This is a genomic window from Labrys sp. E2SS-1L (assembly GCF_057073705.1).
The window spans coordinates 1,253,367-1,368,709 of the sequence record NZ_CP172713.1 but is presented as its reverse complement, the minus strand read 5'-3'; the positions used below and the strand labels follow the sequence as shown (position 1 = coordinate 1,368,709).

Below are 115,343 nucleotides of genomic sequence, written 5' to 3'. Positions count from 1 at the left end.
GAGATCGGTCTGCATCAGAGCCTGGAGAATGCCGAGAACCGCCGAGGCACCGGCCGCGACCAAGATCGGGACGCTCCACCACCATTCCGGCGAGCCGAGCAGGTCGAAGACGATGCGGATGAAGGCATAGATCGCAACCTTGGTCATCACGCCGCTCATGAGGGCCGAGACATGGCTCGGTGCTGCCGGGTGAGCCAGGGGCAGCCAGACATGGAGAGGCACCAGGCCAGCCTTCGAGCCGGCACCGAGCGTCACCAGGGCGAGCACTGCGGCGATTGCCGTTTCCGTCGGGGCTTGATGGCGAATTTGATCGAAGGCGTAGGCGCCCTGGCTACCGGCCAGAAGGCCGAAGGCCAGCAGCAGTGCCAGCGAACCGAAACTCGCCATCACGATATAGACATAGCCGGCCTTGAGGTTGTCCTCCTCGCGATGATGCGCGAGCACCAGCGCCCAGGACGCCAGCGACATCAACTCCCAGGAAAACAGGAAGGCGAAGGCATCCGCGGCGAGGACGACAGCGTTCATTCCCGCAAGGAAGGCGGGATAAAATGGCAATACGCGCAAAGGCTCGTGCTCATGCTTTCCGTAGCCGAGCGCGTAGAGGCTTGCAGCGGAAGCACCGAGGTTGACGATGGCCAGGAAGAAGGCGCTCAACGCATCGATATGGAAATTGGCACCAATCCAAGGCAGGCCGAGGGGCAATTTCAGATCCGCTTCGGGAAGCCGGCCGAGCAGTTGGGCGAGCGCCGTCGCAAGAAGCACGAATGAAACACACAGACTGGCCGAATAGATGAACGTGGTTGCAGACGAGAGGCGTCTTGCCAAGAGCGCCGCGAGTGCAATGGCCAGCAGGACCGCGATACACCCCAAAGCGACGGCAAGCGTCATGGCCTCATTCCTCCATTCCGTCCATGGCGACGCTGCGTGGGGCCTTTGGGGCGGATTGCCTGAGGCGAACCCCACGCCCGCCTGACGAACTGATGCTGCCCTCGCCGATCAGTTCGACACCGGCCGCGGCGAGGGCCTCCACAAGCTTCATCAGAGAGTCGACATTGCCCCGGATAAGGCCCGTTCGTGCCTCCATGCGCTGGATCGTCGGCACGGAAAGATCCGACAGTGCGGCCAGCTTTTTCTGGTCGATACCGAGAAGGGCACGGGCTGCCCGCAATTGCGCTGCAGTGATCATTGTCCCACGCTCACTGAGTGCCATAATTTATATGCAATTTAGAGCTTAATACCACTATATAACAAACTAAACACTTATTATTGATGTTTTATGCATCAATGGCGCCAATGAGGTGTGGCGGGAGACGATACCCAGATTGGCAATGCACTTGCGACGCGTTGGCGGGAGTTTTTTGAAGATGCGTTATTGGAAAATATTTTGAGCGCAATTGGTGAAATAAGTTATGTATATTTTTCAAATATATATAAATATACCATTGGTATTTTAGTTTGGATTTTTCATTAGAAGTAAAAATATGAATTCGAGTAAACTTTAGATTTGGTGTCTGGCACGTAATGAGCGAATTTTCTGATCATTCGAAAAGGCGTACTTTAGCAGTCCAGCTTGTCGATGGTCTGCAAGGTGCGGTCGGTGTCGAGCGCAACGAAAGCGCGGATACCCGACTCGGCGTCGCCCTATGCTTCATCGCCGGTGGCGTGAATGCAGGAGGGTTCCTCGCTGTCGGACAGTATACCTCCCATATGTCCGGCGTGATCTCGTCGCTGGCCGACAACCTCGCGCTTGGGGCCACACATCTGGTGCTGGGGGGCTTGGGTGCGTTGACGGCATTCCTTCTGGGCGCCGCCTGTTCGGCTTTCCTGATCCATTGGGGGCGGCGGCATCGCGCCTATGGTCAATATGCCTTTCCGCTGGTCGTAGAGGCGATTCTATTGCTCCTCTTTGGTCTGATCGGCGGCCTCTACAATCACCGGGTCTTCTTCGTACCGGTGGCCATTCCATTGCTGTGCTTTATCATGGGCCTGCAAAACGCAATCATCACCAAGATTTCCCGGGCTCGAATCCGGACCACCCATCTGACCGGCATGGTGACGGATCTTGGAATAGAACTGGGCAAGCTTTTCTATTGGAACAGGACGGCAAATACTCCCGGTGCCAGGGTTGTCGCTGATCGAACGAAGCTCTCCTTGCTGTGCTCTTTGCTTGGTGCCTTTCTGACAGGCGGGTTGGCGGGCGCTTACGGGTTTCATTTGATTGGCTTTGCAGCCGTGCTTCCATTGGCCACCCTCTTGTTGATCTTAGCGGGGGTACCATTGGCCCTGCGCCATCCGGGGCAGCGATACCCTTAGGCTCAGGACGTTGGTATTGCGGCTGTCCCACTCGAGCAGTAAATGACGATCCGAACATTGCCGTCACGCTGCTCGTGCGGTCAATTTGCCGTCGCACGGATCGGCTCCGCGCCACCTGCGCCCTGTTCTTCGCCTGAAGGCGTATCGAGGGCATGTTCCCTGCTGCCGGGTGTCGAGGCTTCGACGCGTTCCTCTGATAATACGATCGCGACGTTTAAACAGGAGCCCGGATATATCCGCCCTGAGCGGCATGGGATTTATGCGATTCACGCATTAATTCCATGCCCATAACTCGTTTGTATTGGCCCATCCGCTCAGCGTAATCTCATTCTGGAACTAAAATAAAGTCAGCATCCACAATAAGCTGGCGAACACCGGAACGGGGATAGTGCATGAATGGTGCGCCCTTGCAGGGTAATGGTGGATTGACGATCGTCAAGCCAAGGAAGTACGGCACGACTTTGCTGGCATTCCTTTGTATCCTGACGCTCGTTTTTATTGGGAATGCATTTAGAACTGGCGATATTGCTTGGTCTTATGTTGCGGAATATCTGTTCTCCCGACCCGTCATGCTCGGTGTGGTAGGCACAATCGTCATGACATTCTGTGCCATGGCGCTTGGCGTTACGCTCGGCATCGCCGCCGCGATCATGCGGATGTCCGACAACAAGGTGCTGCAGGCGATCTCCAGCGGCTATGTCTGGCTTTTCCGCGGAACGCCGACGCTTCTTCAGTTGCTTTTGTGGTTCAATCTCGCGCTGATCTTCCCCACCATCAGTTTCTTCGGCCTCTATTCGGTCAATACGGTCGATGTGATGACGCCGTTCATGGCGGCTTTGCTCGGGCTCGGCATTCAGCAAGGCGCCTATACGGCCGAAGTGGTGCGCGCCGGCCTGCTCTCCGTTGATCGCGGCCAAACCGAAGCCGCTCTCTCGATCGGGATGACCAAGTTCCGCGCCATGGTCGGCATCGTCTTGCCGCAGGCCATGCGCGTGATCGTGCCGCCTATCGGCAACGAGACCATCGGCATGGTGAAGCTGACGTCGCTCGCCAGCGTCATCCAGTATTCGGAAGTGCTGCGCAGCGTGGAAGACGTCTACTACGCGAATTCGCGCGTGATCGAACTGCTGATCGTCGCAACCATCTGGTACATGGTCGTCGTCACCGTACTCAGCGGTATCCAGATTTATATCGAGCGCTATTTCTCGCGTGGCTGGGGGCGTCGCGACCAAGCCAAGGGGCCGATGCCGAACCTGCCGGCGGAAGAGGTGGCGAAATGACCCCGGTGATCTCCATCAAGGGCGTGCAGAAGTCCTTCGGACAATTCCAGGTCCTCAAAGATATCGACTTCGAGATCGCAAAGGGCGAGGTCGTCTGCGTGATCGGCCCGTCCGGTTCCGGCAAGAGCACGTTCCTGCGCTGCATCAACCAGCTCGAAAGCGTCGATGAAGGCATCATCATCGTCAATGGCGAGATTGCCGGCTATCGCCGCAAGGATGACAAGCTCTATCCCCTCGGCGACCGGGCCGTCGCGCGCCAGCGCCAGGCCGTCGGCATGGTGTTCCAGCGCTTCCATTTGTTTCCCAACAAGACGGTCCTCGAAAACATTACCGAAGGCCCGATCAAGGTGCAAAGGCGCAATGGCGAAGCCTGCCGGGAGGAGGCGCGTTCCCTGTTGCGGCGCGTCGGCCTGGCCGACAAGGCCGGCTCCTATCCCTCGGAACTCTCGGGCGGCCAGCAGCAGCGCGTGGCGATCGCGCGGGCCCTCGCCATGAAGCCGGAGGCGATGCTGTTCGACGAGCCGACTTCGGCGCTCGATCCCGAGCTGGTGGGTGAGGTGCTCGGCGTCATGAAGGAACTGGCCAAGTCCGGCACCACCATGATCGTGGTCACCCATGAAATCGGCTTCTGCCGTGAGGTCGCCGACCGCGTGCTGTTCATGGATCGAGGCACCATCGTGGCCTGCGGCACGCCTACCGAGATCCTGGAAAACCCGCAGAACCCTCGCGTGAAGAGCTTCGTTTCCGCGGTCCTATGACAACAAACATGAAAGAGGAGAACACAATGAAGGGTTTGTCGCTCTTGGCGGCTACCGTGGCGATACTCGCCGCAACCAGCGCTTTCGCGGACAACAAGCTCAATCTGAAGACCGAGGGAGAGCTGCGTGTCCTGATCAACCCGATCTATCCGCCCATGGAGTTCGTGAACCAGAAGAGCGGCGTGCAGGATGGCTTCGATGTCGATCTGGCCAACGCCATCGGAAAGAAGCTGGGCCTGGAGGTCATCTTCATCAATTCCGCCTTTGCCGAGCTGCAAAGCGGCCTGCAGACGGGGCGGGGCGATGTGATCATTTCCGGCATGAGCGACAACCCCAAGCGCCAGGAAGTTATGGATTTCGTGGACTACATCACCAGCGGCCCGATCTTCTTCACCACCAAGGCCAATGCCGACAAATACAAGACCAGTACGGATCTGTGCGGCCAGAAGATCGCTGGAAGCCGCACCGGCACGTTTCCCGACAATGTGAAGGCTTGGAGCGAGAGCAATTGCGTCGGCAAGGGCAAGCCGGCCGTCCAGTTCGACGGCACGGCGGATTCCAATGCGGCTCGCCTCGGCATGCGCCAGGGGCGCTATGATGCCGTCGTTCAGGGCGTCGAGACCATCGCCTATCAGATGAGCGTCGAGCCTGACACCTATGTCATGGTCGGCGAGCCGATCCTCACCAACGACGTCTTTGGCATGGGCTTCAAGAAATCGAACACGGCCTTGCGCGATGCCGTCGCCCAGACCTTGGACGGTCTGATCAAGGACGGCACCTATGCCGACCTCCTGAAGAAATGGGGCTTGAACCACAATGCCGTGGAGAAAGCCGTCATCAATGGTGTGAAATAGCGACCGGGCAGGCGGCGGGCGACCCCGGGCAACAATGTGCTGGGGTCGCTGCCCGTCTCGCACCGCTCGTCGGTCATATTCAAATGTTGGACTCTCCTTATGACGGCCGCAGGCGCCCTTCCTGGCCCTCCGGAAAACGATCTGCCGTCGCCCTGGCCTTCGATGTCGACGGACCGACGGGCGATGCCATGCTCGACGGCAGCCTGCGCGACAATCTGCGTTACTTTACCGAGGGCGCCTACGGCCCCTGGCGGGCCGTGCCGCGCCTGCTGGGGCTGCTTGAAGAATACAGTCTCGTCGCCACCTTCTTCGTCCCCACCTGGGTGGTCGAGCATTGGCCGGCCCGATGCGAGGCGATCCTGCGGGCAGGGCACGAAATCGCCTATCACGGCCATCGCCACGAAGTCTTCATCGACTGCACGCCCGACCAGCAGCTCGAGATCATGCACCGCTCGGCGGCCGTGTTCAGACAGAGGCTCGGGATCGGGCCGGTCGGCTTTCGCACGCCGTCGGGGGACTGGAGCCTGCAGACAGCGGCGCTGCTGCGCGATTTCGGCATTGTCTATTCAAGTTCGATGCGTGGGGACGATCGCCCCTATTTCCATCCTTCCTCGGACGGCAAGCCGGGGCTGGTCGAAATACCCGGCCGTTGGGATATCGACGACTATACGGCGCTCGCCTATTTCGAGGATCCGGATTTTCCCGTGGGCCTCGATCGCATTCCCGATTTCCGGGCGGTGGAACGCAATTGGCGGGCCGAATTCGAGGGCTTTCACCGCGACGGATTATGCTGGACCACGATTTTCCATCCCAAAGTGTCCGCCAAACCTGGCCGCCTCGCCATTCTGCGCGGCCTGTTCGAGGCAATCCGCGCCCATGACGATGTCTGGGTCGCCCGCTGCCGCGACGTCGCGCAGTGGTGGCTCGATCTGCACGGTTTTCCGACGAAGTGATTGCGTGACATGACCGTTTTTAAAAACGTCGATGCGCCCGAGAGGTTTTCCTGGCCGGCGGGCAAATCCTGCGCCGTGGTGGTGAGCGTGCTGTTCGACGATGGCCTGGATGCCATCGCTCGGGCACCCGATCTCAGGAACCGGAGCAAGAGTTTCTCGGTGTGGGAATATGGTGCCAGGCGCGGCGTCGATCGCCTCCTGGAATTGTTCGATGAGCTGGCGCTGCGGACCAGCTGGTTCGTGCCGGGGCTCGTCGCTCAAAAACATGCCGATCTCGTGAGGCGGATCAGCAGCAGCCATGAGATCGCCTGCCGCGGCCTGGCCTTTGAGGATTTCGGGGTGCTTCCGGCCGAAGAGCACAAGGAAATCCTGCTGCGCTCGCGTGCCATCATCGAAGACATCGCAGGCCGCCCGGCCGATGGCTTTCGTCTGCCGCAAGGAAGATGGCCGCGGCATTTCGACCAGTGTTTGGTCGAGGCCGGCTTCAAATGGTCGGCCTCGCTCAACGGTGATGATCTGCCCTATCTGCACCGCTCTTCGCTGGTCGAGATCCCCGTCCATATCGAGCTGGAGGATCGACCCTATTTTCAGTTCAATTTCACGCCTCCCTTCCCGAAGGGCCTTGGGCGTATCGCGTCCTACGACGGCGTCCTGCACAATTGGATCACCGAATTCGACGCCTATCGGCGCTATGGCCTGTGCTACGTGCTCCAGGTCCGCCCCGAAATGCTGGGTACGCCCGGCCGTATCTTCATTCTCCAGGACCTGCTGCATCACATACTCGACCATGACGATGTCTGGTTGACGACGGGCGGAGACCTGGCGGCGTGGGCGGCGCAGCGGGTATCGCCCGCACCTGCCGACCATCCGCTGGAAGTCTTCGAGGCCTACCGCAGGGAAGAGGCCTGCGATGAGTGAATTTCTGGCAGAAAACCTGGCGCGCAAGATCGGGCAGGTCCGGTTCTCGGACTTTCCCGCCGCCACCGTCCACAAGGCGAAACTTCATATCCTCGACACGCTCGGCGCGGCTCTGGCCGGATCGGCTTCGCCGGAAACACGGTCCGTGATCCACGGCCTCGGCCTGGGGCGGGACACCGGCGACACGCCCGTCTGGGGTATTGGCCTCATGCTGGACAACCGGACCGCGAGCTTCGTCAATGGTGTGTCGGCCCACGCCTTCGAGCTCGACGATGCCGGCGGCTGCGATCATTCCGGTGCAGTCGTCCTGCCGGCGGTTCTTGCCGCCTTGACCGATGTCCAGGTTTCCGTCGACGGGGCCGGTTTCCTGAAGAGCATCCTGATCGGCTATGAGGTCGGTCGCCGCGTGCTGGAAGCCTCCGGTGGTTATGAAGCCCATAACGGGCTGGGCTGGCATTCGACCGGCACCTGCGGCGTCTTCGGCGCTGCGGCGGCAGCCGGCGTGCTGCTTGGCCTCGATACGCCGCAATTGACTTCCGCACTAGGCTTGGCCTGTTCCTATGCCGGCGGAACCTGGGCCTTCATCCAGGATGGGAGCCAGGCCAAGAAACTCCACGCCGGGCGCGCAGCCGAGGGGGGCCTGATCGCCGCAAAACTGGCTCGCGCTTCGCTGACCGGTCCGGCGGCACTCTTCGATGCGCAATGCTGGGGAGGTTTCTTTTCGACCTTCGCACGCCACACCGGCGATACCGGCCTGCTGGTCTCGGATTTCGGCCAGAACTGGCGTTTGAACCGCTGCTCGATCAAGCCTTATGCCACCTGCCGCGGAACGCATTCGGCCATCGACGCCATCGGGCTCGTTCTCGGCCGGGAGGGGCTCGTGCCCGAAGACGTCGCGGCAATCGAGGTGCGCATGAGTGCCTTTCAGATCGGCATGTGCGGCGGAAAATCGGTATCAACCCGGGCCGATGCCCAGATGAGCTTGCCCTATGCCCTGGCCGCAAGGCTCCAATACGGACAGGTGACCTTGGCGGAACTCGGGGAGACTGCTCGCATGCATCCCCAGATCGCGCGCTGGTTGTCGTTCATCCGGACAGAAGCCGATCCAGACATGAGCGATGATGCCGAGCCCGTGATTGCCGTCACCACCGGGGACGGTCGCCGCTTCGTCGAGACGGTGGAACAGCCATTGGGCAGTCCGGCAAACCCGATGGCCGATGAAGCCGTGATCGCCAAGTTCACCGGCCTGGCATCCGGCGTCGTAGGGCTCGATCGCAGCGACGCCATCCGGGACTTCGTGCTGAATCTGGAGCGCCAACCGGCAGTTCATTGCCTGTCCGCCTTGCTCCGGCATCCGTCCCCCGCAATTCCAATGTCAGGAGCTAAGGCATGACAACCTCTACCGACAAGACCTGGTCTCCCCTGTTCAAGGAACCGGTGTCCGCCGACTTCCGGGATTTCCACGAATGCCTGGATCAGGACAAGCGCATTGCCCTGCACGATGTGGCCGGATCGCGGGTCCATGCCGACATGCTGGCGCGTGCCGGGATCATTTCGCCAGCCGACAACGAAGCCATCCAGGGTGGGCTTGCGGCGATCGCGCGGGAAATGCGCGAGGGCACCTTCGCATGGAAGAAGGAGCTGGAAGACGTTCACATGAATGTCGAGCAGCGCCTGACCGACCTCGTCGGCGATGCCGGCAAGAGGCTCCACACCGCCCGCTCGCGCAACGACCAGAATGCCACCGATATCCGCCTCTACGCCCGTGACGAACTCGATGCGCTCGCCGGCGAGATCAAGGTCCTCATCGCATCCTTCGTCGATCTTGCCGAACAGCATGCCGCGACCATCATGCCGGGCTTCACCCATTTGCAGGTCGCCCAGCCCATCACCTTCGGCCATCATCTGATGGCCTATGCCGAAATGTTCCTGCGTGACCTCGAGCGCGTGGGCCAGGCGCGCGACAGGCTCAACGTCTCGCCCCTGGGGGCCGCAGCCCTTGCCGGCAGCGGCTACCCCATCGATCCCGAATATAGTGCGCAGGCCCTCGGCTTTGCCGACGTCTGCCACAACTCGCTGGATGCGGTCTCCGATCGCGACTACATCTGCGACATCGCCAATGCCGGTGCTCTCATCATGGTCCACCTCTCCCGCTTTTGCGAGGAAGTGATCATGTGGTGCACCCCGATGTTCGATTTCATCGAGGTCGGTGACCAGTTCTGCACCGGCTCGTCCATCATGCCCCAGAAACGCAACCCCGATCTCGCCGAACTCGTGCGGGGCAAGGCGGCGCGTGTGATTGGCAATCTGAGCTTTGCGGTGACGCTCAACAAGAACCTGCCGCTGGCGTTCAACAAGGACCAGCAGGAGTGCAAGCCACCGCTTACCGATACGCTGGAGACGACGCGCGGCGCCGTGTCCGTGGTCGCACAGATGATCCGTACCATCAAGGTGCACAAGGACAAGATGCTCGCCGCCGCGGACAAGGGCTATTCGACTGCGACCGACCTTGCGGACTATCTGGTGCGCGCCGGCCTGCCGTTTCGCGATGCCCATCATGCGGTGGCGGCCATTGTCGGCCTGGCCCGGGAGCGGGGGCTTGGAACCTTGTCGCAACTCGCCCTGGCCGACATGCGTCGCTTTGCGTCCGTGATCGGCGATGATGTCTATCAGGTCCTGACCGTGGAAGGCTCCGTGGCCAGCCGCAACCATACCGGCGGAACGGCGCCTGGACAGGTCCACCGCCAGATCGCACGAGTTCGTGCAATGCTGGCCCGACCATCCACCCACCTGTAAGTCAGGAGCCTGTGCCCTTTTGGAAAGCGCAGGCTTTGCCTATGGTTTGACATTGCCGACAGGGACCTTGAACCGACGGGGGTAAATTGGAGCATAAGATCGACGCCAATCGCCTGCCTCCCCTGCAGACGCTTCAAACCTTCGCCGTGGTCGCGGCAACTGGCAGCTTTACACTGGCAGCAGAGCAACTGAACTTGAGCCAAAGTGCGATCAGCCGGCAGATCCAGCAGTTGGAACACTATTTCAGCTGCAGCCTGTTCGAGCGGCATACGCGCAAGGTCGTCGTGTCGGCGCAGGGACAGGCGCTGCTGCCTATCGTCGAAAGCCTGATCCTGTCGTTCAAGAACTCTTTCGAAGCCTTGCGGGCCCAGTCACGGACATTGACGGTGCGCATGACGCCGACCTTCGCGCGGAGGTGGCTGCTTCCAAGACTTCCGCTTCTCAAGCAGGCTCATCCGGACCTGAGTATCAGCATCGACACGGCCTGGTTTATCAGGCCGACCTTCGGGTTGGGGGATGTCGACATGGTGATAACCTATGGCAATGGCACGTCGCCAGGCATGGATGTCATTCCCCTCCTGGAAGAACGCCTGACGCCGATGTGCGCGCCGAGCGTGGCCGCCGCGCTCGGGTCGCCAGCCAATCTGCACAACCTGTCGCAGTTCACCTTGTTGCATTCGAACGTGCGCCATAGCGATTGGGTTCTCTGGCTGCGGGCGGAGGGGCAATATAATTTCAAGGCCTTCAGCCACCAGGTTTTCGATACCCATGATTTTGCCCTTACTGCCGCCGCTGCCGGCTTGGGCGTCGTCACGGGAGATCTGGGCATGGCAGTGGAGGATCTCAGGCGTGGCGATCTGGTGACACCCTTCGATCGGGTCGTGTCGAGCGGCTACGGCTACTTTGCCTTCTATCCGGCCCAGGAGGACGCCAGAAGGAAGGTTGCGGACTTCGCCGATTGGCTGCGTAAAGCCTGCGCCAGCTTCCAGGACTAGTGCCGGCTCTGCCGCAGCGGCGATGTGAAGTCGCGACAAGGCTACGTGTTTAGATGGGGTATTCGGCTGTCTGGGCCCCTCGTTTTCCCCATTGAGGTGCTGCGCTTCGAGCTGATGATAATCGCGGTCTGTTTTGGAGCAGCCACAAGCATCAGGTGGAGAAGCGCAGCATGTCATATTATGTTGGCCTGGACGTCTCGGTCAAAGAGACCTCGGTTTGTATCGTGAACGAAGCCGGCAAGATTTGCCGTGAGACCAAGATTCCGAGCTATCCCGACGATTTGGTGCGGTTGCTCAATGATCCTGCGATGCCAGCGACTCGCATCGGACTTGAAGCAGGACCGCTGTCACAGTGGCTGTTCAGCGGGATGGCGGCAGCCGAGCTACCGGTGGTTTGCATCGAGACACGGCACACGAAGGCCTACCTGAAGGCACAGGTGAATAAGAGCGATCGCAACGACGCCCGTGGCATTGCCCAGATGATGCGGGTCAACTTGTTCCGGCCCGTGCATGTGAAGACGCTCACCAGCCAGAAACGCCGAGCTTTGCTGACCGCGCGCAAGCTGTTGCAGGAAAAGGCAGTGGCAATCGAGAACGATATTCGTGGGCTGCTGCGCAACTTCGGGCTTAAGGTCGGCATTGTGGGTGTAATCAAGTTCGGCGACCGAATCCGTGAACTTGTCGATGGCATCTCCGACTTGGCCGAGATCATGGAACCTCTGCTGGCAGCTCGTCAGAAACTGCGCGAACAGTTCATGGTTTTGCAGGGAAAATTATTGTCGCTTGTGAAGCATGACCCTGTTTGCAGACGATTGATGACCGTGCCTGGCGTGGGTCCCGTTGTTGCGTTGGCTTTCAAAGCCACGGTCGACATTCCGGCACGCTTCAGGAATTCGAAGGCTGTGGGTCCTTCCCTCGGTTTGACGCCACGGCTGCATCAATCAGGGGAAGACTATCGAGTCGGACGTGTTTCACTGTGCGGCGACGCCATGATGCGGACGCTGCTTTATGAGGCCGCACAAGTCTTGCTGACCGTCGTGAAGAAGTGGTCATGGTTGAAAGCGTGGGCGATGAATATTGCCAAACGCCGTGGCCGACAAAGGGCTACAGTCGCCCTTGCACGCAGATTGGCGGTCATCATGCACAGGATATGGATTGATGGCAGCGAGTTCCGTTGGGCTCGAGAAGATACGTCAGCGGTGATGTAGCTGATTCATCGACGAACAGAACGCAGCGACCAATAACGGAATCCGCCTTGGGGTGGATAGATGTCCTTCGCGGGACGGAGGATGGGGAAGAGCGTGCCGGGACTCGTGTCGACCATGGCAACATGGTGAGAACGCTGTTTAGATTGCTCCCTTCATTCCAACTGATCCCATCCTGGGATGGCCAAAAGCGCCGATCCCGAAGAGAAGCGAGGCCCCGCGAATGGCATCGAAACCCCTTGGATGAGGGAGCTCGAAAGCGCTTGACTTCAACACGCCGAATAGAGAAGTCCCGGCATTTGGTGGATTTGAAACAGGGTGGAAGGCCTTGCGGGTCATTTGCGATGCCGGGGCCGAGCGTGTTCAGCTATGAAGCAGGCGGAAAACAGATTTACGCTTGACGGCCTCCCTACTAAAAGGTAGACAAGTCCCATGAGCAATCTCTCGACGACGTCTGACGATATCCTGGCCTCTGCGCGCTCCCTCATCATGAATGGGGGGTATAACGGTTTCAGCTACGCCGACATCGCTGAAGTCGTTGGGATCCGCAAGGCCAGTATTCATCACCATTTTCCAAGCAAGGTGGACTTGGTCCGTACGCTCGTGCGGCGATATCGCGAAGAAGCCGAGTCAGGTTTGGCGGGGCTTGAGCGGAATGTGCGCAGTCCTGTCGAACTCCTCAAAGCCTATGCGGGCTTCTGGGCCAAGTGCATTGAGGATGCGAGCATTCCTTTTTGCGTTTGCGCTCTGCTCGCCAGCGAGTTGCCGGCGCTGCCCCCGGAAGTGGCGGTGGAAGTGAGGGCCTTTTTCCGGTTTCTATCGGGTTGGCTGACGTCAGTCTTGGAGCGTGGCTCGAATGAGGGTGTCTTGAAGCTGTCAAGCGAGCCGCGGATCGAGGCTGAGGCGTTCATGGCGTCCGTGCATGGAGCCATGCTTTCAGCGCGCGCTTACGGAACCCCGGACGTGTTCGCCACCATTCTGGCGCCCACCTTGGAGCGGCTGTCGTCGCCTGCTGCTTGACAACGCTCGGGGCGGAATAGTCTGCCCCGCGCAGAAATTATATCCAATAAACTACCAACTAGTAGGAAGTTATTCAATGATCAAGAACTTTTTCCCGGCGCTCGCCCTTGGCCTGTCGGCTCTCTCCTCGGCGGCTGTGCTGGCATCGCCCGTGCATGCCGAAGATAAGAAGGCAGGGCAGATCCATGTCCGGGGCAGCATCCTCAATTACAGTGGGTCTATCCTCAAGGTAAAGACCCGCGAAGGAGAGACACTCGATGTGGCCCTTGCTGATGGCTGGAAAGTATCCAGCGTGGCGAATGCAAAGGTAACCGACATCAAGCCTGGCGATTTCGTCGGTATTGCATCGCTGCCCAAGAAGGGCGGTGGTGACGGCGCGCTGGAGGTGCTCATCTTCCCGCCAGCACTCAAAGGCACAGGAGAGGGCAGCTACGGCTGGGACCTCAAGCCCAACAGCAGCATGACCAATGCTACCGTGGCGGATGCGGTCAAAGGTGTCGATGGCCGGACGGTCACGGTGTCCTATCATGGCAAGGAAAAGAAGATTTCCATTCCGGACGGCACGCCGATCGTGACCTTTGCGCCGGCGACCGCGGACGATCTTGTTCCCGGCGCTGTCGTCTTCGTACCTGCCGAGAAGGCTGGAACCGGCACTATCGCCCATCAGGTTCTTGTCGGAAAGAATGGCGTAGTTCCGCCCATGTGAAGCGCCTCGCCGCCGATCGATCCGGTCACTCCGCCGGTTCGATCGGCGCGCCTGAAAATGCCGCCTGACCCGAGACCCATGAATGCCAAGAACCGAGGGCGTCTTCATGAACGGAAATGCCAGCAATGATAACGCCCGATATCGGCGAACGGTATTCATCCGCCGTCACTCCCTCAGCACGAGGCTCACGCATTGGCTGAACGCGCTGTGCCTGAGTTTCCTCCTCTTGAGTGGACTTCAGATCTTCAACGCTCATCCCGAATTGTACTGGGGCCATTATGGGGGAGACGGGGATCGTGCCGTCCTGACCATCGGTTCGGAGGGCGAGGGCGCCCAGACACGCGGTTTTTTGCGTGTCGCCGGCATGCAGTTTGCGACGACCGGGGTTCTGGGGGTGTCGGACGTGGAAGGCGAGCCGATATCGCGGGCTTTCCCGCCATGGGCCACGATACCTTCGTTTCAGGATCTGGCGGCTGGAAGGCGCTGGCATTTCTTCTTTGCCTGGCTGTTTCTCCTCAACGGCATCTTTTACCTCGGCTTCAGTGTCTTGAGCGGCCACTTCAGGCGAGATCTGGCACCGACGACGCGAGAACTTTCACCGCGCCATCTGTGGCACGAAGTCCTTGATCACGCCCGCCTTCGCTTCCCCGAGGGCGAAGACGCAAGACGGTATAACGCGCTGCAGAAGCTCACCTATCTCGCCGTGATTGTCGTTCTGCTGCCCCTGATGGTCCTTACCGGCCTGACCATGTCGCCCGGCATCGACGCAGCTTTTCCCGCGCTGGTCGACTTCTTTGGCGGGCGCCAATCCGCCCGAACCATCCACTTCATCACGGCATCTCTTCTGGTGCTGTTCGTCATCGTCCACATCGTGATGGTCGCGCTGTCGGGCGCTTGGAACAATCTTCGCTCGATGATCACTGGCCGCTACGCCATTCACGAAAAGAGTCCCAAATCATGAACCAACTTCTCACCCGTCGCCGGTTCCTGATTGGCAGCATGCTTGGAGCCAGTGTCCTGGCTCTTCCCGGCTGTGACGCGTTGGAGCAAAATGCCGATATTGGTGCCGTCCTGCGTTCAGCGGAGAAGCTGACGATGAAGGCTCAGCGGCTGCTTCAGGGGCATGATGCCTTGGCCCGTGAATTTGCCGAGAGCGATATTTCGCCCTCTTTCCGCGTCAATGGCACCAATGCTCCCGACAGCGACGAATATGTGGAACTGGCGGAGGGTAAGTTCCAGGGCTGGAGACTGAAGATAGGCGGCTTGGTGGAGCGACCCCAGGAGATATCGCTCGCGGACCTCAAAAAGCTCCCGGCGCGCACTCAGATCACCCGCCATGACTGCGTCGAGGGTTGGAGCGCCATCGGCAAGTGGACGGGTGTTCCGCTCCTGAGCCTCCTGCGCTTGGCCGGCCTGAAGCCCACGGCGCGCTACGTGGTCTTCCATTGTGCCGACGAGCTCGAGAAGACGCTCGATGGAAGTGGCCGGTACTATGAGAGCATCGATCTCATCGACGCGTTTCACCCGCAGACCATCCTTGCCTATCAAATGAATGGGCAGGACCTGAGCATAGGCCATGGCGCCCCGCTGCGCCTGAGGGTCGAACGCCAATTGGGTTACAAGCAGGCGAAATACATCATGCGCATCGAACTCGTCGACAGCTTTGCCGGCCTATGGGGCGGAAACGGCGGCTATTGGGAGGATCGAGGATACGAGTGGTACGCGGGGATCTAATCCATGCGCGCTCCGAGTCCGGCGAATGTTCTCTTCGCTTCGGTGCGACCCATGTGCGTTGCCGGCAAATGAGCCCTCGAGATCAGAAATGAGAGCAGCGATAGGGCGCGGGGACCAGCCTCCCCGATCAAACCGATCGACAGGGCATTTCAGCACGCTGACATCGACCAACAAACCAACCTTTTTCAACACTTCATAGGAAATTATCATGCCTACCGATCAAAAGAGCTTAGCGGCGAGCGACAAAGACCATTGGTTGAAGCGATATTATTTCGCCCGAGCCGTGTTTTCTGGAATCTGGGTTGCAGCGGCATTGACCGCCGGTCGTCATTCTTTTCCCGTCGCGGCGGCCCTGCTCATCCTATATCCGGCCTGGGACGCAGCGGCCAACTTCGTCGACGCAGCACGAAACGGCGGCTTGGCAAATAACCGGAGCCAAGCGATCAACGTGGCCGTCAGTTCGGTGATGATCGCTGTCGTGATTATTGCGCTCACGATGAGCATGAATTGGGTTCTCGGCGTCTTTGGTCTCTGGGCTATCTTTTCGGGTCTCCTGCAACTGGGCACGGCGCTTCGCCGCTGGAAGACGCGTGGTGGCCAGTGGGCCATGATCCTGAGTGGCGGCCAGTCTGCCGTGGCAGGTGCCTTCTTCATCGCTCAGGCGCGAATGCCGGAACTGCCGTCGATTGCCGACATTGCAGGATATGCGGGCCTCGGCGCTTTCTATTTCCTGGTTTCCGCTCTATGGCTCAGCTTCAGCGAGATGCGTCGTGCAAGAGCATAGTGCGGCCTGTCGCCCGACTATTGTGGGCGATACGAGCTCCGGACGCAAAATCGCGGCTCCGACCGGGCGATCAGTTCAGATCAGCGCCGATTAGCGTCCTGTCAGTGCACCGGGAGAGGCCGCAGGCGGAGCACGGCGATGCCTGAGCATCTCGCGACGAAATCAGGTCGCCGTGCGCCAGTCGATCGGCGCGGAGCGTCTGTCGTCAGCCCCATCCTATCATCCGATGGTCATTTCGGTAGACAGTCGGCGTTGCCTCCAAATGAGGTGAACGACTATGATAGGCAATCGACAGAAATGCATGTTGTTGACCTTGCCCTGGCCTCGATCGCCGAGTGATGCCGGATGCGCAGGCCGAGCCTCGCGCATCTTCCTTTTCTTGCTCGTGACGGTTGGCGTGAATGCTGTCGGGGTGACCGGCGATCGTCGGCAAGGCGCCTACCAGCCCTGCTCGATTGGCAGAACGAAGAGTTCCGCAACGTTGACATGGGCCGGTGCCTGGGCCGCAAACAGAATGGTCTCGGCGACGTCTTCGCCCTGCAGGAAGGTCATCTGCTTGGCAAGATCCTCCATCTGCTGGCGGTAGCCGGCGTCTGTGATCTGGTCATAGAGCTCGGTGGCGACGGCGCCGGGCTGGATGCAGGTGACGCGAATATTGTGCTTTTGCCCGACCTCCATGCGCAGGCCATCGGAGAAGGCGGTCACCGCGTGCTTGGTGGCGCAATAGACGGAGAGCCCCTTGAAGACCTTGCGGCCGGCGATCGAGGACGTATTGAAGATGTGCCCAGAATGCTGCTCGATCATCTGCGGCAGCACCGCCGCCGTCGTATTGAGCAGGCCCCCGACATTGACCTCGACCATGCGGTGCCATTCGGCGGTCTTGAACTGGTCGATATCGGAGAGCGGCATCAGTCCTGCATTGTTGAAGAGAATGTCGATCGAACCGTAGGCTTCGACCAGCATCTTGACGCCGGCCTCGACGGAGGCCGGATCGACCACGTCCATCGGGATGACGAGAGCTTCGCCGCCCTCCTTGGCGATGTCGGCTTTCAGCGCTTCGAGGCTATCGGTCCGCCTGGCGGCGATGCCGACCTTGACACCCGCACCTGCGAGCTTGAGGGCCGTTGCCGCGCCAATACCGCTCGATGCGCCGGTGATCAGGGCGACCTTTCCACTGAGGTTGGTCATGACGTGTCTCCTTGTTGACTTCGAACCCGATCCGGGGAGCGGAAGGGCGTTCGCTTTTCGGCAAGGAGGAATCTAGAAAACCTTGGTCTTTCTCTCTCCCGGCCCCTTGCGGAGGCTGTCGGGATCTTGCTCGTTTCTGACTTCTGACGAGCTTGGCGCCTCAGCCGCGACGGTAGTCGCTTGGCGACAGGCCCGTTTCACGACGGAAGATCTGCGCGAAATGGCTGGGACTGGAGTAGCCGACGGCCATGCCGATCTCGAGGATGCTGGAGTCGGTTTCCTGCAGCAATTGCTGCGCCTTGGCCACTCGCTGGCGAATGACGTAGAGCGAGGGAGAAAGGCCTGTCGCCCTCTTGAAAAGCCGACTGAAATGGAACTCGCTCATTCCCACCTCATGTGCCAGGCCGTTGAGATCAAATGGTTGATCGAGCCGGGCTGTCATCAAGGCAGTCGCCCGTCGCAGTTTCGAGCCAGGCAGGGCGTTTCTGACGCGCCTATCGGTATCTGCAACCGCATAATGGCGGACCAGATGCACAGCCAGGCCCTGGGCCAGGCCTTCAACAAACAGCGAGCTTGCTTTTTCTGCCATCGCCAGTTCGCCATGAAGGAGGCTCAGGATATGCGAGAGCGTGGTGTCGCTGCCCCCGGAGACGTCCTTCACGGTGACGTCACTGCAGGCTTTTCCGAGAATCCCTCGCACGACCCTCTCGAAGAGTGGGACCGAGAGATAGAGGTGCATCACCTGAAAGGGTTGATCGCCATCGGCCTGCCATTGCAGTTCATAGGGAGTGGGTGACCTCGTCAGGAAGAAATCGCCCACGCTCACGCGACTCGTGGCCCATTCACCGCCAAGATCCCGTTCTGCGACGGTGGCGCTGCCCGACACGACCCAAACGATCAGTGGCTCGGCGACGGCAGGAACGAGGAAAGAGTGTTGCGTGCGATTGCGCGAGAAGACCTGCACGAAAACGTCTTTCCATGCCGGTCCGTCGCCGGTGATCAACCTGATACCGCTGATGTGGTTTTCGAGCCCGATTGGAGAGGTGCGCTCAGGGGGCGGAGCGGCTACGTCCTTCAAAGTCAACATCGTCTCCGTTTTGTTGGGTATCGGATGCGGTCGCAAGCGCCGTGGGCTCATCGCATGTGTTGAAGGCTTCCCTTCCGCTCGTCGAGCGGCCATCCACCTGCTTCTTCCTGGTGCCAATGCCGGGAACACGGGAACGCTTCCTCCGGTAGTCGAGCTCGGATATCTCGCTATAAAAAACTCAAGCTCACAACGCAGCTTCGCATCAGGAATGGCGCGATCGAAAATCAGACCGCCAGGCGCGAAGGCCGATCGTGTTGCAATGCGATTTTAGAGCCGGTCACGGGACCGGTATGTCCCGATATCCAGAACACGATCGAGCTTGTCGATGAGAAGCGCAAGGTCCTGACCTCTCAAAGCACTACAGCATCGGACTTGATTTCGGAATCGAGTCCGATGCTGTAGGTTATTGTTGTCGCATCGCTTTTTATGAAAACCGGCGTCCACTTTTCGGTGCGATGCTCTAGCCAGCCAAAGCCATGTCGATGGCAGCCTCGCAATGGATCAGCGTGGTATCGAAGACGGGGGCGGAGACGTTACTCTCGTTGAGCAACATGCCGACTTCCGTGCAGCCGAGAATCAAGCAATCGGCGCCGTTCACAATTAAACGCTCTGCGATCGCCTCATAGATCGAACGGCTCTCCTCTGTCGTCATGTCCTTGCAAAGTTCATCGTAGATGATGCGATGCACCTCGGCGCGGTCGGCGTCAGGGGGAATAACAGGTTGGAGCGCGGCCGCCTTGAGGCGATCAGTGTAGAAAGTCTGCTCCATGGTGAAGGCGGTCGCCATCAGGCCAGGCTTGGTGAGGCCGGATTTGACGATCCGATTTGCGGTCGCATCCGCGATGTGAATCAAGGGGATGTTCACGCCGCTCATCATCTGGTCAGCCAGTTTGTGCATCGTATTTGTCGCCAGGACGAGAATATCCGCGCCGCCGCGTTCCAGTGCTTGCGCCTCGACGTTCAATCGGCGCCCAGCTTGATCCCATTGACCGTTGACTTGCAGCGTCTCGATCTCTGCGAAGTCGAGCGATCGGATCAAGAGTTGCGGAGAGTGCAAACCACCAAGGCGTTGCCGTGTGATCTCGCAGAGCCTGCGATAGTAGATCTGCGTCGATGCGGCAGACATTCCTCCCAATATGCCAATGATCTTCATGTGTTTTCCGAAAAAATCCGATTTATTACGAAATTCCATATATAATTTAGATATTTATACAAAATTCTTCAATCATATCTCATCTCAAGACCGCCCCATGGGAACATATTATTGTTTCTGAGCCGTTTGCGCGCGGCTGTATCGGGCTTCCAAAGGCTTCGTGTCTTGAAGCGCGGTTTCCTGCGGTGGCACGCTTGTTCAACCACCACGCAGCAACCGATTTCAGGAAGCAAGCCAGGCATGGCTACGCGGCGGATCACCTATGGAAATTGCACTACAGCACGAAACCACCTGTTTCCAGCCCGTGATGCCAGGTCCGGTAAACATCGATAGGCTAAGGGGAAACACGATGTAGGAGCAAATCCTGCCCGAGGCAATCACCGCGACGCGCAAGCCCCGTCCGGCGCAGGATTTATTGCGTTGAGGCCAGGCCTTGCCGCCGCTCCGGCCCAGCCAGCCCAGGATGGTGCCCAGGTCGCCGCGCAGCGTTGCATGGAGACCGCTCCATCAAGGGTTGGCTGTCGCCACCTGTCCCCGTGGCGCAGACGATCTCCGCCACATCCTGCAGGGCCGTAAACGTGACAAACAGCCTCCGAAAAGCAGATCGTCCATCCTTGCCAGGTGGTTTGCCCCCAGCCTCAACTCGGCTGTCGAAGCTTATAGTTGGGACGCACATAGGCGAGGGCGAAGCCAGCCTTGCCGTTGCATATTCAAATTGGCGCTTCGAGGTGCCCGCCGGTACGGCGGGTCGATGGCGCTGGAGTGCCGATGACCCCGGGGGGCTTGCTCTGACACAGGCGCTATCGCCCTGCCTTAAGGGATCTCGTGCCGAATATGGTCGCCCATGAGAGCCGCTGCTTTCGCAGGAGCATGATGGCATCGATCACCACCACGATCACGAGGACGAGACCGATCACCGAGCTTTGCCATTCGGAGGGGACCTCGAAGAGATTGAAGGCATTCGTCATCAGGCTGATGAAGCCCACACCCAGCATGGCCCCGATCAACGAGCCCTTGCCGCCGGCAATGCTGCCGCCCCCCACGAGGCAGGCGATGATGATGTTCATCTCCAGCCCGACGCCGAGATAGCGATTGGCCATGCCGATGCGGGCCGTGACCAGCACGCCGGCCAGCGATGCCATCAAGCCGGAAAAGACGAAGACGCCGATGCGCAGACGGGTGGCGTTGATGCCGATCATGCCGGCCGCTTCGGGATTGCCGCCGAGGAAATAGAGCCGCCGCCCAAGTATGGTACGGCGCAGGATGAACTCGCCGGCAATCACCAGCCCCAGCGCGAAGATGAACATGCCGTAGATCCCGAAAACCTGGCCGTTACCGAGCAAGGTGAAGGCGGCCGGAAATTCGGTGAAGCCGCCGAGGCCGGTACCGATCAGCATGACCTCGACCAGCCCGCGAACCATGTACATCATGCCGAGCGTGGCGATCAGGTGGTTGATCCTGAAGACCGCGACCAGAACGCCGTTGGCAAGCCCGATCACGGCACCGACCGCGAGGCCGCAGACGATGGCTCCGGCCATGCCGAAGCCGGCCGACAGCGCATAGGCCGTAACGATGCCGGACAGGCCCATGACCGCCCCGACCGACAGGTCGAACAGGCCGGTGATGAACAGCACCATCATGCCGATGGCGATGATCATGTTCGGTGCAAGGCTGGTCTGCAGCGAGTCGAGATTGTTGGCATTGAGGAAGGCCGGTGCGCCGAAGGCCAGCAGCAGCACGAGTGCGGCGACCACGCCCAGCGTGATCGCCTCCTGCTCCAGTCGCCAGCGCTTCAGCAAGGGCATCGTCTTGGGGGTGGCGGAACGGGTGGCCATTTCTGTCTCCCTCAGACGCGATGACGGTTGAGAAGCGTGTCGATCGCGACGGTGGCGATCAGCAGGGCTCCCACGACGAATTGCTGGAAGACGGGTTCGATGTCGTACATCGCCATGCCGTTGATGATCACGGCGAGCAGGAAGAGGCCGAGCACCGATGCGGCAGCGTTGCCGCGCCCGCCATAGAGGCTGGCGCCGCCGAGGACCGCCGCAGTGATCATGCTGAATTCGAGCCCGACCCCCATGTTGGAATCGGCATGGGTGATACGCGAGGCGGTGTAGATGCCGGCGATACCGGCCATCAGGCTCGATGCCACGAAGGCGAGCACCTTGATGCGGCCCGTGCGGATGCCGTAGATCGTCGCCGATTGCAGGTTTTCGCCGATGTAGCACATCTGCCGGAACAGCACGCTACGCCATTGGAAGAGCAGGGCGGCAATCACCAGGACGATCATGGCGATGATGGTGAGGTTGACGCCGAAGAAGGCTTGGCGGGCCAGGCTGCGAAATTCGCGCGGGAAGATGTTGCCGCGCAGCGTGGTGGTCATCACGCCGACGATGCCGCGCACGATCAGCATGGTGCCGATGGTCAGCATCAAGGAATTGATGCGAAAACGCACGACCAGGAAGCCGTTGACCAGGCCGACCAGGGCGGCGGCACCCAGGGCGAGTGCGATGGCGAGCGGCAGCGAGAGGCCCTGCAACAGGAGATAACCCGATAGGACGCCGGAAAGGGCGTAGACCGCGCCGACGGAAAGATCGATCTCGCGCAGCACCATCACATAGGTGAAGGCGAGCACGACCAGCGCCTCGATCGAGACGGCGAAGGCAAGCGAATAAAGATTGCTCGCCGTCAGGAAATTCTCACGCGTGATGGCGAGAAAGGCGCAGAGCGCGAGGGTGATCACCAGGAGCGGGATCGTCCCGAGGCGGGCGCGCCGGCGGGCAGGGGTCGAGGGCGCAGCCGCGGCAAGCGGAGCTGTCTCTTGCTGGCTCATCCGATCCTCACTTGTTGCCGGCGGCCAGGGCCATGACCTGCTCTTCGGTCATCGCCGTGCCGGTGAGCCAGCCCGCGACCCTGCGTGCGCGCATCACCAGGATGCGGTCGGCGAGAAGCAGGATCTCGGGCAGCTCGGATGAAAACACCAGGAGGCTGCGCCCCTCGTCGGCCAGGCCGGTCAGCGCCCTGTACACATCCACCTTGGCGCCGACATCGATGCCGCGCGTGGGCTCGTTGACGATCATGATGGTGGGATCGCAGGACAGGCAGGCGCTCAGCATCACCTTCTGCTGATTGCCGCCGGAGAGCTCCCGGGGCGGGACATTGGTGCCGGCGACGCGGATGGCGAAACGCCTGATCGCTTCGCCGGCCCGCGCCACCAGGCTCCTTTCGTTCAGAAAGCCCAGACGCGCGAAACGGCGCAATACCGGTGCCGAAACATTGTCGGCAATGCTGCGCTGCATGAAGAGGCCGGCATCCTTGCGGTTGGCGTTGAGATAGGAGACACCCGCCGCCATCATGCGGCGGGGTTCGAGCGAGGCGACGGCCTTGCCGGAAATTTCCATCTGCCCGCCCTCGATAGGATCGAGGCCGAAGAGGGAGCGCGAGAGCTCCGCCGTGCCGGAGCCCTCGAGGCCGTAGACGCCGACGATCTCGCCGCGGCGCAGCGACAGGGAGACGTCCTCGAAACCATCCTGCCGCCTTGCCCCCTCGACCTTGAAGACGATTGGCTCCTCGCTTGCCCTGGCCGGGCGGTCGCGGTGATGCACTTCTGCCAGCTTGCGGCCCACCATGCGGTTGACGAGATCGCTTTCCTGCAGACCCTGGTTGTCGAGCGTCTCCACCACGGCGCCATCGCGTAGGACGGTGATGCGGTCGGAGATGCGCATGACGTCGCCGAGACGGTGGGAGACGAACAGGATCGTCTGTCCCTTGGTCCGGAGCCTGGCGAGCAGGTTCAGGAGGATGCCTGAATCATGCGCGTTGAGGCCGGAGGTCGGCTCGTCGAGGATGACGATCTTGCGCTCGACATTCACGGCCCGCAGGATCTCGATGATCTGGCGCTGGCTGGGCGTGAGCTCCAGCACGCGGGTGCGTGGATCGATGTCGAGCTCGAACATCGCCAGGAGTTCAGCCGTGCGCCGATTCATTCCGGTGACGTCCACGAGACCGCCGCGCAGCGGCGGGCTGTCGACGAAGATATTCTCGGCCACCGTCATGTTTTCGAAGACGGCGAGTTCCTGGTGCACCATGGCAATGCCGTGCCTGGCGGCATTCGAGGGCAGGAACTCGGTGACGGTCTCGCCATCGATGATTACCGTGCCGGTCGTCGGGGTGACGTCGCCTTTGATGATCTTGAGAGTGGTGCTCTTGCCGGCACCGTTCTCGCCGAGGAGCGTGTGAATCTCGCCCCGTCGCACGGAGAAGCTGATGCCGCCGAGGGCCTTCACCGCACCGAACGACTTGGTGACATCCTTCAGCGAGAGGACGATGTCCGCCATGGCTGGCATTCCTGACTTGATGATCCGAAGCGGTCTTCGCGAAGGGCCTTCGCCCGCAGACGCACGCTCTGCAGGCGAAGGAGCGGGATCCTGCGAAGCCCGGGCCTATTTGAACTTCGGCATGTTGGCGGCCAGGAAGTACTGGATGTTGTCCTTATCGATCACCTGCGTTCCCATGTAGATATATTGCGGGAAGGGGATGACGCCGGCTGCCTTGTTGTCGCTGGAGATCGGCACGGTGGCGAGGCCGACCTTCTCGTCGTTGTAGGCTTCGAGCAGTTGGATCGCCATATAGGCCTGCAGTGCCGTCTTGTTGACGATGGTGGCATCGATGTCGCCGCTCTGGACGCATTCCAGGACCGGCGCCTCGCGGTCATGCACGATGACGGTGAGAGGCTTGATGTCCTTGTCGAGCTCCTCGGCCGCCAGGCAGATACCGGTCCCGGACGAGGAATCCAACCCGATGACGCCGGTCATGTCCTTATAGGTGTTGAACATGGTCTTGGCGGCGTCGATCGCGGTCTCGGTGGTCGCTTTGTCGTCGACGCGGCCGAGCAGCTCCCATTGCGAATTGGCCTTGAGGTAGTCCATCAGGCCCTTGAACTTGGCGTCCGTGTTGGAGGCTCCCCAATTGCCGGAGACCACCAGCTTGCCTGTCTTGCCCGCCCGCTTGATCAATTCCTTGGCCGTGTCCACGCCGGCCTCGTAATTGTCCAGGCCCACGAAGGTCAGGGCGCCGCTGTCGGGCGTTACCGCCTCGATCACCACCACCGGGATGCCCTGGCTCATGGCACGCTTGATCGCTGGCACGGCGCCAGGCTCCCACAGCGTGGTCACGATGCCGTCCGGCTTCTTGGCGATGGCCTGTTCTACCGCTTCGGCATGCGCCACCGGATCCCAGCTCTGCGGGCCGAGCGTGACGATGTTCACGCCGAATTTCTTGGCGGCATAGTCCATGCCAAGTAGAGAATCGAGAAGATAGGGGTGCCCCTGCAATTGGGAGGCGTAGTAATACGTCCTCTTATGCTCCTGAGCTGCGCTCTGGCCACTGAAAGTGGCGGCTGACAAGGCAAAGGCCGCTGCAGCCAGGCAGGAATATAGTCTTTTCACGAGCTTTCTCCCTCACAATTTCTTGCCGCTTCCCACTTTGCGGGGAAGTTCGATAGGCCGAAACGCTAGCATCGGCGGACCTGGGTGTCTAGAAGGAAATTTCCTTGCAAGATACAAAGAAAGAAAGTTACTTTCATAAGCGAGGGCTCCGAATGATGCTAAGCAGAGCGCCCGACGAACGGTTTTGGGAGTGACCTGTGCAGGGACCGCAAACGGAGATTACGCGACGCATCAACGCTCTGCGCGGCGGGCTCAATCCAACCCTGAGGCGCATCGCCGATTTCGTGCTCGACAAGACGGCCGATGCCAAGGCCATGAGCATCAAGGAACTGGCCGAGGAAGCCGGTGTCTCCCAGTCGTCCGTCAGCCGTTTCGTGCGCTTGGTCGGTGCCGATTCCTATCAGGAGTTCCGCATCATGCTGGCCGAAGGGCTGACGCGCAAAGCGGCCCGGGGCAGGGCGGCCGAGCACGAAGTTTATGAAGGCATCGCGCCGGGGGACGATGCCGCCGCGATCATCGCCAAGGTATCGCGCCGCCAGGCCGAGATCATCACCGGCGCCACGATGACGCTGGATCCCGCCGAATTGCGGAAGGCGGCGCTCCTGGTTTCAGAACACCACACCATCGTGTTCTTCGCGGTCGGATCCTCGCTCCTTGCCGCGGAGAATGGCGTCATGCGTTTCCTGCGCATCGGCAAGGCCTGCATCTTCAACCGCGATGCCAATATCCAGATGTTCTCGGTGGCGGGCCTGGCCGGGCGCGCCGTCGCCATCGGCATCAGTGACAGCGGCCGCACCAAGAGTACGGTCGAAGCGCTGCGCGAGGCGAAGGCCCTGGGCATGCCCACCATCGCCATCACCTCTGCCGGCGGTTCGCCTCTCGCCAAGCAGGCCGACGCCGTGCTGACCCTGCCAGGCGCCGCACCCGAACCGACGGGTGGCGAAGGCATGTATGAATCGATGGTCTCCAAGATGGCGCAGCTCACCGCCATGGATGCGCTCTACGCGCTGGTGGCCCTCCAGGATCACGACAAGGCCCTCGAGCGCCTCGATTACACCGATGGCGTCATCGCCAGAAGCCGATTGAAATAAGCGAGTATCCCATGCGCCGTACTGCCCTTTCCCAGAATGCCGTGCCCTCCGGCCTGCCGGCTCTCAACCGGAGCTGGCCCTTTGCCGGTGGCGGCATCCGCGATATCGGTATGGATGGGCGCTATGTCGATGAACCGCAGGCACCGGCCGGGCCGGACGAGGTGATTGCCCGCATTGATGCCGTCTGCATCTGCTCGTCGGACATCAAGATCATCCGCATGGGCAAGGCTCACCCCCTGTTTGCCGATCGCGACCTTGCCGACAGCCCTGCCGTGCTCGGCCACGAGATGGCGCTGACGATCGTCGATGCCGGGGCCAATTGGCGCGATCGGTTCCGGCCGGGGGACAGGCTCGGCCTGCAGCCGGCCATCATGGTCGAGGGCAGGCGCCGCACCGTCGGCATGGACCTGCCGGGTGCCTTCGCCGAATATATCCGTCTCGACGCGCGCGTGCTGGCAGGCGAAGGCCCCTATGTCTTCCCGGTGCCGGCCGATGTCAGTGCCGCCACCATCGCCATGCTGGAGCCCTATGCCTGCGTGGAGGCGGCCTATCGCCCCAATTGCCGCACGAGCCTGAAATCCGGCGGCCGCCTGCTGGTGGTGGAGGCGGTGCCGGGAACGCGCTTCGATCGACCGGCGCCGGACGGCGAGGTCGTTCTGGTCGGCGCCGGTGAGGCTGCGCGTGCCTGGGCGGGCGGCGCAGCTTCGGTGGCATGGCATGAGAGCCTGGATGCCTTTGCAGCCTCGGAAGCTGGACAGGCGAGCTATGACGACATCATCCTCGCCGGCCGCCTCGACGCGGAGGCGACAGCCCGGCTGGCGAACTGCCTTGCCAAGGGCGGCCTGATGGTCCTGGTCGGCTCAGAGTTGGGGCACGAGAGCGTCATCCTCGATGCCGCGCGCATCCACTATCACGAGCTCTCTTTTCTGGGCTCTCCCGGCCCCTCGCTGTCGGAAGCCTTCCTGCCCGCGCGCACGCGCTTCGAACTGCGCGCGGGCGGCATAGCCCTTGTGCTGGGTGCGGGTGGCGCCATGGGCCGTATCCACACGCATCGCGCCCTGGAGCTGAAGGATGGGCCGGCGACCGTCATCGCCACCTCGCGCAAGGGCGCCCGCCTCAAGGCGCTGGAGGATGACTTCGCCCCGCTCGCCCGGCAGCATGGCAAGACGCTGGTGGTGATCGAGGACGGCGAGGTCGAAGCCTGCGTCGCTCGCCTGGCCCCCGAAGGCTGCGACGACGTGGTGGTGGTTGCACCGGAGGTCGCGGTGATCGAGCGCGGCGCCCGCCTGATGCGGGCCGATGGCATGCTCGTGCTGTTCGCCGGCATGCCTTTCGGCCAGCCTTGCGCTCTGCCGCTCGGGCTGGTCTCCAGCGCCAATGCACGCATCACCGGCTCTACCGGTTGCACGGTCGCGGACCAGCTTGCCGTCCTCGATCGCGTGGTGGAAGGTTCGCTTGAACTCTCGGGCAATCTGGAGGCGGTGGCGGGGCTCGGTGCCCTGCCGGATGCGCTCGAGGCGGTCAATGCCGGCAAGGTCTCGGGCAAGATCGCCATCTATCCCGCCTTGCTCGACCTGCCGGTAACGCCGGTGCGTGACCTGCGCCAGGACGACCAGCCGGTCCGCTGGTCGCTGGAGGACGAAAAACGCCTCTTCGACGGTGGCATATCCAGCGCTTCGCAAGGCTGAGCCGATACGACTATCCACCGGCGCGAACGGGCCGGTGGCGCGACAATGGCGGGATGAAACTGCCAGGGCCAATTCAGGGAGAGACGCCATGGCAAAGGCCGTGATCGGCATCGATATCGGCACGACCGGCACCAAGACCGGCATCTACGACGAGACCGGAAAGCTGCTGGGCTCGGCTTTCGAAGAGTCGGTCCTGATCTATCCCAAGCCAGGATGGGTGGAGCAGCAGCCCGACGATATCGAAGGCTCCGTCCATCGAACCATTCGCGCGGCGATGGAAGCTGGTGGGGTGAACCCCTCCGATGTCGTGGCGATCGCCCTCGATGGCCAGATGGGCGGCGTATGCACCGTCGACGACGACTGGAATGCCCCGACGCATTACGATTCCTGGCTCGACAATCGTTGTGCCGCCTATCTGCCCCGGTTGAAGAAGCGCGGCATGGAGATCCTGCAGGCCTCCGGCTGCACACCCTGCTATAATCACGGGCCGAAGATCCTCTATTGGAAACACGAGTTCCCCGAGGCCTGGGAACGCATCCGCGCCTTCGTGCAGCCTGCTGCCTATGTCGCCGGGCGCCTGGCTGGTCTCAAGGGCAAGGATGCCTTCATCGACAGGACCTATCTCAACTTCTCGACTTTCGCCGACACGGCCAACTGTCGATGGAATGAGGATCTGCTCGCCGATTTCGGCCTCGACACGGCCAAGCTTCCCCGCATCGTCGAGCCTTGGGAAGTGGTGGGCAGGCTGACGCATGCGGCAGCCGAGGCAACCGGTCTCATGCAGGGGACGCCGATTGCGGCCGGATGCGGCGATCAGGCTGCGAATGTGCTCGGGGGCGGCATCGTCGATCCCGGCATGATCTACGATGCTTCCGGCACGGCCTCGGTGTTCTCGATCGTGCTCGATAGCTTTGCCACCGATACCACCCATCAGGCCCTGATGACCTGTCCCCACGTCGTACCCGGGCTCTACTACGCCATGGCCTATGTCGCCGGCGGCGGGCTCAATCTGCGCTGGTTCCGCGATGCCATCTGCGACGCGGAGAAGCCGCAATGGGAGAATGAGGGGCGCAACCCCTATGACGAACTTGGCCGCCTGGCCGAGTCCGCGCCGCCCGGTGCGGACAAGCTGATCTTCCTGCCGCATCTCGGGGGGCGCAATACGCCCAACAATACGGATATGCGTGGCGCCTTCGTCGGCCTGACCTGGCGTCACGGAAAGGCGCACATGGTCCGTTCGATCATGGAAAGCATCGGCTATGAATATCTGCTCTATCTGCGCTCGGTGAAGGCGCTCGCTCCCGATCTCGTGCCGACGCGTGTCACGAGTATTGGCGGAGGAGCCCGCAGCCAGACCTTTCGGCAGATCAAGGCCGACATCCTGGGCCTGGATTACGGGCGTCTCGATCGCGACGAGTTCGGAACGCTCGGCAGTGCCATCGTAGCCGGCAAGGCGGTCGGCTTGTTCAGCGACATGGCCGATACAGCCCGCCGGTTCGTAAGGGAAGAGGGGGAACCGACCCGTCCAGACCCTGGGCGGACGGAACTTTATCGAAGCTATGCGAAGTTCTATGCCGACATGCTGGACGAGTCTGCCGGCTTTTTCGGCAGGCTTTCGGCGATATGACCCGCGGTTGGTGGATCGGCCCAGATGCTCCAGGTGCTCCAGGCATGGAAGCCGCGGAGTTGGATGCGCAGGCAGCGGCACATCGCCTGCCTTGGTGATCTGCGCGCTGCGCCCCGCTTGAAATCGTCGCTGAAATGTCCAGGTGCCAGCATGGCCTCCTTGCCTCAAAATGAGGGAAGAAGTCATCCACAGACCTATAGCATCGGACTCGATTTCTAAATCGAGTCCGATGCTATAGGTCATTGTTTTCGCGTCGCTTTTTTTGAAAACCGGCGTCCCCTTTTCGGCACGATGCTCTAGATCCTTCGGTCGCCTTTCGCAGGTCGTTGCTCGCTACCGCGCGATGACGGCAAGTTTGTGCTTCCCATGGAATATTCATCCGTCGAGGCCGATTCAGTCATGTCCTTCGGTCTTCTTGGCATTGCGGGGGCCAAGGCGTTGCCGGCAGACGACTGCCAGCACAAGGAGCGCGGCGATGACTTCCGCCGGGTGGGGAGCGAGTGCGGCGCTCGCCAGGATCAGGGCGGCTGAGACGACAAGAAGCCATTGCGTGGCGCCATGATGGATTGCGCGGTCACGCACCAGCCAAAGCGACCCGAGGTAGAGCGCAATCGGAATGGCGATGGCGAAGGAAGCGATTTGCGCAGGAACCTCGACGCGTTTGGTAGCGAGAGCCAGGAAGACTGCAAAACCTGCCGCTGTCGCAGCGCCGGCCGCGAAGAGCACGTAGTGGCCATAGGCCCAGACCAGGACGGAGCCGAGGTTGCGGCGAAGCAACTGCTCCTTTCGGTCGAAATAGAGGCCCCACATGGAAAATGCGATGACGGAGCACAGGCCGGCCAGCCAGAAATGTCCGAGGTCCGGCGTCCCGGAATCCGCGATGATTTTCGCAACCGCGGCGAAGCATTCGCCGAGAACGATGATATTGAACATATTGTAGCGATCGACGATGTGACCGTGGTGCCAACTGGTGGTGGTCTGCCGCTCCGCGAACGCCGGCACCGCCAGCTCGCCAAGAACACCCAGCACGAACAAAAGCGGATATATGGAGCCCTGCGGAGGAAGGATGACGATCACCATCACCCAATAGAGCTGCATCGTGCCGATCCCCACTGCATAGCGCAGGGCCATCGAGCGGGCTGTTCGATCGCCATTGGCGGCCCCCAGCCATAATATGATCATGCCGACCCGCATGATGACAAAGCCGGCGAGTGCAAGCCAGATCGGCTGATCGCTGTAGGTGATCTGGATCCCGGCGGCCAGCACCAGCGATCCGAACATGATGATCATCGTCAGGACGCGAAACGCGGTCGACTTGTTGTCATAGGCCGAAGCGAACCACGTGTAATTGGCCCAGGCCAGCCAGGCCATGAAGAAGCTGCCCGCAAACCGGACGGCGCCCGCGGCAATATGGCCGCTGCCGACTTCCTGCGCCAGGCCGTGGGCCGCGGCAGCAACCGCCACGGCGGTCGCCAGGTCGAACATCAGTTCCAGTGAGGTCGAGCTGCGGTTCGCCTCGTGTTGATCGCGCGGGGTGAGCCGAAAGATCATCGCCGGAAATGCCAAGGGCGGCCCGATGAGACGGCCCATTGTGTCAGCTCGGCTTCTGGCCATTCTGCGGCGCATAGAAAAACCCGATCAGGAACAGCAGAAGCGTTGGCAGGAGCATCCCCGCGACACCGACAGTTTTTTGAGCAAAAGCGCCCGCGCCACATCCCGCGACAAAGCCGATGACGAGGATGATCGAGGTCAGCGACTGGGCCCATTCTTCCGGGCGCTCCTTGTAGCCGATGAGCCGGCGCGTGCCTGCGACCGCCAAGCCGGCGATGTTGCCGGTCATCAACGAGAATGGCGGCCCGAGCCGGGGATCGAGGCGCTCGATCGCCGTCAGCATGCCCATCGCCACGACAGCAAAAAGCGCACAGGCCGAGTCAGGGCCGGTCTGGGTGATCGCAAGAACCGCCGAAATCGCGAACGCACAGGCCGCGATGACGATCGTACAGCACGTGGCGCGACCCAGTGGCCGGATCCAGGCGACCAGGATCGCCGCAAGGCCGGCGCCCAGCATGAAGAGCGGGAAGGTCAAGAGTTGCAGCCCGTGCAGGCCGCCTTTCTCATGCCCGATCAGGCCCAGTCCGAGGAGGATGACATTGCCGGTGACCAGGCCGACGAAGAGCCCGCCCAGATGAATGAAGAACAACGCATCAGCGAAGCCGGAAATGAACGCCAGAATAAGTGAGTTGCCTTTGCTGCGAAGTGTTTTCAGCATGTTCTGCCATCACCCCTTTCTTTTTTGAGATGCGGCCCGGCGGGATCGGGACGCGCATTCCCTATCGATACAGATGGGCGTCAGGCGATATCCGGCTCTGGATCGAGGTGGATCGAGAGCACGGTCGCGAGCGCGATGAATGGCGGGAGGAGGAAGGCGTGAAGGCCAAACAGGATGAAGATGAGCGCCGCCGCGCCACAGCCGGCTGCAAAAGCGACAATGGCCGGCACCATCTTCCTGAGCCGACCCCGGATGTCCGAGCGCTGCTGTTGCGAAGCGCTTCCAGACAATAGGTCGGCCAGATCCAGCATGATTTGCGTGGTCGTACCCGTCATCAGCGTCGAGGGAGGGATTTTCGGCAGATGAACGCGATGAGAGGCGTTCTGAATCGCCATCGCACAGACCAAAATCATGCCGGTCAGGATGGCCCGCCAAGTGTCGCCATCTGGGAACGGCCCCCAGGCCAATGCAAGAGCCGCGGCGAGGGCGAGCAGCAGCACCTTGATGCCGAGCATGGTCTTCAAGGCGATTGAGCCCGATGCGCCGAAGCGAAGGCTGATCATCCGCGTCAGCAGGATTGTCAGGCAAAACACCGGAAGCGCGAGAAGCTTGGCAAAAGCACCGGACGTACCGTTCACCAGTGCTGCGCCGAATGTTACGAAGTTGCCTGTCACATGCGCTGTAAAGAGCCCCTGCAGTGCCAGGAAGCCGGCGGTATCGACATAGCCGCCGTTAAGACTGAGCAGGAATGACGTGCCCTGTTTCAATTGCTGGTTCCTTTTTTCCGACGGCTGCGGAACACCCCCATGCGCTTGTCGGAAGGGCTTCGCGTCGTTGCGGCCTTTGCTGCGGGATCAGAATGAAATTGCTGCCCAGGCCGCGGCGAACGATCCGGACTTTCCGCCCGCCTGCCGTATCCTCTTTCCGGGTGTGTAGTTTACATAGGTGCCGCCGAAGGTCAGATGCTTGGTTGGTGTCCAGGTAAGGGTCGTGGAAACTTGCTGACCCATATACCGGCCGGTGCCGCCCGCCGTGGATGCGACCGGGGTAATGGCCGGCCCGTAGAAGGCATCGGCCGTCGCTTCCTTCCAGAGCGGATTCCAGCCGACGTTCAACACCACGTTCTTCACCACAGTCAGCGTCAGATTGGGCTGGATGTCGATGAGGTTGGCGGGGCCGACCAGATTCGCTTCGGAGAAATAGGGCAGCTTCGGGAACAGCGGATTGAAGGTCCCAAGCGTGCCGTTGCGCAGATTGTGGTCGCCACTGATCACATCGGCGTTGAGGCCGATCCGAGGCGAGAACGGCGCGTCCTGGAGCGTGTAGCCAAGCTCGGCCGAGACGGTCCAGGCACTGATATCGGCGGTGCCGAAACGGCCGAATTGATAGGCACCTTCCAGATCCCAATCGAAATTGTCAGCCTTGCCGAACAGGCGTGCACCAACAGTGTGCCGATGTTCATTGCCGGTGCCGCGCGCGAACTTCGCATCGTCCCGGTTGAGGCCGAAATAGTAGAGATCGGCCTTTAATGCAGGGATGCCGGGAACGGGACTCGTAGCATAGACGCCCCAGAAGACCTGGCTGGTGTCCGATTTGTCGTCGAACACGCCGGAGAGCAGCGAAACCGGGCGCATGAGGAAGGCGTCGATACGTGTGTCCGGCGACGCTATCCAGGCGGCGCGGACACCATCGAAGGCGCGGCGGATGTTGGGGCTTTCGCGCACGGAGACGAGGCGCGAAGAGCCGAAGCTCATCTCCTGCCGCCCGGCCCGGACCATAAAACTTCCAGCAGCTGACGGAAGCGTCAACTCGCCATAGCCTTGCATGAGATCGAAGCGATCAAACTGCGTTGCCGGAGCCGTTCCGTTCCAGGAAGGGGCCAGCCCGCTGCCCAATTGGACAAAGGTTCTCAAATAAGGCCCGAAATGAACGTCCGCCGAGAGCAAAGAGCGGATGAGCAGGACGTCATTGTGTTCGGGCTTTGCCAAGCCGAAGACCGGGTGGTTCGAGGACTCTCCGCGAAGCCGCAACTGTCCCCCGAAATCGACATAGACGCTGCCATCCGAGGAGAGCGGGATGTTCTTCAGCGCGTCGAAGGGATCCTTGTCGGCCACGCCATTGGAATTGGTCTCCTGCGCCATTGCGGCGCCGCCAAATATCAGGCCGCACAGGGCAAGTGCGACACAAGATAGACGCGCCATGGGCAACTTCCTTTCTTTTGGCGTGAGGAGCCAAGTGGCCGATCAAGGCGCACGGCTGGATCTGTGGGCGACAGCCGGCCTAACGCTGCCCGTCACGCGCGGTGTCTTTCGTCTTGGTCAGATCGTCGATGGCCACGAGAACAAATCCGCCGATGAGGCCGAGATGCTCGAAGAAGGCGTTCATCGCCATCATTCGCCCCTGCCCGGCCGGGATTTCCCAAAAGCGCAGGGCGACGAAGGTCGCGATCAGCGTGAACCCTGCCAAAGCGAGGGCCGCGAGCCAGCGCCAGAGGCCGAACAGCACCATCGCACTGGCCACGAGCTCGAAGGCGATCACCGCCACCGCGAATGGCGGTGCCGGCGATAGTCCGAAATGCGTCATCTCCGCGATCGCGCCGTCGAAATCGAGGATCTTGGTGACAGGGCCCTGGATGTAGGCCGCGCAGAGGCCGAGATAGGCAAGACTTCGCATGGTGGCCGATCCGAAGACCGGACGCGCGGCCGTGGCCAACCTCGCCATGACGGTCGTTGGAGCGTTCGATGAAGAGGCCACGTCACACCGCCCAGCAGGAGCATCCGAGCGCTCCCCAGAAGCTCTTGAGGTCGGAGATCGGTAGCTTCGATCCCCAGGCGCTGGCATGGTCGTGACCATGCACGCCGCAGGACGATTGACACCCGCACAAGGCGATCGCCATGCGCTGCAGCGAATTCTTGCCTGCACCCTCCGGTTCGCCCCAGGCCGCATAGCCCTTGAAGCTGCGTACCGGCGACCAGTTTGGCATCGCCGGCGGGACAGGATTCTCGTCGAGCTTGGAGAAATCCCCGGCGCCGTAGACGATCTTGCCGCCCACCATCGTCAGGTCCGAGGTGAGGAAGGAGATTTCGTCGTCGGGGCAGGTGAAGAAGTCCTTGTTGGGCACGCATGCGTCCGCGAACTGGCCCTTCTCGATCCGCCCCCGCTTGCCTTCGTCGTTGGAGAACCAGGTGACGTTTTCGGTCCACATCCGCAGGGCGGTCTCGCGATCGAGGCAATTGCGTTGCGGATAGAGGCGCAGGCCGCCGACCGTCTTGCCGGTGATCATCCAGCTGAGCGAGACCCAGGGGTTGTAGGACGCTACGCGTGTCGCATCCGTACCCGCCGAGACCTTCACGCCCTTTTCGAGCATGCGGGCGACCGGCGGCGTCGCCTCGGCCGCGCCGGCACCATAGCGCTCGACGAAATATTCGCCCTGATAGGCCATGCGATGCTGGACGGCGATGCCACCGCCAAGTGCCGAGATGCGATCGATGGACTTTTCCGAAATCGTCTCGGCGTGGTCGAAGAACCAGTTCAAGCCCTGGAGCGGGATATCCCTGTTGACCTTCTCGAACACGTCGAGCGAGCGCGAGATCGTCTCGTCATAGGTCGCATGCAAACGCCAGGGCCAGCGGTTCTGCGCCAGCACGCGCACGACCTCCTCGAGTTCGCCCTCCATCTCCGGCGGCATGTCGGGCCGTGGCTGGCGGAAGTCCTCGAAATCCGCTGCCGAGAACACCAGCATTTCGCCGGCGCCGTTGTGGCGGAAATAGTCGTCGCCCTGCTTGTATTTTACCGAGGAGGTCCAGTTGAGGAAGTCTTCCTTTTCCTGCTTCGGCTTCTGGGTGAACAGATTGTAGGCGAGACGGACGGTCAGCTGGTTGTCGTTCGAGAGCTTCTGGATGACGGCATAGTCTTCCGGATAGTTCTGGAATCCGCCGCCGGCGTCGATGGCGCCGGTCACGCCGAGGCGGTTGAGCTCGCGCATGAAGTGGCGGGTGGAATTGACCTGATAGTCGAAGGGGAGCCTTGGGCCCTTGGCCAGCGTCGCATAGAGAATGGCGGCGTTCGGCTTGGCGAGCAGGAGACCGGTCGGATTGCCGTTGGCGTCACGCGTGATTTCGCCGCCGGGCGGCTCGGGCGTGTCCCTGGTATAGCCGACCGCGCGCACCGCCGCTGCATTGAGCAGGGCGCGATCATAGAGATGCAGCAGGAAGACCGGCGTGTCGGGCGCTGCGGCGTTGATCTCCTCGATCGTCGGCAGGCGCTTTTCAGCGAATTGATGCTCGGTGAAGCCGCCGACGACACGGACCCATTGCGGAGCGGGGGTCACCGCGACCTGGCGCTTCAGCATGTCCATCGCGTCGGCCAGCGAGCGAACGCCGTCCCAGCGCAGCTCCATGTTGAAGTTCAGCCCGCCACGGATGATGTGGAGATGGTTGTCGATCAGGCCGGGCAGCAGGCGCCGGCCCTTGAGGTCGATTTTCCTGGTCTTGTCGTCCGCAAGTGCGAGTACGTCCTTGTCGCTGCCCACGGCGAGGAACTTGCCATCCTTGATGGCGACGGCACTCGCGACCGGGTTTGTCCGATCAAGCGTGGTGATCTTGGCGTTGTGGATGACGGTATCGGCATTCATCGCGGCATCTCCGTTTGAATTGCTGTCGCCGGCGCGGGCCCGCGAGACGATCGTCGGGAGTGCGAGGCCGGATACCCCGCCGAGAAAGGCGCGACGGGTGGTCTTCATCAGGTCTTTTCCTTCGATGTTTCGGAGGCCTGCGCGATGTGGCGGCCCGGCAGCTGGCCGAAGACATGGGTGACGGCATGGCTCTTGTCGCAGGCGGAGGCGAAGGCCTTGCCGGAGATCAGCTGCTTGCTGACCGGGATGATCTGTTCGCCAACCAGAATGCCCAGGAGACCGACGAGCGCGACGACCGGAGGCGCGGGCGAGCGGACATCCAGAAGGCTGTAGATCAAACCGACCAGCAGGCCGGCGCCCAAAGAGACGAGATAGAGTTTCATCAGATAGCTTCCCTGAGACCGGAGCCGTGCATGAGCCTTGGGCGACGGCGCGGTGCGCGCTCCGTCGCCCATGACCCTCCGACCCTTCCGGATTGCAGCGGGGAGGGGCGGGTGGTTCAGGCCTGCTTTGCGGGATTGGGGCCGATGCGCTCGCCGTGCTTCACGCGCTCGGGCGCCTTGTGCACCATGGTGTAGGCGTAATCGACGCCCATGCCGTAGGCACCGGAATGCTCCTTCACGATGTTCATCACCGCGTCATAGGTGTCCCTGCGCGCCCAGTCGCGCTGCCATTCCAGCAGGACTTGCTGCCATGTCACCGGCACCACGCCCGCCTGGACCAGGCGATCCATGGCGTATTTCTGGGCATCGGCGGAGGTGGCGCCGGAGGCGTCGGCAACCATGTAGATCTCATAGTCGGTGTCACGCATGCAGGAGAGCGCGAAGGTCATGTTGCAGACCTCGGTCCACAGGCCCGAGCAGACGATCTTCTTGCGGCCGTCCTTGGCGTTCTTCGCCAGGGCGTCGCGGACGTTCTGGTCGTCCCAGGAGTTCATCGACGAACGCTCGAGGAGCTGGTTCTCGGGAAATACGGCGAGCAGTTCGGGATAGGTGTTGCCGGAGAAGGACTCGGTCTCGACCGTCGTGATCGTGGTCGGGACCTTGAACGCCTTGGCGGCCTTGGCCAGGCCGACGACATTGTTCTTCAGCACTTGCCGGTCGATCGATTGCACGCCGAACGCCATTTGCGGCTGCTGATCGATGAAAATGACCTGGCTGTTTTGAGGCGTCAGAACTTCGTGAAGTTTGCTCATGTCTAGTCTCCGTTAAAAGCTCGGGATGGGTTGGCCGGCTGCGCGTCGCGCGCCATGAACCGCGGGATCAGGGCGCCGCGACGAGGGCGGACAAGAGCGCACGGACCTGATCGACTTCGTCGTCGTTGATCTCGTGGCCCATGCCCGGATAGATCCTCTCGACGACTTGGCCGCCGAGGGCCGACAACACGCGGCTGCTTTCACGCACCCGTTCAACAGGGATGTGCGGGTCGATGTCGGAGCTGCCCAGAAAGACGGGCGTATCCGCGAGCGAGCCGGCATAGTCCCGAGGCGCCCTGTCCGGGCCGATGAGACCGGCGCTCAGACCGATGACGGCGCCGTAGCGGCGTGCGTTGCGGGCCGCGAACTCCAGCGCCAGGCAACCGCCTTGGGAAAAGCCGAGCAGCGCGATCCGGGCCAGGTCCAGCTTCTTGTCCTGCAGCCATGAGACGGCATTGCCGACCTCGGCGAGAGAACTGGAGAGATGGGGTTCGTTGCGATCGAGCGCGGCCAGGAATGAGTACGGATACCAGGTGCCGCCCGGCGCCTGCGGCGCAAAATAGGCGATATCGGGCTGCTCGAAGATATCGGCCAGACCGAACATGCTCTCGGCGGCGGCGCCGCGCCCATGCAGGAGAATGACAGCCGCTTTGGCCTTGTCCAGCGAGGCCCCCGTCGTTGCAATGGAGTAGTTTTTGCTCATGTTTCTCTCCATCCATCAAACGAAGTGGCTGCGCGTGCGGAAACAGCCGTTATTCGCGGCTGGTCGCGTTCGACGAGATGATTGTCGGTATGTCGTTAGCGGAAGAAAGTTCAGATCGGTGGGCGCAATACGTCACCGTTACTTGAGATCAGCAGAAATCATACTTCTGATCCCAAGCGTATGTGCCGCACCGCCTTGCGAATGCAATCTTCATCTCATGCAGCGGACGATAGTTTCGTTCCGGAGCATTGACAATATCAAATCGTATGGCGTATTTGTCCACGATATGGCGACAAGCTGACGGGCGCCGACCGAGCGCCGATAGTTTGCGCGGCCGGTGTGGCAACCTGCGGAGGCACGCTTGGACAAACTGACCAATATGAAGGCGTTCACAAGGGTCGTGAACCATGGCAGCTTCAGCGAAGCGGCGAGAGAGCTGCGTCTTTCCCGGTCCGCCGTCAGCAAATATGTCATCGATCTTGAGATCGAGCTCGGTGTGCAGCTGCTTAATCGCACCACGCAGAGCGCGGCACCAACCGAAGTCGGGATGCGTTATTACGAGCGCTGCCTGGCCATCCTCGCCGAGATCGAAGACGCCGAAACCTCGCTATCGCAGTTTCAGGTCGAAGCTCGGGGGCTGTTGCGTGTCAATGCGCCGATGTCGTTCGGGACGATGTTTCTGGGACGGTTGATCGGCCAGTTCATGGCCCGGCATCCCGACCTCCAGATCCAGCTGGTCCTGAGCGATCAGCAATTGGATACGGTGCAGGAAGGCTTCGACGTCACGATCCGCTTGACGGATTCGCCGCCGCCCAATCTCGTGACCCATGAAATCGCGTCGGCGCCGCGGATCATATGCGCATCCCCGGCCTATCTGGAAGAGAGGGGTATACCTCAGCATCCAAGGGACCTGCGAGACCATGCTGGTCTGCACTATGGCTATCTCGAAACCGGTGCGCAGTGGAAGCTCACCGGCAAGGACGGTGATCATTGGGTCCCGGTGTCGTGGTGCCTGTGCAGCAACAACGGGGAAGTGTTGCGCGACATCGCCGTCGAAGGGCGCGGCATTGCGCTCCTTCCCAGTTTTATCGTCGACTCCTGCTTGCGCGACGGCACTCTCAGGGAGGTATTGTCGGATTATCATGCGCCTGAAATGTCGATCCACGCGATGTTTCCGCCGACGCGCTACCTGCCGTACAAGCTCAGGGTCTTCATCGATTTCCTCATGAAATCCCTCCCCGACGGTTTCAACTTGCCAACAGGCATCATGCCCGAGCAAGGGCGTAGCGAGCATCCCTGATTGCCGGACGCGCGCTCACTGCGATTGCATGTTCTCCGTTCGCCCGGTTCTGATGGCCCATACGGCGCGCCGTCAGCGCGCATTCGTTCCTGTCCCCTGCATTGCATCCTCACCAATTTCGCTCGCCTGGTGCGATAGTCGAGTATACGTTCGATATTCGAACGAGGGTGCCTATGACGAAAATGGAGAAGGATGGCGACATGATGGGGGGCTTCGCCAAGGGGCTCTCGGTCATCGAAGCTTTCGACGAAGACCATGAAGCCCTTTCGATCGCCGATGTCAGCCGCCTGACCGGACTCGACAGGGCAACGGCGCGTCGCTGCCTTCTTACCCTGCTCAAGGGGGGCTATGCCAGCACGGATGGCCGCTTGTTCGCCTTGACGCCGCGCGTGCTGCGCCTGGGCTATGCCTATCTTTCCGCCGCGCCATTGCCAAGGCGCCTGCAGCCCTTCCTCGAAAGGCTATCCGAAACCACGCAGGAAAGCGCTTCCGCCGCCATCATGGACGGGAGCGACGTAGTCTATGTCGCGCGTGCTGCCCAAAAGCGGGTGATGTCTGTCGCCCTCAATATCGGCAGCCGCTTGCCGGCCTATTGTTCATCCATGGGCCGGGTCCTGCTCGCCGCCCTGCCACCCGAAGAAGCGCGGGCCTTGCTCGAGGGCAGCGAACGGCCGGCGATGACGCCAAGGACACTGACCGATGTCGACGATCTCATGGCCGAGCTCGGAAAAGTACGCCGGTGCGGCTACGCCCTCGTGGATCAGGAGCTCGAACTCGGCCTGCGCTCGATCGCCGTGCCGATCGTCACGACGGGCGGGCGGGTTGTCGCGGCCCTGAACACCGGCGCCCAGGCCGCCCGGGCCTCCACTGCGCGCCTGAAGGCGGAAGTCCTGCCGCTCCTGCTCGATGTGCAGGCGCAATTGCGGCAGGTGTTGGCCTGACTGGCGCGGCAGCAAGTCCCGTGTTCACGTTCGCGCGCGTTCGCGCCATGCCAACGGCGTCAGCCCCAGCCGCCGGCTGAAGGCACTCGTCATGTGCTGCTGGGAGGCAAAGCCGCAACTGGCGGCGATCTCCCGCAGCGGCGCTGAGGTCGCGGTGAGCTGATGCTGCGCGATCTGCACGCGCCGCTCCAGGACGAACTGGTGCAGGGGCAGGCCGGCTTTGCGCTGGAAGCGACGCCGCAATGTGATCACCGGCAGGTCGAGCAGATCGGACAGCTCGACCAGGCTCAGCCGTTCGGCGATATTGGCGTCGATGTGCTCGCGAAGACGGGCATATTCGCGGTCCGAAAGTGGACCACATGCCGTCCTGCTGGCAAATGCGCGCAGCGAGCGGAAGACATCCACCAGGGCAAGTTGCGAAACGGCCTCCACGGCGATGCTGTCGGGCTGCGACGAGGCATTGAACAGGGTGCGCGCATAGGCCACCAGGCCGGCAATCGATGGGGAGGCGATGTTGTCGATGCTGGTGGGGATGGGGGCGAGGCGATAGTCCGCGCCCAGCAGTTTGTGCTGGAGTTCGGGCGCAAAGCGGAAGGCGGCAAAGCCCGCGGACACGGCGCTGGCCTCGACCGCCACGCGGCCGCCGGCGGGATGGAAGGCAGCCGTCAGGGCATCGAAACGCATCGCGGATGGGCTGCGCCCGTCATAGCCCGTCTTCGCCTCGATCGCGCCGAGCAGGAGGCAGACCACATCGGCCTCGTTCTCGAATGACAACCGATAGGGCTTGGCGGGCTCCAGATGCCAGAGCGCGCATTCTGCTTGGGCGCCGCCGGTGTTCATCGTGGCGGCGAGGCATTGCGGGGTGTCCATGGCGTCCCCCATCCGGCGTGCCCTCGCGGGCGCACCTGCGTTTCGAGCGCTTCCCGGCAGCCATCCGATCTTGATGCCGGACCGGCTACATTCAAACGCGCGGATACTGCCAGGAAATTGCGCCGGGTGCAATATTCGCACCTTTGTACGATATTCGCACATTTGTCTTTTCGTTGACCTGATCAGTTTTTGTAACGCCCCGATCGTGAAAGACGTCGGCGCCCGATTTCCGGCAGCCTGTACGCAACGGTCGAGCGGCTTGTCCGCGACAGACCTCGATGTTCGGCGGCCCAGCGCTTCAAGCGGGCCGGGAGAGGGGAGGACGCGCATGACTGCATCCATGAAACTGCCGGCCCGTGCCAGCGCCAAGCCGGTGACCGCGGCCGATTTCGATATCGAAACCGATATCGTGGTGGTCGGCGGCGGTGCCGGCGGGCTCGCTTCCGCGCTCTTCGCGCGCTGGGAGGGCAATGAGGTCGTCCTGCTCGAAAAGGCGCCGGAACTCGGTGGCACTACGCGCAAGGCGGCCTTCTGGTACTGGGTGCCCAACAACAAGGCGATGCAGGCGCTCGGCATTGCCGACCCCAAACCCGATTGCATCCGCTACATGGCGCGCCTGGCGCGGCCGGAGCGCTATGTCGCCGGTCATCCGACCTTCGGCCTCGACCCATGGGAATACGCCATGTGCGAGGCCTTCTACGACAACGCCTCGACGGCGACCGAGCTTCTGGCCGAGAAGGGCGCGCTCGAATATCGCCATTGCCCCGACGTGCCGGATTATTGGGCCGAGTTCGGCGAGGACAAGGCGCCGAAAGGCCGGGTGCTGCTGCCCAAGGGCGCCAAGGACAGCATGTCCGACGGCGGCGAGGTCGCGATCCGCACGATGTCCGCTGCAGCCAGGCGCGACGGCATCGAGATCCGCACGGGCATGCGGGTCCAGCGCCTCACCCGAGGCGATGACGGAGCGGTGAACGGCGTGCAGGCAACCGACATCGACGGGCGCCTGACCACCGTGAGGGCTCGCAAGGCCGTGATCTTCGCCAGCGGGGGTTTTACCCATGATGCCGAGATGCGGCGCAATTTCCTCGCCGCCCCGGTTTTCGGCGGCTGCGCCGCCGTTTCCAACGAGGGCGATTTCGTCCGGATCGGCGCGGCGGCGGGCGGGCAGTTGCGCAATATGAACTATGCCTGGATGTGCCCGATCGTGCTGGAAAAGGCGCTCAATCGTGATCCTGGCCTGATCGGCACCTTCTCGCCCTCGGGAGACTCGATGATCTATGTCGACCGGCAGGGCCGGCGCGTCACCAATGAGAAGCTGGCCTACAACGAATCCGCCCAGGCCTTCTTCCAATGGGATGCCGCCAAGGGCGAATATCCCAATCTCGTGCTGTTCGCGATCTGGGACCAGCGCAGCCAGGACCACAGCGCCAGCGACGAATATGGCCGCTTCATCGTGCCGCCCGGTGCCGATGATGCCCATGTCGTCAAGGCCGATACGCTGGAAGGGCTCTCAGCCGGCATCGCCGAGCGCTTGGCCCGCCACGCCGACAATATTGGCGGCCTTGCCCTCTCCGCTGATTTCGCCGCCACGCTGAGCGCCACCATCGACCGCTTCAACGGCTTTGCCGAGAGCGGCCGGGATCTCGACTTCCGGCGCGGGGAGCGGCCGGTCGAGCAGCTCTTCAACGGCCCGGTGGCCGAGCCGGCCGGCAAGAACCCGACCATGTATCCGATTGCCAAATCGGGTCCGTTCTATGCGGCGCTGCTGAGCGGCGGCAATCTCGATACCAAGGGTGGGCCGAAGACCTCGCCGCAGGGGCAGGTACTCGACGACGAGGACCAGCCGATCCCCGGCCTTTACGGCGTCGGCAATTGCGTCGCCTCGGCCTCGGCGCGGGCCTATTGGGCCGGCGGCGGCACGCTCGGCCCGATCCTGGCCTACGCCTATCTTGCCGCAAGGCGAGCCCATCTCGAACCGATCAAGACGGCGGTCGGCAAGATCGCAGCCGAATGAAGCATCGACAAGGGAGAAAACGCCGATGGCCCTGACCCGGCAGACCATGACCGACGAGCAGCGCAAATCAGTCGCTCTCGAATATCTCAAGGCCTTCGACAAGGCCGGCGTGACCTCGGATGGCGGCTCCATCCTCGACCTCTTCGCCGAGGATGCGCAGGTCTATTTCCCCAAATGGGGCCTCGCCGACGGCAAGGAGGCAATCGGACGCCTGTTCGGCGATGTCGGCGGCACGCTGAAGAGCATCGTCCACCATTATGCCGCCTTCAACTGGGTGTTTTCGGGCGGCGACGTCATCGTCTGTGAGGGCACCAGCCACGGCGAGCACACAGACGGCCCCTGGCGAGCTGGCGTGCCCGATTGGGGTGCGGGGCGCTGGTGCGACGTCTTCGAGATCCGCGACTGGAAGATCCAGCGCTGCTTCATCTATCTCGATCCCGATTACGCCGGGAAGGACAGTGCCCGCTACCCCTGGCTTGGCCGGTAGCGTCGGACGTCTACTTTTGGACTTAACGATCAAATTTAGGAGGAAGGGCCATGCGGCTCAAGGACAAGGTCGCCCTGGTTTCGGGTGCAGCCCGCGGCATGGGCTATGAGATTGCCACGCTCTTCGCCCGCGAGGGCGCAATCACCTATGCCGGCGACATCGCCGGCCCCGATCACCCGCACGCCGCCGGCGTGGAAAACGTGCGCCTCGATGTCAGCCGCGAGGAAGATTGGGCCGGCACCGTCGATACGATCCTCGCCAGGCACGGCCGCATCGACGTCCTGGTCAACAATGCCGGCATCATCGCCTATGAGCCCTTGGACGAACTCGATCTTGCCGCCTGGCAGCGCGTCATCGCCGTCAACCAGACGGGAGTGTTTCTCGGCATGCGCGCGGTGGTGCCGGCCATGCGCCGGCAGAAAAGCGGCTCGATCGTGAACTTCTCCTCGATCTGGGGCAATGCCGCCGTCGGTGGTGCCCATGCCTATCACGCCACCAAGGGCGCCGTGCGCAACATGACCAAGAATGCGGCGATGAGCTATGTCGCCGACGGCATCAGGGTGAATTCCGTTCATCCCGGTTTCATCGACACGCCACTCACCCAGGCGCAGGCCTCCGACATCAATGCCTTCGTCATCGCCTCTACCCCGATGAAGCGGGCCGGCAAGCCGATCGAGGTGGCGAACGGCGTGCTGTTCCTCGCCAGCGACGAAGCGAGCTACATGACCGGGGCGGAACTGGTGATCGATGGCGGCTATCTCGCCCAATAGTCCGCTCTGACAGGCGGCCGATCCCGTGCCGATCCAGACCTTTAGCTAACAAAGATCGAAAGCAGAGCGCGTTCAGTCATGAGCGCGCTCTTTCCTTTCATGCCGATGGCATTGATGCCTGACCGATCAAGCACTGTCATTGCAAAACGATGCAGTGACGCCTGGATCAAACATCGTAGCCGTTGGCGATAAACATTTGTTTTGTATATGATTCTACTCGAAGAAGCTGCGCGGGGTGGTTGCTCACTCCGTCAAGGTCGGCACTGCCCCTCACCCTTACCCTCTCCCCGCAAGAGGCGGGGCGAGGGGGACTTCAGCCGCTTGTTTCATTCCTAAAACGGTCATCTCGCCCACCGATCGAGCAAGATGACGGCCCCGAGGTGGATCGCGACGCTTGCCGCCCCCTCGCCCCGCCTCTTGCGGGGAGAGGGTAAGGGTGAGGGGCGGCACCACGTAAGCAATTATGGCGCGGGCAGTGGCTTGCGATCGGAAGGGGTGAGCAATATACCCGTGCGGCTTTTTGCTCCCTTCGATCCATCCTCCTCAGGCTCCGGCCGTGTCGGGCGCCATGATGAAGTCGAAAGGTGAGCGCCACAGCGTCTTTTCGCCTTCGAGCCTGTCGAACGGTGCGATCAGCGATTTCTTCACGCCGAATACGGCATCGGATTCGAGATATTCATCGCCGCCCACGAAGGTATGGGTGACGATTGTCTTGAACCCGGGCGCCGTTACCAGATAGTGCATATGGGCTGGGCGATAGGGGTGGCGCCCCACTGCCGCCAGCATCTTGCCGACCGGGCCGTCGTCCGGGATCGGATAGGAAACCGGCTTGATGCCGATAAAGCTGTATTTGCCGTCCGGCCCGGTGATGAAGATGCCGCGATTATTGCCTTTGGGTTGAATGCCGGGCTGCTGCACATCGTAGTAGCCGTCGGCATTGTCGGACCAGACATCGACGCGCGCTCCCTCGATGGGGTTGCCCTCCAGATCCAGCACGCGGCCCTCGAACAGGCAGCTCTCGCCCTTGCCGTCGAGCGTGATGGTCGCCCCCATCTCGCGCACCGGGGCATCGGCGACATGGAACGGCCCGTAGACCGTATTCTCCGTGGCGCCCGAGGGGCGGCGATTGTTGATGGTGTCGACCAGCATGGACAGGCCCAGCGTATCGGACAGCAGAATGAATTCCTGCCGTTCGCCCGAACAGATCTGTCCCGTGCGGGTGAGGAAATCGATGCCGAAATTCCACTCCTCCTGCGTCAGCTCGACCTCCTTGGCGAAGGCGTGCAGATGCTTGACGAGGGCTGACATCACTATGGCGAGACGCGGGTCGATATCCCGGCCCATGCGGCCATTGACCGTTTCTATGGAATGGTCTTCGGAAAAATAGCTCACGGCTTACCTCGTTCGAGCTTGCGATCACCGAGCTGGCCCGGTGTCGATAAGGGGAGGGTGGCGCGCTCGGGCCACCCGACCGGAATTGACGGGACGGTGTCAGGCCAGCGCCAGGACGTCCTTCAGCACGCGGCGCAATTCCGCGTCCGGTTTGGTCGGCAAGGTCTTGGCGCGCCAGGCGACATGATGATCGGGGCGCACCAGGACGGCGCCGTTCTCCTCGATCTCGCTGACCCGCGCCCATTCGCCGGCCAGGTCCTGCCATTTCTGGCGGGGCCCGATGACGTGAACCGCGATGTCGAGGCCGAGTTCCTGCCCGACGGCCTGGGCTTCCTTCACCCAGTCCTGCCCGCGAATACCGGTCAGGATGGTGAACTTGCCATGACCGGTGAGGTCGAGCGTCGAGGTCTTTTCGCCGCGTGCCCCGAACAGCCAGGCATGCGGGAGACGGGCGCCGGGCCATGTCGTCTGCTGGAAATGCAGTTCGGCATCCCGCTGGAAGGACGGCTCCTCCTGCCCGTCCGGCTGGACGGCCTTCGACCGGTAGCGCTGGTTCATCTCCACGCCATGGGCGTCGAACTCATAGACCTTGGCGGCAATTGCCTCGCGGATGGCCTTGCGCTGGGCCTCGCCCGCCTCGTTCGGATTGCAGCGGGCGTCCATGTTTTCCTGCATCTTCACCGGATCGATCGAGTCGAGCAGGCCGAGCGCCTTGAAGATCGGTCCGAATTCCTCGATCGACTTGTTGGCGCGGGTCACGATCTGCCTGGCGACGGGCGCGCGTTCGGCCTGATAGCTGTCGAGCAACTCCTTGCCCGCCTGGCCTTTCAGCACGAAAGCGAGCTTCCAGGCCAGGTTGAATGCGTCCTGAATGGAGGTGTTGGAGCCGAGGCCATTCGATGGTGGGTGGCGGTGGATGGCGTCGCCCATGCAATAGACCCGGCCGTTCGATACCGTCTCCGCATACATGTTGTTGACCGTCCAGGTGGAGACCTGATCGATCTCGACATCCAGCTCAGGATCGCCGACGAGTTCACGCACGACCTTGGTGGCGAAAGCTTCGTCGACCTTGGGCGCGGGCTGGTTGATGTCATAGCCCCAGACGATCAGCCATTCGTTCCAGGGGCGCACCATACGCACCAGGCCCATGCCGATGCCACCGACATCGGCGCCCGGCTGCACCACCCAGTAGAGCACCGAGGGACGGTGCGCGACATATCGGGACAGGTCGGCCTTGAACAGGATGTTGATCGAGCCGCCGAGACCCATCTTGCCGCCATATGTCAGGCCGGCATGCTCCGCCACCTTGGAGTTGGAGCCGTCGGCGCCGATCAGATATTTCGAGCGGATGGTGAACTGCTTGCCGGTGAGCCGGTCGAGACAGGTGGTGGTGACGCCGTCCTCGTCCTGCACATGCGCTATATATTCGGTCGACAGCCGCGCCTGGGTGCCGCGCGAGCAGGCGGTCTTGAACAACAGCGGCTCCATGAAGGTCTGCGGCAGGTCGTTCATCAAAGTCGGCGAAGACAACAGGTGCTCGGCCTTGGAATGCGGGCTGGTGCCCCAGCTCTTCATGCGGCCGATCTCCTCGCCGGTCAGCGAGGTGCAGAACACGTTCTCGCCCATCAGCTCCTGATGCGCCGCGAACAGATAGGCCTCATCCTCCACCTCACGACCGAGATCGCGCAGCACTTCCATCGTGCGCTGATTGGTGATGTGAGCCCGCGGCGTGTTGGCCAGCCAGCGATAGCGATTGATCGCGATGTTCTCGATGCCATAGTTCGAGAGCAGTGCTGCAGTGGCGGATCCTGCCGGTCCGGTGCCGATGACGAGAACGTCTGTGGTGATGTCGGCCATGTTCCCTCTCCCTGTCTAGTTGTCGGATTGTCTGGGCGTGAGTATGCGGCGAACCGGGAAGAGCTGAATGCCGGTCCGTTCGGTAAACAGTCCCCACAGGCCGCGTGGGGCGAACAGCATGACGATGATGCCGATCAGGCCCAGGACGAGCAGATACCAGGAGCCGAAATCGGCCAGCAGGCTCTGCAGGATGTAGAGGACGATGACGCCGACGATCGGTCCTTCGATCGACCCGATGCCGCCGATGACGACGATGAAGATCACATAGGCGGTCCAGTCGGTCACGGCGAAGGCCGCATCGGGCGAGATGCGCGCCTTCTGCACGTAGATCAGGGCGCCGGCGAGGCCGGTGATGAAGGCGACGATGACATAGGTCGCTGCCTTGACCTTCAGCGCATCGACGCCGACGGCACGGGCCGCCTGGGCGTTGTCGCGCACCGCTGCAAGACCGAGGCCCTGTCGCGAGCGCAGCAGGCGATAGATGAAGACGATCGAAGCGACGGCGAGGGCCAGCGCGAGCCAGTAGCACAGAATATCGATGGCCTGGGCCGAGCGCACGCCGAAGAGGTTCTGAACCAGATTGACGCCGACCATGTCGCGGGGCGCGCGCGAGGGCAACGAGGTCCCGGTGCCGCCACCGAGTGTCTTCACTTGCGCCATCGCAAGGCGCACGACCTCGGCGATGACCCAGGTGCCGATGGCAAAATAGGCGCCCTGCAGGCGGAACACGAAGAACCCGGTGGGAATGGCGAGCAGGAAGGCGGCCAGCCCGCCGGCGACGACGCCGACCAGCGGGTCGAGGCCGAACAGGATGACGACGGCGAACATGGCATAGGCGCCAAGGCCGACGAAAGCTTGCTGGCCCACCGAAACCAGGCCGGCATAGCCCGCCAAGAGGTTCCAGCATTGCGCCAGCACCAGCATGGTCAGGATGAAGAACAGGTCCTGTATGCCGCTGCGCGGCAGAAACAGGGGTGCGGCGAAACCGAGCGCCACGACCAGGAGCGCGGCGAGGAAGAAGATCGAGGAGGCGCGGGTGCGCGTCTCGACTTTCCAGGCGGTTGGGGCTTGCAGGTTCATCTCGGCTCCCCTCAGTCGACGGCTCTGGGGAACAGGCCACGCGGCCTGAACAGCAGCACGGCCAGGAAGGCGATATGGCCGGCCAGGATCTGCCATTCCGGATTGAGGCTGGCGCCGAGCGCCTGCGCCACGCCGATGACGCAGCCGCCGGCGAGCGTGCCCCAGAAGGAGCCGAGCCCGCCGATGATGACCGCCTCGAAAGCGTAGATCAGGCGTGCCGGGCCGATGGTCGGGTCGAAATTGGCGCGGGCACCGAGATAGAGCGCGGCGATGGTGGCGACCACCAGTGCCAACCCTGTCGCGACGGCGAAGATGGCGTCGGGGCGAATGCCCATCAGGCCGGCCGTGACGCGATCATCCGAGGTGGCGCGGAAGGCGCGGCCGAGCGACGTGCGATAGAAGATGAGGTTCAAGGCCAGGATCACGCCGACCGCCGAGAGAAAGGTGACGAGGGGCATCACGCCGATGGTGGTGAAGCCCAGGTTGAGCGAGGCGGTTTCGATCGAGCCGAGTGCGATCCGGCGGCTGTCGGCAGAGAAGGTCTCGAGCAGCCCGTTCTGGATGACGATGGAGAGCCCGAAGGTGACCAGCAGCGGCGGCAGGATGTCTGGCCCCAATGTCCGGTTGAGCACGAAATATTGCAGGGCCCAGCCAATGGCAAACATCAGCGGCATGGCGATCAGCGCCGCCAGGAACGGGTTCAGGCCCAGCGATGAGACCAGGAACAGGATCGCGAATGCGGCCATGACGATGAGGTCGCCATGCGCCAGGTTGACGAGGCGCATGATGCCGAAGACCAGCGCCAGGCCGGCCGCGAACAGGGCGTACAGGCCGCCCAGCAACACGCCTTGAATGATCGTGTCGATGAGGTTCATGCATGCGCTCCGAAATAGGCGGCGTGGATCTGGTCCCGGCTGATGTCCGAGGGCTTGCCCGACAGCGTGATGCGGCCTTCCATCATGCAGTAGACATGGTCGGCCACTTTCAGCGCCTGGCCGATATCCTGCTCGACGATGACGATGGATGCGCCGCTGTCGCGGATTTTCGGGAAGGCGGCGTAGATGTCCTTGATCACGACCGGGGCAAGGCCGAGGCTCAACTCGTCGCACAGCAGCACGCGCGGATTGGACATCAGGGCGCGGCCGATGGCGACCATCTGCTGCTGTCCGCCCGAGAGGGCGGTGCCGGGATTGTGGCGGCGCTCCTTCAGGATCGGAAACATCTCGTAGATCGCATCGAGCGACCAGAAGCCCTCGGCCGCGCGCCCATATTTGCCGATCAGCAGGTTTTCCTCGACGCTCAGCGAGGGAAAGAGCTTGCGGCCCTCCGGGACCATGGCGATGCCCAAGGCCAGCATATCCGGTGCGGCCCGATCGCCGATCGGGCGTCCGTCGAACCTGATCTGGTCGGCCGCGTTCCTGAGCACGCCGGCGATCGAGCGCATCAGCGTCGTCTTGCCAGCCCCGTTTGCGCCGATGATGGCGACGGTCTGTCCTTCGGCCAGCGCCATGTCGACGCCGAACAGTGCCTGGAAGTCGCCATAGAAGGCCGTGAGGGATCTTGTTTCGAGCAGGGCCATCACACGTCGATCCCGAGATAGATTTCGCGCACGGCCTTGGAGGCCATGATCTCGTCGGGCTGGCCGATGCCGATGACCTTGCCGAAATCCAGCACCAGCAGGCGGCCGACGACAGCGGTCAGGGCATGCAGCACATGCTCGATCCAGACGATGGAGATGCCTGTCTCGTGCACCGCGCGGATCGTGTCGACGAGCTGGCCGCATTCGCCTTCGGTGAGGCCGCCGGCGATCTCGTCGAGCAGCAGCAGCGTGGGCCGGGTGGCGAGGGCACGGGCAAGTTCGAGCCGCTTGCGTTGCAGGAGGCTGAGGCCACCTGCCATGTCGTTGGCCCGGGGCGAAAGCCCGGTTCGCCACAGAATGTCGGCGCAGCGGTCGGTGGCTTCGCTCTCCGACTGGCTTGCGCCGAAGGTGCCGGCGACCAGCAGGTTTTCGAACACCGTGAGCTTGTCGAAGGGCTGCGGGATTTGGAAGGTGCGGCCGACGCCGGCTAGGCACCGCGCCATCGGCGGCGTGCTGGTGACGTCACGGCCCTCAAAGATGATGCGGCCGCCGCCGACGTCCACATTGCCGGTAATGAGGTTGAACAGCGTCGATTTGCCGGCGCCGTTCGGGCCGATGATGCCCAGGGCTTCGCCCTTCTCCAGCGCGAAGGAGACGTCCTGCGTCACCTTCAAGGCGCCGTAGCTCTTCGAGACGTTTTGCAGGGCAAGGATCGTCATGATCTTCTCCTGTCCCTCTCCGCGTCGACGGGGAGGAGGGAGCCGCGATGGCACCGGATAAGGAATGGCCTCTAGGCGATCGCTTCCATCTTGCCGCCGGTCGGGATGTTCGGCGCGGTCTGGTTATCGGTGATGACGAGATCGTAGCCGCCGCCATCCCTAAGCCGCCACTGGCCGCCGACCAGCGGCGTCTTGGCGACGTTCTTCGCCGCGAAGGGCGGGAGGTTGGCACCGTCCCAGGCGACCCTGCCGACGATGGTGTCGAGCCTGGTGGCGGCGATGGCTGCGATCACCGCCTCGGCATTGGTGGGATCGGCGCGTTTCATCACGTCGGCGGCCAGTTCGAACAGGGCATGTACGAAGCCGATGGGCTGGGTCCACGGACGGTTCGTCGCCTTGGTGAAGCCCGCCGCCAGGGCCGCCGAGCTGTCGCCGGTCAAGGAAGACTTGAACGGATGGTTGGGCGTCCACCACACCTCGGACGACAGGTTGTGCCCGGCCTTGCCCAAGGCTTCGACGGCCTGCGGGAACAGGATAGCCTTGCCGATCGAGGCGATTTTCGGCTTGAAGCCCTGCTGCTGCGCCTGGTTCCAGAAGGTGGTGAAATCCGGCGGGATCATCACGCCGGTGATGATCTCCGCCTTGGCTGTCTTGAAGGCGTTGATCTGGGCGGAGAAGTCGTCGGTCAGGTTCTGGTAGCGGCCCGGATCGGTGAGGGTGAGGCCCTTCTTCTCGAGCACCGGTGGAAAGCCGACTTTCGGATCCCCCCAGGCATTGCCGTCGCCGTCATTGGGGAACAGGCCGCCGACCTTCTTGTTGGTTTCGAGCTGGCCCCACATGTTGGTGAAGACGGCGATGACGTCTTCCAGGCCCCAGAAGAAATGGAAGACGCTCTCGAACGGCTTCCAGGAATCCGGCGCGCCGGGATTGCCCTGCTGGCCGATGAACCAGGGTTGCCAGGGCGCCACGGTCGAGATGCAGGGCATGCCCTCGGCCTCGCAGATCGTCGCCACCGGATTGGTCGTCTCGGGCGTCGAGGCGACCAGCATCAGGTTCACCTGGGAATCGACCACCAGTTCCTTGGCGACTTCGGCGGCACGGTTCGGATTGGACTGGCTGTCCTTGACGATGACCTCGAAGTTCGCGCCCGCGGCCTTGGTCGCCGCGAGGAAGCCGTCGATGATGAACTTGTCGGCTTCGGCGAAGGCTGCCAGCGGCCCGGTCTGCGGGCTGACATAGCCGAGCTTGATCGCGGCGCCTGCCGCGATGGCCGGGCTGGCGACCCCGCCGAAGGCGGCGGTCGTGCCGAGCATGGCGGAAGTCTTCAGGAAATGGCGACGCGTGATCATTGCTTTCCTCCCCAGGAAGATCGTCGTGAAACCAGAGAAAAGTGCGACTTCTACGGATCGCATCTTTTTCTCTAACCCATTGTTTTGGTACGTTTTCTTACCCGGAAGCTATCGGGCCTAAAGTGGCGGTCGGCTTCCCTCCCAGGCATCCTGGAGCAGGGCGCGGATGGAAGCGCGGTCGATGGGTCGAGGGTTGGCGTAGGGGTTTCTGGTCGCAATCTCGGCGGCACGGTCGAGATCGATTTCTTTCAGGCCGAAATCCTTCAGCGCCATCGGTGATCCGACGGACCTGGCGAAATCGTAGAGTGCCTGGCCGGGCGTGCCGCCAAAGATGTCGGAAACCGGTTGCAGCTCTTTTCCAGCGGCGCCTGCGTTGAAGCCGATGGTGTGCGGCAGCATGATGGCATGGGTTTCGGCATGGGGCGTGTCGAAGCTGCCGCCCAGCGTGTGGCAGATCTTGTGGTGCAGCGACATCGCGACCTGGCCCAGCACCGAGCCGCAGAGCCAGGCCCCGTAAAGCGCATCGGTGCGAGCCGGCCTGTCCCTGGCCGAGGCGGTGATGACCGGCAGCGCCTGCCGGATGGCACGCATGCCTTCGGCGGCCATCAGCGCGGTGATCGGGTTGCCGTCCGGCGCATAGAGCGCTTCGGCGGCGTGGGCAATGGCATTCAGGCCGCTGGTCACGCTCATGCCCACCGGCAGGCCCAGCGTCAGATCGGGATCGTAGATCACCACCTCGGGCAGGACTTTCGGGCTGCGCAGCGTGGTCTTCTCGCCGCCTTCGGTCTGGCCGAGAATGGGCGTCACCTCCGAGCCGGCATAGGTGGTGGGCACCACGATCTGTGGCAGATCGGTGCGATAGGCGATTGCCTTGCCGAGGCCCGTGGTCGAGCCGCCGCCGAGCGCCACGACCATGTCGGCCTTCAAGTCCAGAACACGTGCAACGGCCGCTTCGGTCACATCGACCGGGGTGTGCATCGTGGCGTTGTCATAGGTTCCGACCGCAAGCCCGCCAAGGGCCGTGGCCATGGCCTCGCCCTCGGCTTTCTGGTGCGGCGTGGTCAGCACGAGCGCCCTGCTGGCACCGAGCTTTTCAACCCACTCGCCGACATGCCTGGACGAACCTTCGCCGAAGACGATATGCGCGGGGCTGCCTTGATAGACGAATGAGAGGTTCATGCTGCACGCCTTTCCTGCCTGGCCCGGGCCATGACGAACGTGAAGTCGAGCGCCCAGCCATCGCCGTCGCGCCTGATGTCTCCGATGAGCTCGGGCTTGACGCCGAACAGGGCATCCTGCCCCAGGCCTGGATCGCTACCGTCGAAGACATGCGTGGAGATGGTCTCGAAGCCGTCGGCGCTGATGATGAAGTGCAGATGTGCCGGCCGCCGCAGCGAGACACCGAGGCCCGCCAGCATCCGGCCGACGGGGCCGTCGGTCGGTGTCGCATACCCGGCGGGGCGCACCGTGCGGTAGAGAAAACCGCCATGGCCGTCGGTTTTCAGGATGCCGCGCAGGTTGAATTCCGGCTGCCGATCGGGCTGCTGGTTCTCGTAATATCCGTCGGCATTGGCCTGCCAAGTCTCGACAACGGCGCCCGGGATGGCCACGCTGTCAAGGTCGACGACACGGCCACGAACCAGAAGGGCCTCGCCGGCACCATCGAGCGAGATCGATCCGCCATTGGCAATGGCGGGTGCGTCCGGACGATAGAACGGCCCGCGCACCGTATTGGGCGTGGCGCCCTTGTGGCGCTGGGCATTGATCTCTTCGACGAGGGCGGTGACACCCAGCAGATCCGAGGCCAACACCCACTCCTGGCGCCGGTCATCGGTGGCGTGACCAATGTCGGTCAAAAGCTGCATGGCGGAGCGCCACTGGTCCCTGGTCGGCCGGGTTTCGCGCACAAAGGCATGCAAATGCCTCACCAGCGAATTGAGGAATGAAGCGGAGGTTTCCTTTACGCCGGGGCCGACGCGCTCCATCACGACATCAGCCGAGTTCTGTGCGTTCAACGACCTGATAGCCACCGGCTGTTCCTCCCGAGGAGCAACATACCCGGCACCAGCCTGCATATTGATCATTTCTCAATTAAACAATATAGCAAATTGCTATGAAGCTTGACGAGCGCCACCTGGTCCAACTTGCCGCCGTGGTCCAGGCCGGCGGCGTGACGGAGGCTGCGATCCTGCTCGGCATGACGCAGCCGGCCGTGTCACGAACGATTGCGATGATGGAGCAGCGTATCGGCGAGCCTCTTTTCGTCAAAGGGCGGCGGCCCCTGCAACCGACGGCCTTGGGACAGGCGCTGGCGAGCCACGGCCAGACCATGCTTGCGGCTTCGCGCAAGGCATCGGCCCTCGTCGCCGGATTTCAGAAAGGCGCGTTTGGGGTCGTCAGGGTGGGCGGTTCTCCCTTCTTCTCCGACGCACTGATCTCGGGCATGATCGCCGAATTCCAGGACAGGCGTCCCGATGTCCGTGTCGAGCAGAGCTATGGCTATCTGGGGCAATTGCGGGCGGCGCTGGACGCGGACCGCATCGATATTGCGATCTGCCCCATCGACGTGCTGAAGGAAGGATCGGGCCTGCGTTTCGACGTGGTGTTGCCCGGACGCAATGTCGTCGCCTGCCGCACGACTCACCCCTTGCTGATGAAGCGCCGTCTCGATCCGGCAAGCCTGCTCGACTATCCCTGGGTCGGTCCGCCGGAGGGCAGTCCCCTCTATGCCGACCTCAATAGCATGGCGCTGTCACTGGGGGCCACGGAAATCAAGATCCGCTATTCCGGCGGCTCGCTGTCCAGCGCCATCAACTACCTGAAATCAAGCGATGCGCTCACCGTGCTGCCCCACAGCGTGGTCTTCGCCTATCGCAACGAGAAATCGATCACGGCGCTGCCGGTCAGAATTCCCCACCCCGAGCGCGCCTTGGGCATATTGCAGCAGAGCAACGCGACGCGAGCTCCGGCCGTGGATGCTTTCGTCGCTCATGTCACCAAGCGCTTCAAGGATCTGGCGCTGCTGATAGAACGCCATGAGAAGGCCATCGTGTGGGGCCTATAGCCATTTGGTCGTCACCTTGCGTATCGTGGGCATGCAAGCAAGAGAACCCATCTCTTCACTTGTTCGTTTGGAGATGCGCGATCACTGGTTTCGACAGACTGTACCAATTGGGCTGCAGTACGAAATAACCCGCCGGAACCGTCGACGCGCATAATTTGTAGCATGCCGTGACGTGTCTGTGATGACCGCCAATAATGATCAAATCCTGCCACCACAACCAGTTCTGGCATAGATCAACTGCCGTCCTGGTCTGATCGGCAGGACGGTCTTTGCATTTTATAGCCGGGATTCGGAGGAGTTTGGCCGCACTGCGTCCGGCGGGCACAAAATTGGATGACGAGCCGACATCTCAACTTTTGCGTTGGCGATAAAATGCCTCCAAAAGGCAGTCTTGGACCACCACCCCGTCATGCCATCAGAGCTTGTTCACAAAACCTAGTCCATCATCAGATCGCGCAGTAACCCTTTGAGAGTTTCCGCTTTGTCACCCCGCAGGCGATCGATGATATGACGCTGTTGGTCACCGACGATCTCGTCGAGCTTGATGTGCAGAGCCGTGCCCTTGCTTGCGAGATAGATGAGAACCTTGCGGCGGTCGTTCGGATCCGGGCCCCGATATACCAGCGCGTCAGCCACCATGCGATCGATGATCTTTGTCAGGGTGGTCGCATCGACCAGCACCAGCTCGGCGAGATGGCCCATCGACAGGCCGCTCCGCGCCGCCAAGGCAGTCAGGATGCGGAACTGCTCGATCGGAATGCCCTCGGGCCTCAGCCTGTCCTCTAGATCCTCCTCAAGCTGGCGGTTCACGCTCGCAATGAGATAGGCTAGTTGATCTTCCATCTTGTCGGAGCGTGCCAAGCCGAACTTCTCATCTTCAATATTCGCAATTTCAGATAATTACCCTACTCGGCCCGTGCCGTTCAAGCGTCCAAACCAAAATTGTCGTCATGATGGTTCGGTCATACCGCGCATAGCCTTCGCAGTTGTTTCTGCGATGAGAAATCCACCAATTGCCCAAGAATACGGCGTTGGACCAGCGCGCTCGACAGCATCCTGCTTTTGCACATCGCGGCTCTCGGCAGTTTGGGGACGAAAACACGGTCCGCTACCGGTGGCATGGTTTGTGCATGCGGATCCGGTGACTTGGATGGACCTCAGACGGCTGTAATGTCCGAACGTCGACCGAGATGATCAAGATTGGCTTGCTCACGCCGCGGCAGGGTCCCGCCGGCATTTGGTCCGCGTCCGCCGAAGCGAGCGCAATTCTCGCGGTTGCCGAAATCAACGTCGCGGGAGGCCTGATCGGTCAGGAACTTGAACTGGTTCTCGCCGATGCCGGCACGACCGGGCGCTCGGCCGCGCTGGCGGCGGCAGACATCGTCGATATCGATGAAGTCGATGCGGTCGTCGCCCTTGTGCCCAGCTATGCGCGCAGGGCCATCTCCCACGCTGTCGCCGGTCGCGTACCCTATATCTACACGCCGCAATTCGAAGGCCATGAAAGCGATCGCGGTGTGGTCACGGTCGGTGAAACTTCGAAGGAATTGTTGCATCCGGGCATTGCATGGCTGGCAAACAAGAAGGCGGTGCGACGCTATTACCTGGTCGGCAACGACTATGTCTGGCCGCGTGCCACCTTCGAAGAGGCGCGGCACATCATCCAGTCGGCAGGCGGCATCGTCGTGGGTGAAACGATCTTGCCTTTCGGCTTTGACGACTATGAACCGCTGCTCGACAAGATACGTCGCGCGCAGCCGGATGTGGTCATGCCCTACCTGCTCGGCTATGAGGCAATCGGCTTTAACCGCGCCTTTTCAGAGGCCGGCCTGGCGAGGAAGATCTTGCGCTTCTCCTCGGCGATCGACGAGACCATCCTTTATGGCCTGGGTGCCGACTGCACCGAGAACCTTTTTGTGACCTCGGCTTATTTCTCGGCTCTGCGCTCTCGCAACAACGATGCGTTCCTCGAGCGCTATCACAGTTGCTTCGGTGAGACGCCGCCGCCGATGAACGGGTTCGGCCAGTCCTGCTACGAAGGGATTCATTGTCTCGCCTGCCTTGTCGCGTCGGCTGGGGGGCTGCGTCCGGGAGATCTGCGCCGCAGGGTGGGCCGCGCCATGCAGGTGCGGACAGCACGTGGCTTCAAGGCACGGATCGTTGCCGGGGGCAGCCAGCCCGTCCATTTCGCCGAGGTCGACGGCCATGAGTTTCGTGTCAGGGACCCGTGGTGAAGTCTTCCATATTGCGGTGCAAAAAGTTATTGCAATTTCATATATTGTAATTTCATATAACTCTCATGGGCGGCCGAACACGCCCTTGAGGGGACCAATCTATGCCGACGTCGCGCCGCAGCTTTCTCAAGACGACCCTTTCCGCATCCGTTGCCGCCATCGCAGCACCGGCCCTGATTTCCAGAAGTGCTTTCGGCGCGGAGGCGCCGATCCTGGTCGGCAGCCTGCACGACCAGTCGGGGCCCATCGCCGCTTCGGGCGTTCCGATGGTCGACAGCCTCAACGTTGCTATCGACGAGGTGAACGCCTCCGGCGGACTGCTCGGCCGGCCGCTGAAGCTGGTGCATTACGACACCCAGTCGAATATCCAGATGTATTCACAATATGCCCAGGCTCTGGCGCTCAAGGACAAGGTTGCGGTCGTCCATGGCGGGATTACTTCCGCCTCGCGCGAGGCGGTCCGGCCGACCTTCGATCGCTTCAAGATCCTCTACTTCTACAACACGCTTTACGAGGGTGGCGTCTGCGATCGCAATACCTTCTGCACCGGCACGACTCCGGCGCAAACGGTGGAGAAACTCGTCCCCTATGCGATGAAGAAATGGGGCAAGAAGGCCTACATCATCGCCGCCGACTATAATTACGGCCAGATCACCGCAAAGTGGATGACGAAATATGTCAAGGACAATGGCGGAGAAGTCCTGTCGATCGATTTCTTCCCGCTGGACGTCACCAATTTCGGTCCGACCATCAGCAAGATCCAGGCCGCCAAGCCGGACATCGTGCTGTCGGCGCTCGTTGGCGGCAACCACACCTCCTTCTACCGGCAATGGACCTCGTCCGGCATGAAGGGGCAGATCCCGATCGCCTCCACCACGTTCGGCCTGGTCAACGAGCCGACGACACTGGACGCAACCGAAAGCGAGGGAGTGCTGGGAGCTTATGGCTATTTCGAGGAGCTGACGACGACCGCCAGCACAACCTACGTCAAGAAACTCAAGGATAAGTATGCTGATATTCCCTATATCAGCGAGCTCGCTGCGGCGACCTATGAGGGCTTCTATTTGTGGATCGCGGGGGTCAAGGCCGCCGGTTCGATCGATCGCATGAAGGTGATCGCTGCCCTCGAAAGCGGCGTGTCCTTCGACGGCCCGAGCGGCAAGGTCGTTCTCGACCACGCCACCCATCATGCTATGCGCAACGCCTATCTGGCCGATGTGAAGGCTAAGAAATGGTCTGTACTCGAAACCTATGAGCAGCAAAAACCGCTGGATACGGCCGGCGTCTGTGATCTGATCAAAACCCCGGCCGACAACCAGCAATACGTCATCAAGATCTGAAGACGGCGCCATTGCCTCGGTGCCGCGACCTGGCGTGGCACCGCCTTTCCGTTTGACGAACCCGGCGGAGCCTGCCCCATTCATGGAACTTGTAATCATTCTCGCACTCGATGTGCTGAACGGAGCGGCGTCCCTCGTCCTGCTCTGCCTCGGGCTGGCGATCATCTTCGGGATGATGAAGATCATCAACCTCGCTCATGGCGAGTTCGTGATGCTCGGTGCCTATGCCACCGTCATCTCCGCCAATGCCGGTGTGAACATCTGGATTGCCATGCTGATCGTCGCGCCGGTTTTCGTCGGTCTGGTCGGCATCATCGTCGAACGTTGTCTGATCCGCTTCCTCTATGGTCGCCTGGTGGACACGATGCTGGCGACCTGGGGATTGAGCCTGTTCATTGTCGGCCTGGTCACCACGATCTACGGCAATACCATCAAGCGTTACACGCGTTTTGGCCTGGTTTCCCGTGCCACGATGCAGAATCCCGGCATGGCTGCGGCGCTCGGTGTCAATCCGAGCCGGATCTACATGACGACCTTCGGCATCGGCGCAGCCATTACGGGCCTGGCAGGCGGCGTATTGGCTCCGGTCTCCGGCGTGGTGCCGACCATGGGCGCCGCCTATGTTGCCAAGGCCTTCATCACGGTGGTCGGCGGGGGGAGTGCCATTCTGGCGGGGACTGCCTCGGCCTCGGGGCTCTTCGGCCTGATCAACCAGATGGGTTCCTACCTGACCACGCCGGTCTTCGGTGAGGTCATCCTGTTCATATCGGCCATCATCCTCATCCGCCTGCTGCCCCAGGGCATCTCCGGCCGCTTCTTCAAGGGAAGGCTGTGATGTCGGCAAAAGCCAAGCTATTCCTCCAATTCATCGCCTTGGCCGCCGCCATTGCAGCAACGGCGATGGCGCCACAAATATTCGAGGTCTTCGATCTCATGCAGCTGACGCTGTTTGCGGCGATGGGTGTCCTGGCACTCAGCCTCGGCTTCATCTGGGGCTTCGGCGGTATTCTGTCCTTCGGGCAGACCGCCTTCTTCGGCCTCGGCGGTTATGCCTATGCGGTTGCTGCAATCAACTATGGCGACTCCACCGGTGCCATCCTGCTGGCCATGATCGTGCCGGCAATCTTTGCCACGGTCCTGGGCTATTTCGTTTTCTATGGGCGCATCAGCGACGTCTATCTTGGCGTCATTACGCTGACCGTCACGCTGATCCTGTTCAACGTCGTCAATTCGACGGCGGGCGACGAATACCGCATCGGCACGGCTCCACTGGGCGGCTTCAACGGCATGCCGTCGGTACCGACCTTCAACATGCCATTCGATCCTGAGACAGTGCTCGATCCCGTCCAGGGCTGGTATGCCACGGGTGGGGGGCTCATCCTGGTCTATATGTTCCTGCGCCTGCTGTTGTGGAGCCCGTTCGGGCGTGTCGCCGTCGCTGTCCGGGAAAACGAGGTTCGCGCCTCGCTGCTGGGTTATGATCCGCGCCTGATCAAGCTTGCCGTCTTTGTCGTCGGCAGTGCCATTGCCGGTCTCGCCGGCGCTCTTTACGTCAATTGGGGTGCGTTCGTCAGCCCGACGATCTTCGCCCTGTCCCTTTCAGCCGAGATCATCATCTGGGTGACGGTCGGTGGCCTTGGCACACTGATCGGGCCGGTGGTCGGCTGCTTCCTGATTCAATATCTCGTGGCACAGATCGGATCGCAGCAGACATTCAACTCCAACCTCATCCTCGGCGTGATCCTGATCGCCTTTGTGCTGCTGCTCCCCAAGGGGCTGATCCCGGCGGTGCGCGATCTCCTGCTGCAGGTGCTGCGAGCCTTGCCACGCCGTGCGGCGTCTATCCGCGACGCCGATCAACCCGTGGAGGCCGAGTGATGGCAGATCTCGTTCCGCTGCTGCGCACGCAAGGCCTGACCATGCGCTTCGGCGGTGTGGTGGCCGTCAACACGGTCGACTTCACCCTCGGGGAGGTGGAGTTGCGCTGCCTGATCGGACCCAACGGTGCCGGCAAGAGCACATTCTTCAAGATGCTGACCGGCCAGCTGACGCCCACGTCCGGTCGTATAGCGTTTCGCGGCAGTCCCATTGCCGGCGCGCCCTCGCATGAAATCGCGCGCCTCGGCGTCGGCATCAAGACACAGGTCCCGAACGTGTTCAACGGACTGTCCGTGCGGGAGAACATCTGGCTGGCGGCACGTCGGCGCAACCCGCCAATGCGTACCAAGGCACTGGTGGAGGAAGTGTTGGACAAGATTCATCTTGCCAGGCGCGCCGATGACATCGTGGGCCAGCTCTCGCACGGCCAGCGGCAATGGGTTGAAATCGGCACGGTGCTGGCGGGCGAACCCGAGCTGATCCTGCTCGATGAGCCGGCAGCCGGCATGACGGACGAGGAAACTGTCCGCACAGCCGAGATCATCCGCGAAATCAACCTCACGCGTGCGCTCATCGTGGTGGAGCATGACATGCAGTTCATCAAGATGATCGCCAAGACCGTCACGGTCTTTCATCAAGGCCAAATCCTGATGGAGGACACAATCGATGTCGTCATGCGAGACCCGCGTGTACGCGACGTCTATCTCGGCAAGAAGGTGGCCGCCTGATGCTCGTCGTCAAGAACCTGCACGCCGCCTATGGCCGCATTCCCATCCTGACAGGCGTCAGCTTCGCGCTCGAGCCCGGCGAATATCTCGGCATCCTCGGTCACAACGGCATGGGCAAGACGACGTTGATGCGCGCTCTCATGGGCTCTCTGCCGACCACCGCCGGCTCCGTCACCTTCGACAATCGCGATGTAACGCGACTGGCGGCCCATGCCCGCTCACGGCTCGGAATCGGCTTGGTACCGCAGGGGCGCGAGATCTTTCCCAGCCTCACGGTCATGGAAAACCTGCGGATGGGCCTGGCCAGCGCCAAGCGGGAAGATCCAGTCGTCATCGACGACGTTCTGAGTGAATTTCCAAGGCTGGTACGCCTGCTCGACCGGCGCGGTGGCGCACTGTCCGGGGGCGAGCAGCAATTGCTCGCCCTTGCCCGCTGCCTGTGCACACGTCCGCGCCTTGTTTTGCTCGATGAACCGACCGAGGGCATTCAGCCCTCGATCATCGAGGAGATCATCGAGACGCTGCTCCGTCTCAAGCACAAGCACAGCATCGCCATGATCCTGGTCGAGCAGAATCTCGACTTCATCACTTCGCTTTCGCAGCGCGTCCTCACCATCCAGAAAGGGCGGATTACTGGAGAGATCAATCCCAATGATCTCAAGGACAGCGAGGCCGTCGCCAGTTACGTCGGTATGACCATGAGCTAGCGACCGCGGTCTTGCGAGGCCACTGTCGGCGGCCTCTCCCCCAATACACTCCAAACTTCTTGATTTCCCTTGCTTGCGAGAAAGGAAAGACGATGGCTATTACCCGACCGACCGCCCTGCAGATTGTCGAGGTTGCTGCAGAGCTCGGCATGACCCTGTCGGCAGAACAGGCGGCCGGCTATCTGACGTTGATGCAGCCCAATTTCGACGCGTACGATATCATCGACGCCATGCCCGACAACGTGCCGGCTGTGAAATATCCGCGTACCCCCGGTTATCGCCCCGGTCCGGACGAAAACACCTATGGCGCCTGGTACTACAAGAGCGTGGTCAAGGGGGCCGCACGCGGCAAGCTTGCCGGCAAAACGGTCGTGCTGAAGGACAATGTCAGCCTGGCTGGCGTACCAATGATGAATGGCGCGTCCACGCTCGAAGGCTTCGTGCCGAGTGTCGATGCTACCATCGTGACCCGCATGCTCGATGCCGGTGCTACCATTCTCGGCAAGGCCACCTGTGAGCATTTCTGCCTGTCCGGAGGCAGTCACACCTCGGATCCAGCTCCCGTCCACAACCCCCATAAGCCCGGCTATTCGGCCGGCGGCTCATCGTCGGGCAGTGCCGCGCTGGTTGCAGCCGGCGAAGTCGACATGGCGATCGGTGGCGACCAGGGCGGATCGATCCGTATTCCCGCATCCTATTGCGGCATCTATGGCATGAAACCGACACACGGGCTGGTGCCCTACACCGGTGTCATGCCGATCGAGACCACAATCGATCACACCGGCCCAATGACGGCGAACGTCAAGGACAACGCCTTGCTGCTCGAAGTTCTGGCCGGGGCGGACGGGCTCGATCCACGCCAATACGCGCCCAAAAAAGCGCCCTATACCAGGGCTCTCGACAGGGGCGTAAAGGGCCTGAAGATCGGGGTCCTGAAGGAGGGCTTCTCAACCGCCGGCATGCAGGCCGATGTCGTCGACAAGGTCAAGGCGGGGGCCGAGCGGTTCCGCGAACTTGGCGCTACGGTGGAGGAAATCTCCATTCCCGAGCATCCTCTCACGGCGGCGGTATGGCAACCGATCGGCCTGGAAGGCCTGACCGCCCAGATGATGTTGGGCAATGGCATGGGCTTCAACTGGAAGGGCCTGTACGATGTCAGTCTGATCGACGCCCATTCGGCCTGGCGCGAACGTGCAGACGATCTGTCCCCAACTCTCAAACTGTCCATGATCGTCGGCCAGTATTTCCTCACGCATTATCGTGGGCGTTACTACGGCAAGGCCCAGAATATCGCCCGCCGCATGAAAGCGGCTTATGACAGCGCCTTCGCCTCCTACGACTTGCTGCTGATGCCCACGCTGCCGATGAAGGCCACCCCTCTTCCTGGCTCCGATGCTCCGCTGGCCGAGATCGTCGCGCGTGCCTTCGAAATGATCGGGACGACCTCCCAGTTTGACGTAACCGGGCACCCGGCAATGTCGATCCCGTGCGGCTTGAGCGAAGGGCTGCCGATCGGCCTGATGTTGGTGGCCGGAGACTATGGCGAGAGCACCATCTACCAGGCAGCGAGTGCCTTCGAATCGCTTGGCGACTGGAAGACGATGTGAGGTGTCGCCATGGTAACGATCACGGCGATCATTCGGGTCCGCAGGGGCTCGGAGGCGGCGATGCGGCAGGCGCTTCTGGAGGTTGCTGCCCATGTCGAGGCGCACGAGCCGCGAACCGTCAGCTTTTTCGTCTCACAAGATAGCAGCGATCCCGCCCTGTTCACGACCTATGAACGTTTCGTTGACCGGGCCGCGATGGACACCCACAACGGTTCCGCGGTCGTTGCCCACTTCTTCGCCACGGCCGATCCCCTCCTGGAGGGAAAGGTCACGCTCGTCATCGCAGACGAAATCTCGGCAAAGGCCTGCGGTGGTGCAAGTGGCGTCACCGGTGGTCCTGGCTTGCTCTGAGGCGGCCTCCAATTTCAAAGACGTCCATTCCCGGCAGAGGAGACCGGCATTGAACCAGGACAGGATCGGTCGCGTCGTCATTGGCGCCATCTTGGGCAATCGCGCCGAGGCTGCCATGGCAGCCCAGCTACATGACATCGGTCATGACGGAGGTCTGGAAACCTTGATGCTCGCCCCTGTCGACCTGCCGCGCCGCCGCTTCCACGCGGTGACACAGACAGGGACGCAGTGCTTCATTCAACTTCCTCGGGATAGCGTGCTGTTCGATGGCGCCGTGATCTACCTGGAGAACAGGCGGGCAATCGTGGTGCATGTCGGCGAGCAGCGATGGCTGAGACTGCGTCCCGCCGCCGGAGCCGAGCTGGAACTGGGTTATCTCGCCGGCAATCTGCATTGGCGCGTTCGGTTCGAAGGCGGCGTCCTCTTGGTGGCACTCGATGGCCCGATCGAGTCCTACCAAGCGCGGCTGCGGGATTTTTTGGAGCGAGGCAAGGTGGCTATCCTTGAGTGAAATCGAGAGACTTCTGACGGCTCTCCAGTTCGGGGACGGGCAATTCCCCGCTGGCGCTTTTGCCTTTTCCTGGGGACTCGAATCCTTGATCGCCGACGGAGCGGTCGCCCGGGCCGACTTTCCCGCCTTTCTGCTGGCTCAATTGGCGTACCGATGGGCCTCCTTCGATCGGATCGTCGTCCTCCAGGCCTACGAGGCGGCCCGGGACGTCGACCAATTATGCAAGCTCGATGACTTCGTCGATGCGGCGACCACGGTGGATGCCGCCCGCCTCGGTTCGAAGCGTGCAGGCAGCGCCCTTCTGAGTACCCACCACCGGTTGGGCATTCCCGGTGCGGCTGCCCTCAGACAGGCTGTCACGACAGGCCGGGCTGCAGGTCATCTGGCGGTGGTTCAAGGTTGCGTGCTGGCCGGCCTCGGATTGGACCGCATGACGGCGTTGACGGTTAGCGCCTACTCGACCGCGTCGGCTCTCTCCACCGCGGCCATCCGGCTCGGATTGATTGGCCATCTCGATGCTCAGCGGGCCCTGCTTGCGGCCCACCCCTATCTGTCCGGCGCCATCAAGCGGGACGACGCGGATCTTGACGGCGCCTCAAGCTTTGTACCAACCGCCGACATCGCCATGATGAGGCATGCCCTCCAGACCCAGCGGCTCTTTTCCAACTGACAAGGCAGCGCCATGAATCTGTCCCCGACCGAGATCGAGCGCCTGACCATTTTCATGGCGGCCGAATATGCCCGCAAGCTGCGCACAGCCGGGATAGCTTTGTCGCATCCGGAAGCCGTGGCCCTGATCGCGGACGAGATGCTGTTTTCAGCCCGGCGAGGCCTGACTTACGAAGTCATCGTCGACATGGCGTCCCGGCACCTCACCACCGACGACGTCGAACCGGGCGTCGCTTCCATGGTGGAATTCGTGGCGGTCGAAGCGAGTTTCTCAGAAGGCACCAAGATGGTGATCGTTTTTCGGCCGATCCAGCAAGGACAGAAGCCGGTTGCCGATCCGCTCGAGCCCGGCGAACTCATCGTGCCGGACGGCGATATCGAGCTCAATGCAGGCCGGGCCGCCATCATGATCGAGGTCCTCAACACTGGCGACCGCGATATCCAGGTCCGAAGCCACAGCCATTTTTTCGAAACCAACAGGGCATTGGACTTCGACCGCGCCGCGGCTTTCGGTTACCGGCTCGATGTCCGATCGGGAGGTGGGGAGCGGTTCGAACCGGGCCTGCGCAAGACCGTCACGCTCGTCCCCATGGCAGGTGCCCGCATTGTGCGTGGCCAAGCCGGATTGACCAATGGCCCGCTGGACGATCCGGACGTGCGGCGGCGTGCTTTCGCAGCGGCAAGCCGTTTCGGCTATCGCGGCCTCTAGAGCAAACCGCGTTCAAGCGAAAACGCGGTTTGGCTCTGGCTCATCATTCCGACGCGTCTTTGCGCTTCTCGCGGGTTCGGCAAAGCGCAAGATGCTTCGGGCTTCAACCCACCAGGCGGGACCATCATGGCAAGAATTTCACGGCGTGACTATGCAGATGCCTATGGCCCCACCACGGGCGATATGGTTCGTCTCGGCGACACCACATTGCTGGCCGAAATCGAGCATGACTACACCGTCTATGGTGAGGAACTCACCACCGGCGCCGGCAAGGCGATGCGCGACGGCGAGGGCCTGCAGACCACCGGCACCGCGGCCTCCGGTGCGCTCGATTCCGTCATCCACAACGCAACCATCATCGATGCCGTCCTCGGCATCGTGAAGGCGGATATCGGTATTCGCGACGGTCGTATCGCCGGTGTCGGCAAGGCGGGCAATCCGGACATCATGGCGGGCGTCGATCCTGCCTTGCGAACAGGTCCCAACACGACGATGTATCATGGCGAGCATGTGATCGTGACCGCCGGCGCCATCGAGGCCCATGCGCATTTCCTGTCGCCGCAGCAATGCGAGCATGCGCTGGCCGGCGGAACGACGACCATGATCGGCATGTCGCCGGGACCGCATTTCGACACCAGCTGCGCGGGCCCCAATGTTGTAGGGCAGCTTATCCAGGCGGTCGACCATTCCTGTCTGAATTTCGGTTTTCTGGGACGCGGGGCTTCTGACCCAGGCGCGGTGGAGGAATCGGTAGCGGGCGGCGCTCTGGGCGTGAAGATCCATGAAGATCTGGGTGCCTCGGGCGCCGTGATCGACGGATCGCTGGTCGCGGCCGAACGAAACGATTTCTCGGTCAACGTCCATACCGACACCATCAACGAATTCGGCTTTTGCGAGGATACCCTGCGGGCAATCGCCGGCCGCACGGTGCACATGTTCCATACCGAGGGCGCAGGTGGTGGCCATGCTCCCGATCTGCTCGTGGTCAACGGCCAGCCCAACGTGTTGCCCTCCTCCACCAACCCCACCAATCCTTTCACCGCCTATGCCCTCAACGAGGGCGTTCCCATGACCATGCTGGCCCATGCGATGAACTGGCGGCTGGCCGAGGATCTTGCCTTCGCCGAATCCCGTATCCGGCCGCAAAGCATGGCGGCTGAAGATTTCCTGCACGACATGGGTGCGATCTCGATCTTCGCAACCGACAGCCAGGGAATGGGAAGGCTTGCAGAGAATGTCGCAAAATGCTGGCAGCTCGCTTGCGTGATGAAACGGCGGGCCGGACGCCTGCCGGAAGAAACCACGGCCCGCGCCGACAATGAGCGGATCAAGCGCTACATCGCCAAGTTGACCATCAACCCGGCGATCGCCGCAGGCATAGATCCCCATGTCGGTTCGATCGAACCGGGCAAGATGGCCGATCTCGTCTTCTGGTCTCGCGCTTCCTTCGGCATCAAGCCGCGCATGGTGATGAAGAGCGGCTTCGTGGCCTGGGCCGCGATGGGAGACGGTAATGCAAGCCAGATCGACAGCGAACCGATCATACAGCGCCCCATGTGGGGGAGCACCGGCGTGTCACCTCAGCATCTCGGGGTGACCTTCGTGTCCCGCCTCGCTTTGGAAGCGGATGTCCATCGCAAGCTGAAGGTCGCCAAGGCATTCGTGCCGATCTGCTCGGTGCGGGCCCTCACAAAGCGCAACCTTGTGCGCAATGACGCTTTGCCTCGCATCGAGGTGGATCCGAATACATTCGAGGTCCGGGCGGACGGGAAACTCCTGACCTGCGAGCCAACCTCGATCGTGCCGCTCAACCGGAGATATATGCTGCGATGAGGATCAGGGGCGCCGCGAGAGTCGGCATCGGCGGGCCGGTCGGCTCGGGCAAGACGGCGCTGCTGGAGCGCCTAGTTCCTACATTGCTCCGGCGTAGGCTCGAGGTGGCCGTGATCACGAACGATCTCGTCACCCAAGAGGATGCCGAGCGCTTGCGTCGCACGGGTATTTTGGCGCGGGAACGGATCCTGGCCGTGGAGGCCGGGGCTTGTCCGCATACCGTGATCCGCGAGGATCCGACGCTGAACATGGAAGCAGCCGATAGTCTCGATCATGCCTTTCCCGGTCTCGATCTCATTTTGATCGAAAGTGGCGGCGACAACCTCGCTTCCACATTTTCACTCGATCTTGTCGATTATTGGCTGTTTGTCATCGACGTCGCCGGGGGCGACGACATCCCGCGCAAACGCGGTCCGGGGGTGGTGCAATCCGACCTTCTGATCGTCAACAAGGTCGATCTCCACCCCTATGTCGGAGTCGATCTGCCGCGCATGATCGCACAGGCGAGCACTGTGCGTGGTAATCGCCCGGTCCTGTGCACCAACTGCCGCACCGGGGAAGGCATAGATGCTGTTGCCGATGCAATCAGCAACGCTGTGCTGAGCCGCGAGCCTTGAACATCTCCGAACCTCGACCGGTTCAACTCCATATTGCCTTCGTCCGGGCGATCGACGGGCGCACGGTCCTCGCATCCCGGGCTGTGTCCTATCCATATTGTGTCACAGCCCCGCTACGCGCCGCGACGACGAAGACGGCGGCTCGCCTCATCCTGCAGTCATCCTCCGGCGGTCTCTATGCCGGGGAGCGCCTAGCCCAGACGATAACAGCTGGCCCACAGGCCCGTGTCGTCATCGAATGCCCGGCCGCGACCGTCGTACATGGGATGAAACCGCCGACATTGGCCAAGCAGGTCCTAAGCATTGCCGTGAGCCGCGATGGTCAATTGCGCTACCTGTCCCGTCCGCTGATCTTTTTTCCCGATGCCGAGCTGGAGCAACGGGTGATGTTGCGTGCGTCAGCCGATGCGACGATCCTCTATCGTGAGGGCTTTTGCCTGCATGATGCCCGCGGGGGTGACCGGGCATTCCGCCAATTCCGAGGCTCTACACAGGTGCTGGATGAAAATGGCGCCTTGCTGGCGCTCGACCGGACCGTGGTTGAGGGAGCGCAGATTATCGCCGGCATTCCTGGTATGGGCGGAGCTTTTCGTGCCTTCGGATCGATATACCTCGTCCGGTCCGTGGACGAAGCCGAGGTTCTGCAATTCAAGGGCGCGCTCATGGCTCGTTTCGCCGGTTCGCCCTTGATCTATGCGTCGGCCGGTGGGCTACGTCGTGGGTGCGGGCTCCTGGTCCGTGTGGCGGCTCGTGACGGCGGTGCACTTGCCGATGCTCTGGAAGAGATCACGGATCGCCTGGCAAGTGTCTTCCTTGAGCAAGGTTGACCGGGCGAAGCCCAGCTTTCAGCTCTGAGCCATGAGTGCGGTGGGGCGATTCACTCAAAGCTCAAGCAGATCCAGAGCAGCCAGTCGCCCTGTATCGTGGCGATGCAAGCATGCGACGCGAGCATTCCTCCGCAACCAAATTGCAGCACGCCGACCACGTTAAATCTACGCTACTCTACGACGCGCTCTATCCTGTTGGATCGATAGGTTCAAATCAGGTTCGGATCGATCCTGACTGGCAACGGCCCATTGTGCCTCTCCAGGGATGCATTGGACAGCTTGGGGGGCAGTCGCAAATCATTCGTCAGGATGTTGGCTCTGGCCTACCGCCCACGGGCAATCACCCTGGGCCATCCCGCGGGGGCAGGTCACTTGTTTCGGCGAGGACCTTGTTGGCGATCTGCGCCCAGACGGGGTTCGAGTCAGCGCTGTACTGGACGCATTCAATGATGGCCCACAGTGCGTACCGATAGCGATCGGAGATCTCCAATGCGTTGTTTAAATGTAGTTTCAACTTGTCGACAGTCGCGTCCCGGCGGGCGATGCCGTCTTCCCTCAATAATCGATTTTCCATTGGTGCAGCGACACGCGCAAACTCATGCTTTGTGACGTCGACATTGTATTCGTAGTCGATTTCGAGCCGAGCATGGCACCGTGCTATCTCCGCTTCCTGGGCACGCAGTGCATGGGCGGCTTCGATCATTGTATTGTTGGCGTCATCGATGTCGAACAGTTCCGTCTCGTTGTCGTCATGCATTCCGCAGGAGGGCACGCCTAGCTCAAGCCGTTCGATCAGGTCATCGTTCATCGTGTCCTCCGTCTGCTCGACGCAAACCGACCGGGTCCAAAAGCGTTGATCGCCTCGGCAAGAAGCTTGAAACGTATCTGGGCATAGCCATGCGAAGCATGCTCAACAATGATCCACCATGCGGATGCTTCCCTTGAGGCAGCGATCTCGTCGAAATCAAATGGCATGACCAAAGCGCTTCGCAAACTCGGTTGTATCGAGCCTACCCTATTCATAGTCAAATAATATGGGAGTCCGGCATTGCGCGACACTGCCGGGCTGGCCTCGACAAAGGGCAATTGCGGGGGCGTAGCGGCTCAAATCGCCAATTCGTGAAGGCACCAAGTCCGGTGCATCCGCTTCGAGCCCGCATTGATCGCGATCTATCGTTCCCGTTTCAGGGATATCTGAAAATAACCCTCACGGATGAGGGCCTTGCCGTCCGGCATTTCCATGTCGGCAGGAAATGCGCCCCTCACTGAGGGGTGCATTTTGTCTTTCTGCGATGTCTTGAGCGCCGCCATCCGTTCGTTTCAAAGCCGGAGCCTAGAATCTCCAGACGAAATTGCCCCGGACGCTCTGGTCGGCGGCTTTGTTGCCGAATTGACCGTTGTAGGAGACACCGAGGCTGACCGCCTCGGAAAAGGCGACGCTGACGCCGGCATCGACGACCAGGGCATCGCGGGCGATCGGGATTCCGGCGGAAGTGAAGACCGTGCCGTTGGCCAATGCGAGGGCGGCTGTAGGCTTGACGTCGCCATAGGCATGGCGCCAGCCCAGGCTCGCCTGCAGGGTTGCGATGGTGCCCTCGGTCAGATCGAAGCTGGTGGCCACCTTGGTGCCCAGGGTGGTGAAGCCGAGATCGGTGCTGCTGCTACCACCGGCGAGGGCGGCATCGCCGCCGGTTTCCCGAAAGCCGTCGGTGTGCAGATTGAGATAGGCGGCATTGGCGAAGGGCTCGAGGCGGAAGGCTCCGGCATCGATGCGATAGCCGAGCTCGCCGAAGAGTTGGGCGGTGGCGGCATCGTAGGAGGTGGTGAGGCGGTTGACATAGCCGGGCACGGCCACGGTGCGGTCGCTGTCGATGTCATGCCAGGTGTAGGTGGCGCCGAGCCTCAGGGCGAGGGCGTTCCACTGGCGTCCGGCATAGAGGCCAATATGATAGTTGTCGGCCTTGCCGGAGGCGGAGCGGGCATCGACGTCGAAGGTGGAATGGCTGTAGCCGGCGAGCGCGCCCAGGCGCCAGTCCTGCAGGAACGAGCCCTGGACCAGGGTATCGAAGCCGATGAGGAAGCCGCCGGTATCATGGTCGATGCGGGCATTGCGCCCACCGCCGCCCAGATGGCCCCAGGAGCCGAAGCCCTGGGCCCAGAAGCCGGAAAGTGGAGCTGGCGCGGCAGCCGCGTCGAAGGGCGAGGGTCCCTTCATGGACGGGGTCTCGGCATAGGATGTCAGGCCGGCGACGGGAGGGGCAGGGGCGAGAGCCGGCGTATCGGCATTGGCGAGGCGGTTGAGCACGACATCGCGAATGAGGCCGCTATCCTGGATCAGGGCGCTCCTGGCTGAGGCATGCACATCGCCCGACAGGGTGGAAAAGGCCTGGCGTGCGCTGGTGTCGTCCGGCGACAGGGCGACGGCATCATAGAGCTTGTTGCCGAGCGCCAGCGCCTCCACGCTTTGAGCCACCGCACGCTGGTTGGTATCCAGGGCGGCGAGCGAAGCGAAGGAGGCACTGTTGCGCGCGACATTCACATAGATGTTGTTGACATTCTTGGACAGGCTGAAGTCGACGAAGGGGGCGTTGTCGGTAACCTTGTCGAACTGTCCGGTGATGCCGCCATTGGCGGTCAGGATCTTGTAGTGCCGGCCGATCTCGTAGGTGCCCTCGACGGGAACGACATAAACCGTGCCGCCATTGACGGTGGCAGTGCCGGTGGCATGGATGAAATCGCTGTGGCCGGCCGCATCGACATTGACCTGGACTGTGCCGCCATTGTTGACGAAAGTACCGACCGTCAGTGTCGACGGCGTGCCAGGCCGGAAGGCGATCCTGCCGGCATTCGTGACGGTGCCGGTGACGGTGGCCGCGCTACCGCCCGGTATCGCCCACAGGGCACCGGGATCGCTGAGCTGGATCGAAGTGGCATTGTTCGCCGTGCCGATCCAGCGCGATCTGTCCGCAAGGGTCACGCTGCCGAGCGATCCCTTCGCCACCGTCAGATTGCCGCGCCAGAGGGTCGTACCTTCGAGGCGGCCATCGAATTCGTTGGCGCCAGCCTTGCCCGGCGCGTCCACCTGCACGTCTCCGGACAGGGCGGAGTCCTGGGCTCTCAGGGTCAGTTTCCCTATATCGAAAGAATTCGTCGGTGCGAAGTCCACGGCTGCGATGCGTGCGAGCAGGCCGCCCTTGCTGCTGGCGACAGGTGTGATTGCCGACCCATGGGTCAAGGTGACGTTGGCAGAAGCACCCTCCACCAGTATGCCCGAACCGGCCGATTTCAGCGTGATCTGACTGTTGTCGAGCATGAAGGAGGAGGAGCCTCCATTGCCGGTGACGTGAATTCCGTTGATGGGGCCGCCCGTATTGGTTCCCTCGAAGGTGCTGTCGATGACGAAGAAGCGGCTGTTGTCCCAGACACTCGCCAGGAAGTCAGTCCCGTCAGAGTCGTGAGAGACATTCGTGTTGGCGCTGGCCGTCACGCCTCGCATCGAAATCAGGCCGCCGCCCGATGAGAACACCCTGTAAGTCGAACCCGTGGCGGTAACGGTGCCGCCGCCGTTGAAATAGATGTCACCGGCGTCGGCATGGGCGAAGTCGAGCCACACCCCGCTTGCTTTGATCGGACCATTCAGGGTGACCGTGCCCAGACGAGCTTCGATGCCATAGCCGCCACCGCCGCGGGCGGTCATGGTCGTCGTGCCGTCGAGCGTGATCGTACTGTTGTAGTTGACGCCGATTCCGAAGGCTCCGGCATCCATGTCGAATGTCAGGTCATGCCCCGTGATCGTGCCGGGCGTGACCTCCTTAAAGGGATGGCCAGCCCAAAGCCCCCAGGTATCCGTGCCAAGGTGGAAGGTTCCGCCGCCGTCGAGATGAATGGTCCCTCCATTCCAGGCCATGGCTCCGAAGTAAAATGGCCCTTCGGTCGGCCAACTGTTCGGGGTCGTCACGTCAATGGGCGTGCCCGCATTGTTATGCAGCAGCGAACCTGCATCAAAGGACTGGAAGCAGTCTTTGCCGCTGCAGGTTGCCTGCCCTGGCGCTATCTCGACCGTCTGGCCGCCGCTGGCGGTCGCCTGTGCCTGGGCGCCTTGGCAGATCAGAACGGCGCTCGATGCCAGGAGGAAACCCAGGAGCGGACCCCTCGGCAGAGTGGGGCGGGTGGAGGCCCTTCCAGTTGATGACGTCACGGACCTTCTCCTTTCGAATGCCAAGGGCGCCCCGAGTTCCGCGCGACCGGCTGAACCGGCGACGATGGGGGTAAGGCGGGTAGGCGTCCTCCAACACCTGCGGAATAGGAGCGAAGATCGATATTTCCGCAGAATATGGCCCGAAATTATCGAGTCATGACGGAACATTCAAGTTTGTAATTTCAAAAATATAAGGAATATTGATATATGAAATGCTATAGTTTGGAGTTGCGTGTCAATTTGAATTTACGGAACTAAAAATTATGTTAAATACACACACAGCGAAATCATTAAGTTAGAATGTTAAAGTTATATTTTTAAAAAATATTTCATCAATTTCACGATGGATCTTTATAATGCTGGCTCGCTTGTGCTCCAGCCAGTCCTTCGCGACTGTGAGCTTTCCGAGGACGGCAGACATCGGCGCTTTTGCGCTCATATAGGTCCCGGCCCGTGACGATCGAAGCGAGCTTCTTGTGAAACCCGCGTGCCCCGTCCCAGGACAGTTCCCGTGTCAGGGCTCATTGCTTTGGGGACCTGATCTCATGGGCGCGGCACTCGCGTACCGCCGCGCGGACTGAATCACCAGAAGATCCGCCTTTGCGGGAGCTGATGGCGAGTTGCGGATCCGATCACGTTTCCGGCCAGCGAATAGTCTTCGTTCCTCGGCGCTGTGCGCAGCGCCGCGAATCTCCGATTGACAGAGTTGCTCACTCGGGCGTAGGGCGAGTTCCGGTGTCGGGGGCCTGCACCGCCTTCAACCAACCAAGCCCTTCCTCGGTTACACCGGCGGGGCGATATTCGCACCCGACATAGCCCTGATAGCCGATGGCGTCGATCTCGATGAACACCAGCCGGTCATTGAGCTCGCCGGTTGTCGGCTCGTTGCGTGTCGGCACGGCGGCGATTTGGATATGTCCGATCTTCGGTGCCATTCGCCGTAGGGCCATGATGACGTCGCCGTGCAGGATCTGGCGATGGTAGACGTCGAACTGCAGGCGGACATTCGCGTGATCGAGGTCGTCGATGAACTCGAGTGCCCGATCGAAGTCGTTCAGGAAGTATGCCGGCATGTCGCGCGTGTTGATCGGCTCGATAACGAGGCCGATGCCTGCGTCAGCTGTCGCATCCGCGGCTCTGCGCAGATTGTCCTTGTAGGCCGCAATCGACGCAGGGGAATCCCAAGCAGCATTGCCCGCCATCATGTGCAGCAAAGGCGTTCCAATCGTCTTGGCGTAGGACACCGCCAGGCCCAGCCCTTTGAGGAACTCCGCGCGCCTGTCCGGCAGGCTGGCCAGGCCGCGATCGCCCGCTGCCCAATCGCCAGGCGGCATATTGAAGAGCGCCTGTTTCAGACCGGCCGTCGCCAGCGCGTCCGCGACGATTTCCGCGGGATGGTCATAGGGAAACAGATATTCGACGGCACCGAAGCCCGCGTCGGAAGCCGCCTGGAATCTCTCCAGGAAGGGACGCTCGTTGAACATCATCGATAGATTGGCGGCAAATTTGGGCATCTCGATCAAACCTCTTCCGACATGCCGGGCAGGCGAAGGCCGGCGATCTTGGCGAGCAGCCGGGCGACGGAGCTGTCGTCATCCCGGCCCATGCCCGCCGCTTCCGTCATGATGAACAGCTGCAATGCTGCAGCTGTGATCGGGAGCGGAAACTTCACCTTCCTCCCGATGTCGGAAACAATGCCAAGGTCCTTGGTGAAAATGGAAACCGCACTATGGGGGGTGTAGTCTCCGGAAAGGACATGTGGAATACGGTTCTCGAACATCCAGCTATTGCCGGCGGATTTGGTGATCACCTCGAAGACACGCGAAATATCGAGGTCGAGGCTCTTGGCGAATGCAATTGCTTCGCAAGCCGCGGCGATATGGACGCCCGCGAGCAACTGGTTGACGACCTTGAAGGACGAGCCGATGCCCGCTTGATCGCCCAGCTCGTAGACCGTTCCGGCCATCGCATCCAGTGCCGGCCGGGCTGCAGCAAAGGCCTGGGCGGAGCCTGATGCCATGAAGGTCAAATCGCCGGAAGTTGCTTTCTTGGCGCCACCGCTAATCGGGCCGTCGAGATAGAGCAGGCCTGCGGCTTCGGCGCGTGATGCAAATCCCTTCGCCTCCGAAGGGGAGATGGTGGCGCACGAGACGATGACCGCTCCAGGCCGCAAGGCAGACACGACGCCGCCCTCGGCGAAAAGCACAGCTTCTGTCTGGGCTGCGTTCACGACGACGATGACGGCAATGTCGGCGTCGGCAGCCGCCTCCTGCAGGCTGGCGGAGGCTAGACCGCCATCCTGGCTGAACGCCTTCAATGCATCTGCGTTGACGTCATATCCTCTTACAGTCCGTCCGGCCCGGAGCGCCGAGCGCGCCATCCCCAATCCCATCGAGCCCAGACCGATTACGGCAATCGTCGATTGGTCGCTCATCCTGGACGGCGCCTCCCACTTTCCAAATCAAATCAGATTCGCCTATCTCAGCGCTAACACTTGCTAATCACATCCTATTGCAAGGATCAAGCGAATGATGTTAGCGCTTACACATAACGCCCTGACCTTCGCCGTCGGGCGCAGATCCTGCGGTGAGGTCGTCCTTTGACAGCGCTTGAAACGCCAACCCTCGCCCATGTGGCGAGACTGGCCAACGTCAGCGAGAACACAGTCTCAAGGGTCATCCGAGACAAGGGGGCGATTGCACCGGAGACGCGCCGGCGGGTCATCGAAGCCATCGACGCGCTCGGCTATGTGCCAAACCGAGCAGCCGGCTCGCTCGCATCTTCCTCCTCGATGATCGTCGGGGTGATCTTGCCCTCGCTCTCGAACATCGTCTTTCCGGAATTGCTTCGTGGCATTCATGCCGGCCTGGCGGGAACATCGTATCAGCCAATGATTGGTGTGACCGACTATGACCTCGAGAAGGAACAGCAACTGATCTCGTCGCTGCTGGCGTGGCAGCCGGCGGCGATCATCACCACGGGCTTCGATCATACCGATGCAGCGAGGCGGATGTTGGAGGCAAGCAAGGTTCGTGTCGGCGAATTGATGGATATCGACCGCAGGCCGATCGACCTTGCCGTCGGCCTCTCCCACCGCGGGGCGGGGCGTGCCATGGCTCGCCATCTCATGCGCCGCGGATACTCGAAGATCGCCTATGTCGGGCATGATTGGGACGCGGATCGCCGGGCCCATGCGCGCTATCTCGGGCTTTGTGAAGGCTTGGGGGACGTCGGGCTGGCATTGGTCGCGGAGCATAGAGTCGACGGACCAAGCTCGACCTTGAGCGGCCGGCAGGCCCTGGCGGCAATTCTCGCCGATGGGGCCGAGATCGAGGCCGTCGCATTTTCCAACGATGACATGGCCGTTGGCGGATACCTGCACTGTTTGGCCGCTGCCGTTCCAGTGCCCGACAGGCTCGCCCTCATGGGATTCAACGGGTTGGAGATTGGCCAGGCGCTTCCGAAGCCGCTCGCGACGGTGCTTTCCAATCGTTTTGCCATCGGCAAGACGGCGGTGGAGACTCTCCTGAAATCCCCCGACCGCGCGTTCGAGCCGGCAATTATCGACACAGGGTTTTCCATCATTGACGGCGCGACCGCGTAGTCGGGCCGCCTTTTCGCAACAGGAGTAGGGGATGTTACTCGGCGCTATCGCTGACGATCTTACCGGAGCAAGCGACCTTGCCCTCATGCTTTCCCGAGAGGGAATGCGAACCATTCAAACGATTGGCGTCCCGTCGGGAAACGTCGATCTCACTCATATCGACGCAGTCGTGGTTGCTCTCAAATCCAGGACCAACCCGGCCACAGAAGCCGTCGCAATGTCGCTTGAGGCCTTGGCGTGGCTTCGCGCGGCAGGCGCTCGGCAAATCATCTTCAAATATTGCTCGACCTTTGATTCAACGGCAAAGGGCAATATCGGGCCGGTGACCGATGCGCTCCTTGCTGCGCTCGACGTGGATCTCACCATTGTTTGCCCGGCTTTTCCGGCAAATGGCCGAACCGTCTACAAAGGCCATCTCTTCCTTGCCGAGAAGCTCCTCTCAGAGAGCCCGATGCGGAATCATCCGCTGACCCCCATGACGGATTCCTCCCTGGTACGGCTCATGGCCGCGCAGTCGTCCCTCAAGGTAGGGCTCGTTGGACAGGAGATCGTGGCACGGGGCGCAGAGGCCCTGCGTGAGGCCTTTAGGGCGGCGCGCGCGCTTGGCGATCGAGTGCTGGTCGTCGATGCGATATCCGACCAAGACTTGCGGACGATCGGGGAGGCCGTTGCCGATTTTCCGTTGATCACCGGAGGGTCCGGCATCGCGATCGGCTTGCCGGAGAACTTTCGCCGTGCCGGATTGTTATCGGGCAATTCCGAACCCGGCTCCTTTACCGCGCCATGCGGCGGCGCTGCAATCTTGGCTGGCTCATGCTCGGAGGCAACGAGGGGCCAAATACAGGCTGCCATTGCCGCCGGCATGCCCTCCATGCGGATCGATCCGATCGACATAGCGCAGGGGCGCGTCACCGTGGGCGGCGCAGCGGATTGGGCATTGGAGCAGGGGGAGAACACCCCCCTCATTTACTCCAGCGCCGACCCCACCGAAGTTCGTGCCGCGCAGGATGCCCTCGGACGGCAGAAGGCCGGTGAAATCATCGAGCACTTCCTGGCAGAAACCGCGATCATGCTGCGTGCGAATGGTGTTCGACGCCTTATCGTCGCCGGTGGCGAAACGTCCGGGGCGGTGGTTGGCGCCCTTGCACCCGCCGCCCTCTATATCGGACCGGAAATCGACCCCGGAGTTCCCTGGACGCTGACGATGGGGGAGGCGGAGCCGATGGCTCTGGCGCTGAAATCGGGAAACTTCGGTACGGCTGACTTTTTCCTGAAGGCCTGGGAGCTGCTGCAATGACAGCCATCATTTCCGAGACAACCCGCGTTCGAGATGAGATCGTGGCGGTCGGCAAGTCCTTGTTCGAGCGAGGCTTCACTTTTGGGTCGACCGGAAACATCAGCGCAAGGCTCTCGAATGGCGATCTTCTGATGACGCCGACCAACGCCTCCCTTGGAGCGCTTGATCCGGGGCGGCTTTCCAGATTCAGCGCGGAAGGTGTCTTCGTCGATGGCGACAAACCCACGAAAGAAGCGTTTCTGCATCAATGCATGTACTGCGCGCGTCAGGGGGTAGGAGCGGTCGTCCACCTCCATTCGACGCACGCGGTGGCCGTCAGCGTGATCGACGGCCTGGATCCGGAAGATCTCCTGCCCCCACTCACCGCATATTATGTCATGCGAGTTGGGAAGCTGCCGCTGGCGCCCTATTTCGCTCCGGGAGATGTCGCTTTGGCAGAGGCGGTTCGCGAGAGGGCACGCACGAGCCATGCGGTGCTGCTCGCCAATCACGGTCCGGTCGTCGCAGGAAAGTCGCTTCGCGAGGCCCAATACGCAAGTGAGGAACTGGAGGAGACCGCGAGGCTGTTTTTGATGCTGAGAGGAGAAAGGATCAGACCGCTTACCACGGATCAACGCAATGAACTCACGAAGCCTTCAGAATAGAAACTGCTTGGATCGTACCAAGCATTGGGCTCACCGCAGTCGATCGGTGCACTGTCGCGGAAATGCTCAGGTTGGTGGCGTGAAGGCCGCGGCAGTTCGGAATCGCCCGCCGCCGGCGAGCGATCCAAGGGTAGCACCCCTCCGGTATGTGCGTTTTAACACGCCGCCCGAACACCATCTGGCCTATTCAAGCATCGTCGTGGTCAAGCTCAACGGCTCTGTCATATCCGACAAGACTGCCCGGCGTGTAGCGTATCGCTGGGCTTTTCTTTGCCTGCTTGCTTTTTTGCATTGAAACTTTAGGTGCGTTCGTTGCAATGCAATCCTTTTTGACGCTCGCAATCCAGCCTCCGGAACATATGATGATGCGGTGATCCTGGCGCGATATGGGGCTACGCCAGAGGATCTGACGCAGAACAATGTCCACTGTGACGCACTACATCATTTTCCCCTTCGTCCGAGACAGCGAGGGCAACCTTGTCGCCGGACAGGGGCAAAGGGCCTATTCGAATACGATGGCGCGTTTCCGTGCTGCTTTCTGTGTGGGAATCAGGCAAGGCGACGAAACGATCGTCGGGGCCGTTGCGTTCATGCGAACCGGCGATAGTCGGCCGGTGATCCTGGCAAAATATGGCGAAACGCCGAAAGGCCTTGCGGAGATGGAATGATCCGGTTTCTGCCGCCCTTGCGCGCCATAGAGGGGATCCGGCGGGATGCACGATGGCGTATGGTAACTGCCTGCATCCAACAGCGAGGAAGTCTGCTTGGCCGGCCCGTCTTCGGTCGATCGCGGCCATGAAACGCAACCGAAGTGCGGTGCTCGAAACGGCGAGTCCATCGATGATGCCCGTGGCGGCTCGACCTTTCCCTTGATGTTCTCCCTGTCGATCCGTTGGTATGGCTGTGTCCTGCCCGGTCGGGGGCAGGCTCTTTCTGCCAGATCTTCACAGAGGTTTTTAAGGTCCCGTTACATATTGCAGGGTAAATTGCACCCGACCTAACGATTATCAGCGCAGGATAATCAGTTGATTGAGGAAGGGTCTGTCATGGCGAAGTCAATTAGCATCGTAGGAATCATTGCATTTGTTCTTGGTTGTATAATGATCCCAACGGCATCGGGGCTTCTACAGGAATTGGAAGGCGCCGTTGCACTGGGGTTTGGTCTGCTGACCTTTGCGTTGGGCCGAATCCTCGACTCCCTCGTCGAGATCAGAAAGGCGCTCGACAAGAATCCGTCTTCCTGATCGAGCGCAGGACCTTGTCCCGCGTGACCTGGTTTGCGCCATCGTTCACCTGACCTGGAATTCGCGCCGCGCTTCCGGTGACGAACGTGGATCATCGGCAAATCAGGCGTGTCGTTTGCGCATCCCATGAACCAATTCGATGCCGGAGAGCATGATCTCGGCCCTTGCCATGACATGGCGCCTTGTGCAGCCTTGCATGGGATGTTGGCACCGCGCTTTGCCGCCTGATCCGGCACTCAGTGAGGCTGGGCGCGTTTTTCGAGTTGCATGGCCGCAAGATCTTCCTCCAGCCGGTTCAACCGATCATGGATGTCCACGGACCGGTAAGCGTGCTCCTCCAGGATAGAATTGATCAGCACGTTCATCGACATGCCTTTGAAACTTGCCTGGCCTTCGAGAAGTTTCCGCAGTTCGGGGGCCAGGCGGATGACCAGCGGCTTGAAGGATCGGGTAAGACCCCTAGTTGCATTCATGATTGGTAACTACCTCTGTTGGGCATATTGTAGACACCTGCGCTATCCTGCCTATCTATTGTTTCGTGTGACATGGATGTGACTCGGAGAGGCAAACAAAAACACCTGCTTGTTCATCGAAGCTTTTGGCTCCGATGTGCTGGATCAAGATTTGGCCAGGGCTGGCCGTCCATGATCTTGGCGGGGGGACTAGCCTGGGTTGCGGACGCGTTTCTCCAGTTCGAGCGTACGCTTGGCGATATCGTCCAGCTCGAAGCTTTGTGAGATCATGAAGGCGCCGGAGCCGGTGTCGGGATCGCTCGCAAGGCGCCTAGTCTCGCCGAGGTGATGGACAAGCCAGGCTTTTTGTTCTGCCTGCAGCTTTGTCCGTTTGCTGCCGTCTTCTCTGTGCAGCAGGGCTCGGTAGGCGATGTTCAGCCTGGCATCCCACTTGGCAATTTCTGTCTTTCCACATTCAAGCATGTTGGTCGAAACACCATCCGCGCGATCGACGCAGGCGGTCATCTCGTCGGTCGATTGTGCGTTCACGGACTGGGCGGCGAGAAACAACACGCCGGCAAGGGCATATTTCGAGATCATGGGTGGCACCTCCTGCTTTGCACGGGTCATTGCACCGAGACGACGAAGTGGCCTTGGTGAAGGGCGAGCTTGCCTTCCAAAGAGATCATGTCGGCTGAGAAATCGCCTTCGATCTTGCCGGCTTCCATCTTCGTGACGGTCAGTGCGGCCTCTGCATTCGGGCTTTCATCGGTCTTGTAGTGGCTGTCATTGGTGCTGAGTTCGATGCAGGGGGCATTCTTCTGGCAGTTGCGGGTGAGCTTCTGGGTGCCGGTGGCGCTTGCGTCGAACTGCAGTCGCAGTGTCGTCGCATCGATCGTCCTGTCCGGCTTGATGATGGGGGCCGTGTTGACGAGAACGGTGCTGCCCAACTTCACGACGATGAGCGAGGAGCCGCCTGCCGACCAGGTCCTATCCCCGATCTCAGCCGAAACCCGATCGCCCTCCTGCGTGCTGGCGACGATCTTGGGCGGTTGATTTTGAGAGGGCGGGCTCGTTGCGGGTTGCGGCCGAGCCGCGTTTTGTTGAGCGATGCCGGGCATCTGGAGGGTAAAATTGAAGACTTGCCACGCGCCTGCAGCGTTCTTGGTCAATTCTACCCTGGCAGGCAGAGACACGTCCCCGTCCAGCAACAGCGTCCCCGATACGCTGCCCCGGCCGTTCTCGATTTCTCGTTCGGGCCATGACGCGCTCTTGAACCGTCTCAGACCCGCTCGGTTGGCGAGTGCGGCGAAACTGCTTTCGCTCATGGCCTGCTGGAATGCCGGGGAGGCGCTGCGATAGGCATTCTCCGGCCCGCTGGAAGCGATGGTTGCAAAAAAGACGGTGGCTGTGTCGGCGACGCCCTTGGTGAAATAGTAGACGCTCGTGCCGACGGCCGCTCCGATCACGACCACGATTCCTAAAGCCAGCAAAATCTTGCGCATTGTCGACATGTCGGATCTCCACGATCCCAAAAAGGATCAATATGGCTCCTTGTTCTCTACGGCCTCCGCGGGGCCGGCCGGGCGACCGGCTGCCACGCAGTCAGGCCATTTGCCGGGGGCTTGGGCTGCCCGGGGGGCGCCCTTTCTGCCAGGAGCGAAATTCCTCTCATAATGCAATGGTTCGGTGACCGATCTGCCGAGAACGATACCCGCTAAAACGGAGCAACAGCTGAAACGACGGTAACACAAGATGATATCGAATTCGTGCTATCGAAATGCCGATCGATGAGCCATTCCGGCGCCTTCTTCGTGGGGTGGCGGCGTTCCATGTTTTGCCCGATGCCGATATGGGCATCGTCGTTCTCACCAATGGTGCTCAGGTGGGGGCCGCAGAAGCCATCGTCACGGAGTTCATGGACATCGTCCAGTTCGGCGACGTCACGCGCAACACCTGGTACGAGATCGCGCACGATCATTTCATGAATTTCTATAAGGCGTCCGGCGATCTGGCTGGCAATCTTCCGCCTCAAAACCCCAATTTTCCGCATCCGCTCGCCATCTATGAAGGCGTCTACAGCTCGGCCTATTTCGGCGAGGTCGAGGTCTGGGCGAATGGCGATCATCTGATCCTGCAGCTCGGCCCCCGCAAGCTGCAGTTCGTGCTCAAGCGCTGGAACGCAGACATCTTCCAGATGGATCCTGGCCGTGAGTTCACCGCCAAGGGATCCCTTTACTCCGTCAGGTTCGCATTGTCGGGAGGAAGGGTGACGTCGATGACTGCCGCCTATTTCAACGACAATCTCCTCGGCACCTTTCCGTTTGCGAGACCCAGGGGAGGCTGAGGCAAGGTGACGGGAAACTGGAGTCACAGTCGATGCTTGATGCGTCGTCCACCGGTCAACGGTTCCCGGTGGACGCGCGTTGACGCCTCCCCGGATGGCGTCAGAACGACAATTGCACCTTCATCGCGCGGCGGCGGTCATTGGCCAGGGCGAAGGCCGAGACGGCATCGTCGAGCGCGAAGCTGCCGGTGAGCAGGGGACGCAGGTCGATCTTGCCGGTATCGATCAACTGCGTCGCCAGGGCGAATTCGGCGTGGAAACGGAAGGAACCGACGACCGAGAGTTCCTTGGCAACCACGAGGTTCTGGGGGAAGGCGACATCGCCGCCCAGGCCGAGCTGGACGACGATGCCGCGCGGGCGCATCGCCTCCAGGCCCGCGCGCAGCGCCTTCTCGTTGCCGGAGCACTCGAACATCACGTCGACCTGGCCCTTGTCCACCGCCAAGGCGGCGAGGGCCTCGGGTGCCTGCGCCGCATTGATGGTGCGATCGGCGCCGAGCCTGGCCGCAATGGCGAGCGGCTCGTCGACGATATCGGTGACGATGATTTCGGCGGCGCCATGAAACCTGGCCGCAGCCACGACGAGCGCGCCGATCGGCCCGCATCCCGTCACCAGGATACGGCGCCCGAGCAGCGAACCGGCGCGGGAGACGGCGTGCAGGGCAACCGAGAAGGGCTCGACCAAAGCGAGTTCGTCCGCGCCGGCATTGTGCCCGATCTCGCACTGCACGGCATCGCAGACGAGGAGCTGGCGAAAGGCGCCCTGGACGTGCGGCATGCGCATGGCGCTGCCGTAGAAATGCATGTCCATGCAGTGATTGGGCAGGCCCTGCAGGCAATAGCGGCAATGGCCGCAGGGTCGACTCGGATTGACGGCGACCCGGTCGCCGCGTCGCAGCGGGCCGACATCCGCCGCGACCTCGACGATCTCGCCCGAGACCTCATGGCCGAGGATCATCGGCTCCTTGAGCCTGACGACCCCGAAGCCGCCATGGTTGTAATAATGCAGGTCCGAACCGCAGATGCCGCCGGCCTGGACGCGGACCATGACCTGCCCGTTCTGGAGCGGACCGGGGTCGCGTTCCTCCAGGCGCAGGTCCTTGGGGCCGTGGATGACGAGAGCACGCATGGCTACCTCTCAAATGACCGGTGTCAGAAGCGGAAGGCCGGCGAAGTGCGCGGCGAGATTGTCGCGCACCAGCTGGCCCATCGCCCGCCGGGTCTCGATCGTCGCGCTGCCGAGATGGGGCTGCAGCACGACGTTGTCGAGCCTGGCAAAGCGGGGATCGATGCGCGGTTCGTTCCAGAAGACGTCGAGGCCGGCTCCCGCAATCGTCCGGGCCTCCAGCGCCTGCAGCAGGGCTTCCTCGTCGACGGTGGTTCCGCGCGAGACGTTGACGAGATATCCCTCGGGGCCGAGCGCCTGCAGGACCTCCGTGCCGACGATCTTCTGGGTCGCGGCGCCGCCGGGAAGGGTGAGAACGAGCAGGTCCGCCCAGGCCGCGAGCGCCGTCAGATCGTCAAAGAAGCGGTAGGGTGCATCCTCGTGCGGGGAACGGCCGAAATAGCCGATATCCATGTCGAAACCCGAAAAGCGGCGGGCGACGGTCGAGCCGATGCGGCCGAGCCCGGCGATGCCGAGCTTCTTGCCATGAAGCCGCGGCGTCAGCGGCGGATTCCCCTTCGCCCAAGCGCCCGAGCGAACATGGGCGTCCCCGGTTGGAATCCGCCGCATCGCGGCCAAGGCGAGGCCGATCGCGAGGTCGGCGACGTCGCCATTGAGGACCTCGGGGGTGTTGGTGACGCGAATGCCCCTTGCGCGCGCCATGTCGAGATCGATGGCATCGACGCCGACGCCATAGCAGGCGATGATCTCGAGATGAGGGAGGATCTCCAGTGTCCGGGCGTCCACGCCCAGGTCACCGCGCGTGGCGATGGCCCGGATGAGCGGGCGGATCGAGACGGCAGGCCCGTCGGAGCCCTGTTCCCAGAGCTTGTGCAGCCGATAGGCGCTCGACAGGGCCTCCATGTCCCCGTCGGGATAGGAACCCATCATCAGCAGGTCAGGTTTCATCATCCTCGCCTCGGCATATTTTTGTTATCGATATCACAACTGCATAGGGGAGCAAGCCTCTTTCCACGGCCCATCACTTACGAACGAAATGCCGGTCGCGGTCGTCTTCAAGCGCGTTGACAAATTTTGTTATCGATATCAATTTGTCGAGGAAGAGCGCCGATAGCGAACAGGCGCCGGCAAGACAAGGGAGACCGACGTGACGCTGTTCGACCTGACCGGGCGCAGGGCCCTGATAACCGGGGCCAGCAAAGGCATCGGCTATGCGATTGCAGAGGCTCTGGCCGGCGCCGGTGCCAGCGTGGTGCTCAATGCCCGCAATCTCGACCGTCTGGAGGACGCCAGGATGGCGCTCGCGGCCAAGTCGCATACCGTCGATATCGCGCCCTTCGATGCCGCCGATCCCGATGCCGTAGAGGCCGGCATCGCCGAGATCGAGCAAAGGCTCGGGCCGATCGACATTCTCGTCAACAATGCCGGCATGCAGCATCGGGCGCCGCTGGAGACTTTCCCGCTCGACGCCTGGAAGCGCCTGTGCGCCACCAATATCGACAGTGCCTTCCTGGTGGGGCAGGCCGTGGCCCGCCGCATGATTCCGCGCGGCCGGGGCAAGATCATCAACATCTGCTCGGTCCAGAGCGAACTGGCGCGCCCAGGCATCGCGCCCTACACCGCGACCAAGGGCGCCCTGAAGATGCTGACCAAGGGCATGGCCACCGACTGGGCCCGCCATGGACTGCAGGTCAATGCCATCGGTCCGGGCTATTTCAAGACCGAGCTCAATGCCGCCCTGGTCGCCGATGCCGACTTCTCAGCCTGGCTGGAGAAGCGCACGCCGGCGGGCCGCTGGGGCGAGGTGAAGGAACTCGCCGGCGCTGCGATCTTCCTGGCCTCGGACGCCTCCAGCTTCGTCAACGGGCATGTCCTCTATGTCGATGGCGGGATCACCTCGAGCCTGTAGGTTTTCCCGAGGCCGGCGAGAGGAGGGGTGCTGCGCCCTCCTCAGCCTCTTGCGATGGGACGAAGGGGAGAACGGCCGATGACAGAGAGCCAGAAAGCCGCCGTTTCCGTGGTCGGGACCGGCATCATGGGATCGGCGATCGCGACGCGCCTGCTGGCGACGGGACATGCCGTGACCGTCTTCGACCTGGACACGGCCAAGGTCGCGACGCTTGTCGAGAAAGGGGCCAGGGCAGCCGCCAGCGCACGGGAGGCAGCGCAGGCGAGCCGCTTCGTCATCACCAGCCTCAACAGCGCCGCGATTGTGCGGAGCGCCGTGTTCGGCCCAGGCGGCATTGCGGAAGGAGCGGATGCTTCCGGACTCCTGATCGACATGTCCTCGATCGATCCGGCCTCGACACGGGAGCTTGCCGGGCAGTTGGCGGAGACGACGGGCATGCGGTGGGTCGATGCCCCGCTTTCCGGCGGCGCGCCGGGAGCATTGGCCGGCCGCCTTACCGTGATGGCCGGCGGGGCCGCCGAGGATGTGGACCGGGCGCTCGCCATCATGGACAGCCTCTGCGCCAACTACACGCATATGGGTCCGAGCGGCGCGGGGCAGACGACCAAGCTGGTGAACCAGGTGCTCTGCGCGCTGGGCTTCCAGGCGGTCGCAGAGGCGGTCAGGCTGGCGGAGGCGGGGGGCGTCGATGCGGCCCGCCTGGCGGAAGCCCTCAAAGGCGGTCGCGCCGACAGCGCCATCCTGCAGGAATTCGGGCCGAAAATGGCAAGACGCGATTATACGCCGACCGGCCGCATCGACAACATGATGAAGGATCTGGAGGCCGTGCAGGCTTTCTCCGGCAGCCAGCGCCTGCCGCTGCCCGTGACCGGGCTGGTTACCGACCTGCACCGGTCCCTGCTGGCCGCGGGCCTCGGACCCCGCGATACGGCGGCGATCATGCTGCAGTTCACCGGGTTTCGCGAGCAGTCCGATGAAGGCTGATGTCGGGGTCGGTCACCGACGGGTATCTTGACAGGATCATGTTTGTTATCGATAACATATGAAAACCGGCCGTAGAGCCGGGCGGGCTTTGCGGGGCTGGAAGGCCCTCGAAGTTGTGGAGGACGAACGCGATGGCAGGGCAGGAAGCTCTCCGGTTCGAGAATGTCGTCAAGGCCTTCGGTGGCACCCGTGCGCTCAAGGGCGTCAGCCTGGAGGTCGGGCGCGGCGAGGTCGTGGCCCTGCTGGGCGAGAACGGTGCCGGCAAGTCCACCCTCATCAAGATCCTCGGCGGTATCTTCAAGGCCGATGACGGCCAGATCACCATCGGTGGCGAGGTCTATCGCCACCGTGCCAATGCGCGGGGCCAGCGCCAGAGCGTGGCCTTCATCCACCAGGACCTCGGCCTGGTCGAATGGATGACGGTGGCCGAGAATATGGGACTGTCGCAGGGCTTCTCCCGGCGCTGGCTGGGGGGCATCGACTGGCGCGAGGCGGAGCGCAAGGCCGAGACGGCCCTGAAGCTGGTCGGCTGCGACATCGATCCCACCCTGCGCGTGCACAGCCTCAGCCGGACCGAGAAGTCGCTGGTCGCCATTGCCCGGGCCCTGGTGGTGGACTGCGATTTCCTGGTGCTCGACGAGCCGACGGCCAGCCTGCCGGCCGACGAGGTCGAGCGCCTGTTCGAGGCAGTGCGGCGCCTGCGCGAGCGGGGCGTGGGCATGATCTATGTCTCCCATCGCCTCGACGAGATCTTCCGTATCGCCGATCGGGTGGTGGTGATGCGTGACGGCCTCAAGGTCGACGAGAAGCCGGTGGCGGAGACCACGCCCGACGAACTCGTCAGCATGATCGTCGGCCGCTCCACCCTCGAACTCTTCCGCAAGGCCGAATTCCATTCGGGCAAGGCCCGCGTGGTCCTGCGCGATGTGGTGACCCCGGCGGCCGGCCCCGTCAGCTTCGAGGTTCGCCAGGGCGAATTGCTCGGCCTCGTCGGCCTGCGTGGCGCGGGTCAGGAAGATATCGGGCGCAGCCTGTTCGGGGCGGTGCCGCATCGCGGATCGATCACCATCGATGGCCAGGTGCCCGATCTCTCCTCACCGCGGGCGGCTCTGAAGGCCGGTGTGGGGCTGGTTGCCAGGGACCGCATGGAAGAGTCCCTCGCGCCTTCGCTCAGCATCCGCGAAAACGCCTTCCTTAACCCGGAAGCCGCCGGACGGCCGTGGTATGTGCCGCGTTCGCCCGCGATCGAGGCCAGGCTGGCGAGTGAGCTGGGCGAGGCCGTGGGGCTCAGGCCCAACGATCCGGATCTGCCGATCGAGGGGCTGTCAGGCGGCAACCAGCAGAAGGTGGTCGTGGGGCGCTGGCTCGCGACCGGCCGCCGGCTCCTGGTGGCGGAGGATCCGACCGCCGGCGTCGATGTCGGCGCCAAGGCCGAGATCTACCGCCTCATCGCGCGAGCCCTGGAATCCGGCCTCGCCGTGATCGTGGTGTCCACGGATTTCGAGGAAATCGCCCATATCTGCCACCGTGCCCTGGTGTTCAACCGCGGCCGGATCATTGCCGAGCTGGCCGGCCCAGCCCTGACCACGGAGGCGGTGATCTCGGCCGCCTCGGCCTCCGAAGCCGCGTGAGCGCAGACAGGAAAGCTCCATGTCCACCAACTCCATCAAGTCCGACGCCCTCGAGCCGACACGCGGCGAACTCAAGCAGGCCTCGGCGGGCGAACGACTGCTGCGGCGCCTGCCGGTCTACGGCCTACCGATCCTCACGGTCCTCTTGATCGTCCTGTTCTCGCTGATGCTGCCGCAGACCTTTCCGACCATGCTCAACGTCCGCTCCATCATCGCGGACAAGGCGATCATCGCCATGCTCTCGCTGGCGGCCATGATCCCGATGGCGGCCGGCAAGATCGACCTCACTGTCGGCTATGGCATCGTGCTCTGGCACATCCTCGCCATCAGCCTGCAGACGATGTTCGGGCTGCCCTGGCCGGTGGCCGTGGTGGTGGTCGTCCTGTTCGGCGCCCTGATCGGCCTGCTCAACGGCCTGCTGGTCGAAGTGGCGCGCATCGACAGCTTCATCGCTACGCTCGGCACCGGTACCGTGCTCTATGCCGTCGCGCTCTGGCATACGGGGGGACGCCAGGTCGTGGCGAGCCTGCCCCAGGGCTTCCTCTCGCTCAACGGCACCATGGTCTTCGGCCTGCCGATCACAGGCTTCTACGTGCTGGCTCTCGCCCTCGCCCTGTGGTTCATCCTCGAGCACCTGCCTGTTGGCCGCTATCTCTATACGATCGGCGCCAATCCCAAGGCGGCTGCGCTCAACGGCATCCCGGTCCAGCGCTACACCATGGGCGCCTTCGTGGCTTCCGGCGCCCTGACGGCGGTGGCCGGCGTCCTGCTCGCCTCGAAACTGCGTATCGGCCAGGCTAGCGTCGGTCTCGAATATCTGCTGCCGGCCCTCGTCGGCGCCTTTCTGGGCTCGACGACAATCAAGCCCGGCCGCGTCAATGTCTGGGGCACGGTGGTCGGTGTTGCCATCCTCGCGGTCGGCATCGCCGGCATCCAGCAATTCGGCGGCTCGTTCTGGGTCGAGCCCATGTTCAACGGCGTGACCCTGCTGATCGCGATCGGCATCGCCGGTTATGCCCAGCGCCGACGCGGCTCGGCCACCCGAAATTTCAAGAAGACGGGCAACTGACGACCCGTCGCATTCAGGAGGAGATCATGTTGAGACGAAATGTGTTGATGGCGGCTGCCGGCCTGGCGGCCCTGGCCCTGGCGCCCGCTTTGGCGCGGGCGGATGCCTTTGTCGACGAGGCGAAGGCGGTCGTCGCCAAGGCTGCGGCCCGCGCCGACAAATGGGACGGGCCAACCTCCGGTCCCAAGGCCGTGGCCAAGAAGACCGTGGTCTATGTGGCGGGTGACATGCGCAATGGCGGCATCCTGGGCGTGGCCCAGGGCGTCAAGGAAGCGGCCGGCGTGATCGGCTGGACCTATCGCGAGATCGACGGGCAGGGCACGGTATCCGGCCAGGCCGCAGGGCTGAGCCAGGCCGTTGCGCTCAAGCCGGATGCGATCATCGTCGGCGGCAGCGATGCGGTCGAGCAGAAGGCGGCGCTGGAGGAAGCGGCCAAACAGGGCATCACCATTGTCGGCTGGCACTCGGGCCCCAAGCCCGGCCCCCTCGACGGCACGCCTGTCTTCGCCAATGTCACCACCGATGCCATGGAAGTCGCCAAGGTCGCGGCCATGAAGGCGATCGCCGATTCCGACGGCAAGGCCGGCGTGGTGATCTTCGCCGATTCGACCTATGCCATCGCCATCGCCAAGGGACGGGCGATGGAGGAAGTCATCAAGAAATGCCAGGGCTGTGCCGTGTTGTCCTTCCAGGACACGCCGCTTTCGGATGTTTCGACCCGCATCCCCCAGCTGACCACCACACTCCTGCAGCAGCAAGGTGCCAAGTGGACCCATTCCCTGGCGATCAACGATCTCTATTACGATTTCATGCCGCCGTCGCTGGCCGCGGCCGGCATTGCCGGGGATGGCGATCCCCAGAACATCTCGGCCGGTGACGGCTCCGAGGCCGCCTATCAGCGCATCCGCGCCAAGGACCATCAGGCCGCGACGGTGCCGGAGCCCCTGGCCATGCAGGGCTGGCAGCTGGTCGACGAACTGAACCGCGCCTTCGCCGGCGAGAAATGGTCGGGCTACGTTCCCGGCGTGCACCTGGTCACGCCCGACAATATCGGCTTCGACGGCGGCCCCAAGAACGTCTTCGATCCCGACAATGGCTACAGGGATGCCTACAAGAAGATCTGGGGTGTCAACTGACCCGGAGACGTGGCGGGGGCGCGTAGGCGTCCCCGCAATTGTACAGTTAGAACAACAGTTTACAGCGTCCGGTTCGCGCGTTGAAACGGATGCCTCGACTTTCGCTTCACCTCAATGGTAGCTCCGTCATGTATATACGCTGCGCCTTTTTTCGGGGCCAAGTCCGGCCAGGGTCGGAAGAGGCCTTCACGCAATTCGTGCGCGACAGGCTCGTTCCGCTCTGGACCCGCTTCCCGGGGGCCGAAGAGGTGCGTGTGCTGCGCCAGGAAGAGGCCGATGTGCAGGAGCCGCATTACGCCATGGTGCTGGCCATCCGCTACCCCTCGCGTGCCGCCATCGAGGAGGCTCTCGCCTCGGAGGTCAGGACGAAGAGCCGGGCCGTCACCGCCGAACTGATGCCCCTGTTCGACGGCGACATCTTCCACACGATCTTCCGCGCCGACGAGTTCCCGATGTCGCCGGAACGAGGATGAGGGATGAGCGACTACGAGATCCTCGACGAGCGCTTCGCCGCCCTGATCATCGGCCACGCCCGGCTCGAAAAACTCTGGACCGGATGCCGGTGGGCCGAAGGGCCGGTCTATGTGCCGGCCGCAAAATCCGTGTTGTGGTCGGATATCCCCAATGACCGCGTGATGCGCTTCGACGAGACGGATGGATCGGTCAGCGTCTTCGAGAGCCCCTGCGGCTACCATAATGGCCACACGCTGGATCAGGCCGGCCGGGTGATCGCCTGCGAGCATGGCGGACGGCGCTTGACGCGCCTGGAGCCGGACGGGCGCTGGAGCGTGCTGGCCGACAGCCATGGCGGCAGGCGCCTCAACTCCCCCAATGACGTGGTGGTGAAGAGCGATGGCTCGATCTGGTTCACCGACCCGACCTACGGCATAGACAGCAATTACGAGGGCCATGCCGCCGTCTCCGAGATCGGGGCTTCGCATGTCTACCGGGTCGACGCCGCCACCGGCGCGGTCCAGCCCGTCATCACCGATCGCATCAAGCCGAACGGCCTGGCCTTCTCGCCGGACGAAAGCCTGCTCTATGTCGCCGATACCGGCGCCAGCCACGTTCCAGGGTTGCCCCGGGCCATCCACGCCTACGATCTGTCCGCCTCGGGTGAGGCCATCGGTCCGGCACGCACCTTCGCCGTGTGCGAAGCTGGTTTCTTCGATGGGTTTCGGGTTGACCGCGACGGCAATGTCTGGGCTTCCAGCGCCGATTCAGTCCGCATTTATGCCCGGGATGGCAGTCTGATCGGGCGCATCCCGATTCCGGAGATCGTCTCCAATCTGTGCTTCGGAGGCCCGAAGCGCAACCGCCTCTACATCACGGCGCAGAGCTCCCTCTATGCCATCTACGTTAACAATCACCCGCCGGGCTGGTAACGCTCCGGCTATGGCGATTGCGCCAGAACTGCCCTAACGGATTGCTTGATGCCTCGCGACAACGACAGACCGCTCAAAAGCCAGCCGACCATGGCCGATGTCGCCGAGCGGGCGGGGGTGTCGACCATGACGGTTTCGCGCGCCCTGAAGAAGGGGGGCTCGATCTCCGAGAAGACCCGCGGCAAGATCATGGCTGCGGTGGACGAGCTGGGCTATGTGCTCGACCAGATGGCGGGCACGCTTTCCTCCAAGCGCTCCGGTTTCGTGGCTGCACTGGTGCCCTCGATCAACAGCTCCAACTTTGCCGACACCGCCCGCGGCATCACCGAAGCCATCGAGGGCAGCGGCCTGCAACTGCTTCTCGGCTATACCGACTATCAAATCGAGAAGGAGGAACGGCTGGTCGAATCGATGCTGATGCGGCGTCCCGAAGGCATCATCGTCACCGGCGGCCGCCACACCGATCGCACCCGCAAGCTGCTCGAGGCCGCCGGCATCCCGGTGATCGAGACCTGGGACGTGCCAGATAAGCCGATCGAGCACGTCGTCGGTTTCTCCAACGCTGCCGCCATGAATGCGCTCGTGCATCATCTCCATGGCCGTGGCTATCGCAATATCGGTTTCATCGGCGGCACCAGCAATCGCGACACTCGCGGCGCCGATCGTCGCCAGGGCTACATCCAGGCGATCGAGCAACTCGCCCTCCCACGCGGTCGGGTCATTTCCTTCGGCAAGCCGCCGATCTCGATGGAGCAGGGCGCCCAGGCCATCGTGCATCTGGTGTCCCAATGGCCTGACGTCGATGCGGCGGTCTGCGTTTCCGATCTGTCGGCCTTCGGGGCCCTGATGGAGTGCCATCGCCGCGGCTGGGCGGTGCCGGGGCGTATCGCGATCGCCGGCTTCGGCGATTTCGAGGTTGCGCGCTGCGCCTACCCGAGCATCACCACGGTTTCCGTCGATGCCAAGGAGATCGGTCGGGCAGCGGGAAACCTTCTGCTCCGGGCAATAGAAGCCCAGCGGTCGCAGCAGCAAATTCCGCCGGAGATGATGCTGATGCCGTTCGTCGTGATACCGCGTGAAAGCAGCTGACGGATCTTCGCAGTTTCCGTCCGCCGGCACGGCTCAGCTGCAAACCCTGCGCTCCCTGGCTTGGCGCCACGGGACCCACCTCACGGCTTGATCGCCAGTGGCAGGAAAACCAGGCTCGTACTTCCTAAGATTCCGGTCGCTCGGCGAAGGCTTCCTGCATTGCCCGTAGAATGATGAGGGCGGACGCTGCGCCGGGGTCCATATGGCCCAGGGAACGTTCTCCAAGCCGGGCGGCACGCCCTCGGGTTGCGACCATGGACCTTGTCGATTGCGCGCCTTCCGCGCCGGCCTCCACGATATGGCGCCACATCTGCCCGATGGTCAGGCCGTTTGCCTTGGCGTGAACGGCGACCTCCATTGCCGGTATCCATGTGTCGAGCATCGTCTTGTCTCCGCGCTGCCCTTTGCCGCGTAGTTGGATACCCTTGGTAATGGCTTCGACGATGGCGACCTGTTCCGGCAGCTCGAGGGACAGCTGGTTCTTCAAGGCCTTGGCTGCGTTTTGAAAGCCTGTTGCATAAAGGGGACCGGTGGAGGCGCCGACGGCATCGAGAAAGGCGGATGCTGCTGCCGCGAAGACGTCGGAGGGTGATGCCTCATCAAGGTCGAGTTTTGCAAGCGCGCTGGTGACGGCCGAAAACCCCAGCGCCATGCTGATCCCGTGATCGGCGTCGCCGATGGCGCCGTCGAGATCGGACAGATATTCCTTCTCCGCCTTTATCGACAGGGCAATCAGCTGGAACATCCAGCTGAGGCGTCGCGCTGCGGTTTGCGGCATTGCATTGATCTCCCGAACAGCGTGGAATTCTCATTGGGCCGCAGGTAGCGGCCCTTTTTCGGTGATCCGAAGAAAGGCCGTATCGCAGGGATGCGACAGGAGATCGGATAGTTCCTGATCCAGGTGCAGGATGGATATGGATGCACCGTTCATGTCGAGCGACGTGCAGTAATGGCCGACCCAGTTTGCCACGATGACAATCCGCTTGGCGCTGAGGCGCTCTTCCACGCGCTTGAACAGAATGTAGAGCTCCATCAGGGGGGTCGAGCCGAACGAATTGACAAGAACCGCCACCTGGTCGCCCGGGCCGGCCGTCATCTCGGAAAAGACCCTGTCCATGATGCGGTCGACGATTTCATCGGCTTGCATCATCTTCTCGCGGATGACGCCTCGTTCGCCATGAATGCCCATGCCGATTTCCATCTCGTCAGGGCCGATCTCGAAGTTGTGCCGGCGGGTTTGCGGCAAGGAACAGGGTTCCAGTGCGACGCCCATCGTATAGGTGCGCCTGTTGGCCTTGCGTGCAATGGCCTCGCATTCGTCGAGCGACAGCCCGCGATCGCAGGCGGCGCCGGCGATCTTGAAGACAAAGAAATTGCCCGCCACGCCGCGCCGTCCGTCGCGATCCTCTACCGGTGAGGAGGAGATATCGTCAGTCGTCAGCACCGTGCGCGTGGGGATGTTCGCCTCCTGCGCCAGCTCGGCCGCCATTTCGAAGTTCATCACGTCGCCGACATAATTGCCGTAGACGAAAAGGACGCCGGCTCCGCCTGAGGCAGCCTTTGCGCATTCGAAGATTGGAACAGGGGGAGGCGAGGAGAAGATGTTGCCGATCGCTACCGCGTCGGCCAGCCCCTTGCCGACATAACCGAGAAAGCAGGGTTCGTGGCCGGAGCCACCGCCGATGACCAGGCCGACCTTGCCCTTACGCGGACCATTGCGTGCAACCAAGGCACGCTTCGAGCCGTTGATCGGTGCGATATGAGCGGCATGCGCCTTGACCACCCCGTCAAGCATTTCATCGACAACGTCATCGGGGTTGTTGAGAAATTTCTTGATGTGGGTGCGATTGTAGCTGGGCGGGGCAGCCTCGGATTCCTGCCGCAAGCGTTGGGCCGGCTTGTTGTGGATCTGCGCTACGCCATCGGCGTTGAGGATGCCACGCCCGGTCGCCGCATCGGTGATCAACACGCTGACATAGCCGCCTCTCAGCGCCGCCAGAATTGCCGGCACCTTGTCGAAACCGCCGGCAACCGCAACGCGCATGTCGCTATCCCGCAGCCGATCGAGCGAAATGCCGATGGTTCTGTCGTCCAGGGGACCGGAAACGGGGTGGCCATGGGAGTCGATGAAACGGCCTGCAATCACGCCGACTGCATTTCTGGCCAGATAATCCTGTATCGAGACGTCCTCGAAGAATCCGCTGGTATGGATCGTCGAATTCGGCCGAAGGGACGAAATGCCGAAAAGTGCCTTGTTGGCCCGGGTCAGCGCTTGGAATTGCTCGGCAATGACCGGTTCGTCCAAGAAAGCCGATTTGACCTGCGCATTCGACACGATGGCCGGCGCGGTGATGTTGATGAGATGGGCATTCGTGGCTTTGGCGAGCGCTGCCGCGCATAGCTCCGGCGTGTAGGCGAAACCGGCCCGAGTGCCGCCGGTGGCCTGGACGACCGTCACATCCTGCAGATTGGCGATATGCAGGTTTTGGGCAATGGACAGGACGGTGCGCCCCCATGCGACGGCAACCGTATCGCCGGATTTCAGCAGCTTCGCAACGGCTTGCGCGCCGGCGGCTCCAAGGCGGTCGATCAGGGTTCGCGATCCATCATCGTTGGGCACGACGAGGCAGTCGGTCAATCCGAAATGCTGTTTCAGCTCCTGTGCGATTATCAGCGAGCCCAGCCGCGAAGGTTCGATGGAAATGCTGACAATTCCACGGCTGCGCGCTTCGGCAAGGTAGCTGTTGACCGTTGCGCGCGAGATTCCCATTATCTCGGCGATATCGCCCTGTGTGCGCCCGTCCTCGTAATAGAGCCAGCAGGCCCACACATAGGGATCGTCGCCATAACGCAGCGGTATGACATCGGCCAATTCCGCCTGACCGGGCTTGGCCAGAGCGGTTTTATTACTCGGCGCCATCTTGTTTGCCATCGCTCCTGCGTCGGTCGGGAAGGCTTGCAGGACAATGCCTTTGTCTCGTCTTGCGAAAATTCACAACAAAAGGCGGCCCAACTTTCCAAGCATAAAGTGGGGCCGCCATGTTGCGCAAATCGGCTGTCCCTTATTGCAGCTGCTCGCGGGCGCGGAGTGACAATTCCTTGAGAATGATGGCACAGGAGGTTGCCCCGGCGTCCAAGACCCCGCGGGAACGTTCGCCCAGACGGCTGGCGCGTCCGATCCTGGCGACCAGATCTATTGTGGAATCTCGCCCCTTTTCCGCGGCTTCGACGAGCGCATCCAGAGCTTCGGCAAAGGATCTGCCGGCCGTGTTCGCATCGTCGAACGCGGCAAGGGCAGGAACGAACGTGTCGAGAAGCGTCTTGTCGCCTACCTTGGCGGAGCCGATGGATTGAATGCCTTCGAGGCCCGCATGCAGCATGCGGCTGAAGGCGGTGGCATCGATGGCGTCGACACCGTCGATCTTTTCGGCGAATTCCGTAAACATGACGCCATAGAGCGGCCCCATCGAGCCGCCGATTTCGGTCATCAGGACGGTGCCGAGCGTATCGAGCGAGCCTGAAAGGGACGCGTTCTTGCCCTTGAGCCGTTCGGCAGCCAGGTTGAAGCCTTTGGCCATGTTGACGCCGTGATCGCCGTCGCCGATCTTGCCGTCGATTTCGCTGAGATAGGCCCGATTTTCGATAATGCGTTCTGCCATGGCCAAAACGATATTGCCGGCTTCCGCATTGTTCAGGGTTTGCATGGGGCGTTCTCTCTACAAGATTGCAGTGCAGCGCACGTCCGTATCGAGCAGTTCCTTCAGTTCGTCGTCAAGAGCCATGACCGTCAGGGTTGCGCCGATCATTTCCAGAGAGGTGAAGTAATTGCCGATATAGGTGCGATGGATTTTCAGGCCGCGTTTGACGATCTCGGATTCGATCGTATCGTTCAGGATGTAGAGTTCGTTGAGCGGTGTCGCGCCGAGGCCGGAAACCAGTACGGCGACTTCGGTACCTTCGGAAAGATCATGGTCGTCGAGAACGATCCCGCACATGTCGCGGGCGATCTCGGCCGCGGATTTAAGCGGCTCCACGCGGACGCCCGGCTCGCCGTGATGGCCAATGCCGACCTCCATCGTGCCCGGAGCGATCTCGAAATTCGGATGGCCGACAGCAGGCAAGGTACATGGACCGAGGCCCACGCCGATCGAGCGGCAATTGTCGATCGCCCTTTGCGCGGTGGCACGGACGTCTTCGAGCGAGGCGCCCTTTGCCGCCTTGGCGCCGCCAACCTTCCACATGAAGATTTCGCCAGCAACGCCCCGGCGTTTTTCGCGCTCGTCTTGGGGCGCCGAGCAGACATCGTCGTTGGCGACCACGGTCGCCACTTCGATGCCATCCTTGGCGGCAAGCTTGATCGCCATCTTCACGTTCATGTTGTCGCCGGCGTAATTGCCGTAGAGCACGACGACACCTTTACCGCCATCGGCTTCGCGGATGGCGTCATGGAAGCTTTTGGCCGTGGGGGAGGAGAACAGCTCGCCGACAGCCACGGCATCGAGCATGTTCTTGCCGGTATAGCCGATGAAGGCCGGCTCGTGGCCGGAACCGCCACCCGTGATGACACCCACCTTGCCGGCCTGAGGGGCATCCCTGGCGGCGATGACACGGGGATTGTCGGCGAGGCGAACAATATCGGAATGGGCCTTGACGAAACCCTTCACCGTGTCTTCGACGACTTCGTCGGGATTGTTGACGAAACGCTGCATGATTTCTCCTATGGGTTCCTGGAGCGCTTCGGCTCAAAGGATGGTGTAGCCGCCATCGATCAGCAGATCGGCGCCGTTGATCATGTCCGCACCGGCGGAAGCGAGGAAGACGGCAGCGGCCGCGATTTCCTCGGGAAAGGCGAACCGGCCGGCGGGAATGCGTTTTTTGGCGGCGTCGCCCTTTTCTCCCGCCCAGGCCTTCTTGCCCAGTTCGGTGAGTACGATGGTGGGAGAAAGCGTGTTGACGGTGATGCCGTATTTGCCCCATTCGGCCGCAAAGGTCTTGGACATGCCGATCACGCCGAATTTCGAGGCGCAATAGGCCACATGCTCCTCGATGGCGACAGTGCCGGCCTGCGAAGCGAGGTTGATGATCCTGCCGCCCTTGCCGGCGCCGATCATTTCCCGGCCGACAGCCTGCGTGACCAGGAAGCTGCCCTTGAGATTGATGTCGATCGTCCTGGTCCAGTGGTCCAGCGACAGATCCTCGGCCGGAGCCAAGAACACGACCCCGGCGCTGTTGACCGAAATGTCGATGCCGCCAAAAGCAGCCTTCGTACCCGCGATCGCGGCGTTGACGGATGCAGGATCGGTGACATCACACGCGAATGCGTGCGCGCCATTCCCAAGCTCGGCCGCCTTCGCGGCGGCAAGTTCGGCGTTGATGTCGAGAACGGCGACCCGGGCACCCTTGGTGACGAAGGCGGTTGCAACGGCAGCACCGATGCCGGAGGCGGCTCCGGTGACGAGGGCGACCTTGCCGGAGAGGGGGAAGGTCAGGTCGATCTGAGGCGCGATATCGGTCATGTCGATGGGTCCTGGCGGTAGGAGGCGCGGGGTGAAACGCTACCCCGCGCGGAAGAATCACTTGCTGCGGGCAGCGAGCAGCTTGTCGACATTGTCGGCGGTGACGGGAGTCCACGGCACGTTGTATTCCTTGGCCTTACCGTCGTTGAACGGCATGCTGGGATACTGGGCCCAGATATCGGATTGCGGCTTGTAGTTGCCCTTCCTAGCCTGGAAGATGGCAAGGTCCAACGCTCCCTGCGCCTGAGCGCGGGCGTCCTGCAGGATCGAGGTCATCGTGCCCTGCTTGACCGCATGGAGCGCATCGGTGACACCGTCGATGCCGGCAATGGCAAAATCCTTGACGTTCAGCTTGGCCGCCTTGATGGCTTCGATCGCGCCGAGCGCCATCTCGTCATTCTGGCCGATGACGCCGTTGATCTGGCCCGGGTGTGCCGTCAGCCAGTTTTCCATCAGCGTCTGCGCTTCGGCGCGTGACCAGTTGGCCGTCTGGTCTTCGATGACCTTCACATTCGGGCATTCCGCAAGAGCCTTCTTGTTGCCCTCGAGACGGGAGATCTGCGCCGACTGGCCGATCGGGCCTTCGATGATCACGACATTGCCCTTGCAGCCGATCTTGTCGAGCACGCTCTTGGCCTCCAGATAGCCCGAGACCGTGTCGTCGGAGCCGACATAGGACGCCAGCAGGTCGGAGTGGACGCGTGTGTTCGAGCCGACGACGGGAATGCCGGCGTCATGCGCGGCCTGGACGGCAGTGGCGCCGGCCTCGATGTCGATGGGCACGAAGATGATCGCGTCGAATTTCTGCGTGATCATCGTGTTGAACTGTTCCTGCTGCACGAGCGCATCGTAGCGCCCGTCGAACACGGTCAGCTCCACCTCCCCATTCTTGACGGCAGGATGTTCCTTCAGCGCCGCTGTCCAGATCTGCATGAACTCGGCGTTGAGGCCGTAGGGGGCCGCCCCGATCTTGATCTTCTTGTCCTGCGCCAGGGCAGGCGTCACCAGCAACGCCGTGGCCGCGGCCAGGGCGACAAGCAGTTTCCTCATGGTCGTTCTCCTCCGAAAATTGCCGCAGCCATGACGGCACGCGGTTCTGGATCGCGGGCGCGAGCGTCCGGATGGCACGGGCTTACTCGCCCTGGTTTCTCTTCTGATCCAGCATCACGGCACCGACGATCAGGGCGCCCTTGAGGACCTGCTGGTAGTAGGATTGGATGCCCATCAGATCGAGGCCGTTGTTCATCACGCCGATGATCAGGGCGCCGATCAGTGTGCCGGTGATACGGCCGACACCGCCGGACAGGCTGGTGCCGCCGATCACCACGGCGGCGATGGCATCGAGCTCGTAGGCGATGCCGGCTTGCGGCAAGGCGGAACCGGTGCGGGCCGCCAGCATCATGCCCGCCAGGCCTGAAAGTCCGCCGGAGATGACGTAGACGCTGAAACGGATGCGGGCAACGTTGATGCCCGACGTCTTGGCGGCATGCGGGTTGCCGCCCACGGCATAGATGTAGCGGCCGAAGCGCGTACGGTTCAGCACCCACCAGGACAGGGCGAACACCACGGCGAGCAGGACGACCGGCGCAGGAATGCCGAACAGGCTGCCGGTGCCGATCCAGCGGAATTCAGGCGTGAGAGCGGGCACGGGCCGGCCCCCACCATAGATGAGCGTCAGGCCCCGCGCTGCCGAAAGCATGCCGAGCGTGGCCACGAAGGCGGGGACGGCAAAGCGCGAGACGATGATACCGGCCACGGCGCCGCAGGCGATACCGACGAGAAGGCCCGCCGCCAATGCGAGATAGAACGGATAAGGCGCGCCCGGCAGGCCCGCCGTCGACGAGGTGGTGGCGAAGCTGGCGGCAATGATGCCCGTAAGCGCCGCCACCGATCCGACGGACAGATCGATCCCTCGCGTCAGGATGACGAACGTCATACCCACCGCCAGCACGCCGTTGATGGCCGTCTGCAGCAATACGTTGGAGATGTTGCCCGCGGTGAGAAAGTACTGGTTGGAGACCGAAAGGACCAAGGCAAGCAGCAAGAAGGCGATGAAGATGCCGTATTCCTGGATGATGAGCCGACGATGCTCCCTGCCGGGCCAGATGCTGGTGGAAGGATTCTGGTTAGCGGACACGTGGATTTCCTTTTTGTGCCGGGCATATGCCAGGGCGCCGGTCTCAGGTGGACAGATGCACGAGTGACTGCGCGTCGGTTTCTTCACGCCGTTGGATCCCGGCGGACCGTCCCTGCCGCATCACCAGGATGCGGTCGGACATGCCGAGCACCTCGTCTATTTCGGATGAGATCATCACGACCGTGCCGCCTGCTGCCGCGAAGTCGCAGATGATGCGGTAGATCTCGCGCTTGGCGCCGACATCGACGCCGCGCGTGGGTTCGTCCAGCAGGAGAAGCTTGGGCTGGCGCAAGAACCACTTGCCGAGCACGACTTTTTGCTGGTTGCCACCCGACAGGCCGGAAACCGGCATGGTATCGCGCGCAGCCTTGATGCCGAAACGCGCGATCATGTCTGCCGAGGCGGCCCGTTCCTGCCGGCGCTGCATGGTGAAACCCGGACTCAGCTCCGGCAGGCTCGCCAGACAGATGTTGTTGCGCACGCTGTCGGAGAGATTGAGGCCGGTGAGCTTGCGGTCTTCGGTGACGAGCGCGATGCCTGCGCGCATGGCATCGGCGGGACGGGAAATGGCCAGTGGCTGGCCGTCCAAAGTGATGCTGCCGGCCGTCGGCTTGTCCAGGCCAAACAGGCAGTCGAAGATCTCCGTACGCCCCGACCCCATCAGACCGTAAATGCCGAAGATCTCACCCCGTCGCACGGAAAATGAAATGTCGTCGATCTTGCCGGGAGCCGAGAGGCCGTTGACCTCGAAGCTTACCGTCTCCGCGGGGATGTTGGTCTTGACATATTCCTCCCCGAGCTCCCGGCCGACGATCATGCGGATCAGCTCGGGACGGTTGATATCGGCCAAGGCGCCGCTGCCGACATAACTGCCGTCCCGGAAGACGGTGTAGGAGTCGGCGATCTGGAAGATTTCCGACAATCGGTGGGAGACATAGACGACCCCCTTGCCGGCGGCCTTGAGTCGCTCGATGGCCGAGAACAGATGCTGAGCTTCCTTCTCGCCGATGGCGGAGGTCGGCTCGTCCATGAAGATGACCTCGGCATCGTGACTGAGTGCCTTGGCGATCTCCACGAGCTGCATCTGCGCCACCGAGAGATTCATCATGTATTGGCTGGCACGGATGTTGAAGCCGAGCTGGTCGAACAGCGCCTGGGCCTCCCGGTTCATCTTGCGGAAATCGATGCCGCCGAAGCGTGCCGACGGTTCGCGCCCCAGGAAGATGTTCTCGGCCGCCGTCATGTGGGGAACCGGGCTGAGCTCCTGTTCGATGATGGCAATGCCGGAGGCAAGCGCTTCGGCCGGACTGGAGAACTCCACGGCCTTGCCGCGGCGGCGGATCGAGCCGGCGTCTCTGCGATGCAGCCCCATCAGGATCTTCAGGAAGGTGGACTTGCCCGCGCCGTTGCCGCCGCACAAGGCATGGACGGAACCCGCATGGAGCTTGAAGGCGCCATTTCGCAAAGCAGCAACGCCGCCGAAGGACTTTTTGAGCCCTTCCACCTCAAGCAAGAGATCCACGCTTCCTCTCCTCCTATGCGCACGCCGCCTGGCCGGCGGGCACGTCGACGTCACGAGAGCCAAGCTCGAGCGTCGATATTGACAATTGTCAAATAAGGATCGACAAATGTCAAGAACTGCAAAAACGAACAAGAACCATGGCCGTCGGGCAGCCGGCTTGCCTTGGGAGGGAACCACAATGAAGATTGCTCTTGGCGCGGACGGCGCAGGAAAGCCCCTGCTTGATGTCATCGCGCATCATCTGGCCGGTAGGGGTGACATCACGGTTACCGATCTGAGCCGGCCGGGCTACTACGCCGACATCTCGAAGGTCCTCGCCGAAAGCGTGGTCAACGGCGAATATGATCGGGGGCTGTTGTTCTGCGGCACCGGAATCGGCGTGTCGATTTCGGCGAACAAAGTGCCAGGTATCCGCGCCGCCCTGACCCATGACACCTATTCAGCGGAAAGAGCCGCAAGGTCCAACAATGCTCAGATCATTGCCATGGGCGCCCGTGTGATCGGTCCGGAACTGGCTAAAGCCATCGTCGACGTTTTCCTCGCATCCAGCTTCGATCCAAACGGGCCGTCGGCGGACAACGTCAAAGCGATCGATCGTTTGGATGCAGGCAAGGCAAATGCATCCGATGCTTGAGGCTGAACGATGGAGCGCGGCAATGAACTCTTGCGCAACCGACAAAGAAGCTGCCCCGCCGGCGGACCTGGCCGGCCTCGCCGGAAAAACGCAGCCTTCGGAAACGGGAGGAAAAAGTGTCGTCATATAGCCTGAACCGGCAGGCGCCTTTTCTGCTGTTGATCAATTGCGCGGTGCTCGCCGCCGGAGCTCTGTTGGCGGGCTCCAGTTTCATCGACAGCTACAATCTGCAATCCATGGCGTCGCAGGTTCCCGAACTCGGCCTTCTGGCACTCGGCGTCATGCTGGCCATGATCTCGGGCAATGGTGGTATCGATCTGTCGGGTATCGCTTTGGCGAACCTTGCCGGTATCGCCGCCTTTCTGGTGACGAGCCACTTCATCGTCGCCGATGACGCGCCGACCCTGTTTTTCTGGAGTTTCACCGGTCTGGCGCTTCTCGTGGGCCTGGTCGGCGGCTTCGTAAACGGAAGCGTGATCGCCTATGCGCGGCTGACGCCCCTGATCGCGACACTGGGGACGCAGCTCCTGTTTACCGGCATTGCGGTGTTCCTGACCAATGGCTCCGCGATCACCATGGGCTTTATCGAACCGCTGGATGACTTCGGCAACATGCCGGTATTCGGTATTCCCGTGTGCTTTGCGCTGTTTCTGGCGATCGCAGCCGGACTGGCATTTCTTTTGAAATACACGCCCTTCGGCATGAAACTCATGATGCTGGGAAGTAATTCCAAGGCAGCACGGTATGGCGGCATCAATGAAAAGCGTATGCTGCTTGTTACCTATACTCTATGCGGTGTGTTGTCTTCCGTTGCCGGGGTCATTATCGCGGCCCGCAATTCCTCGGTGAAATGGGATTATGGTGGCTCTTATGTGCTGATCGCCATTCTGATTGCCGTTCTGGCCGGCGTTAAGCCCGAAGGCGGATACGGCAAGGTGGTCTGTGTGCTGCTGGCTGCGACGGCGCTGCAGATTCTCTCGAGCCTGTTCAACTTCATGAACATTTCGAATTTCTTCCGCGACCTTGCCTGGGGCGTCCTGCTGTTGGCCCTCCTGGCCTTTTCGCGGGTGCACCTGGGCGTCTGGCTCAAGCCGAAGCGACGATAGCCCGGTTCGCGATCGGCTCGGCACCATCAAGATCCCATAGAACCGGCAATGCCGATCCTAGAAGACGATTTTGCTTAAAATGGAGGAAACTATGAGCAAAATTACCAAACTGGCAGCTTGTACGATGCTGGCAGGCGTGTTGATGGCTGGGGCTTCGTTCGCCCAGGACAAGCCATCCATCGTGACGGTGGTCAAGGTCACCGGCGAAAACTGGTTCATCCGCATGAATGAAGGCGTGGATGCGTTCGGCAAGGACAACCCAAGCTTAAGCGCCAGCCAGATCGGCCCCGCCAAGGCAGACGCGGCGCAGCAGGCCCGCATCATCGAAGATCTCGTCGCCAAGAAAGTATCGGCGATCGCGGTTGTTCCGATGGACCCGTCGGCACTCGAAGGCGTGCTTCGCCGAGCCTCTCAGCGTGGGATCAAGGTCATCACCCATGAGGGGGACAGCCTCAAGAATACCGATGTCGACATCGAAGCCTTCGACAACAAGGCCTTCGGTGCGCGTATCAACGAAAAGCTCTCCGCCTGCATGGGCAAGTCGGGCAAATGGACGTCGTTCGTCGGCTCGCTGGGCAGCTTGACGCATAACCAGTGGGTCGATGCCGGCGCGGAAAACGCCAAGAAATATCCGGGCATGGAACTGGTTGCCGCCAAGAACGAATCCTTCAACGACGCCAATCGCGCCTATGAAAAGGCCAAGGAGATCCTGCGCAAATATCCGGACATCAAGGGCTTCCAGGGCTCCTCTGCCATTGACGTGATCGGTATCGGCCGCGCCGTGGAAGAAGCTGGGCTTCAGGGCAAGGTCTGCGTCTACGGCCTCGGCCTTCCCAAGGATACCGGACCTTATCTGGAAAGCGGCGCCGTCAACCAGATCTTCTTCTGGGATCCCAAGGATGCCGGCTACGTCATGAACAAGGTCTCCGAGATGGTCTTGAAGGGCGAAGAGATCAAGGACGGGGTCAATCTCGGCGTGCCGGGCTACGAAAAGATGACCGTCATCAAGGGACCGGGCAAGGGCATCATCATGCAGGGCCAGGCTTGGGTGGATGTCGACAAGTCCAACTACAAGAAGTTCCCGTTCTGACAACGAGCATCGCTCGCCGATGCGTCTTCCGCCGGGCATCGATCCCGCGCCGGAAGGCGCGTCGGGGAGTTCTAGAGCAAGGCGCGTTCAGGTGTGAACGCTTGTTTGCTCTAACTCTTTGGTTCGACGCGTCTTTGCGATTTGAAGCGATTCAATCAAATCGCAAAACGCTATAGGAATTTGCCATGCACGCGACCGATCCCACGCCGCACTCTGTGCCGCCGTTTCTCGAGGTCAGAAACGTCCGGAAGTCCTTCGGCGGCGTCGTGGCGCTGAAGGATGTCAGCCTCACGATCCACGCGGGGCAGATCTATCACCTGATGGGGGAGAATGGCTGCGGCAAGAGCACGCTGATCAAGATCCTTTCCGGCGCCCAGCCTGCCGATGAGGGGCAAATTCTGATCGACGGCCAGTCGACCGGAAGCCGGGCCGGCGATCTGGGCGCGATCGGGGCGCTGCGGGCCGGCATCGAGACGGTCTATCAGGACCTGTCGCTCCTCCCCAACCTTTCTGTTGCCGAGAACGTCGCGTTTACCGAGCAGCTCGTCGAGGCGTCGGGGCGTCTGGTCCGCAGGCTGAATGTCACGGCGCTGCATGAAACGGCGCGCCGGGCCCTGGCGGAAGTGCATCTTCCGACCAACAGCGATTTTCTCACCCGCCGCACGGACACGCTGCCGCTTGCGACGCGCCAGTTGATCGCCATTGCCCGCGCCGTCGCCTCCGAAGCGCGCCTGGTCATCATGGACGAGCCGACGACATCCCTTACGCGCCAGGAAGTCGAAAATCTGCTGGGCGTTGTCGAGCGGCTGCGCGCCAAGGGCGTCGCGGTTTTGTTCGTCACGCATAAGCTCGACGAGTGCAAATTGCTCGGGGGCCGCGCAATCATCATGCGCGACGGGCTGAAGGTCGCCGAACTCGATGTCGCCGATCACAGCAAGGCTGAATTCAGCCGGTGGATGACGGGCCGCGAGATCGGCGAGACACGCTATCGCACCGACCCGAAACTTGGCGATGTCCTGCTCCAAGTCGAGAATCTCGAGGATGGCCGGGCTTTTCGAAACATCTCGCTGAGCGTGAGAAAGGGCGAGATATTGGGCGTCACGGGGTTGCTGGATTCCGGCCGCAACGAGCTGGCTCTGGCGCTGGCCGGCGTGAAGCCGGCGATTGGCGGCAAGATACGCCTGGCCGGCAAGACGATCGCGCCTCAATCGACGCTGCAAGCCATACAAAACGGCATTGGCTATGTGCCCGAGGATCGCCTTACCGAGGGCTTGTTCCTTGAAAAGTCGATCCAGGACAACATAACGCTGCCGATCCTGGATCGTCTGCGCAATGCGCTCGGCATCGTCAGTTCCCGCAGTGCTCGTCGCACCGCGGAAGCCAGCGTCGCCGACCTGCAGATCGTCGCGCCGGACGTGGCGGTTCCGGTTCAGTCCCTTTCCGGCGGCAACCAGCAAAGGGTGCTCATCGGGCGGTGGCTCACCATCAACCCGAAACTGCTCATCCTGCACGGGCCGACCGTCGGCGTGGATGTGGGGTCGAAAGACACGATCTTCCGGATCATCCAGCGCCTGGCCGATGAAGGCATGGCAGTCATCATCATCAGCGATGATTTGCCGGAGCTTCTGCAGAACTGCGACCGCATTCTCGTCATGCGCCACGGCGGCATCGTGGCCGCGCACAAGGCCGAAGGGCTGACGGAAGACGCGATCTATCAATCCATGGCCGGCACGTCGAAGGAGATCGCGCAATGACCGAGATGGCATCGCCGACCGCTGCCGACCCCCGGCGCCGCGGCTTCCTGCTCCGCGGGTGGGACTTGATGGGGCGCCGGCCCGAGCTCTTCACCTTGGCGCTGACGATTGCGACCTGCTTGGTCGTGATCGCCGCCAATCCCGACTTCCTCCAGATGAGCAATATCGTCGACATATTGCGTGCGTCGGTGGTGCGCGGGCTGTTTGCGATGGGGGTGCTGGTCGTGCTGGCGTCCGGGGGCATCGACGTGTCGTTCACGGCGATTGCCGCCTTCGTGATGTATGTCCTGACCATGGTCGTCACGAACTGGTTCCCGGGCATGCCGATGATGGTCATCCTGATCCTTGCGGCCCTCGGCGGCGCGGCCTTTGGAATCGTAAACGGGCTGCTCGTGCAAAAACTCCAGGCCCCGTCGCTGATCGTCACGATCGGCACGCAATATGTCATCCGCAGTTTCCTGCTGACCTTCATCGGGACCGCCCTGTTCATGAACATCCCGGCCGCGATGGATGCTTTCGGCAAGGCCTCGCTGTTCACCCATCGCGCCTCGAATGGCGTTGTGTCCGTGTTGCCCGCGACCGTTCTGGTGCTGGCCGTAGCCGCTCTCGTCACATGGTACATCCTGGAGCGCACGCTGATGGGCCGCGCCATCTTCGCCATCGGCGGCAATTCTGCGATTGCCGAACGTCTTGGCATCAATCTGTTTCGCGTGCGGGTGTTCGTGTTTGCCTATGCCGGGCTGCTCGCCGGCATTGCCGGTGTGATCCACGTTTCGAGCAATCGCCTCGCCAATCCGTTCGATCTGGCCGGCATGGAGCTTGAAATCATCGCGGCCGTCGTTCTGGGTGGCGCCCGCATCACGGGCGGCTCCGGATCGGTGATCGGGACGCTGCTTGGCGTGCTCCTGATAACGCTGGTCAGCAACGTGCTGATCTTCGTGGGTATTCCAAGCACGCTACAACTGGCCATCGTCGGCATCTTCATCCTGATCGCGGGCACCATTTTCGCCTTGCGCAATCGTAGCTAGCAGGCGCCTGCAGCGCCGCCAGCCAATCATGTGTCTTATTTGATGAGGTTTCCATGTCTCACGACGTGTCGGTCATTGGGCTTTATATTCTCGACGTGCTCGGACGCCCGGTCGATGCCATTCCAGCCGGCGGCAATGTGGAGTTCATCGACGAAATCAGGCTGACCGTTGCAGGCACCGCCGGTGGAACGGTGGTGGATCTTGCAAAACTTGGGCTGAATTGCCTTGCAGTCGGTGCCGTGGGCGACGACGAGAAGGCAGATTTCGTTCTTGCAACTCTTCAGCGCTTCGGCGTCGATACGGCTCAGATGCAGCGCCTGACAGGTGTGCCGACATCGTCGACCATCTTGAATATCCGGCGCAATGGCGACCGGCCGGCGCTCCATGCCCGAGGGGCCTCCGATCACTTCGAGGTTGCCGAAAGCGCCCTAGATGCGGTGCTGGCTCCGGCGATCATCCACCTGGGTGGTACCGGATTGTTGGCCAGACTCGACGGAGAGCCGAGCCGCAAATTGCTGGCCGAGGCAAAGGCGCGTGGGCGGACGACAACGTTCGACCTGCTCGGGGCCAATGACGGCACGCTCGATCTTATTGCGCCCCTGTTTCCCTATATCGACTATTTCATGCCCTCCATCGAGGAAGCGCGGCAGATCTCCGGCACGTCCGATATCGAGAGTGCGGGCCGGTTCTTCCTCGATCGCGGCGTGAAACATTGCGTATTCACGCTCGGCGGCGATGGCGTGTGCTTCATGGACGCTCACGGCGAGATCGTTCGCCAGCCGGCCTTCCAGATCGAGGTGGTGGACACGACCGGATGCGGCGATGCTTTCGATGCGGGTTTCATCACGGCCCTGCATCGCAGGATGGATCTGAAGACCGCTTTGAATTTTGCCCAGGCATCGGCGGCACTGGTGGCGACGGGTCTCGGCTCCGACGCAGGCATTCGCTCGTTCGATGATACGTTGGCCTTCATGAATACCGTGCCGATCAAGCACTGAACCGGAAGCGTCCCGCAAATCCGGCCCTCATGACCCAAAGGCGGGCGGCAGCCTCGGGCAACGACGCGCTTCGTTCGGCAGAGGAGGCACGTTTGCCGAAAGGCTGGCCGCGAGGCTTGGATCTCTGCGATCCAGGATCTGCAGACCGTCGGCCTCGCGCCTGCTGCGCAGGCGAGGGGATATAGTTCCGCGCCGCTCTGGTCAGCGGCCTGCGTGATCGAAACGGCTTCGCCCCATCCTGCGTTCGACTTGATCAGGGGCCGTTGCCCGGCGCTTCGTGCCCGCCCCACGGCATGCCAGTGCGGCCAGGGAGACGTCAAACGCCGCCGCAAGGCCGCCGATCGAGCCAGACGATCCTTCTCCAGATCCTGCAATTCAAAGACCCGGCCCCCGGCCGTGAGGCGCCCGATGGCTCCCGCGGATGCCTCTATCCATGCGCTCCTATAACTCTTGTAAAAATGAAAATACATGTGTATCGATTGCCGAAGGCGGCCGGAACTGACTGCAGTCAGCCGGTACGCTGCAGGCGGACTTGTTCTGCCTGTCGACCATAGAGGGAGGACTCCATGAATAAGCTCGCGACGCTGATCGCATGTGCCGCTTTTGCTCTGCCCGCTACAGCCCTGGCTCAAAGCGCGCCCGGTACCGTCAAGAAGGACAGCTATCGCTTTGTCATCGTGCCGAAGGTCGTCCATCCCTGGTTCGACAAGGTAAATCAGGGTGCCCAGCAGGCTGCGGCGGCACTGAAGGCGCAAACGGGCGCCAATGTCGAAATCGTCTATTCCGCTCCCCAGTCCGCGGATGTCGTGCAACAGAACCAGATCCTGGACAGCGCGCTCGCCACGCATCCCGATGGCCTGGCGATCGATCTTCTGGATCCTTCGGGCAACCGCGCTTCGCTGGAAGAAGCCCAGGGCCAGAAGATCCCGCTCGTCCTGTTCGATTCCGTGCCGCCCGAGGGCATGTCGATCACCCATATCGGATCGGATTTCTGCGAACAGGCCAAGATTGCTTCGCGCCGCCTCGTCGAACTTCTCGGCGGCAAGGGCGAAGTCGCCATCATGATGGGCGTGCCGACCGCGCCCAACCATGCGATCCGGGCTGATTGCCATCGCAAGGTGTTTGCCGAAAATCCCGGCATCAAGGTTGTGGCCGAAGGGATCGACAACGACAGCATCCAGACCGCTCAGCAGCAGGCCGCCGCCATCATGCAGGCGCATCCCGATCTCAAGGGCTGGGTTGCCTCCGATGCCGCGGGGCCGATCGGCATCGGCCAGGCCATCGTCGAAGCTGGCAAGCAGGGCAAGGTCACGCTTGTCGGCCTCGATAACCTGCCGGAAATGCTCGATATGATCCGCAATGGCGTCGCGGAGAGTTCATCGGCGTCCCAGCCTGAACTGCAGGGTTACTGGTCTGTGATGATGTTGTGGGCAAAGGCGACCGGAGCGCCCGTTCCCGATTTCATCGACACCGGCAACGCCTTCCTGACCAAGCAGAATGTGGGCGGCTGAGCATCTTTCGCAAGTAGTAAACAGGCGCGGGTTCCTTGGCCCGCGCCTTATTCGTCCACAGTGAAAGACTTGGTCCATGGCCTATCTTGAAACCACCGGACTGGGCAGGGACTTTCCCGGCGTGACTGCGCTCAATGGGGTCGATCTCAAGGTCGAGCTCGGGCGCACTCATATCCTGGCCGGCGAGAACGGGGCCGGCAAGTCGACCCTGGTCAAGATTCTCACCGGCACGGAGCTTCCCTCGCGGGGGACCATCAGGATCGATGGCGGCGATCCCACCGAAGAGCCCTCCCTTTATCGAAATATCGCCTATGTGCCTCAGGAACTCACGCTGTTTCCCCAGATGAGCGTTGCTGAGAACCTCTTCATGCCCCTGAACCGCACGGGCCACGGTGGCATGCTGTTCAACCGTCGCGCCCTGATGGCGGAGGCGCAGGCCTATCTCGACCGTTTCGGCATCGAGGCCCGCCCCCAGGATCTCGTGGCCAATATTTCGGTCTCGGATCAGCAACTGCTCCAGATCGCACGCGCTTCCACGAACAAGAATATGAAGGTGCTCATCCTCGATGAGCCGACCTCCGCGCTTACCGGCGTCGAAGTCGAGCGTGTCTTCAAGGTCATGCGCGGCTTCCTCGATCGCAACCACGCGATTATCTTCATCAGCCACAAGATGGATGAGGTTTTTGCCATCGGCGACGACTATACGGTTCTGCGCAATGGCGAGAAGATCGAGAGCGGACAGATCGCCGATATTTCGGAGCCGGATCTCATACGCGCCATGTCCGGTCGTCATGTGGCGCTGGACGAGCATTTCCATCCTGCGGGCAACGCGACCGCTACGATCATGGAAGTCAGGGGCCTGACCGGTCCGCGCTTCAGCGATATTTCATTCGATCTTCGCCGCGGCGAAATCCTTGGGTTCGCCGGCCTTGTCGGGGCAGGGCGCTCCGAAATCATGCAAACCATCTTCGGCTATCGCAAGGCGACCGCCGGCAAGGTCATGGTTGCGGGTAAGGACTGGCAGCTCAACGATACGTCCCGCTCGGTCGAGGCCGGCATGCTCTATCTGTCCGAGGAGCGCAAGCTTCACGGCATATTCCCGCAACTTTCGCTGCGCGAGAATATCGGCATCTCCATCCTGCCGCTCACCGTCGGCCCCTTGGGCATCAGCCAGAAGCGAGAGCGCAGCGCGGTCCAGACCATCATCGACGAGTACGGCATCCGCACCGCCGGCATGGGCAAGCGTATCTCGCATCTGTCGGGCGGCAATCAGCAAAAGGCGATCATCGGTCGCGCTTTGGCCACGCGGCCGCAGATCCTGATTTTCGATGAGCCGACCAAGGGCATCGACATTCGCACCAAGACGGAAATCTACCGGATCATGAAGAGGCTGGCCGAGGAAGGCGTCGGCGTCATCCTCATTTCGTCCGAGATCGCCGAACTGCGCAAATGTGCCAGCCGCATCATAACCATGCATAACGGGCGCCTGACCGGCCAATACGTCACGGCCGACACGGCCACGGAAACGCTGGTGGGCGCCATATTTGGAACCGAGATGAACGCCGATGTCGCCTAAATCACTTGCCACGGTCCTGCGCGATCCGCTCGCGGGAGTCCTTGCGGCCCTTGCGGTCATCTTCGCCTTGTCGGCGATCGTTTCACCTTATTTCCTGACCTCCTACAACATGTCCGTCGTAGCACGCGGCATCGCCTTCGTCGGGCTCATCACCATCGCGCAGTCCATGCTGATGGTGCTGGGCGAACTCGACCTGTCGCTGGGCGTGATAGGCGGCCTCTGCGGGATCGCCTCCGGTGTCCTGATGATGAAGTTCGGCATCGAGCCCTATACGGCAATGCTGCTCGCCATCGCCCTCGGCGCGACCCTGGGGTTTGCCAACGGGCTGCTTGTCACCGGCTTGCGGCTGCACTCGCTCGTCCTGACGATCGGCACAGCAGGCATTTATGGCGGCGCGAATCTGGTCCTGACGCGCGGCGTGGCCATCACCGGTATTCCGCAGCAGATCCAATATCTGGGCCGCGGCGACCTGTTCGGTGTGCCTGTTCCCTTCGTGGCGATGATCGGCGCCCTCCTCGTCGCCACCTTCGTCATGGTGAAAACACCGTTCGGCCGCTACATGTATGCGATCGGCAACAACCGGGGCGCCGCGCGCATGCTCGGGATCCGTGTCGACCTCGTCCGTCTGATCGTGTTCGTGGCGGCCGGCGCTCTCGCGGCGCTGGCGGGTGTCCTCATGGTGGCGCGCCTGGGAACGGCCCAGCCATCCATCGGCGATACCTGGGTGCTGGCCCCCATCGCGGCGTGCGTGATCGGCGGCGTCGCCACCACGGGCGGCGTGGGCAGCCCGATCGGAGCCATTCTCGGCGCCGGTATCATTGCCATCATCGAAAATATCATCGTCCTGTTTGGCGTATCGCCCTACTGGCAGGGCATTGTCTCGGGTGCGATCGTCGTGCTGGCAATCTCCTTTGATGCCATCTCTCGTCGCTATCTGCGCGGCGAAGCAGCTTGAACGGACATGATTGAAGAATTCGCGGAACAAGAAACGATGAACGAACAAGTCTCCACCAAGAAGCTGATCAATGCGCCCGAACAGATCATCCAGGAAATGATCGAGGGCATGACGGGCGCACATCCCGACCTGCTGCGCGTGGAAGGGCAAACAGGCCGCGCCATCGTCGCCGTGGACGGACCGCGCGCCGGCAAGGTCGGCATCGTGATCGGCGGGGGATCCGGCCATGAGCCTGCCTTTGCGGGCTATGTGGGGCGCGGCCTTGCGGATGCCGCTGCGGTAGGCAATGTCTTCGCTTCTCCGTCCCCGGCGCACATCGTCGAAGCGGCGCACGCCGCCGATGGAGGCGCCGGCGTGCTGCTGCTCTATGGCAACTATACCGGCGACGTGCTGAACTTCACCATGGCGGCGGAGGAACTGGCCGGAGAAGGCGTGAATGTGCGCCAGGTCGCCGTGGCAGACGACGTTGCCTCCGCGCCGCCCGAACGCAAGAACGAGCGTCGCGGCATTGCCGGCGATTTCTTCGTTTTCAAGATCGCCGGCGCTGCCGCCGATCTCGGCGAGCCCCTCGCACGGGTGGAAGCGCTGGCCCGCGCGGCGAATGAAGCAACTTGCTCCATGGGCGTGGCGCTCAGTCCCTGCTCCCTGCCGCAAACAGCCAAGCCCAATTTCACCATCGGTGCCGAAGACATGGAAATCGGCATGGGCTTGCATGGCGAGCCGGGCATTCGGCGCCAGAAACTGGCGACGGCCGACGTCGTCACCGACGAACTGATGGACAATCTGGCCAGGGAGCTCGCACTCAAGCAAGGCGACCGGGTCGGCGTCCTGGTCAATGGCCTCGGCGCCACATCGCAAATCGAACTCTATGTGATGTTCCGGCGCGTCAAGCAGCGCCTCGATGCCCTCGATGTGAAGATCCACGCGTCCTGGGTGGGCGAATACGCGACGTCGCTGGAAATGGCAGGCGCTTCGGTGACGCTGATGAAGCTCGATGACAGACTCCAGGCTCTGCTTGACCATCCCTGCCGGACTTTGGCCCTGACCGTCGGCGCAATGGAACCGGTCGTGGAGAAGGGCACGGTGCGGCGCCAGCCGGAACGGACGCCCGATCGTGGCTCGACGACAATGGAAGCCGCTCGTGAACTCATCGCCGATGGCGACATCACGCCCGCCCTGTTCCGGGCCATGATGCAGAATGTCGGCGACCAGATCATCGCGGAGAAGGATTGGCTCTCCGAGCTCGACGGGGTCATTGGCGACGGTGACCACGGCGTCACCATGGAAGTCGGCTGGCGGGCGGTGCAGAAGGCTCTTGACGATGGGCCGGACAATGAGGCGATCGAGGGCATATGCAAGCGCATGGCCAAGGCCTTTCTCGATGCCGTCGGCGCTTCTTCGGGGCCGCTTTACGCGACCGCTTTCCTGCGGGCAGGCACGGCGGTCGGTAATCGTCTCAATCTCGATTCCGAAGCCTTGGCGGCCTGGCTTTCCGCGGCCTGCCAGGGGATCCGCGACCGTGGACGCGCCGAGCCCGGTGACAAGACCATGATCGATGCCTGGGTGCCGGC

The 115,343-nt window shown here is 62.0% G+C and carries 108 protein-coding genes (2 of these 108 cut by a window edge); 62 read left to right on the top strand and 46 right to left on the bottom strand.

Annotation, left to right across the window (positions count from 1 at the left end):
- Together hyfB and ACIGJE_RS31880 are read right to left on the bottom strand one after the other, a co-directional pair.
- Positions 1–888, bottom strand: partial view of a hydrogenase 4 subunit B gene (gene hyfB / locus ACIGJE_RS31885; protein ID WP_483680621.1) — the start only. 1,122 nt of this gene lie to the left of the window's left edge; 888 of the gene's 2,010 nt are visible here — the first part of the coding sequence; the start codon lies at positions 886–888; the stop codon falls past the left edge of the window.
- Between the two features lie 4 nt (positions 889–892).
- Complete coding sequence (locus ACIGJE_RS31880; RefSeq protein ID WP_415080824.1) at positions 893–1,186, bottom strand: helix-turn-helix domain-containing protein; 294 nt, start codon at positions 1,184–1,186, stop codon at positions 893–895.
- Positions 1,187–1,521: 335 nt separating this feature from the next.
- Here ACIGJE_RS31880 and ACIGJE_RS31875 point away from each other — a divergent pair, with 335 nt between their 5' ends.
- The 15 genes from ACIGJE_RS31875 (at position 1,522) to ACIGJE_RS31805 (ending at position 16,316) form a co-directional block, all read left to right on the top strand.
- Entirely contained in the window at positions 1,522–2,313 is a 792-nt protein-coding gene (locus ACIGJE_RS31875; protein WP_483680619.1) for a YoaK family protein, read from the top strand.
- A gap of 392 nt (positions 2,314–2,705) precedes the next feature.
- Entirely contained in the window at positions 2,706–3,593 is an 888-nt protein-coding gene (locus ACIGJE_RS31870; protein WP_311937274.1) for an amino acid ABC transporter permease, read from the top strand.
- On the top strand, positions 3,590–4,351 hold the full coding sequence (locus tag ACIGJE_RS31865; protein WP_483680617.1) for an amino acid ABC transporter ATP-binding protein: 762 nt from the start codon (positions 3,590–3,592) through the stop codon (positions 4,349–4,351). Before ACIGJE_RS31870 ends, ACIGJE_RS31865 begins: the two co-directional genes overlap by 4 nt.
- A gap of 26 nt (positions 4,352–4,377) precedes the next feature.
- The gene (locus ACIGJE_RS31860) at positions 4,378–5,205 is read left to right on the top strand and encodes an ABC transporter substrate-binding protein (protein ID WP_149249281.1); all 828 of its coding nucleotides are present in this window, start codon (positions 4,378–4,380) and stop codon (positions 5,203–5,205) included.
- An 83-nt stretch (positions 5,206–5,288) separates the two neighbouring features.
- Entirely contained in the window at positions 5,289–6,158 is an 870-nt protein-coding gene (locus ACIGJE_RS31855; protein WP_483680614.1) for a polysaccharide deacetylase family protein, read from the top strand.
- A gap of 9 nt (positions 6,159–6,167) precedes the next feature.
- A complete protein-coding gene (locus tag ACIGJE_RS31850; protein ID WP_415080831.1) occupies positions 6,168–7,076 on the top strand; it encodes a polysaccharide deacetylase family protein in 909 nt (302 codons plus the stop codon).
- Positions 7,069–8,469, top strand: coding sequence for an MmgE/PrpD family protein (locus ACIGJE_RS31845; protein WP_415080833.1), 1,401 nt, complete (start codon positions 7,069–7,071; stop codon positions 8,467–8,469). The genes ACIGJE_RS31850 and ACIGJE_RS31845 overlap by 8 nt, the downstream gene beginning before the upstream one ends.
- The gene (argH, locus tag ACIGJE_RS31840; RefSeq protein WP_483680612.1) at positions 8,466–9,872 is read left to right on the top strand and encodes an argininosuccinate lyase; all 1,407 of its coding nucleotides are present in this window, start codon (positions 8,466–8,468) and stop codon (positions 9,870–9,872) included. The genes ACIGJE_RS31845 and argH overlap by 4 nt, the downstream gene beginning before the upstream one ends.
- An 86-nt stretch (positions 9,873–9,958) precedes the next feature.
- Positions 9,959–10,867: a LysR substrate-binding domain-containing protein gene (locus ACIGJE_RS31835; RefSeq protein WP_415080837.1), complete on the top strand. Its 909-nt coding sequence runs from the start codon at positions 9,959–9,961 to the stop codon at positions 10,865–10,867.
- Positions 10,868–11,037: 170 nt separating this feature from the next.
- Complete coding sequence (locus ACIGJE_RS31830; protein ID WP_394315757.1) at positions 11,038–12,075, top strand: IS110 family RNA-guided transposase; 1,038 nt, start codon at positions 11,038–11,040, stop codon at positions 12,073–12,075.
- A gap of 429 nt (positions 12,076–12,504) precedes the next feature.
- Positions 12,505–13,092, top strand: coding sequence for a TetR/AcrR family transcriptional regulator (locus ACIGJE_RS31825; protein WP_415080839.1), 588 nt, complete (start codon positions 12,505–12,507; stop codon positions 13,090–13,092).
- Positions 13,093–13,168: 76 nt separating this feature from the next.
- Positions 13,169–13,798, top strand: a complete 630-nt coding sequence (locus ACIGJE_RS31820; RefSeq protein WP_311937252.1) for a hypothetical protein — start codon at positions 13,169–13,171, stop codon at positions 13,796–13,798.
- A 106-nt stretch (positions 13,799–13,904) separates the two neighbouring features.
- Complete coding sequence (locus ACIGJE_RS31815) at positions 13,905–14,759, top strand: cytochrome b/b6 domain-containing protein (RefSeq protein WP_483680609.1); 855 nt, start codon at positions 13,905–13,907, stop codon at positions 14,757–14,759.
- Positions 14,756–15,532, top strand: a complete 777-nt coding sequence (locus ACIGJE_RS31810) for a molybdopterin-binding protein (protein WP_415080841.1) — start codon at positions 14,756–14,758, stop codon at positions 15,530–15,532. Before ACIGJE_RS31815 ends, ACIGJE_RS31810 begins: the two co-directional genes overlap by 4 nt.
- A 208-nt stretch (positions 15,533–15,740) precedes the next feature.
- Complete coding sequence (locus ACIGJE_RS31805; protein WP_311937244.1) at positions 15,741–16,316, top strand: DUF308 domain-containing protein; 576 nt, start codon at positions 15,741–15,743, stop codon at positions 16,314–16,316.
- Positions 16,317–16,754: 438 nt separating this feature from the next.
- On the opposite strand, the gene ACIGJE_RS31800 is transcribed toward ACIGJE_RS31805, so the two are convergent.
- The 7 genes from ACIGJE_RS31800 to ACIGJE_RS31770 form a co-directional block, all read right to left on the bottom strand.
- Positions 16,755–17,504 (bottom strand): SDR family oxidoreductase, encoded by a 750-nt coding sequence (locus ACIGJE_RS31800; protein WP_415080843.1) that lies wholly within the window; start codon positions 17,502–17,504, stop codon positions 16,755–16,757.
- Between the two features lie 160 nt (positions 17,505–17,664).
- A complete protein-coding gene (locus ACIGJE_RS31795; protein ID WP_394311620.1) occupies positions 17,665–18,591 on the bottom strand; it encodes a helix-turn-helix domain-containing protein in 927 nt (308 codons plus the stop codon).
- A 460-nt stretch (positions 18,592–19,051) separates the two neighbouring features.
- The gene (locus ACIGJE_RS31790; RefSeq protein ID WP_415080846.1) at positions 19,052–19,744 is read right to left on the bottom strand and encodes an aspartate/glutamate racemase family protein; all 693 of its coding nucleotides are present in this window, start codon (positions 19,742–19,744) and stop codon (positions 19,052–19,054) included.
- Between the two features lie 800 nt (positions 19,745–20,544).
- A complete protein-coding gene (locus tag ACIGJE_RS31785) occupies positions 20,545–21,579 on the bottom strand; it encodes an ABC transporter permease (protein ID WP_415080848.1) in 1,035 nt (344 codons plus the stop codon).
- A gap of 11 nt (positions 21,580–21,590) precedes the next feature.
- Positions 21,591–22,577, bottom strand: coding sequence for an ABC transporter permease (locus ACIGJE_RS31780; RefSeq protein WP_311937231.1), 987 nt, complete (start codon positions 22,575–22,577; stop codon positions 21,591–21,593).
- A 7-nt stretch (positions 22,578–22,584) separates the two neighbouring features.
- Positions 22,585–24,081: a sugar ABC transporter ATP-binding protein gene (locus tag ACIGJE_RS31775; RefSeq protein WP_415080850.1), complete on the bottom strand. Its 1,497-nt coding sequence runs from the start codon at positions 24,079–24,081 to the stop codon at positions 22,585–22,587.
- Positions 24,082–24,186: 105 nt separating this feature from the next.
- Positions 24,187–25,191 (bottom strand): substrate-binding domain-containing protein, encoded by a 1,005-nt coding sequence (locus ACIGJE_RS31770; protein ID WP_415080852.1) that lies wholly within the window; start codon positions 25,189–25,191, stop codon positions 24,187–24,189.
- Between the two features lie 197 nt (positions 25,192–25,388).
- On the opposite strand from ACIGJE_RS31770, the gene ACIGJE_RS31765 reads away from it, so the two are divergent.
- From ACIGJE_RS31765 to ACIGJE_RS31755, 3 genes are all read left to right on the top strand, one after another.
- Complete coding sequence (locus ACIGJE_RS31765; RefSeq protein WP_311937225.1) at positions 25,389–26,282, top strand: MurR/RpiR family transcriptional regulator; 894 nt, start codon at positions 25,389–25,391, stop codon at positions 26,280–26,282.
- 11 nt (positions 26,283–26,293) lie between these two features.
- Positions 26,294–27,970, top strand: a complete 1,677-nt coding sequence (locus ACIGJE_RS31760) for an alcohol dehydrogenase catalytic domain-containing protein (RefSeq protein WP_415080855.1) — start codon at positions 26,294–26,296, stop codon at positions 27,968–27,970.
- An 88-nt stretch (positions 27,971–28,058) separates the two neighbouring features.
- Complete coding sequence (locus ACIGJE_RS31755; protein WP_415080857.1) at positions 28,059–29,597, top strand: FGGY-family carbohydrate kinase; 1,539 nt, start codon at positions 28,059–28,061, stop codon at positions 29,595–29,597.
- Between the two features lie 393 nt (positions 29,598–29,990).
- On the opposite strand, the gene ACIGJE_RS31750 is transcribed toward ACIGJE_RS31755, so the two are convergent.
- The 9 genes from ACIGJE_RS31750 to ACIGJE_RS31710 all read right to left on the bottom strand — a co-directional run bounded on the left by ACIGJE_RS31750 (position 29,991) and on the right by ACIGJE_RS31710 (position 38,397).
- A complete protein-coding gene (locus tag ACIGJE_RS31750) occupies positions 29,991–31,187 on the bottom strand; it encodes a low temperature requirement protein A (RefSeq protein ID WP_415080859.1) in 1,197 nt (398 codons plus the stop codon).
- A 4-nt stretch (positions 31,188–31,191) separates the two neighbouring features.
- Positions 31,192–31,866, bottom strand: a complete 675-nt coding sequence (locus tag ACIGJE_RS31745) for a YoaK family protein (RefSeq protein WP_415080861.1) — start codon at positions 31,864–31,866, stop codon at positions 31,192–31,194.
- Positions 31,867–31,946: 80 nt separating this feature from the next.
- A complete protein-coding gene (locus ACIGJE_RS31740) occupies positions 31,947–32,633 on the bottom strand; it encodes a YoaK family protein (RefSeq protein ID WP_311937208.1) in 687 nt (228 codons plus the stop codon).
- An 87-nt stretch (positions 32,634–32,720) separates the two neighbouring features.
- Complete coding sequence (locus ACIGJE_RS31735) at positions 32,721–33,980, bottom strand: alginate export family protein (protein WP_483680604.1); 1,260 nt, start codon at positions 33,978–33,980, stop codon at positions 32,721–32,723.
- A 166-nt stretch (positions 33,981–34,146) separates the two neighbouring features.
- Entirely contained in the window at positions 34,147–34,539 is a 393-nt protein-coding gene (locus ACIGJE_RS31730; protein ID WP_367624804.1) for a DoxX family protein, read from the bottom strand.
- 82 nt (positions 34,540–34,621) lie between these two features.
- Positions 34,622–36,607: an amidohydrolase gene (locus ACIGJE_RS31725; protein WP_415080865.1), complete on the bottom strand. Its 1,986-nt coding sequence runs from the start codon at positions 36,605–36,607 to the stop codon at positions 34,622–34,624.
- Positions 36,607–36,882, bottom strand: coding sequence for a XapX domain-containing protein (locus ACIGJE_RS31720; protein ID WP_149250343.1), 276 nt, complete (start codon positions 36,880–36,882; stop codon positions 36,607–36,609). Before ACIGJE_RS31720 ends, ACIGJE_RS31725 begins: the two co-directional genes overlap by 1 nt.
- A gap of 116 nt (positions 36,883–36,998) precedes the next feature.
- Positions 36,999–37,694: a hydrolase gene (locus ACIGJE_RS31715; RefSeq protein WP_311937193.1), complete on the bottom strand. Its 696-nt coding sequence runs from the start codon at positions 37,692–37,694 to the stop codon at positions 36,999–37,001.
- Between the two features lie 67 nt (positions 37,695–37,761).
- The gene (locus tag ACIGJE_RS31710; protein ID WP_367624802.1) at positions 37,762–38,397 is read right to left on the bottom strand and encodes an alpha/beta hydrolase; all 636 of its coding nucleotides are present in this window, start codon (positions 38,395–38,397) and stop codon (positions 37,762–37,764) included.
- 361 nt (positions 38,398–38,758) lie between these two features.
- Between ACIGJE_RS31710 and ACIGJE_RS31705 the strand changes: the two genes are divergently transcribed.
- Both ACIGJE_RS31705 and ACIGJE_RS31700 read left to right on the top strand, forming a co-directional pair.
- Positions 38,759–39,697, top strand: a complete 939-nt coding sequence (locus ACIGJE_RS31705) for a LysR family transcriptional regulator (protein ID WP_415080870.1) — start codon at positions 38,759–38,761, stop codon at positions 39,695–39,697.
- 182 nt (positions 39,698–39,879) lie between these two features.
- Positions 39,880–40,638 (top strand): IclR family transcriptional regulator domain-containing protein, encoded by a 759-nt coding sequence (locus ACIGJE_RS31700; protein ID WP_367624894.1) that lies wholly within the window; start codon positions 39,880–39,882, stop codon positions 40,636–40,638.
- A gap of 24 nt (positions 40,639–40,662) precedes the next feature.
- On the opposite strand, the gene ACIGJE_RS31695 is transcribed toward ACIGJE_RS31700, so the two are convergent.
- The gene (locus tag ACIGJE_RS31695; RefSeq protein ID WP_415080872.1) at positions 40,663–41,508 is read right to left on the bottom strand and encodes a helix-turn-helix domain-containing protein; all 846 of its coding nucleotides are present in this window, start codon (positions 41,506–41,508) and stop codon (positions 40,663–40,665) included.
- A 328-nt stretch (positions 41,509–41,836) separates the two neighbouring features.
- On the opposite strand from ACIGJE_RS31695, the gene ACIGJE_RS31690 reads away from it, so the two are divergent.
- The 3 genes from ACIGJE_RS31690 to ACIGJE_RS31680 are packed head-to-tail and all read left to right on the top strand — an operon-like array spanning position 41,837 to position 44,779.
- A complete protein-coding gene (locus ACIGJE_RS31690) occupies positions 41,837–43,522 on the top strand; it encodes an FAD-dependent oxidoreductase (RefSeq protein ID WP_415080874.1) in 1,686 nt (561 codons plus the stop codon).
- A gap of 25 nt (positions 43,523–43,547) precedes the next feature.
- Positions 43,548–44,009 carry a nuclear transport factor 2 family protein gene (locus tag ACIGJE_RS31685; RefSeq protein WP_415080876.1) on the top strand — a complete coding sequence of 154 codons (462 nt, stop codon included), beginning with the start codon at positions 43,548–43,550 and terminating at the stop codon, positions 44,007–44,009.
- A 50-nt stretch (positions 44,010–44,059) separates the two neighbouring features.
- A complete protein-coding gene (locus ACIGJE_RS31680; protein WP_415080878.1) occupies positions 44,060–44,779 on the top strand; it encodes an SDR family NAD(P)-dependent oxidoreductase in 720 nt (239 codons plus the stop codon).
- 543 nt (positions 44,780–45,322) lie between these two features.
- On the opposite strand, the gene ACIGJE_RS31675 is transcribed toward ACIGJE_RS31680, so the two are convergent.
- From ACIGJE_RS31675 to ACIGJE_RS31635, 9 genes are all read right to left on the bottom strand, one after another.
- The gene (locus ACIGJE_RS31675; RefSeq protein ID WP_311937514.1) at positions 45,323–46,123 is read right to left on the bottom strand and encodes an intradiol ring-cleavage dioxygenase; all 801 of its coding nucleotides are present in this window, start codon (positions 46,121–46,123) and stop codon (positions 45,323–45,325) included.
- 147 nt (positions 46,124–46,270) lie between these two features.
- Positions 46,271–48,028 carry an FAD-dependent oxidoreductase gene (locus tag ACIGJE_RS31670; RefSeq protein ID WP_415080880.1) on the bottom strand — a complete coding sequence of 586 codons (1,758 nt, stop codon included), beginning with the start codon at positions 48,026–48,028 and terminating at the stop codon, positions 46,271–46,273.
- Between the two features lie 15 nt (positions 48,029–48,043).
- Complete coding sequence (locus ACIGJE_RS31665) at positions 48,044–49,108, bottom strand: branched-chain amino acid ABC transporter permease (protein ID WP_415080882.1); 1,065 nt, start codon at positions 49,106–49,108, stop codon at positions 48,044–48,046.
- 11 nt (positions 49,109–49,119) lie between these two features.
- Positions 49,120–49,983, bottom strand: a complete 864-nt coding sequence (locus ACIGJE_RS31660; protein WP_415080884.1) for a branched-chain amino acid ABC transporter permease — start codon at positions 49,981–49,983, stop codon at positions 49,120–49,122.
- Positions 49,980–50,687 carry an ABC transporter ATP-binding protein gene (locus ACIGJE_RS31655; RefSeq protein WP_311937164.1) on the bottom strand — a complete coding sequence of 236 codons (708 nt, stop codon included), beginning with the start codon at positions 50,685–50,687 and terminating at the stop codon, positions 49,980–49,982. The genes ACIGJE_RS31660 and ACIGJE_RS31655 overlap by 4 nt, the downstream gene beginning before the upstream one ends.
- Positions 50,687–51,406, bottom strand: coding sequence for an ABC transporter ATP-binding protein (locus ACIGJE_RS31650; protein ID WP_415080886.1), 720 nt, complete (start codon positions 51,404–51,406; stop codon positions 50,687–50,689). Before ACIGJE_RS31650 ends, ACIGJE_RS31655 begins: the two co-directional genes overlap by 1 nt.
- Positions 51,407–51,477: 71 nt before the next feature.
- Positions 51,478–52,755 carry an ABC transporter substrate-binding protein gene (locus tag ACIGJE_RS31645; protein ID WP_415080888.1) on the bottom strand — a complete coding sequence of 426 codons (1,278 nt, stop codon included), beginning with the start codon at positions 52,753–52,755 and terminating at the stop codon, positions 51,478–51,480.
- A 117-nt stretch (positions 52,756–52,872) separates the two neighbouring features.
- The gene (locus ACIGJE_RS31640) at positions 52,873–53,934 is read right to left on the bottom strand and encodes a maleylacetate reductase (protein ID WP_415080890.1); all 1,062 of its coding nucleotides are present in this window, start codon (positions 53,932–53,934) and stop codon (positions 52,873–52,875) included.
- Positions 53,931–54,740, bottom strand: coding sequence for a dioxygenase family protein (locus ACIGJE_RS31635; protein ID WP_415081142.1), 810 nt, complete (start codon positions 54,738–54,740; stop codon positions 53,931–53,933). The genes ACIGJE_RS31640 and ACIGJE_RS31635 overlap by 4 nt, the downstream gene beginning before the upstream one ends.
- Positions 54,741–54,868: 128 nt before the next feature.
- Between ACIGJE_RS31635 and ACIGJE_RS31630 the strand changes: the two genes are divergently transcribed.
- Positions 54,869–55,819 (top strand): LysR family transcriptional regulator, encoded by a 951-nt coding sequence (locus ACIGJE_RS31630; protein ID WP_415080892.1) that lies wholly within the window; start codon positions 54,869–54,871, stop codon positions 55,817–55,819.
- A 435-nt stretch (positions 55,820–56,254) separates the two neighbouring features.
- Here ACIGJE_RS31630 and ACIGJE_RS31625 read toward each other — a convergent pair whose 3' ends face one another.
- The gene (locus tag ACIGJE_RS31625) at positions 56,255–56,680 is read right to left on the bottom strand and encodes a MarR family winged helix-turn-helix transcriptional regulator (protein ID WP_311937140.1); all 426 of its coding nucleotides are present in this window, start codon (positions 56,678–56,680) and stop codon (positions 56,255–56,257) included.
- A 329-nt stretch (positions 56,681–57,009) separates the two neighbouring features.
- Here ACIGJE_RS31625 and ACIGJE_RS31620 point away from each other — a divergent pair, with 329 nt between their 5' ends.
- The 14 genes from ACIGJE_RS31620 (at position 57,010) to ACIGJE_RS31555 (ending at position 69,830) form a co-directional block, all read left to right on the top strand.
- Complete coding sequence (locus ACIGJE_RS31620; RefSeq protein WP_311937139.1) at positions 57,010–58,053, top strand: substrate-binding domain-containing protein; 1,044 nt, start codon at positions 57,010–57,012, stop codon at positions 58,051–58,053.
- Between the two features lie 101 nt (positions 58,054–58,154).
- Positions 58,155–59,393, top strand: coding sequence for an urea ABC transporter substrate-binding protein (locus ACIGJE_RS31615; protein WP_415080895.1), 1,239 nt, complete (start codon positions 58,155–58,157; stop codon positions 59,391–59,393).
- An 82-nt stretch (positions 59,394–59,475) separates the two neighbouring features.
- Positions 59,476–60,228, top strand: a complete 753-nt coding sequence (locus ACIGJE_RS31610; RefSeq protein WP_483680598.1) for a branched-chain amino acid ABC transporter permease — start codon at positions 59,476–59,478, stop codon at positions 60,226–60,228.
- Complete coding sequence (locus ACIGJE_RS31605; protein WP_415080899.1) at positions 60,228–61,271, top strand: ABC transporter permease subunit; 1,044 nt, start codon at positions 60,228–60,230, stop codon at positions 61,269–61,271. Before ACIGJE_RS31610 ends, ACIGJE_RS31605 begins: the two co-directional genes overlap by 1 nt.
- Entirely contained in the window at positions 61,271–61,999 is a 729-nt protein-coding gene (locus tag ACIGJE_RS31600) for an ATP-binding cassette domain-containing protein (RefSeq protein ID WP_311937127.1), read from the top strand. Before ACIGJE_RS31605 ends, ACIGJE_RS31600 begins: the two co-directional genes overlap by 1 nt.
- Positions 61,999–62,706, top strand: a complete 708-nt coding sequence (locus ACIGJE_RS31595) for an ABC transporter ATP-binding protein (RefSeq protein ID WP_415080901.1) — start codon at positions 61,999–62,001, stop codon at positions 62,704–62,706. The genes ACIGJE_RS31600 and ACIGJE_RS31595 overlap by 1 nt, the downstream gene beginning before the upstream one ends.
- A 92-nt stretch (positions 62,707–62,798) precedes the next feature.
- Positions 62,799–64,313 (top strand): amidase, encoded by a 1,515-nt coding sequence (locus ACIGJE_RS31590; RefSeq protein ID WP_483680595.1) that lies wholly within the window; start codon positions 62,799–62,801, stop codon positions 64,311–64,313.
- 9 nt (positions 64,314–64,322) lie between these two features.
- Entirely contained in the window at positions 64,323–64,664 is a 342-nt protein-coding gene (locus tag ACIGJE_RS31585) for a putative quinol monooxygenase (protein WP_483680593.1), read from the top strand.
- A 49-nt stretch (positions 64,665–64,713) separates the two neighbouring features.
- A complete protein-coding gene (locus tag ACIGJE_RS31580; RefSeq protein WP_483680591.1) occupies positions 64,714–65,175 on the top strand; it encodes an urease accessory protein UreE in 462 nt (153 codons plus the stop codon).
- 85 nt (positions 65,176–65,260) lie between these two features.
- The gene (locus ACIGJE_RS31575; protein WP_483680590.1) at positions 65,261–65,845 is read left to right on the top strand and encodes an urease accessory protein UreF; all 585 of its coding nucleotides are present in this window, start codon (positions 65,261–65,263) and stop codon (positions 65,843–65,845) included.
- 12 nt (positions 65,846–65,857) lie between these two features.
- A complete protein-coding gene (ureB, locus tag ACIGJE_RS31570) occupies positions 65,858–66,553 on the top strand; it encodes an urease subunit beta (protein WP_483680588.1) in 696 nt (231 codons plus the stop codon).
- Between the two features lie 126 nt (positions 66,554–66,679).
- Positions 66,680–68,386, top strand: coding sequence for an urease subunit alpha (gene ureC / locus ACIGJE_RS31565; RefSeq protein WP_367624783.1), 1,707 nt, complete (start codon positions 66,680–66,682; stop codon positions 68,384–68,386).
- Positions 68,383–69,003 carry an urease accessory protein UreG gene (ureG, locus tag ACIGJE_RS31560; protein WP_367624782.1) on the top strand — a complete coding sequence of 207 codons (621 nt, stop codon included), beginning with the start codon at positions 68,383–68,385 and terminating at the stop codon, positions 69,001–69,003. Before ureC ends, ureG begins: the two co-directional genes overlap by 4 nt.
- Positions 69,000–69,830, top strand: a complete 831-nt coding sequence (locus ACIGJE_RS31555; RefSeq protein WP_483680585.1) for an urease accessory protein UreD — start codon at positions 69,000–69,002, stop codon at positions 69,828–69,830. Before ureG ends, ACIGJE_RS31555 begins: the two co-directional genes overlap by 4 nt.
- A gap of 340 nt (positions 69,831–70,170) precedes the next feature.
- On the opposite strand, the gene ACIGJE_RS31550 is transcribed toward ACIGJE_RS31555, so the two are convergent.
- From ACIGJE_RS31550 to ltnD, 4 genes are all read right to left on the bottom strand, one after another.
- The gene (locus tag ACIGJE_RS31550) at positions 70,171–70,638 is read right to left on the bottom strand and encodes a hypothetical protein (RefSeq protein ID WP_367624780.1); all 468 of its coding nucleotides are present in this window, start codon (positions 70,636–70,638) and stop codon (positions 70,171–70,173) included.
- Positions 70,639–71,163: 525 nt separating this feature from the next.
- Entirely contained in the window at positions 71,164–74,028 is a 2,865-nt protein-coding gene (locus tag ACIGJE_RS31545) for an autotransporter family protein (protein WP_311937095.1), read from the bottom strand.
- Positions 74,029–74,738: 710 nt separating this feature from the next.
- Positions 74,739–75,542: a 2-oxo-tetronate isomerase gene (otnI, locus tag ACIGJE_RS31540; RefSeq protein ID WP_415080922.1), complete on the bottom strand. Its 804-nt coding sequence runs from the start codon at positions 75,540–75,542 to the stop codon at positions 74,739–74,741.
- A gap of 5 nt (positions 75,543–75,547) precedes the next feature.
- Positions 75,548–76,462, bottom strand: coding sequence for an L-threonate dehydrogenase (gene ltnD, locus ACIGJE_RS31535; RefSeq protein ID WP_415080923.1), 915 nt, complete (start codon positions 76,460–76,462; stop codon positions 75,548–75,550).
- Positions 76,463–76,660: 198 nt separating this feature from the next.
- Here ltnD and ACIGJE_RS31530 point away from each other — a divergent pair, with 198 nt between their 5' ends.
- The 5 genes from ACIGJE_RS31530 to ACIGJE_RS31510 all read left to right on the top strand — a co-directional run bounded on the left by ACIGJE_RS31530 (position 76,661) and on the right by ACIGJE_RS31510 (position 80,817).
- Positions 76,661–77,632 (top strand): LacI family DNA-binding transcriptional regulator, encoded by a 972-nt coding sequence (locus tag ACIGJE_RS31530; protein ID WP_367624776.1) that lies wholly within the window; start codon positions 76,661–76,663, stop codon positions 77,630–77,632.
- Between the two features lie 31 nt (positions 77,633–77,663).
- Positions 77,664–78,929 carry a 3-oxo-tetronate kinase gene (gene otnK, locus ACIGJE_RS31525; protein ID WP_415080927.1) on the top strand — a complete coding sequence of 422 codons (1,266 nt, stop codon included), beginning with the start codon at positions 77,664–77,666 and terminating at the stop codon, positions 78,927–78,929.
- Positions 78,926–79,573 (top strand): 3-oxo-tetronate 4-phosphate decarboxylase, encoded by a 648-nt coding sequence (gene otnC / locus ACIGJE_RS31520; RefSeq protein ID WP_415080929.1) that lies wholly within the window; start codon positions 78,926–78,928, stop codon positions 79,571–79,573. Before otnK ends, otnC begins: the two co-directional genes overlap by 4 nt.
- Positions 79,574–80,001: 428 nt before the next feature.
- The gene (locus ACIGJE_RS31515) at positions 80,002–80,241 is read left to right on the top strand and encodes a hypothetical protein (protein ID WP_483680582.1); all 240 of its coding nucleotides are present in this window, start codon (positions 80,002–80,004) and stop codon (positions 80,239–80,241) included.
- Between the two features lie 378 nt (positions 80,242–80,619).
- Entirely contained in the window at positions 80,620–80,817 is a 198-nt protein-coding gene (locus ACIGJE_RS31510; RefSeq protein ID WP_311937075.1) for a hypothetical protein, read from the top strand.
- 236 nt (positions 80,818–81,053) lie between these two features.
- Here ACIGJE_RS31510 and ACIGJE_RS31505 read toward each other — a convergent pair whose 3' ends face one another.
- From ACIGJE_RS31505 to ACIGJE_RS31495, 3 genes are all read right to left on the bottom strand, one after another.
- The gene (locus ACIGJE_RS31505) at positions 81,054–81,290 is read right to left on the bottom strand and encodes a hypothetical protein (protein ID WP_311937071.1); all 237 of its coding nucleotides are present in this window, start codon (positions 81,288–81,290) and stop codon (positions 81,054–81,056) included.
- Positions 81,291–81,479: 189 nt separating this feature from the next.
- The gene (locus tag ACIGJE_RS31500) at positions 81,480–81,869 is read right to left on the bottom strand and encodes a lysozyme inhibitor LprI family protein (protein WP_394311563.1); all 390 of its coding nucleotides are present in this window, start codon (positions 81,867–81,869) and stop codon (positions 81,480–81,482) included.
- Positions 81,870–81,895: 26 nt separating this feature from the next.
- On the bottom strand, positions 81,896–82,783 hold the full coding sequence (locus ACIGJE_RS31495; protein ID WP_415080932.1) for a hypothetical protein: 888 nt from the start codon (positions 82,781–82,783) through the stop codon (positions 81,896–81,898).
- A 338-nt stretch (positions 82,784–83,121) separates the two neighbouring features.
- Between ACIGJE_RS31495 and ACIGJE_RS31490 the strand changes: the two genes are divergently transcribed.
- The gene (locus ACIGJE_RS31490; RefSeq protein WP_415080934.1) at positions 83,122–83,616 is read left to right on the top strand and encodes a DUF3471 domain-containing protein; all 495 of its coding nucleotides are present in this window, start codon (positions 83,122–83,124) and stop codon (positions 83,614–83,616) included.
- A 100-nt stretch (positions 83,617–83,716) separates the two neighbouring features.
- On the opposite strand, the gene ACIGJE_RS31485 is transcribed toward ACIGJE_RS31490, so the two are convergent.
- A complete protein-coding gene (locus tag ACIGJE_RS31485; protein ID WP_415080936.1) occupies positions 83,717–84,745 on the bottom strand; it encodes an L-idonate 5-dehydrogenase in 1,029 nt (342 codons plus the stop codon).
- 9 nt (positions 84,746–84,754) lie between these two features.
- Complete coding sequence (locus ACIGJE_RS31480) at positions 84,755–85,693, bottom strand: 2-hydroxyacid dehydrogenase (protein ID WP_311937057.1); 939 nt, start codon at positions 85,691–85,693, stop codon at positions 84,755–84,757.
- Between the two features lie 196 nt (positions 85,694–85,889).
- Here ACIGJE_RS31480 and ACIGJE_RS31475 point away from each other — a divergent pair, with 196 nt between their 5' ends.
- The 8 genes from ACIGJE_RS31475 (at position 85,890) to ACIGJE_RS31440 (ending at position 93,945) form a co-directional block, all read left to right on the top strand.
- Entirely contained in the window at positions 85,890–86,651 is a 762-nt protein-coding gene (locus ACIGJE_RS31475) for an SDR family oxidoreductase (RefSeq protein ID WP_311937054.1), read from the top strand.
- Positions 86,652–86,729: 78 nt separating this feature from the next.
- A complete protein-coding gene (locus tag ACIGJE_RS31470) occupies positions 86,730–87,635 on the top strand; it encodes an NAD(P)-dependent oxidoreductase (RefSeq protein WP_311937051.1) in 906 nt (301 codons plus the stop codon).
- A 131-nt stretch (positions 87,636–87,766) separates the two neighbouring features.
- A complete protein-coding gene (locus ACIGJE_RS31465; RefSeq protein ID WP_415080939.1) occupies positions 87,767–89,266 on the top strand; it encodes a sugar ABC transporter ATP-binding protein in 1,500 nt (499 codons plus the stop codon).
- 19 nt (positions 89,267–89,285) lie between these two features.
- Complete coding sequence (locus ACIGJE_RS31460) at positions 89,286–90,335, top strand: ABC transporter permease (protein ID WP_311937047.1); 1,050 nt, start codon at positions 89,286–89,288, stop codon at positions 90,333–90,335.
- A 26-nt stretch (positions 90,336–90,361) separates the two neighbouring features.
- On the top strand, positions 90,362–91,471 hold the full coding sequence (locus tag ACIGJE_RS31455) for a substrate-binding domain-containing protein (RefSeq protein ID WP_311937044.1): 1,110 nt from the start codon (positions 90,362–90,364) through the stop codon (positions 91,469–91,471).
- 128 nt (positions 91,472–91,599) lie between these two features.
- Positions 91,600–91,944: a hypothetical protein gene (locus ACIGJE_RS31450; protein WP_311937042.1), complete on the top strand. Its 345-nt coding sequence runs from the start codon at positions 91,600–91,602 to the stop codon at positions 91,942–91,944.
- 3 nt (positions 91,945–91,947) lie between these two features.
- A complete protein-coding gene (locus ACIGJE_RS31445; protein ID WP_311937039.1) occupies positions 91,948–92,856 on the top strand; it encodes an SMP-30/gluconolactonase/LRE family protein in 909 nt (302 codons plus the stop codon).
- A 90-nt stretch (positions 92,857–92,946) separates the two neighbouring features.
- The gene (locus ACIGJE_RS31440; RefSeq protein WP_311937511.1) at positions 92,947–93,945 is read left to right on the top strand and encodes a LacI family DNA-binding transcriptional regulator; all 999 of its coding nucleotides are present in this window, start codon (positions 92,947–92,949) and stop codon (positions 93,943–93,945) included.
- Between the two features lie 124 nt (positions 93,946–94,069).
- On the opposite strand, the gene dhaL (ACIGJE_RS31435) is transcribed toward ACIGJE_RS31440, so the two are convergent.
- The 8 genes from dhaL (ACIGJE_RS31435) to ACIGJE_RS31400 form a co-directional block, all read right to left on the bottom strand.
- The gene (gene dhaL / locus ACIGJE_RS31435; protein WP_311937036.1) at positions 94,070–94,723 is read right to left on the bottom strand and encodes a dihydroxyacetone kinase subunit DhaL; all 654 of its coding nucleotides are present in this window, start codon (positions 94,721–94,723) and stop codon (positions 94,070–94,072) included.
- A 30-nt stretch (positions 94,724–94,753) separates the two neighbouring features.
- The gene (locus ACIGJE_RS31430) at positions 94,754–96,865 is read right to left on the bottom strand and encodes a bifunctional sugar-binding transcriptional regulator/dihydroxyacetone kinase subunit DhaK (protein WP_415080943.1); all 2,112 of its coding nucleotides are present in this window, start codon (positions 96,863–96,865) and stop codon (positions 94,754–94,756) included.
- Between the two features lie 142 nt (positions 96,866–97,007).
- Complete coding sequence (dhaL, locus tag ACIGJE_RS31425) at positions 97,008–97,649, bottom strand: dihydroxyacetone kinase subunit DhaL (RefSeq protein WP_415080945.1); 642 nt, start codon at positions 97,647–97,649, stop codon at positions 97,008–97,010.
- Positions 97,650–97,661: 12 nt separating this feature from the next.
- The gene (locus tag ACIGJE_RS31420; protein WP_415080947.1) at positions 97,662–98,654 is read right to left on the bottom strand and encodes a dihydroxyacetone kinase subunit DhaK; all 993 of its coding nucleotides are present in this window, start codon (positions 98,652–98,654) and stop codon (positions 97,662–97,664) included.
- 33 nt (positions 98,655–98,687) lie between these two features.
- On the bottom strand, positions 98,688–99,461 hold the full coding sequence (locus ACIGJE_RS31415) for an SDR family oxidoreductase (RefSeq protein WP_415080949.1): 774 nt from the start codon (positions 99,459–99,461) through the stop codon (positions 98,688–98,690).
- Positions 99,462–99,518: 57 nt separating this feature from the next.
- Entirely contained in the window at positions 99,519–100,511 is a 993-nt protein-coding gene (locus tag ACIGJE_RS31410; protein ID WP_415080951.1) for a substrate-binding domain-containing protein, read from the bottom strand.
- 82 nt (positions 100,512–100,593) lie between these two features.
- The gene (locus ACIGJE_RS31405) at positions 100,594–101,598 is read right to left on the bottom strand and encodes an ABC transporter permease (protein ID WP_394311538.1); all 1,005 of its coding nucleotides are present in this window, start codon (positions 101,596–101,598) and stop codon (positions 100,594–100,596) included.
- Between the two features lie 43 nt (positions 101,599–101,641).
- On the bottom strand, positions 101,642–103,120 hold the full coding sequence (locus ACIGJE_RS31400) for a sugar ABC transporter ATP-binding protein (protein ID WP_149250113.1): 1,479 nt from the start codon (positions 103,118–103,120) through the stop codon (positions 101,642–101,644).
- Positions 103,121–103,298: 178 nt separating this feature from the next.
- On the opposite strand from ACIGJE_RS31400, the gene derI reads away from it, so the two are divergent.
- From derI to dhaL (ACIGJE_RS31350), 10 genes are all read left to right on the top strand, one after another.
- On the top strand, positions 103,299–103,754 hold the full coding sequence (gene derI / locus ACIGJE_RS31395) for a D-erythrulose-4-phosphate isomerase (protein ID WP_149250112.1): 456 nt from the start codon (positions 103,299–103,301) through the stop codon (positions 103,752–103,754).
- A gap of 116 nt (positions 103,755–103,870) precedes the next feature.
- Positions 103,871–104,860 carry an ABC transporter permease gene (locus ACIGJE_RS31390; protein WP_415080954.1) on the top strand — a complete coding sequence of 330 codons (990 nt, stop codon included), beginning with the start codon at positions 103,871–103,873 and terminating at the stop codon, positions 104,858–104,860.
- A 91-nt stretch (positions 104,861–104,951) separates the two neighbouring features.
- Positions 104,952–105,950, top strand: coding sequence for an autoinducer 2 ABC transporter substrate-binding protein (locus tag ACIGJE_RS31385; RefSeq protein ID WP_311937013.1), 999 nt, complete (start codon positions 104,952–104,954; stop codon positions 105,948–105,950).
- A gap of 185 nt (positions 105,951–106,135) precedes the next feature.
- A complete protein-coding gene (locus tag ACIGJE_RS31380) occupies positions 106,136–107,704 on the top strand; it encodes a sugar ABC transporter ATP-binding protein (RefSeq protein ID WP_483680577.1) in 1,569 nt (522 codons plus the stop codon).
- A gap of 5 nt (positions 107,705–107,709) precedes the next feature.
- The gene (locus tag ACIGJE_RS31375) at positions 107,710–108,732 is read left to right on the top strand and encodes an ABC transporter permease (protein ID WP_415081144.1); all 1,023 of its coding nucleotides are present in this window, start codon (positions 107,710–107,712) and stop codon (positions 108,730–108,732) included.
- A 53-nt stretch (positions 108,733–108,785) separates the two neighbouring features.
- Complete coding sequence (locus ACIGJE_RS31370) at positions 108,786–109,730, top strand: carbohydrate kinase family protein (RefSeq protein ID WP_415080958.1); 945 nt, start codon at positions 108,786–108,788, stop codon at positions 109,728–109,730.
- A 566-nt stretch (positions 109,731–110,296) separates the two neighbouring features.
- Positions 110,297–111,241 carry a substrate-binding domain-containing protein gene (locus ACIGJE_RS31365; RefSeq protein ID WP_367624756.1) on the top strand — a complete coding sequence of 315 codons (945 nt, stop codon included), beginning with the start codon at positions 110,297–110,299 and terminating at the stop codon, positions 111,239–111,241.
- Between the two features lie 76 nt (positions 111,242–111,317).
- Positions 111,318–112,817 carry a sugar ABC transporter ATP-binding protein gene (locus ACIGJE_RS31360; RefSeq protein WP_415080961.1) on the top strand — a complete coding sequence of 500 codons (1,500 nt, stop codon included), beginning with the start codon at positions 111,318–111,320 and terminating at the stop codon, positions 112,815–112,817.
- Between the two features lie 67 nt (positions 112,818–112,884).
- Positions 112,885–113,772, top strand: a complete 888-nt coding sequence (locus ACIGJE_RS31355) for an ABC transporter permease (protein ID WP_415080963.1) — start codon at positions 112,885–112,887, stop codon at positions 113,770–113,772.
- A gap of 36 nt (positions 113,773–113,808) precedes the next feature.
- Positions 113,809–115,343, top strand: partial view of a dihydroxyacetone kinase subunit DhaL gene (gene dhaL / locus ACIGJE_RS31350; protein ID WP_415080965.1) — the 5' portion only. The gene runs 232 nt beyond the window's last position; 1,535 of the gene's 1,767 nt are visible here — the first part of the coding sequence; its start codon is at positions 113,809–113,811; its stop codon lies off the right edge, out of view.

Coding starts and splice junctions, on each gene's coding strand:
- ACIGJE_RS31635 (WP_415081142.1), bottom strand. CDS start 54,740: ATGGAGCGCGTCGGCCCCGGCGTAAAGGAAACCTCCGCTTCATTCCTC.
- ACIGJE_RS31640 (WP_415080890.1), bottom strand. CDS start 53,934: ATGAACCTCTCATTCGTCTATCAAGGCAGCCCCGCGCATATCGTCTTC.
- ACIGJE_RS31790 (WP_415080846.1), bottom strand. CDS start 19,744: ATGAAGATCATTGGCATATTGGGAGGAATGTCTGCCGCATCGACGCAG.
- ACIGJE_RS31440 (WP_311937511.1), top strand. CDS start 92,947: ATGGCCGATGTCGCCGAGCGGGCGGGGGTGTCGACCATGACGGTTTCG.
- ACIGJE_RS31655 (WP_311937164.1), bottom strand. CDS start 50,687: ATGGCCCTGCTCGAAACAAGATCCCTCACGGCCTTCTATGGCGACTTC.
- ACIGJE_RS31600 (WP_311937127.1), top strand. CDS start 61,271: ATGGCAGATCTCGTTCCGCTGCTGCGCACGCAAGGCCTGACCATGCGC.
- dhaL (WP_311937036.1), bottom strand. CDS start 94,723: ATGCCGCAAACCGCAGCGCGACGCCTCAGCTGGATGTTCCAGCTGATT.
- ACIGJE_RS31500 (WP_394311563.1), bottom strand. CDS start 81,869: ATGATCTCGAAATATGCCCTTGCCGGCGTGTTGTTTCTCGCCGCCCAG.
- ACIGJE_RS31695 (WP_415080872.1), bottom strand. CDS start 41,508: ATGGACACCCCGCAATGCCTCGCCGCCACGATGAACACCGGCGGCGCC.
- ACIGJE_RS31675 (WP_311937514.1), bottom strand. CDS start 46,123: ATGGGCCGGGATATCGACCCGCGTCTCGCCATAGTGATGTCAGCCCTC.
- ACIGJE_RS31490 (WP_415080934.1), top strand. CDS start 83,122: ATGGGCATCGTCGTTCTCACCAATGGTGCTCAGGTGGGGGCCGCAGAA.
- ACIGJE_RS31370 (WP_415080958.1), top strand. CDS start 108,786: ATGTCTCACGACGTGTCGGTCATTGGGCTTTATATTCTCGACGTGCTC.
- ACIGJE_RS31855 (WP_483680614.1), top strand. CDS start 5,289: ATGTTGGACTCTCCTTATGACGGCCGCAGGCGCCCTTCCTGGCCCTCC.
- ureB (WP_483680588.1), top strand. CDS start 65,858: ATGAATCTGTCCCCGACCGAGATCGAGCGCCTGACCATTTTCATGGCG.
- ACIGJE_RS31700 (WP_367624894.1), top strand. CDS start 39,880: ATGGAGAAGGATGGCGACATGATGGGGGGCTTCGCCAAGGGGCTCTCG.
- ACIGJE_RS31630 (WP_415080892.1), top strand. CDS start 54,869: ATGAAGCTTGACGAGCGCCACCTGGTCCAACTTGCCGCCGTGGTCCAG.
- ACIGJE_RS31825 (WP_415080839.1), top strand. CDS start 12,505: ATGAGCAATCTCTCGACGACGTCTGACGATATCCTGGCCTCTGCGCGC.
- ACIGJE_RS31385 (WP_311937013.1), top strand. CDS start 104,952: ATGAGCAAAATTACCAAACTGGCAGCTTGTACGATGCTGGCAGGCGTG.
- ureC (WP_367624783.1), top strand. CDS start 66,680: ATGGCAAGAATTTCACGGCGTGACTATGCAGATGCCTATGGCCCCACC.
- otnC (WP_415080929.1), top strand. CDS start 78,926: ATGACAGCCATCATTTCCGAGACAACCCGCGTTCGAGATGAGATCGTG.
- ACIGJE_RS31605 (WP_415080899.1), top strand. CDS start 60,228: ATGTCGGCAAAAGCCAAGCTATTCCTCCAATTCATCGCCTTGGCCGCC.
- ACIGJE_RS31730 (WP_367624804.1), bottom strand. CDS start 34,539: ATGCGAAGTCTTGCCTATCTCGGCCTCTGCGCGGCCTACATCCAGGGC.
- ACIGJE_RS31610 (WP_483680598.1), top strand. CDS start 59,476: ATGGAACTTGTAATCATTCTCGCACTCGATGTGCTGAACGGAGCGGCG.
- ACIGJE_RS31465 (WP_415080939.1), top strand. CDS start 87,767: ATGGCAGGGCAGGAAGCTCTCCGGTTCGAGAATGTCGTCAAGGCCTTC.
- ACIGJE_RS31820 (WP_311937252.1), top strand. CDS start 13,169: ATGATCAAGAACTTTTTCCCGGCGCTCGCCCTTGGCCTGTCGGCTCTC.
- ACIGJE_RS31665 (WP_415080882.1), bottom strand. CDS start 49,108: ATGAACCTGCAAGCCCCAACCGCCTGGAAAGTCGAGACGCGCACCCGC.
- ACIGJE_RS31660 (WP_415080884.1), bottom strand. CDS start 49,983: ATGAACCTCATCGACACGATCATTCAAGGCGTGTTGCTGGGCGGCCTG.
- ACIGJE_RS31805 (WP_311937244.1), top strand. CDS start 15,741: ATGCCTACCGATCAAAAGAGCTTAGCGGCGAGCGACAAAGACCATTGG.
- ACIGJE_RS31495 (WP_415080932.1), bottom strand. CDS start 82,783: ATGTCGACAATGCGCAAGATTTTGCTGGCTTTAGGAATCGTGGTCGTG.
- ACIGJE_RS31645 (WP_415080888.1), bottom strand. CDS start 52,755: ATGATCACGCGTCGCCATTTCCTGAAGACTTCCGCCATGCTCGGCACG.
- ACIGJE_RS31745 (WP_415080861.1), bottom strand. CDS start 31,866: ATGCTGAAAACACTTCGCAGCAAAGGCAACTCACTTATTCTGGCGTTC.
- ACIGJE_RS31460 (WP_311937047.1), top strand. CDS start 89,286: ATGTCCACCAACTCCATCAAGTCCGACGCCCTCGAGCCGACACGCGGC.
- ACIGJE_RS31410 (WP_415080951.1), bottom strand. CDS start 100,511: ATGAGGAAACTGCTTGTCGCCCTGGCCGCGGCCACGGCGTTGCTGGTG.
- ACIGJE_RS31585 (WP_483680593.1), top strand. CDS start 64,323: ATGGTAACGATCACGGCGATCATTCGGGTCCGCAGGGGCTCGGAGGCG.
- ACIGJE_RS31680 (WP_415080878.1), top strand. CDS start 44,060: ATGCGGCTCAAGGACAAGGTCGCCCTGGTTTCGGGTGCAGCCCGCGGC.
- ACIGJE_RS31380 (WP_483680577.1), top strand. CDS start 106,136: ATGCACGCGACCGATCCCACGCCGCACTCTGTGCCGCCGTTTCTCGAG.
- ACIGJE_RS31360 (WP_415080961.1), top strand. CDS start 111,318: ATGGCCTATCTTGAAACCACCGGACTGGGCAGGGACTTTCCCGGCGTG.
- ACIGJE_RS31415 (WP_415080949.1), bottom strand. CDS start 99,461: ATGACCGATATCGCGCCTCAGATCGACCTGACCTTCCCCCTCTCCGGC.
- ACIGJE_RS31505 (WP_311937071.1), bottom strand. CDS start 81,290: ATGAATGCAACTAGGGGTCTTACCCGATCCTTCAAGCCGCTGGTCATC.
- ACIGJE_RS31595 (WP_415080901.1), top strand. CDS start 61,999: ATGCTCGTCGTCAAGAACCTGCACGCCGCCTATGGCCGCATTCCCATC.
- ACIGJE_RS31430 (WP_415080943.1), bottom strand. CDS start 96,865: ATGGCGCCGAGTAATAAAACCGCTCTGGCCAAGCCCGGTCAGGCGGAA.
- ACIGJE_RS31750 (WP_415080859.1), bottom strand. CDS start 31,187: ATGGGCCGTCTCATCGGGCCGCCCTTGGCATTTCCGGCGATGATCTTT.
- ACIGJE_RS31685 (WP_415080876.1), top strand. CDS start 43,548: ATGGCCCTGACCCGGCAGACCATGACCGACGAGCAGCGCAAATCAGTC.
- ACIGJE_RS31830 (WP_394315757.1), top strand. CDS start 11,038: ATGTCATATTATGTTGGCCTGGACGTCTCGGTCAAAGAGACCTCGGTT.
- ACIGJE_RS31590 (WP_483680595.1), top strand. CDS start 62,799: ATGGCTATTACCCGACCGACCGCCCTGCAGATTGTCGAGGTTGCTGCA.
- ACIGJE_RS31720 (WP_149250343.1), bottom strand. CDS start 36,882: ATGAAACTCTATCTCGTCTCTTTGGGCGCCGGCCTGCTGGTCGGTTTG.
- ACIGJE_RS31880 (WP_415080824.1), bottom strand. CDS start 1,186: ATGATCACTGCAGCGCAATTGCGGGCAGCCCGTGCCCTTCTCGGTATC.
- ACIGJE_RS31815 (WP_483680609.1), top strand. CDS start 13,905: ATGAACGGAAATGCCAGCAATGATAACGCCCGATATCGGCGAACGGTA.
- ACIGJE_RS31755 (WP_415080857.1), top strand. CDS start 28,059: ATGGCAAAGGCCGTGATCGGCATCGATATCGGCACGACCGGCACCAAG.
- otnK (WP_415080927.1), top strand. CDS start 77,664: ATGTTACTCGGCGCTATCGCTGACGATCTTACCGGAGCAAGCGACCTT.
- ACIGJE_RS31875 (WP_483680619.1), top strand. CDS start 1,522: ATGAGCGAATTTTCTGATCATTCGAAAAGGCGTACTTTAGCAGTCCAG.
- dhaL (WP_415080945.1), bottom strand. CDS start 97,649: ATGCAAACCCTGAACAATGCGGAAGCCGGCAATATCGTTTTGGCCATG.
- ACIGJE_RS31420 (WP_415080947.1), bottom strand. CDS start 98,654: ATGCAGCGTTTCGTCAACAATCCCGACGAAGTCGTCGAAGACACGGTG.
- ACIGJE_RS31690 (WP_415080874.1), top strand. CDS start 41,837: ATGACTGCATCCATGAAACTGCCGGCCCGTGCCAGCGCCAAGCCGGTG.
- ACIGJE_RS31450 (WP_311937042.1), top strand. CDS start 91,600: ATGTATATACGCTGCGCCTTTTTTCGGGGCCAAGTCCGGCCAGGGTCG.
- ACIGJE_RS31710 (WP_367624802.1), bottom strand. CDS start 38,397: ATGAGCAAAAACTACTCCATTGCAACGACGGGGGCCTCGCTGGACAAG.
- ACIGJE_RS31445 (WP_311937039.1), top strand. CDS start 91,948: ATGAGCGACTACGAGATCCTCGACGAGCGCTTCGCCGCCCTGATCATC.
- ACIGJE_RS31550 (WP_367624780.1), bottom strand. CDS start 70,638: ATGAACGATGACCTGATCGAACGGCTTGAGCTAGGCGTGCCCTCCTGC.
- ACIGJE_RS31775 (WP_415080850.1), bottom strand. CDS start 24,081: ATGGCGGACATCGTCCTCTCGCTGAAGGATGTCACCAAGTCGTTCGGT.
- ACIGJE_RS31620 (WP_311937139.1), top strand. CDS start 57,010: ATGATCAAGATTGGCTTGCTCACGCCGCGGCAGGGTCCCGCCGGCATT.
- ACIGJE_RS31365 (WP_367624756.1), top strand. CDS start 110,297: ATGAATAAGCTCGCGACGCTGATCGCATGTGCCGCTTTTGCTCTGCCC.
- ACIGJE_RS31860 (WP_149249281.1), top strand. CDS start 4,378: ATGAAGGGTTTGTCGCTCTTGGCGGCTACCGTGGCGATACTCGCCGCA.
- ACIGJE_RS31785 (WP_415080848.1), bottom strand. CDS start 21,579: ATGGCCACCCGTTCCGCCACCCCCAAGACGATGCCCTTGCTGAAGCGC.
- ACIGJE_RS31510 (WP_311937075.1), top strand. CDS start 80,620: ATGGCGAAGTCAATTAGCATCGTAGGAATCATTGCATTTGTTCTTGGT.
- ACIGJE_RS31715 (WP_311937193.1), bottom strand. CDS start 37,694: ATGAGCAAACTTCACGAAGTTCTGACGCCTCAAAACAGCCAGGTCATT.
- ureG (WP_367624782.1), top strand. CDS start 68,383: ATGAGGATCAGGGGCGCCGCGAGAGTCGGCATCGGCGGGCCGGTCGGC.
- ltnD (WP_415080923.1), bottom strand. CDS start 76,462: ATGAGCGACCAATCGACGATTGCCGTAATCGGTCTGGGCTCGATGGGA.
- ACIGJE_RS31375 (WP_415081144.1), top strand. CDS start 107,710: ATGGCATCGCCGACCGCTGCCGACCCCCGGCGCCGCGGCTTCCTGCTC.
- ACIGJE_RS31845 (WP_415080833.1), top strand. CDS start 7,069: ATGAGTGAATTTCTGGCAGAAAACCTGGCGCGCAAGATCGGGCAGGTC.
- ACIGJE_RS31725 (WP_415080865.1), bottom strand. CDS start 36,607: ATGAAGACCACCCGTCGCGCCTTTCTCGGCGGGGTATCCGGCCTCGCA.
- ACIGJE_RS31470 (WP_311937051.1), top strand. CDS start 86,730: ATGACAGAGAGCCAGAAAGCCGCCGTTTCCGTGGTCGGGACCGGCATC.
- ACIGJE_RS31670 (WP_415080880.1), bottom strand. CDS start 48,028: ATGGCCGACATCACCACAGACGTTCTCGTCATCGGCACCGGACCGGCA.
- ACIGJE_RS31870 (WP_311937274.1), top strand. CDS start 2,706: ATGAATGGTGCGCCCTTGCAGGGTAATGGTGGATTGACGATCGTCAAG.
- ACIGJE_RS31650 (WP_415080886.1), bottom strand. CDS start 51,406: ATGACGATCCTTGCCCTGCAAAACGTCTCGAAGAGCTACGGCGCCTTG.
- ACIGJE_RS31795 (WP_394311620.1), bottom strand. CDS start 18,591: ATGTTGACTTTGAAGGACGTAGCCGCTCCGCCCCCTGAGCGCACCTCT.
- ACIGJE_RS31800 (WP_415080843.1), bottom strand. CDS start 17,504: ATGACCAACCTCAGTGGAAAGGTCGCCCTGATCACCGGCGCATCGAGC.
- ACIGJE_RS31850 (WP_415080831.1), top strand. CDS start 6,168: ATGACCGTTTTTAAAAACGTCGATGCGCCCGAGAGGTTTTCCTGGCCG.
- derI (WP_149250112.1), top strand. CDS start 103,299: ATGAAGATTGCTCTTGGCGCGGACGGCGCAGGAAAGCCCCTGCTTGAT.
- ACIGJE_RS31810 (WP_415080841.1), top strand. CDS start 14,756: ATGAACCAACTTCTCACCCGTCGCCGGTTCCTGATTGGCAGCATGCTT.
- ACIGJE_RS31615 (WP_415080895.1), top strand. CDS start 58,155: ATGCCGACGTCGCGCCGCAGCTTTCTCAAGACGACCCTTTCCGCATCC.
- ACIGJE_RS31455 (WP_311937044.1), top strand. CDS start 90,362: ATGTTGAGACGAAATGTGTTGATGGCGGCTGCCGGCCTGGCGGCCCTG.
- ACIGJE_RS31485 (WP_415080936.1), bottom strand. CDS start 84,745: ATGCGTGCTCTCGTCATCCACGGCCCCAAGGACCTGCGCCTGGAGGAA.
- ACIGJE_RS31760 (WP_415080855.1), top strand. CDS start 26,294: ATGCGCCGTACTGCCCTTTCCCAGAATGCCGTGCCCTCCGGCCTGCCG.
- argH (WP_483680612.1), top strand. CDS start 8,466: ATGACAACCTCTACCGACAAGACCTGGTCTCCCCTGTTCAAGGAACCG.
- ACIGJE_RS31865 (WP_483680617.1), top strand. CDS start 3,590: ATGACCCCGGTGATCTCCATCAAGGGCGTGCAGAAGTCCTTCGGACAA.
- ACIGJE_RS31480 (WP_311937057.1), bottom strand. CDS start 85,693: ATGATGAAACCTGACCTGCTGATGATGGGTTCCTATCCCGACGGGGAC.
- ACIGJE_RS31780 (WP_311937231.1), bottom strand. CDS start 22,577: ATGAGCCAGCAAGAGACAGCTCCGCTTGCCGCGGCTGCGCCCTCGACC.
- otnI (WP_415080922.1), bottom strand. CDS start 75,542: ATGCCCAAATTTGCCGCCAATCTATCGATGATGTTCAACGAGCGTCCC.